The following is an 83512-nucleotide window of genomic DNA, read 5'->3' as shown; positions in this document are numbered from 1 at the left end:
AGCCCGGCGCCCAGCGTCGGGCGGCCAAGGCGCAGGCCATAGGCGCGCGGCCCGGCGCTGCGCGGGGCTTCGACTTGCGCCCCGGTGGGCGTGGGCGCGATCAGGCCATTGGGCAGGGGGGTGCCGATAACGGGAAGAAGGCGCAGGGCGGCAAGGGCAGGCGGGATGGCCGAAGCAGGAGCCGCAGCCGCAGCCGCAGCCGTAGTCGAAGCAGCGGGCATGGCCTGAGTTCTGTCGCTTGCCACGGCGCCGGTGGCGGTGGTGGCGCCGGCGGCGGCAGGTGCCGGGGCTTCGGGCTGGCGGCCGGTCAGTTCGTCCTTCAGCGCGGCGATGCGCGTGCGTGATTTGGCCAGGCGGATTTCGGGGTTGGCCACCAGCGGCAGCACCGCATCCAGAGCGCCCGCAGCGTTCAGCGCTTCGATGTGGGCGACAAGCGCGCCGTCAGTCGCCGCGCCGAACAGGCGGCGCAGGGCGGCGCGCACATCCTCGTTCCAGCGGTCCAGCGGCTTGAGCGCGTTTTCGATGCGGGACAGCACGACCGGGGCGATGCCGTATTCGCTTTCCAGCACCGCGATCGTCAGCGCCGGATCGCCCCCGCGCCGCGCGCGCAGGGCGGCGGCCAGCAGTACCGCGCCAAGTTCCGCTTCAGGGTCGGCCGGGGCGGGGCCGTGCAGCGGTTCGGCCCAGGCGGCGATATCGAAACCGGGGGCATCCACGTCGATCAGCAGGTCCACCGGGTCCACCCCCAGCGCGCGGCCCAGATCACGCAGTTCGTCGGCCCGCGCAAAGATTTCCCCGCGTTCGATCTTGGAGAGGCGGATATAGGTTATTCCCGGAAGGCGTTCCGACAATTCCAGCAGCGAACCGATATTGAGTTGCTTGCGGAACTTGCGGATACGATTGGGGAATACAAGCGCGCGATGGTAATCGATCGTCGTCATCGCCGCCTCCGTTACTTGTTGTGTATCGGCCCGTTGATGCATTCCGGGCGACTTGTCGTTCATGCAGATCTTGTTTCCGTTGCGAGGAAGCCTCGACTTTTCATGCCCGGCATTCCCGGTCAATCCGTATAACCGCCGGACATGCCGAATCGGGTCTTTTTCACGACCGCCGTTGTTGCAGCGGAACTTGCGATCTGGCCTCTACCCTCTTGCGATATCCTTAAAATTTCGCATTTCTTGCGCAATTCCAAGACTCCCCTTCCGAAAAACCCGGATGAGACCGTGCAATCCCGCAAGTTTGCGGCTTTGCGTCACAACGCTGCAATGTCCGAAATGGATGCTGAATCCGGGATGAGCGGCGCGAATTTTTTATGCGACGGGGCCTTTGCGGCCATCATCCTTTAAATTGGAGGATCGAAAAGGCCTGGCCCTCCAGTCTTACCCCTTGCCCACCGCCGTCTTCATCAGCGCCATCTGTTTGCGGTAGAGGCTGGTCATCGCCGCATAGTCCTGCTGCACCTGCCCCAGCGAAAGCAGCTGGTCTTCCAGCGTCACGTTGTTGCCATCGGGCTTGGTTTCGCTGGTGTTGCCATCGAGCACGATGCGCCCGCCCGCCTGCGGGGCGCTGGCGCCCAGCGCGGTCATCCCGCTGGACAGTTCCACATGCGGCCGGGCGACGTGGGGCGTACCCTGTGCGCCCAGCTGGCCGTCGACCAGCGCGGAAAAGTCCGGCGCCTCCACCGTGCGCGCCTTGTAGCCGGGCGTTTCGGAATTGGCGACGTTCTCGGCGATCACGCGCTGGCGTTCGGCCATGGACTTCATGGCGCGGCCCATGCCGTCGAACAGGGGGGGAAGCGTGGACATGGGGGCGTTCCTTATGAACCCGAAAGGCGCGAAAGCGCGGCCTGATAGCTGGCGAGGCGCGATTGCTGGTAGGCGCTGCCGGTGCCCGTCGCCAGCGTACCGTCGACGACCGCCGCCTTGCCCGCATCCCAGTAAAGCGAACGATAGGCCGACTGGATCATGGAAAGCGCATCCTTGATCTTGCCCAGCGCGGTGGTGGCCGTGGCGGCGGCGCTCAGCGTCAGTCCATCGGAAAGGCCCAGGTTGAAGCGGCCCCCCGGCGTCACTTTCGCGGCCTTGGGGTCCAGCACCCTGGAGGGCACCAGACGGATCGGATCGAGCCCCAGCTTGGAAAGCGCATCGCTGCCGTCCGCGCCCGCGATCAGCTCCAGCGTGTGCCCGGCCTTCACGTCGATCCGCAGGCTGGACGCGTCGTTGGTGAAGGGGGTGGCGATGGTGGCGTCGGTGCCGGTGATCTTGCGGATCTTGGCGGCAAGGCTGGTCATCGTCTCGCCCTTTTCGATGGTGACGGTGCGCGCGGCCTCTCCATCGACGCTGATCTTGAAGGTATCGCCTACCCGCAGCGAGGTTTCGGTGATCAGATCCCCGGTGGTCTGCTGGTTGAGCACGCCGCGATGCAGGCCCAGCGCCCCCAGCGCGCCGGTTGCCCCGCCCGCAACGGCGGCGATGCGCACCGGCTCTACCGTGGCGCTGCGGCTGCCCCATTGCGACACCGTCTGCACCGACCCCGTCGCCGGATCGATCCGCGCCACGAAGCCGTCGACGGTGCCTGTCTTCGCCTCTCCCAGCGTGCCCGCCGTGCGCCCGCCGACATAGAGCACGCCGCCCAGATAGGCGACGCTGTCTGCCTGATCGGCGCTGGCGGTGCCGATGTAGCTTGTGGTCGTGGCGGAGAAGTCGGGCTCCACCAGCGTCACGAAGGCGTCCATCCCGCCGCTCAGGGCATTGGCCTGCGCGCCGCCGATCGCCGTCGTGGTCGATCCGACGATGGCGATCTGCCCCGTGTTGGATACCGCGATCGCCTTTGCCGATGCGGTGCCCAGCGCCACCGATCCCAGGTCCGTGCCCAGCGATGCGGCATCGATCCGGCGCAGCGTGGCGACGCCCTGTTCGCTGGTCAGCGCCAGCAGGTTGCCGTCCCCGTCGATGGCAAGGGCCGAGATGGAATCCGATCCGCCGCTATCGATGATGCGCCGCTCCTGCATCTTGCCCGCCGCGTCGAGCCGCACGATCACCGCGTCCCCGCCCCCGCTGGAGGCGCGCCCGGCGATGTAGATCGACCCGTCGTTGCCCACCGTCACCGCGCTGGCGGTTTCATTGCCGACCTGCCGGATCGCGGTGCTGGAAAGTTCCTCTCCCTTCGCGTTGAAGCGGCTGACGAGGAGGTCGGTCTGGCTGTCGTCGCTGCCGTTGAAGGCGCCCGAAACGGTGCCCGCAACTACGATCTCCCCGTTCGGCGCGATCGTTACCGCCGCGCCGGATGCAGAGCCCGCCGCGCCAAGGTTGCGCTGCCAGATCACGGTGCCTTCGCTGTCCACTTTGGTCAGGAACAGGTCGTCCGCGCCGTCGCCCACCTGCTTGCCCAGATCGCCCGAGGTGCTGCCCACGATGTAGCTGTAGCCATCCGCATCGGTGACGATGCCGTTGGCGCTGCTGGGGGCAAGGACGGTGTAGTCGGCGTCTTCGTCAAGATCGGTCTTGGTGGCCTTGGCGGTGGCCAGCGCAACGGCCTCTGCCCGCGCGGTGCCGGTGGTGTCGATCCCGTTGATCTTGCTCAGCCGCTCCCAGGTCAGCGACCCGGCCAGGTCTTCTATGCGATAGACATTGGCGGACGTGGGCGATTTCGTGCCCGATATCGTGGTCGTGTCGCCGCTGGCCACCATCAGCGCATCGCCCGCCGCGACCTGATCGATCGAGACTTTCTCGGTGCCCGAGGGGGTGAAGACAAGGCCCCACTGGCCGTCGGTCTTCTCCACCGTGAAATGCGATTTCCACTGCGAGGTGGTGTTGCCATCGGCATCGAGCACCGGGTTGCCGGCGGCGTCGGTGGCGATCTTCGCGCCGATCGCGGCATTGAGCGCGGCGGCGACCGAATCGAGCGTGGGCGGTTGCGTATCCGTTTGCGAAAGATCGACGCTGACGACTTCGCTGGTGGTGCCGCGCGTCAGGGTAAGCTGAAAAATTTCATTGCCGCTCAGCCCCTCGACGGGCGCGGCGCGGGTGGCCGTCACCCCGGCCCCGGCGACCGGGTCGGAGGCATAGCGCGCCTCCACCCCCAAGGACCGGGTGCTGCTGGTGACGGAGTCGAAGGCGATCTCCAGAAGGTCGGTATCGGCCGTGCCCAAAAAGCCCTGAAGCTCTGCAAGGCCCTTGGAAAACGCCTTGTCCAGCGATGCGCGTTCGGTGTCGGATATCGTCTTGGAGGTGCCCGCCTGTGCCAGAATACGCAGGTTTTCCAGTGCTTTGTATGCCGTGAAGGCAGTCTGGATATCGGGCAGATCCTCCAGTGAACTGTCGGTCTTGGTATCGATGATCGACGATAGCCGCTTGACCGCGGCAACCTGCGCGGTGGTGGCCGTATCGGTGCCCAGCGCGTCCAGCCAGGGCGCGGTCGTCTCGGGCGTGGTGAAGGCCTTCTTCGCCGCGATCACCGCAGGGCTCTCTGCCGAGGCGGCGGCACTGAGATAGGATGAGTAGGCCGTCGTTCCTCCCAGAACCGACAGGCCGATCAACCCATTATTCAGACTTATCGTCAATTGTGCCTCGTGATCCGGTTGCGCGGGTGTCCCTCCTATAAATAGAAGGAAGACTTCGCGATCGGATGAAATTGCGCATTTTTCAAGGAATCTCGCAGTGAACATGATGACCGCGGTGGGTGAGCCGCCGGAGCTCAAGAAATATTCGGGCACCCAGCGCGCTGCCGCGCTGCTGCTGGCGCTCGGCCAGGAGCACGGCATTCCCATCTGGCAACAGCTGAACGACGACGAGATCAGGGAGCTGTCCTCCTCGATCGCCTCGCTCGGCCGGGTGCCCGCTGTCGTCGTCGAATACCTGCTGGGGCAGTTCGCGGGGGAAGTGTCGTCGATCACCACGCTGCACGGCTCCTATGAAACGACCGAGCGGCTGCTGGAAGGCGTGCTTTCGCCCGAACGCGTCAAGGATATCATGGAGGACATCCGGGGGCCTTCGGGCCGGACGATGTGGGACAAGCTGTCGAACGTCAGCGAAGGCGTGCTGGCCGGCTACCTCAAGAGCGAGCACCCGCAGACCGTCGCGGTGATCCTTCAGAAGCTCAAGCCCGATCATTCCGCGCGCGTGCTGGCGGCGCTGCCGCGCGATTTCGGCACCGAGGTCGTGATGCGCATGCTCAAGACCGAAACCGTGCAGAAGGACGTGATCGTGCAGGTCGAGCAGACGCTCAAGACCGAATTCATGACCAACCTGTCCCGCTCGCAGCGGCGCGACCCGCACGAGGCGATGGCCGAACTGTTCAACGCGCTCGACCGCTCTACCGAAGAGGCGATGCTGGGCGCGCTCGACCAGAAGGCGCCCGAAGAGGCGGAACGCATCCGCGCGCTGATGTTCACCTTCGAGGATCTGGCGAACCTGCTGCCCAGCGCGATCCAGGTCATCGTGCGCAACTGCAACAAGCGCGAACTGGCGCTGGCGCTCAAGGGCGCGCCCGAGGATATGCGCCGCCTGTTCTTCGGCGCGATGACGGAGCGCGCCGCCAAGCTGATGCGCGACGACATGGCCGCGATGGGTCCGGTGCGCGCGCGCGAATGCGAAGCGGCACAGGGCAACCTCGTCACGCTGGCCAAGGATCTGGGCGAACGCGGCGAAATCATGCTCGCCGATCCCAAGAGCGACGATGCGATGATCTATTGATGTGCCTGCAGAGGTGCCGGCAGAGGTGAGTGTGGAAGGCGCAGCGACGATACAACCTTTCGGCTTCGACCGGGTGTTCTTCCACCCTGTCGAGACGCCGCTGGCGGCTATGCCGGGCGAACCTGTGCCCGGTGAACCTGTGTCCGGCCAACCGCACGCCACGTCCGCCGCAGAGGTGCGGCCCGAAGCGCTGCGTGATCGGATCGCGGAACTGGAAGGGCATATCGCGCGCCTTCAGGCTGATCATCAGGCCGAACTTGCCCGCGCCCGCGCCGACGGGTTCGAGGCAGGGGCTGCGCAGGCCCGCGGCGAGCGCGGCGAAGCCCTGCTGGCCGCCACCGATGCGCTGCACGCCGCGCTCGACGGGGTGGAGGCGCAGATCGACACTGTCACTCGCCGCCTGACGGGGGAAGCGGGGGCGCTGGCGCTCCACGCCGCCGAGATGCTGGCCGGCCATGCGATCGAGGCCACCCCGGCCCGCGCCGTGGACGAAGCCCTTGCCCGCGCGCTGGATCAGGTGACGCAGGGCACCGCACTGATCGTGCGCGCCAACCCCGACATGCGCGAGGAAGTGGCCGTCCTCATCGAAGCGCGCGAGGCGAAATGCGGCCGCCCGTTGGCGATCACCGTGGTGGAAGACCCGCAAGTGCCCGAAGGCGATGCCCGCATCGAATGGAGTTCCGGCGGCCTCAACGTCGACGCCCAGGCCCGCCGCGCGGCAGTGATGGCCGAACTGGCAGGGGTGCTGATTTAGGGTCCTGACCCTAGGGCGGCGGTGCGGGCCTGAGAGAATTTTCCCCATCCCGGCAAGTCTTGCCTAGCATCATCCTATAATGCCCTCGGGGGCCGCGACTGGGGTGGCGCCGAGATGTCGGAAGGCCGGACTTGGAAGCGTTGCGCAATTTCATCGGGCAGATAGGCGTGCGCCGCGCCGCGATGATGGGCGGCGTCGCGCTGGCGCTGCTGCTGGGGCTGGGCTGGATGGCCATGCGCACGCCCGACAGCGCGATGGGCTATCTCTACACCGATCTTGACCCTTCCGCTGCCTCTACGATTACCGAGAAGCTGAAGGGGCAGGGCGTGCCCTTCCAGCTTTCGGCCGACGGCACCGCGATCATGGCGCCGGTGGACAAGCTGCCCGAACTGCGCATGGCGATGGCGTCTGAGCAGCTGGGCGGCAAGATCGGCTATGACGTGCTCGATCAGGAGGAGCCTTTCGGCATCTCCTCTTCCCGCGCGAAGCTGAACGAGACTCGCGCGATCGAGGGGGAGCTGACCCGCTCCATCGAAAGCCTCGACCGGGTCAGCCGCGCGCGCGTCCATGTCGTCATGCCCGAACGCGCGATGTTCGAGACGGAGCCGCGCAAGGCCAGCGCATCGGTGACGGTCAAGACCACCGGGCGCCTTCCCGCCGAAGCGGTGCAGGCGATCCGTTACCTCGTGTCCTCGGCCGTGCCCGATCTTTCGCCCGAAGCGGTGTCGGTGGTCGACCAGACCGGCGCATTGCTGGCCCGCGCGGGTGAGGGCGAAGGCAGCGCGGGCAACATCGAGGAGCGGCAGGCCGCCGTCGAGGCCCGCCTGCGCGACCAGATCGAGACGATGGTGGAACCCATCGTGGGCCACGGCAAGGTCCGCGCCGAAGTGGCCGCCGTGCTCGAACGTGATCAGGTGCGCGAGGAATCCGAGACGTTCGATCCCGACAAGCAGGTGATCCAGCATCAGGTCAGCGTCGAATCGAGCAACCAGAGCACCGAAAAGACCCCCGGCGCGCAAGGCGCGACCGTGGCCACGCAGCTGCCCGAGAACGCCGCCGTCGCGCAGAACGGCGCCAATGGCGACAGCCGCAACGCCGCGCAGAACGAGACTTCCGAAGACACCACCTACCAGAACAGCCGCGTCCAGAAAGTGGCCGTGCGCACGCCGGGGCAGGTCAAGCGCCTGACCGTGGCGGTGATGGTGGACGGCGGCGAAAAGGGCCTGCCGCAGCCGCAGCTCGACCGCCTGCAGCGCCTTGTCGAGAACGCCGTCGGCTTCGACAGCGAGCGGGGCGACAGCGTGGTGGTGGAGAACATGCCCTTCGCCGCGCAGGACGTGGACGGCATCGACGGCGGGCTGCCGTTCGGCCTGACCGTCGATCGCATCCTCGATGTGCTCAAGATCGTGCTGGTGGGCGGCATCGTCCTCTTTGCGATCCGCATGCTGCGCCGCCCGAACGCGCCCGCGCTGCTGCCGCCGCCGACTGGTGACTTGCCTGAGGGCGAGGACCGCCGCCAGAACGCGGGCAATGTTTCCACCGCGCAGCTTGAGCCGATGGACGATGCGGCACAGGACATGCCGCTGCTCGATCAGGAAGTGGCGCTGGCCCATGTCGACGGGCGGGTGAAGCTGTCCGCGATCAAGCGCATCGGCGACACCATCGCTTCCAACCCGGCGGAATCCGCCTCCGTCATCCGCCAGTGGATGAACACGTGAAAGGTATCCGATGAGCGACCCGCTCGATCCCCGGCACCAGCTGACCCCGGCGCACCTGCCTGAGGAACCGGCCCCGGTCCTGACCGGCGAAACCGCGCTGCCGCCGCGCCCCTCCACCCCGCCGACGCCCGACGACCTGCAGGCCGTGTTCGACGTGCCGGTTAAGGTGCAGGCGGTGCTGGGCCGGTCAAAGATGGATATCGGCGACCTGTTGCGGCTGAAACCCGGCATGGTGGTGGAACTGGACCGCCGGGTGGGCGAGCCGGTGGACATCTTCGTCAACAACCGCATCATCGCGCGCGGCGAAGTGGTGCTGATCGATGCCACGCTGGGCGTCACGCTGACCGAAATCGTCCGCAAGGAGGGATGATGACGGCGCGCGATCATGATGCTACCCGGCTGATGCTGGTGGGCGAACTGGGCGACGCGGTGGGCCTTGCCAACGAGATGGTACGTGGCTGCGCCACCCGCATCGGCGTGGAATCCGCGCCCGCCGCCTTCGATGGCTGGACCGGACCGGAAGCCGACGTCGTCGTCGTGGATCTTGCGGTGAACCTCAAGGACGTGCTGGCGCGGCTGCGCGGCGGACGGTCTCAACTCTCGGCCGACGGTTCGGTGACCGCTTCCGTTTCCGGTCTTGTCGGGCAGAACATCGCCGATGTGGAGCGTGAACTGATCCTGCAGACCCTGCGCCACTGCGGCGGCAACCGCAGCGCGGCGGCGGCGATGCTGGGCATTTCCGTGCGCACCATGCGCAACAAGCTGCGCTCGTTCCAGGCGAACGGGATGGCGGTGCCGCCGGCACTTGCCGGCGTGGTGCGGGCGGAAATGGCGGCCGGCGCGCAACCGGCGGCCTGAACCCATGGCCACCGCGCCCACGAAGTCCCCGATCCCGCCGCAGGTCACGCAGTTCCTCACCCGCCTTGGGCCGGGGCGCGATCTGGCGCTGGCGCTGGGCGTGGGGGCGATCATCGCCATGCTCATCCTGCCGATGCCGGCGTGGATGCTCGACATGGGGCTGGCGCTGTCGATCACGGCATCCGTCCTCATCCTGATGACGGCGCTGTTCATCGAAAAGCCGCTGCAGCTTTCCAGCTTCCCGACGATCCTGCTGATCACCACGATGCTGCGGCTTGGCCTGAACCTGGCCTCGACCCGCCTGATCCTGGGCCACGGGCATGAAGGGCACGATGCGGCAGGCGGCGTGATCGCGGCCTTTGGTGAATTCCTGATGGGCGGGCAGACCGTCATCGGCCTGACGATCTTCGCGATCCTGATCGTCATCAACTTCGTGGTGATCACCAAGGGCGCGGGCCGCATCGCCGAAGTGGCGGCGCGTTTCAGCCTCGATGCGATGCCCGGCAAGCAGATGGCGATCGACGCCGACCTCAACGCCGGGACCATCACCGAAGATGTCGCCCGCGCGCGCCGGTCCGAGATCGAGCAGGAAAGCGGCTTCTACGGCGCCATGGACGGTGCCTCGAAGTTCGTGAAGGGCGATGCGGTGGCGGCGCTGCTGATCACCGCGATCAATATCGTCGTCGGCCTGATCGTGGGCGTGGCGATCCACGGCGTCCCGTTCGGGCAGGCGTTCACCACCTACACCATCCTGACGGTGGGCGACGGCCTCGTCAGCCAGATTCCGGCGCTGATCGTGTCGACGGCGGCGGGCCTGCTGGTGTCCAAGGGCGGCGTCGTGGGCAAGACCGGCGCGGCGCTGGGCGATCAGCTTGGCCGCTATCCCAAGGCGTTCGGCATTGCGGGCGCGTTGATGGGAATGCTGGCGCTGATGCCGGGGCTGCCGTTCCTGCCCTTCGCGCTGCTGGGCGCGGGCTGCGGATGGCTGGCGTGGACGATGACGAAGAAGGCCGAAGGGCAGGCCGCCGCCGCCCGCGTGGAGGAAGCCGCCGCACAGGCCCGGCAGAGCGCGGCGCAGGCCGAAGAACCGATCGCGCGCACCCTTGCCATCGACGCGCTGCGGATCGAGCTGGGCTATGGCCTGCTGCCCCTGATCAACGATGCTAGCGCCGAGCCGCGCCTTGACGATCAGGTGCGCGCGCTGCGCCGCCAGATGGCGATCGATTACGGCTTCGTGCTGCCTTCGGTGCGCATCATCGACAACATGGCGCTGCAGGCGAACGAATACGTCGTCTACGTCAAGGAGACGGAAACCGCGCGCGGCGAACTGCGCATCGGCAAGCTGCTGGTGATCAATGCGGGCGGGGGCGAAACGGGCCTTTCGGGCGAGGCCACGCAGGAACCCGTGTTCAAGCTGCCCGCCCAGTGGATCGACCGCGAACTGCGGCAGGAAGCGGGCTTCCGGGGCCTGACGGTGGTGGATTGCGGCACCGTGGTCACCACCCACCTGACCGAGATCGTCAAGGACAACATCGCCGACCTGCTTTCCTACTCCGAAACGCAGAAGTTGCTGGATGAAGTCCACAAGGATTCGGCCAAGCTGATCGCCGATATCGTGCCTTCGCGCATCTCGGTTTCGGGCGTGCAGCGGGTGCTGCAGAACCTGCTGGCCGAGGGCGTCTCCATCCGCGACATGCCCACCATCCTCGAAGGCGTGGCAGAAGCCAGCGCGATCACCACCAACCTTACGCAAGTGACCGAGCATGTGCGTTCGCGCCTTGCCCGCCAGATATCGGCGCAGCACACGCTGGACGGCACGATCCCGATCGTTGCGCTTGGCCCCGCGTGGGACGAGGCGTTTTCCGAAGCGATCATCGGGCAGGGCGATGACCGGCACCTTGCCATGGCGCCGTCGCAGTTGCAGGCGTTCATCGGTTCGGTGCGGGAAACCTATGACCGGCTTGCCGCGCAGGGCGAAATCCCCTGCCTTCTGACCAGCCCCAGCCTGCGCCCCTTCGTGCGATCGATCATCGAACGCGTTCGGCCCGCCACGGTCGTGCTTTCGCAGAACGAGATCCACCCGCGCGCGCGCCTGCGCAGTCTGGGCGCGATCGGATAGGGTAGTGGTTTGGCCCTGCCGGAAGAGGCAGCGCTCTAGCCAAGGTCGGAACAGTGCTGCGCGCCGGTTCTGGCGCGGGCGGTGGCCCACATGGCGGCCTGGGTGCGGTTGGCCACGTTCAGCTTGCGCAGGATCGCCTTGACGTGAACTTTCACCGTAGCCTCGGTGACGCGCAGCTTGCGGGCGATGTGCTTGTTCGAATAGCCGGCCATCAGGCATGACAGCACATCGTTTTCGCGCTGGGACAGGTTGGTCCCTTGCGCGGGCGGGCCATCGACCCGTTCGTGCGCGATGGCGCCCAGGTTTTCGCGCCGGAGCATGTCGGCAACGTCGGGCGGCATGATCCTGTGGCCCAGCGCGGCCAGACGCAGCAGGGCGATCAGCGTGTCGCACGGCATATCCTTGACCGTATAGCCCCGCGCGCCGTGTTCGAAGCAGGTCAGCATGACGCCCAGATCGAACTTGTCCGCCAGAACCAGCGCCTGATGGAAATCGCGGTCCGCAAGCTGATGCAGGGCATCAAGCTGGTCTTCGATGCGCGGCATGTCGATGAGCACGAGATGATCGTCGCGCATGGGCAGTTCGGTCAGCTCCGCAGCGCTTGCGGCGGTGGCCATCACCGCGATGCCCCCATCCGAAACGATGCGCCTCAGCCCCTCGCGGCCGATGGTGCTGGGATTGATGATGGAAACGGAAATTGCCAACGGGCACCCCTTTCGGCTCCCGGCAGAACGCTTTACGCAGCGTCTACCGGCTTCGATCCAGTCGAAATGAGAATAAGTGAGGCGGCCCGAAAAATAATAATTGTTAGTAATAATAAAAATACTAGCAAATTATCATTGCGCCTTGCTATGCAACCTTGCGCACAGATGCTATCTTGCTATTAATGAGTAGGTATACTAACTTTGCTTACTTACAATGGTGATATCTTATCGTACTCATTGTATATGCGGCAGATAGTATCTTTTTCGGGATGAATCGATGCTCACATCATCGATTCACTGACGGTGATGGTATCGCCCGGCATCACCAGCAACGCCGGATCGCCCACGTTGACGCGGCGCCCGCCACCCCAGCTCTTGCGCATGACCACGATCGTCCCCTTGTTGGCGCGGGCGGTGAAGCCCCCGGCCTTGGCGACAGCCTGCAGCAGCGACAGTTCACCCGCGTAAGTGTATTCGCCCGGCTTGCCGACTTCGCCCAGGATGTAGAACGGACGGTAGGACACGATATCGACCGCGACGCGCGGGTTGAGGACGTAGCCGCCCTGAGCAAGCTTTCCCGTGATCGCATCGGCGACCTGCCCGGTGGTGCTGCCCGATGCGGGCACGTCTGAAATCAGCGGCAGGGTCACCGCGCCGGATGTCGCCACTTCGTATTCGCCGGTGAGGGACGGCTCATCGAAAACGACGATGCGCAGCTTGTCTCCCGCGTCGAGCCGGGGGCCTTGTTCGGCCCGCGCATTGGCCTGTGCCACATCGACGAAGGGGTAATCCTGCGAAGCGCATCCGCCCGTCAGCAGCGACACGGAAAGGGAGAGGGAGAGCGCCCCGGCCGGCGAGACGAGCCGCCGGGTCTGACGGCGATATTCGGGTAATCCGTTAAGGAAACGAATGACGCTGGTGCGGATCAAGATCGCCCTCCCTTGAGACGTCCTGCGCAAGCGCGGGACCATGCAGCAATCCTACCCTACTGTGTAGCGTGATCCATACCTCTAAGGGTGTGCTGGAAATTTGGGATCGCCGCCGGGCTAGTCCAAAAGGGGTACTAGGTGATAATGCTTATGATTTGTTGCCTAGGTCAGTCTGATGAAGTGAAATCCTCTCGTAAGGCCGGATGCATTTGCGGGCGTCGCAAGACGTTCAACTTGCTTCCGGTCGTCATACAGGGGGGTGTTCAATGCATGGAGCCTCGATTGACTTGCGGGATTGGAAACGGACGTCTCCATTTTCCTATTCGCATCACGAACAACTGCATGAGCGCCGGCTATTCTTTGCCACGCCAAAGGATCGCGGCCCCGCTGCGCTGACGTCGGCCGGGCAGCAGGCTCTTGCCGCCCGGTCGCCCGCCACTCAGAGATTCCCGGCCCTTGCAGGCCCTGTACGTCCGGTCGTGCCCGGCACCCGGTCCCGCTGGGATCGCTGGCAGATGATCGCGCCGCCGGAGAATGTCCTTTCGCGCCCGATCGATATCGCACTGTCGCTGGCGTTGCTGGTGCTGTTCCTGCCCGTCCTCATCCTGATCGCCATGGCGGTGTGGCTGGACGATCGCGGGCCGGTGATCTTTGCGCAGCGGCGCGTGGGCCGTAACGGGCGCATGTTCCGCTGCCTCAAGTTCCGTTCGATGCGGGTCGATGCGCAGCAGGTGCTGGGCGCGATGCTGCGCGAGGATGCGGCGCTTCGGGCGCTGTGGGAACGCGATCACAAGCTGCCGCGCGATCCGCGCATAACCCGGCTTGGGCGCTACCTGCGGCTGACCAGCCTTGATGAGCTGCCCCAGCTGGTGAACGTGCTGCGCGGCGACATGAGCATCGTGGGCCCGCGCCCGATCGTGGAGGCGGAAGTGCCGCGCTATGGCCGCTACATCCATCACTATTACGCGGTGCGGCCGGGGCTGACCGGGCTGTGGCAGGTTTCCGGGCGCAGCAGCGTGACGTACCGCCGCCGGGTTGCCGCCGACGTGACGTATATCCGGGCCCGCACTCTGACTTTCGATGCCCGGATCCTCTTCGCCACGATCCCCGCGGTGGTCCTGGGGCGTGGTTCATGCTGATCGGCCTTGAGGCGATGATTAGCAGCACGGTCCGGCAGGCACATCCAGGAGGAAGACGACGGCAGCGAGCGGGGCAGCGAGCGGGGCAGCGAGCAGGGCGACGGGCCCGGCGCATCTGCGCCCTGTGGCTGTCCGGCCCGCTGCTGCCGCTTCTGGTTCCCGAACTTGCCCGCGCGCAGGACCATCCGGTGGAAATGCCCGAAACGCTGGTCGAAGGGCTTGAGCCGAAGGGCATCCGGCTTGGTTCCGTCATCGCCCTGCCGCGCGTCAACTTCGACTTGCGCTATGACGACAACATCTACAACCGCCCGGACAAGGTGAGCGACGGCGTGGCCGTGGTCCGCCCGGCGCTGGCGCTGCAGACCGACCTGCCGCGCCATTCGCTGCGGCTCGACGCGCGCGCCGAAGCGCGCCGCTATTTCGATACGCCTCAGGAAAACAGCAGGCAGTGGTCGCTGGCCGGATCAACCCGCCTGGACTTCGCGGAGCGGATCACGCTGACCCTCGATTCCGGGATCGCCCGGCGGATCGAGCGGCGCGGCACCTATGGGGACCAGTTCTTCACCGACCGTCCCGTGGCCTTCATCGACAAGAACGTGAGCGCGCGGATCGCGCAGACCGGCGGCGTGATCGAATGGCAGGCAAGCATCGGTACGCAGAAGGTGGACTACCGCGATGCCCTGCAATCGGGCGTGCGGGTGGACCAGTCCTTCCGCGACGTGCGGCGCGACAGCATGGCGGTGCAGGTGGAATACCGGCGCTCCACCAAGCTGGGCGTCTTCGTCCGCGCGGTGGGCACGCGGCTTGTCTACGATCTGGGCCGGGAGCGCAATTCGCGGGGTTTCTCGGTGCTTGGCGGGGTTACCTACCGGATCACCGACCTTGTCTCGATGGAGGCGGGGGTGGGCTATGTGAAGCAGAACATCCGCGATCCGCAGCGGCCCGATGTCAGCGCCGTCGATTACCGGGTCAAGTTCAGCTGGACGCCGACCCCGCGCGCGCGGCTTGAACTTGATGGCGCGCGCACGGTGGAACGCAGCCCGCTGGCACTGGGGGCCACGATCCTGCAATCGAGCCTTGTCGCCAGCGGTTCGCTGGCCGTCGGCAGCCGTACCCTGGTGGGGCTGGAGGTTGGCTTCCTCAACAACGATTACAACGGCTTCGACCGGCGCGAAACGCGCCTGCAGGGCGAATTCACGGTCAGTCACAAGCTGACCCCCAATGTCGCCGCCTTTGCCGGACTGAGCGGCCGGCATCAGCGCGGCTCCGGCGTGACACCACGAGAATACGACGGCTTCGCAGCCCGGATCGGTGCGCGGATCGCCATTTGAGCCGCGCGCACCCTAACGGGCGGTGCCTCCCACCCGCCACCGGCAGGAGCAGACGATGAACAGTTCAAGCCAGATAATCAGCGCCGCGCCTGACCCGCGCGACATGGCCTATGCGCCGGGGCAGATGCTCATGCCTTCGGGCATGGAGCGCATTGACCTGAGCGGCTCGATGGCCTTCTTCCGCAGGCGGGCCGGGCTGATCGCGATGGTGACGGGCGCCGCCCTGCTGATCGGAGCGGCGATCTCCTATTCCATGCCCACCGTCTACACCGCCGAGGCCACCGTCAGCCTCGTCACCCCGCCGGAAGGACAGAATCCGGCGGCCGGCGCGGTTCGGCAGGCAGGCCCCGCGCCAAGCAGTTCTTATGTCGATACGCAGGTGGAAACGCTGAAGTCGCGGATGCTGGCGCAACGCGTGGCGCAGGCGCTGGGCGTGCTGGAGGGCAGGACCCCGCAGGAACAGGCCGATATCGTTTCGGGCTACCAGCGCCATGTCTCGGCTGTGCGCAGCGGCGAAAGCTATGCGCTCGACATCGTCTTTCAGGCCGATAGCGGGCAGGATGCGGCGAAGATCGCCAACATGTACGCGCAGCAGTTCACGCAGGTCGAAGTCGAGGCCGCGCGCGAAAGCACCCGCGATACCGCGCAGCTCGTGGCGCCGCGCCTGCAGCAGCTGCGCGAACAGGCCCATGCCGATACCGAGCGTCTGCAACGCTACCGCATCGCCAACGGCCTGCTCAGCACGTCGGGCGCGTCGCTGACCGAGCAGGAGATTTCCAGCTACAATCAGGAAGTAACCCGCGCCCGCGCGGTCGCCGCCGAAAGCGAGGCGCGTCTGGCCACGGCGCGGGCGCAGCTCAATTCGGGTTCCTCGGGCGAGGATCTGGGCGAGGCGCTGGGCTCCGGCGTCATCGGCGGCCTGCGCGCGCGCGAATCGCAGGTCGGCGGCGAAGTGGCGAACCTTGAGGCACGCTACGGCGCGAACCATCCCCAGCTTCAGCGCGCGAAAAGCGAACTGGCCGAAGTGCGCCGCGATATCGGCAAGGAGGTCAGCCGGATCGTCTCCAACCTTGAAATGCAGCGCGACGTGGCCAGCCAGCGGCTCGCCTCGCTCAGCGCCAGCCTTGGCGCGGCGCGCGGCGATCTGGCGCGCAACAACGCGGCGATGGTCGGGCTGGACGAGCTGGAGCGCACCGCCCTTTCATCGCAGGCGATGTATGAAAGCTATCTCAACAGCTACCGGCAGCTGATGGCGCAGGACGGCACCCAGCAGCCCAATGCGCGCGTGCTGTCGCTGGCCGAAGTGCCGCTGCTGCCCAGTTCGCCCAACGTGCCGATGAACATGGTGCTGGCGCTGGTGATCGGGCTGGGGGCGGGCCTTGCGGCGGCCTACATCGCCGAAGCGCTGTTCCGCGGCGTGACCACGGCAGAGGAAGTGCAATACGGGCTGGGCAGCCGGTTCCTGGGTTCCATCCCGCTGCTCGGCTCGGTCAGCCGGGCGCGGCGCGAAGTGCCCGCGATCACCGAGGAACCGCGCTCTGCCTTCGCCGAATCGTTCCGCTCGCTGCGCACGTCGATCGAGCAGGCGGTCTATGGCCCCGCGCAAGTCATCGCGGTGACTTCGGCCCTGCCCAAGGAAGGCAAGACGACGATCGCATCGTGCCTTGCCCAGACGCTGGCGCTTTGCGGAGAGCGGACGATCCTGGTGGATTGCGACCTGCGGGGCCGGGGTGTCAGCAAGCTGCTGCGCCTGCCCGCCGAACATCCCGGACTGATCGAGGTGCTGGAAGGCAAAGTCTCGCTGGCCGATGCGCTGGTGACCGGGGAATCGGGGCTGTGCGTGCTGCCCGTCATGCCGTCCGACATCGAACCCGACAGCCTGCTGACCGGCGAGACGTTCGCCCGCCTGATCGACGAACTGCGCGCCTGCTTCACCCATGTCGTGATGGACCTGCCGCCGGTCCTGCCGATCGCGTCTGGCCGCACGATGGCAAGGCTGGCCGATGCGACCGTGCTGGTGGTCCGCTGGCGCAAGACGATGCGGGGCGCGGCCCGGTCGGCGCTGAACCTGCTGCCGCGCGAAAGCGTGAACGTGGTGGGGGTTACCATCAACCGCATCGACGTGCGCCGCCAGCGGCTGTTCGGTCATACCGACCCCGCCTATTTCTACCGACAGTACAAAGGCTATTACGCATGATCCCGGTGCTGCCATCGGCAGGCGCGGAACATGTCGCGGCGGGCCGTCACGGGCGCATGAGCGAGCCGCGCGTGGCCATCGTCCATTACTGGCTGGTCGGCATGCGCGGGGGAGAGCGGGTTCTGGAGCGGCTGCTGGCGCTGTTCCCCGGCGCGGACGTGTTCACCCATGTCTACGATCCCGCCCGCATGTCCGAAGCCATCCGCAAGTCCCGCGTGACGACGACGTGGATCAACGGCCTGCCCTTCGCGCGGCGGTTCTATCAGTATTATCTGCCGCTGATGCCGATGGCGCTCGAACAGCTGGATCTGTCGGGATACGATCTGGTCATCAGCAGCGAAAGCGGCCCGGCCAAGGGGGTGATCACCAGCCCCCACGCGCATCACTTGTGCTACTGCCATTCACCGATGCGGTATCTGTGGGATCACTACCACCTCTACCGGCGCGATGCGAACCCCGTGGCCCGTGCGGCGATGCCGCTGATCTACCACCGGATGCGGCAGTGGGACATCGCCTCCAGCGCACGGGTGGACACCGTCGTCGCCAACAGCAGCTTCATCCGCGAGCGCGTCCGCAAGTTCTGGCGGCGCGAGGCCGAAGTGATCCACCCGCCGGTCGATACGCGCATGTTCACCCCCAGCCTCGACGTGGACGAACGCTATCTGTGGGTGGGGCAGATGGTGCCCTACAAGCGGCCTGATCTTGCGGTGGAAGCGTTCAACCATACCGGCCTGCCGCTGCTCATGGTGGGCGAAGGCGCGATGCTGGCCCGCCTGCAGAAGACGGCGGGGCCGAACATCCGTTTCGTCCCGCGCCTGAACTTCAACGAACTGCGCGAAGCCTATGCGCGCGCGCGCGGGCTGGTGTTCACGGCAGAGGAGGATTTCGGCATCGTCCCGGTCGAAGCCATGGCATCGGGCCGCCCGGTGCTGGCCTATGGCCGGGGCGGGGTACTGGACAGCGTGGTCCCCGGCGAGACGGGCCTGTTCTTCGACCGGCAGAGCGCGGAATCGCTGGTCGACGGGCTGGAACGGTTCGAACGCTGGCTTCCCGAATTCGATTCGCGCCGCGCGATCGAGCAGTCCAACCTGTTTTCGCCCGAGCATTTCGACCGCAAGATGCTGGCGGCGGTCCGCCGCGCCACTGCGGCAGGCGCGCCGTCCTGAAGCTCTGCCTGAAGGCACCAATGAAGGGGGAACGACGTTGAGCTTCACGTTCGTCGGCCTGCTGCAACTGGCCATCGGTTTCATGCTGCTGTTCCGGTCGCTGCCCGCCATGCTGGTGTTCGTGATGGCATCGGGGCTGTTCGGCGGCTCTGCGGCGCTGTCCGTCCCGGCGCTGGGCAACAGTTCGATCCCGCCGATCCAGTTCGCGCTGATCTTCCTTTACCTGCGCATCCTGATGCCCAGCGGCGGGCAGTTCGGCCTGCTGACACAGGGCATCCGCGACAGTTTCGCGCTCGTGCTTTTCACGCTTTACGGCCTTGCCGCCGCCTTCATCGCGCCGCGGCTTTTCGCCGGACACATAGAAGTGGCGCCCATGCGCTTCGACAATGCGCGCAACCTGTTCGACACCGTCCCCCTCAGGCCGACCGCGCAGAACATCACCGCTGCGGTCTACATGCTGGGCGCGCTGCTGGCGACGCTGGGCACGTATGCAGCGGTGCGGGTGACGGGCGGGATAGAGGCGCTGGTGAAAGGCAGCGTGGCCATCGCCTGGGTCCATGCGCTGAGCGGGGTGATCGCCTCGCAGACCAAGGGCACGCCGGTGGAAGGCTTCTTCGCCCTGTTCCGCAACGGCTCCTATGCCCAGCTGGACCAGTCCTATCAGGGGTTCAGCCGCGTGGACGGGTTCTTTCCCGAAGCATCGGGCTGGGCGTCCTTCGCGCTCGCCTGGTTCGTGTTCAACTGCGAATGCTGGTATCGCTCGGTCTGGGCGCGGCATACCGGGGCGGCGGCGCTGGCAGTGGGAGCGGTGCTGTTCTTCAGCACGTCAAGCACGGCCTACGTCGGCCTTGGCTCGTACGGCGCGTTCTTCGCGATCCGGGCGCTGGCCTTTCCCGCCAGCGCCGAGCCGGTGCGGCTGCGGCAGGCGGGGATCACCGTCTTCGCGATCGTGGTGATCGCCGCGATCGGGCTGGCGCTGGTGCCGGGCGGGGTCGCAAGGATCGGCGACATGGTGCTGCACATGACGGTGGAGAAGGGCAACAGCGATTCCGGGCAGCAGCGCCTGTTCTGGGCGATGCAGGGGCTGACCGCCTTCACCGCATCGGGCGGGCTGGGCGTGGGTCCGGGCAGTTTCCGTTCGTCCAGCCTGTTCATGGCGATCCTGGGCACGATGGGCGTCGTGGGCATCGTCACCTTCGGGATATATCTGTTCAACGTGGTCAGCGTGATCTGGCGCTCGCCCGCAGGTCCGCAGGGCATGGAAGGGTCTGCCGGACCGGCAAGGGAGCGTCCGCGCGATGCCGTCAGGGCAGTGATGGAAGCCTGCGCGGTCACCGCGCCCCTTATCCTTGTGCCTGCCGCGATATCTTCGCCCAACAGCCATCCGGGGGTGAACTTCGCGATCTTCGCGGGCGCGGCCATGGCGCTTTACCGGATGCTGCCGCGCCCGCTCATCCGGCCCGACCTGTCGCTGGTGGTAAGCCGCCGCATCTCGGACGCGCCGGCAGGGGCATCGGCGGGGGGGGCGGCAGGCGCATCGGCGGCAGGCTGGCCGACCTGATGCCGGCCCGTTCCGCTCCCGCCCGTTCCGCCCCGGCCCGGCGGCCGCAGGTCTTCGTGGCCGGTGACCTTCACAATCTGGGCGATCTCAAGCTGACCTTGCAGAACCTTGCCCTGACGCAAGGGCGCGGCGGCGCGGTGCGGCGCTGGGCCGGCCTGCCCGAAGCGATCGAGCGGCAGGTGGAGGAGGCAGGCGGAACGCTGGTCCCCGGCAAGCAGATCGTGGCTTTCGCGCGCCGCGTCTGGGGGGCGGAACTGGTGCTGGGCGGCGGGCAGATCGTGCGCGACAACGTCTCTGCGGCGTCGCTGGCCGGACTGGCGCTGGCCGCGCTGGCCGCCGTTCTTGGCGGCGGCACGGTGACCACGCGCGGGCTGGGTGTCAGCGTCATCCGTTCGCCGCTGCGCCGGTTCCTGTGGCGCGCGGTCCTGCGCCGCTGCGCGATAGTGAACGTGCGCGACGATATCTCGAAGCTCAACCTTGCAGCGCTGCTGCCGGGCAAGGCCGTGGCGGTCACGGCGGACATGGTGTTCTTTCCCACCGTCAGCCCCCTTGCGGGAGACGACCCCGGAGAGGAAGAGGGCGCGGGCGACGAGGCAGGGGACCGGCGGCGCTGGGTGGTGGTGGCCCCTTGCGACGATGCGGGCGAAGGGCGGGTGCTGGACACGGCCCTGCTTGACGCGATGATCGCGGCGGCGCTGGCCGCCCTGCCGGGGGCACGGCTGGCGATCGCCTGCCACGATCCGCGCGAAAGCATGGACCGGGCGGCAGCGGCACGGATCGCGGCGCGATGGTCCGCCAGCGCCCCGCGCATCGTCGACAGCTTTGAACTGGCGGTACTGACGCGGCTTTATCGGCAGGCGGGACTGGTACTGACCAATCGCCTGCATTCGCTGATTTTCGCGGTGATCGCTGGCGCTCCGGTGCTGGGGATCGGAGACGGCACCAGCAAAGTGCGGGTCGTCGCGGGGGAATTCGCGATCCCCGTCGCTCAGCCCGGAGAGGCTGCGCAGGCTGCCGATCTGGTGGCGCAGGCGCTGGGTTTCGATGCAGAGGCGCGCACCGCCCGGCGTCACGACATGGCATCGCGCGCAACCCGCAACCTGATCGCGCCGCCAGCACCGCCGCGCCGCGCTTAGGCTGCGCTCACGGCTAATCCCAAATGGCTACGCCCGATGCACCCCGCTCTGCCCCGCCATGGTGGCTTTGCTGCAATGCGGGATAGGGGCATCACGATCGGGTGACCGGAAAAGGGCTCTTCCTGCCCCAGAGGCTTGCAGCGCGTGTGCGATCCGGTGCGGTTCGCGCCGGGGGAGCGCTGACGGCCGCGCTGGCGCTGTCTTCCTACGCCGCCCCTTTGCCGGTGCCCGTACCGGACCGGTTCGCACCGCGAAGCACGCCTCGGACCCCGTCCCCTACCGGCATGGCGCGCCCGCCGTTCGGGTCTACCGCGCCAGAGGCCGACACGGCAGGATCTGCACAGGCGGCCCGCCTCATCAATACCGCCCGCGTTCTCGATGCGCTGCCGGGCGCCGGGCGGCCCTTCGGATTTGCCGGGTTGGCGGACGATTTCGACCGGGCGCAGACCTGCCTTGCCGCTGCCGCATGGTACGAAGCGGGGGACGATCCCGCCGGAGAGCGCGCCGTCATCCAGGTCGTGCTCAACCGGGTGCGGCACCCGATCTATCCGGCTACCGTATGCGGCGTGGTGTTTCAGGGCGCGCACCTGCGCACCGGATGCCAGTTCACCTTCACCTGCGACGGCGCACTGGCGCGTCGGCCGGGGCAGGCCGCCTGGCAGCGCGCCCGCGCGCTTGCGGCAGCCGCGCTGCATGGGGCGGTCGACCCCACGGTGGGCGAAGCCACGCATTATCATGCCGACTACGTCTACCCTTACTGGGCACCGGGGCTGGTCAAGCTGGCGCGGGTGGGGGCGCACATATTCTATCGTTTCCCCTGGCGTGCCCGCGGCAGATCGGCGGCGGAACTGTCCCGCACCGAACCGGCGGTAACACAGGTGGCGTTTCTGGGATCGGGCGCCGAGCATGATGCCGATGCCGATGCTGCTCTCGCCCTTGGCACACCGCAGCCGGACGGGGCACCGCCTGTCGCACTTTTCGCGCCCGCCGTGGCGGTCCCGGCCGCGCGGATGGCCGCGCCGCCGGGGGCGATGGTGCTGGCGCTCGATCCCGTATCGCCGCCGGGGCGATGGGCGATGGAGGCCCTGTCTCGCTGCGCGGGCAAGGCCGATTGCCAGGTGCTGGGCTGGACGTCTGCCGCTGCAACCTTGCGCGAAAGGCCCGCCTTCGTCTTCATTCGCAACGCCGCGGCGCGGGCGGAAATCGCCTTGTGGGACTGTGCGCGCACCGTCCGCGCAGACCCCCGGCAATGCATGCCGCGCGATGCCGCCGCGCTGGGCAGGCTGCTGGCGGTTCAGGGGCCGGGGCAGGGCCACGGGAAAGAGGGCATATCGCCATGACTGACGCCCCGTTCCCGCTGACCCGCCGCGCCGTGATCGGGGGACTGGCCGCAGCGCCGCTGCTGTCTCCTGCCGCGCTGGCACAAGGCGGAGCGATCAGCCGGTTCATGGTGCAGGGGCGTCCTCAGGACACCGGATCTCCCTACAAGCTGGCCAATATCCTGCCCGCGCTGAACCGGCTTGGCGGGGTGCGGCGGATGCGCTGCCGCGAACCCTATCGCGGTACGCCGGGCTGGGCGACCTACGTGGGGCTTGCCCGCGCGGGCGTGAAATTCTGCTTCACGCTCTCCGTCCGGGCGATCCCGACGACGATCGGCGATCTGAAGGCATTTCTGGCGGCGGCGCCCGGATCGATCTGGGCGATCGAATATCCCAACGAACCCGATCTCAACCCCGTGACCTACAAGGGCATCACGGACAAGCGCCTTGGCTTTCGCACCGGCAACGCCCCCGCGCTGATGGCCTTCATCCGCGACTTCCACAAGGCGATCAAGGCCGACCGCGCGCTCTCCGCGCTGCCGCTCATCGCCAGCAACGATTTCATGCAGGCACAGCAGGGCCCCTACTGCGACATGGGCAACAGCCATATCTATCCCGCCCCGGCATCGGACACCGCCGCGCGCCTTGCGGGGTTTCGGACCCGGATCGCGCAGGGGGGGCACCGGCAGGGCGTGATCACCGAATGGGGCCGCACGACCGGCGGCGGCGCATCGAACGTCACTTCGCCTCCGGTGACGCTGGATCAGCAGGCACGGCTTCTGGCATCGGATGTGCGCGCTGCCCTTGCCCGCCCGTTCGTCCATACGATCAACATCTACGAACTGTTTTCGTGGCAGGGGCGGGGTGAGATGACCAACTTCGGCCTGTTCAACAACGATTTCACGCCCCGACCGGCGGTGGCGGCGATCCGCGCCGTGCTAAAGGGGTAGTTGGTGCCGTCTGGGTGCGGTTAGGGTACGTCTGGGTGCCGTTCAGTGCGGGGCGGTGCGCCGTCCGGCGCTCTTGCGCAACCTTTCAGCCATGCCCCTCAGCAGGCCCAGCAGCTCCGCCTCGGCCCCGGCGCGCCGTCCGCCTGCCGCCCAGAGCATGTAAAGCACGCCCAGATACGTGACCGCGCCAGACGGCGCCAGCAGCACTATGCGCACCAGCGGCTGCGCGCCCAGCGCCAGCAACTGGTGGTCCAGCGCCAGCACGATCGCGGCCATCGCCAGCATCGCCGTGATCGTGCGGCCATGGGCGCGCAGCTGCTCCAGCGCGGAAAGCCCGGTCAGCTTCGTCACCAGCGCCCCGGTGATCGCAAGCCCGATCACGGCACAGAGCAATCGCCCCCAGACCAGCCCCATCAGCCCCCACCCGATCATGCCCAGCGTGACGCAGGGAATGCGCAGCGCCAGCCCTGCGGCATCGCGCACGAACAGCGCCCGCGTTTCTCCGCGCGCCATGGCCAGCGGCCGCGCGCCGGTTACAAGTGTCTGTATGGAATAACAAAATCCGATAACCTCGATCAGCGGAACCGCCATCAGCCACTTGGGCCCCAGCGTCAGGCGGACCACCGGATCGGCCAGCAGGCACAGCCCGATCCCGACCGGCAGGGCAATGATGCCGATCGCGCCCTGTGCGGTCTGATAGGCCCGCCGCAGCCGCTCGCGATCGTCCTGCATCCGCGCGAAACTGGGGAACAGGGCCTGAATCAGCGGCGTGGTCGCCTCCCGGCTCGGGATGGCGGAGATGGTATCGGCCATCGAATAGGCGCCCAGTTGCGCAGGCGGCAGGAACAGGCCGATGATCAGCTGATCGAAGCGCCAGTTCACGATATTGAGCGCCTGGCCGAAGAACAGCCAGCCCGAAAACCCCAGCAGGTCGCGGGCATGGGCAAGCGTCAGGCGCGGGCGATAGGGGACGACGGCGTAGCTGGCCGCAGTGCCCAGAAAACCGCCGATCGCCGAACCCACGACGATCGCCCAGTAATTGCGCAGCCACAGCGCCAGCACGATCGATATCGCAAGCGCGGACAGCTTCTGCACGATCTGCAGCGCGATCATCGGCCTGAAGCTGAGTTCGCGCGTGCGCAGCACAACAAGCGGATTGGTCATCCCGCTCAGCGCCGCGGTCACCCCCGAAAGCACGAACAGCGGGGCAAGCCGCGCATCGCCATAGAGCCAGGACAGCGGCTGCGCGGCCAGCGCGACGCCGCCCGCCATCATCGCAGAGCGCAGCAGCGACATCGTCCACGCACTGTCGATATGCGCGCGGGTTACCGCCGTGCGCTGGACAAGGGCAGAGCCCACCGACAGCTCGGTGATCGCCACCAGTATGCCCATCAGCGTGGAGCAGATGGCAACGAGGCCGAAATCCTGCGGCGTCAGCAGCCGCGCCAGCACCATCAGCGCGGCAAGGTTAGCCAGATTGGTGGCCACGCGTGTTGCGCCAAGGGCCGCCGCGCCCCGCGCAACGACTGTCTTGCTCATGCGGCGCGGGCCTCCCGCCGGGCGCGGTCACGCCAGATCCCGCGCGCGGTGCGCCAGGCGACCGCCAGCGCGCGCTTGCTGGGAGCCTGCAGGAAAGAACGCGCGACCAGCCCGAAGGCGGCGGTGTTTTCTCCGAAGCGGCGCTTGATGTCGGCCTCTACAAGCTTGTGCTGGGCCGCTATCCGCGCCCGCTCTCCCGCCCGGTCGACATCGGCCAGAAGGTTGGCGAAGATGGCACGGTGGCCGGACAGTACCTTGTCCATGCTGGTGGTAATGCGTTCATGCGGGCCGCAGTTGAAACGCACCAGCGGCAGGCGCACCACGCCCATCGGCCCGAACCGGCGCAGGCGGAACCACAAGTCCCAGTCCTGGCAACTGGGCAGTCCGGGATCGAATCCGCCCGCCTTGTCCAGCACATCGCGGCGCACCACCGCACCCGATGTGCTGCCCAGCGCATTGGCGCAGCGCAAGTCCAGCAGCGAGGGGTTGTCACGCGGGCGATGGATCATCTCGACATTCGCGCCGACAAGGCGGAACCCGCAGAACAGCGCCACCAGATCGGGGCGATCGGCCAGCAGGGCGAACTGGCGTTCCAGCTTTTCGGGTTCCCACGCGTCATCGGAATCGAGGAACGCAACCCATTGCGCGCGGGCCTCTGCAATCCCGGCGTTGCGGGCGCGGTTCGCGCCGCCGTGCCTGTTCTCCACCAGCACAAGGCGATCGTCACGAGCGGCAAGGCCGCGCAGCCATTCGACCGTGCCGTCCGTCGAACCGTCGTCGACCACGATGATGCGGCTGACCGGCAAAGTCTGCGCGCGAACGCTGTCGAGGGCCGCAGGCAACATGGCGCGCCGGTTGTAGGTGGGGATCACCAGGTCAATGCCGGGGCGGGCCTGCGTCAGCGTCACGCCGCTTCTCCTCTCAGATGTTCGATGACCGCCATCAGCCGGGCGCCTGCCGCATTCCAGGTGAAGGCGGCAGCCTGCCGGCGGCCTTGCGCGATCTTGTCTGCACGCAGGCCCGGATCGCTGCGCAGCCGTTCCAGCGCGCTGGTCCACTGCGCCGGGTCGTCGGTCCCGGCATAAAGCACCGCGTCGCCGCAGACTTCGGGTATCGCGCCTGCCGGACTGGCGATGACCGGGCAGCCGCACAGCATCGCCTCCAGCGGCGGCAGGCCGAACCCTTCGGTGCGCGAGGGGAACAGGATCGCAAGCGCGCCCGCCAGCAGGCCCTTGAGCTGCGCGTCCCCCGGCCTTCCGGCAAAGACCGTGCCGGGCGGCGGCGAAAGACCGGCGGCAAGCAGGCTGGCGCGATCCGGTCCGATCACGACAAGGCGGGTGTGCTCCATCGCGCCCGAGGCAAAGGCGGCGAACGGCGTGGCGTTGTTCTTGTATGCCTTGCGGCTGCCGAACATCACCGCATAGCGTCCTTCGGCAAGGCCCAGCGACTGGCGCAGGTCTGCGCTCCCCTGGGTGTCGAGGATATGGTCGGCTCCGTTGGCGATCACCCACGTCCGGTCCGCGCGCGCGATCGCGTACTGGTCCAGCATCCGGCGCGAGAATTCCGATACGGTCAGCGTGACCCGGCTCGACCGGCCCAGCAGCGGGGTCAGCCAGCGATAGCCGATCCGCTGGCGCAGCGGATAGCCGCAGTCCGTGAACAGGAACTGCGCGTCATGGATCATGGTGATCTTGTTGGGATGCATCACCGGGGCAAGGTTGGCCAGATTGACCAGAATGCCGTTCCGGGCGGCCCAGGGCAGAACGACCTGTTCCCACACTTGCCCGGTGCGCGCATAGTCGCGCCGTTCGATGGAATGCAGCGGCGGAATCCAGTCCGCATCCTTGGGGGCCAGCAGATAGGCGGGGGGGCGAAGCTCTGGCGGCAACTGCGAAAGCAGGCGGTCGCATTCGCGGATCAGCCGGTCGGCGACGCGATGAACGCCGTTGAGACCACTGCCGTAGAACTTGCCGTTGAAATAGATCGGCTGCACTGCGCTCACATCGTTTCCACCCGGCGAGGATCGATCCGCCCGACCGCAAGGTCGCGCAGGGCCATAAGGTTGCCGACCAGGCGGCCACGTCGGTCGATATGCGGTTCGGGAAACAGGCTGCGCACCGCGTTGGACGCCAGGTTCTGCGCCAGCAACCGGTGGCCGAGCCCCGGCTGCATCGTGCCCTTGCGCCACAAGTGGACCAGGTTCGCGACCTGCGAATAGCCCAGGCGCCTGCCCGAAGTGCGCGCACTGCGGGTGCCCAGATGAATACCGGCAAGGCGCGCGCCTGAGACGAGCCGCCCCCGGTCCAGCAATTGGTGCGTGAAGTCGATGTCCTCCTGCCAGCCATAAAGCGGCAGCGCCTCGTCGAACCACAAGTCCTGTGTCGCCGTCAGCCGGATCGCCATGTTGCATCCGTAAAGCGCCTTGCGCGGGCGCAGCGCGGCCTGTTGCGGCAGGGCATGGCGGGCAAGAGCGTCGCGGGCGGCATCGAAGGCAATCTCGTCGCCGTGGATGCCGTCGGCCAGCAGGTCGCCGGTGGCGCCGACGATGCCCTGATCGGCGCGGAACGTCTCCTCGATCACGGCAAGGTAATCGTTATGGGGGACGAAATCGTCGTCAAGGAATACCACGATGTCGCTTTGGCCTTCCAGCATCCGCAAGGCGCGGTTGCGCTGACGGCAGAGCCCCTTGTCACCATAGACATGCTTCGTCGCGATGCGGGAACGGCCAAGCCCCTGTGCGTCCTCGGGGCATGTCGCGGAGATGATCACCCCGTCGGGCAGCCGGGTCTGGTCGGCCAGATGGTCCACCGTTCGGGCAAGCAACTGCGCGCGGCCGACAGTGGCGAAAACGACGTGGATGCGCAAAGTCATGCTCCTCCGGCCACGGTGACGGCAAGTTCAGGCTCGGCCCATGCGTCCTCCCGCCGCCGCCGCAAGGCCGCGAACAGCCCCGGACGGCCGTGATCGAGATAGCCCTGATAGGCATCGAGCAGTGCCTCGACCCAGCTTTCGGGCGACAGCGCGATCGCGCCAAGCTGCTGGTGGGCCGCGATGCTCATGCGGCGGGTCAGCGTATCGTCGCCGGAGAGGGAAGCCAGCGCCGCTGCGAATCCGTCAAGATCACGCGGGTTGACGGCAAGCCCGGCCTGCGCGGCAACGATGTCATCCGCGATCAGCGAATCGCGCGATGCGATGACGGGCAAACCGCTCCACAGCGCCTCTACCGCGGCAAGGCCGAAGGGCTCTATGTGCCGGCTCGGCATGACGGCAAGGCGGGCGCGACGGGCGAAGCGGGCGATTGCGGCGGGTTCCTGCTGCCCCACCCACTCCATTTCCGGGTAACGCTGGCTGAGGTCGGCCAGCATGGCGCCGGTGCCGACCGCGATCAGCGTCATACCGGCCCGGCGGCAGGCTTCGGCGGCAAGGTCGATGCCCTTGGTCGCTTCCATGCGGCCCACGAACAGGACGGCGCGGTTGCGCTCCGCCTCGATCCGGGTGGGCGTGAAGGGACGGACCGGGTTGGGCAGCACCGTCATGTCCGTGGCGCTCAGCCCCGAGCGTGAAAAATAGCGCGCCATGCCGTTGTGGATCAGCAGCAGCGGCGGCGGGTAGTCCGCCAGCACGCCGTTCTGCAGCCCTTGTCGCACCACGCGCCAGCCCTTGGCCGCGATGCCGTGCCGGTCACAGGCGGAGGCCAGACATGAAAGGCCCATCGGCCGCGCCGCGCAGGGTGCGTCCCGCCCGAAATGGAACATCGCGCCATTGGGACAGGTGAAGAAGAAATCGTGCGCGTGGACGATCATGCGTCCGCGCACCGGCAGGAGGGCGCTGAACACCGCCGGAGACAGGATCTGCGACCACCCGTGGACGTGGTAGACGGTGCGCGGGGTATCGTTGCGCGTCACCCATTGGCGGACCATGGTTGCCGCACGCTTGTTGTAGAGCCCTTCCATCATGGCCCGCGCGCGATTGCCTTCAAGCAGTCGGCTCATCCCCAGCGCGACCACTTCGATACCTTCGCGTTCAAGGCTCTCGTTGCCGTCGGACCCGCACAGCAGCGTCACGCGATACCCGCGCCGGACGAATGCGACGGCGGAATCCAGCGCCAGTTGCGAAGCCCCGCCGCGTGGGTGGGCCAGATCGTTGATGATGACGATGCGGTCCATCATCGTGATGCCGCAGCGATAGGGCCAGCGATCGGGGAAGCTGCCGGCATCGGCACGCCATCGGGCCAATGCGCGGGCGGGGGCGCGGGCGGATGCGCGGGCCGCGCCATCGACGCGCTGGAGACCAGTCTGGCGGCCAGCCCATCGATGGCGCGCGCCGCGCGGTCGACAAGATCGGCATGGGTGGTGCCGTCCACGCCCCTGACGATGGCCTGCGCGGCGATGTCGGGCAGGTCCATCGGGCATGTGCTGCGCGGATCGACCACGAATTCGCCCCGCCCGGTCTGTTCGAAGAAGCTGCGCAGCTTGGCGTCCCAGGCAAAGCCGACCGTGGGAACCTTGTAGGCATAGGCGACGATGCAGGCGTGCAGGCGATGCGCCAGCACGCATTCAAAGCCGGCCAGAGATTGCGCCAGTTCGCGCGGGCAGGCGAAGTCCGGCGCAAAGCCGATGCCGGGCTGACCTTCGAGGCGAAGCCGCAGCCGGTCGCGGAACAGCCGGTCTTCCGGGCTGCCGTTGGTGAACAGGACAAGGCGCCTGCCCGCCTGCACAAGTTCGCGTGCGGCCGTGTAATACCACGCTTCCATGACGTCGTCGTTATGGGTGCCTTCGTGGTGCAGCCGCAGGGCCATCGGCGCCGTGATGCACAGTCCTACCGCGCCGGTACCGCCGCAAGCGGCCTGCGGCCTCGGGCCATATTGCCGCGCGCTCAGCAGGGCAGGGTCCGGCGCATAGCCGGCAGGGGTGACGCCGCACGGGCTCATGACCAGCCCCCAGGTGGCGACCGAGCCGAGATCGCGGGCCGAAACGCTGACAAGGCGCGTGCGCAGCAACTGCGTCACGATCCGGCGTGCGCCCGCCGCCGACCACCGGCCCGATACGCCCACGCTGGCGACCGCAACCGGCAGCGACTGCGCGGCGGCAAGCTTCAGCGCTGCCGCGATCTTGATCGGGAAGTTCTGGTCCACATCCTGAAACAGATTGCCCCCGCCCACCACGACACTGTCGCACCCGGCCAGCTCGTGCCGCCAGCGTGGGGCGAAGCGCAGCTTCACCAGCAGCATCAGCACGGCGGGAACCAGCAGCGCGCGCAGCGGCGCAGGCATCCGCTCCATGATCGAAAGCACGCGTGCGCGGCGGCGACCGTGGAGGGGGCTGTATTCCGTGCGGCCTGCCAGATCGATCGAGACCGGGTCCAGACGCGGATCGGCGCGGCGCAGTGCCCCTTCGAGGCATTCGGCGATTATGCCATCGCCCAGATTGGGACTGAACTTGACGTTGAAGATGGCGACACGGTGTCTTGCCGGCTCCTGCGCAGATCTCTGGAACAACGTCGGGTCAATGGCCTGCATGGAGTGTCCCTGCCTTGCGCGAACCGGCTACGTGCCGACCGACAGCCTATGGGACGACGCCGGGCTCACGAAGGGCGCAAAAGGGGGGGGCTCCCTTGGGGGTAGGACGTTTCCCCCTCTCAACACAGATGACCATCGAATTCGATCCGGTCGGCCAGCAGGCGCAGCAGTTCGGGCAATTGCTCGATCATGCCGAAGCAGTCGTAGAAGTTCACGCTTGCCCCCAGCATGGCAGAGGCAAGCGCGCTGGCCGGAAGCCCCAGACCGATCATCCGCGCATAGATCGCGGTCAGATCATGCGTGATCGACGACAGGTCGCGATAGTCGATTTCGCCTGGGCCGATCCCGTCGCTGCGGGTCGCGCCACCGATGCATGTCAGCGTGCGCGTCAGAAAAGAGGGGTCGTGCATGGTCCACCTTGAGATCACAAGTACCCACACAAATTCAGCGCACCGCGGGCGCGCCGCCATGTCTATGATGGATTGATCCCTTTGGAGAGCCGGGCGGCGACCATTCTAGCCCCTCTGGCGGATGCCCTGGCCAGCGGGGTTCACAAGGGGCGAGCCTGACTGCATGCAGTCCCCGTCAGACCGCAGATTTCCGCAGAAATGCGCGGGTCCGCCTTGCATGTCGCAAGGCGAATTCGGGGTACGCCTTTGGAGCCCTTGGACCTGCGGTCGCAATAGGTGAAGGATAATGCCTGTTACAGTCGGGCAATATATCCGGCGCGCTACAAAGGGGGGAAACGGAACCATGATGACCATGGCTTCCAGGCCGCTTGCCACGTTCACGCCAGCAAACATCGGCGCAGGGGTTGCCACAAGAGCACCTGCGCGGGATTTGCCCCGGCTCTACATCAACGGACGCTTCCTGACGCAGCAGACTACGGGGGTGCAGCGCGCCGCGCGGGAAATCGTCTTCGAAATCGACCGGCTGCTGCAAAGGGGGAGGCTTGCGGCCGATGTCACTTTGCTGGTGCCGCCGGGGCCCTGGGTCCAGCGACTTTCGACGAAACGCATCACCGTAGAGACGATCGGCACGATGCGCGGGGTGCTGTGGGAACAGCTGTCGCTTCCAAAGCGGGCATCGGGGGGCACCCTGCTGTCCCTGGGCAACAGCGCGCCGATCCGCGCCTTGCTGGACCGCGACACGCGCGTGGCGGTGATGATCCACGACGTCTCGTTCCTCGACTTTCCCGGCGCCTACAAGCGCGCCTACCGGATGGGCCACAGCCTGATGTTGCCGGTGATGATGCGGCGCGCCGACACGATCCTGACGGTATCGCAGACCGAGCGCGAACGGCTCGTCCGGATGGGGCCTGCCACGCCGATCGTCGTCGCGCCGAACGGAGGGTGGCGCGGAGAGCCGACCCGGTTCGGTGAAGTGCCTTCGCTGCCCGATACTTACGGGCTTTACGTGGGCTCATTTTCGCTTCGCAAGAACTTCCCGCGCACCCTTGAAGCCGCGATCCGGCTGGCGCGGGAGGACGGGCTGCATTCCGTCTTCGTCGGAACGGCGGGCCGGATCATGCGCAAGCCCCGTTTCGAGATTCCCGCCGACGTTGCAGACCGGATCCACCTGATCGGCCAGATCAACGACCCCGGCCAGCTGGCGCAGATCTATCGCGGCGCGCGGGTTCTGCTGTTCCCCTCGCTTTACGAAGCCTGCCCGCTGCCGCCCGCGGAAGCGGCCCATTTCGGCTGCCCGGCAGTGGTGTCCAACATTCCCGCCATCTGGGAACGCTGCGGGCGCGGGGCGGCGTACTGCGATCCGGCCTCGGTCGATTCGATCCTTGATGCCGTCCGCTCGGTGATCGACGAAACGCCTGCGAGGGCGCGCGCGATCGCTGCGGGTTGGGCTCATTCGGACAACTGGAGCTGGAGCGATCAGGCCGCCCTTGTCTGCGCCTCGGCGCTGGGCAGCGCATGCCTGCTGGACGAGCCCGCCACGCTAGACGACGTGGACTTCGAGGGCTACGCCGCTTCCGCGTAATGGAAGTCCCGGCGCCGTCAGGCGGGGACGGACGCGGGGATGGGGGCGGCCCTGTCCCATACCGGCTGCGCCAGATGGTCCGACGCAGGCGCACCGACCAGCACCGCAACCAGCACCGCGACCACGCGGGCCACATCGCCTGCCGTCATGGCCGCCCCCATCGGCAGGCCGAGCAGCGTTGCCGACAGACGCTCGCTCACCGGCAGATCGTCGCACGGGGCGTCGATCAGGTAGCTGTGCCGATGCAGGCCGCCGCCATACCAGAACCGCGCCTCGACGGCGGCATCGGCCAGCGCCAGACGCAGATGCTCCGCCATCGCCCCCCCGGCGCAGCGATAGAGCACATAATTCGACGCGATCTGCGGGTGCAGAACAAGCGCATCCATCGCCACCCCCGCCTGTTGCAAGGCACTGTGATAGGTTCTGGCGATGCGGGCGAAATCGGCCCGCTTGGCGGCCCAGCCATCCAGTTCGGCCAGCGCCACGGCGGCGTGGTATTCGCTCATCTTGCCGTTGAAGCTGACGGACTGGCAATCGCGCGATCCCATGAAGCCGAAATTCGTCGTCTGCGTCACGCGGGCAAGGAGGGCGGGGTCGGGCAAGACCACACAGCCGCCTTCGCCGCAGCCCAGCACCTTGGTGGCATGAAAGCTGAGCGCGATCGGGATCTGCGGGTGGCACGTCATCGTGCCGTCGACCAGCGCCTCTACCGCAGAGGCGGCATCGATGACGACCGGGATGCCGGTGGCCGCCTGAAACCGCGCCCAGCGCGCCACATCCAGCGGGCGGCCATAAGCGCAGACCGGCACCACAAGGCCCACCTGATGCAGCATCGGATGGTCGGCCAGACGATCCGGGTCGAGCGTCCAGCTATCCTCGCAGACGTCTGCCAGCCATGGCCGATAGCCGCATTGCGCCGCCGCCAGCGCCGTCGCCACGAAGGTATGGGCAGGGCAGATGGCATAAGGCCGCGCCGGATCTGCGCTTCCCGCATGGGCAAGGATCGCGGCCACAAGTGCGCCGGTCCCCGAATTCGTGGCGACCGTCGTGCCCTCGCCGATGCCCAGCAGCGTCTGAAGCCGGTGCTGCAGCCCCTTCACCAGCGGCCCCTGGTTCGAATACATCCGCGACCGGTCGATCTGGCGAAGATAGGGCGCAAGCGCGTCCGTTGTCGGCAGCACGGGTTCGTAGGCCAGCAAGTGCCGCAGGGCGCCGGGGATAAGGCCGCGGTTCAGGCCGGGGATCAAGTTTGCCGATGCCGCCGTCCTGGCCCCCTCAAAGGATCGCAGCTGCCCGAAATCGCTGAAAGCCTCGCCCTCGTCAGCCGGGGCGGTATGGCGCACGATGGAGGTGAACAGGCCGATGACACATACTCCCTGCGTGAAGTTTACAAGGCTTTCGCGGCGTCCGCACAGAATTGCCGGGCCCGGTGAACGCCCGACCTGCGGGACAGGCGCTGATAGGCCCTGCGGCACGCGCGGACCGGGCTTCGCGGGGCCAGCAGCAGCGGCAGGCCCTTGATCCAGTAAGACGGATACGATGCGTAGCGCCCGCATAAGTAGCGCGCCGCCTGTACGATCTCCTGCCCGCTTGCGCCTTCGGTCTTGGCGTTGACGATGCGGGCGATCACATGCGTGTCGAACACGCGCCGCGCCGCCGCCCTTTGCACCGCCGGGCGATCGGGGAACAGCAGGCGGGCGATCTCGTCGTAACCGCGCACGTCGATGCGCAGGCGCTCCAGCCAACCGACCCGGCGCTTGAGCTGGTCATTGCCGGACCGGAAGTTCACGCAAGGCTCCGCAAGCACGCCCCACCCGCCGGTCGCGCCCACCGCAAGTCCGGCGATGTAGACCTGCGAATAGAGATTGGTCATCGCCACCGCGCGTGGATCGGCCGCCGCGATGTTCCACTCCGCCCGGCGCACCAGCGTGGCCGAGATATAGCCCAGCAGCTCCGCGAACCGACTGAACGCCGCCCCGGCACCGACAAGGTGCTGCGTGGGCGGCATGCGGCGGATGCCGGTGATATTCCGCAGCGTCGGATCATAGTCCACGACCCCGACGGTCAGCGCGATCATGTCCGGCCAGCGCGAAAGCGCCGCCAGCACGCGCCCGATACCGCCCGGTTCAAGCCTGTCGTCGTCGCCGAACAGCCAGATATAGTCCCCCGTCGCGCGCGCGGTCACAGCGGCGATGTTGCGGTCCACGCCGACATTGCGCGCCTGCAGCATGGGGACGAAGTGCGCGAACCTGCCTGCATAGCGGCCCATCACCTCTACGGTATCGTCGGGAGAGGCATCGTCGGCCACCACCACCTCCAGATCCGGCGTATCCTGCGCCGCGATACTGTCGAGAAGTTCGGCAAGACAGGCCGACCGGTTGTAGGTGGGGATGCATATAGACAACAAAGGCATGAGCACCCTCACGTACTGATGTCACTTCACCCGCCGGTAGGTGACGTTGTTGATTATGTTCGCGCTTTATATTCCAGGTCCATACTTTGCGTTTTCTTCCGTTTTTCAGGACCGCATTTCATTTCATTAGGGCCTTAGTGCACGATCATGCCGCGTACATGCTCACCGATCGCCAGCGAGGAGGTCAGGCCCGGCGATTCGATGCCGAACAGGTTGACGAGGCCCGGCAGGCGGTGATCCTCCGGCCCGGATATGACGAAATCGGCGTTGGGCTGGCCCTTGCCCGATATCTTGGGGCGCACGCCTGCAAAGTCTGGATGCAGCCGATCGGGATCGAGTTCGGGCCAGATGCGCTGCGCGGCGGTGGCGAATGCGGCGTGCCGGTCGGCGGGCACCTGATAATCGACTGCATCGATCCACTCTACGTCCGGGCCGAAGCGGATCGCTCCGTCAAGGTCCAGCGTAAGATGCACCCCCAGTCCTCCGGGCTCGGGCAGCGGGTAGACCAGATGGTTGAAGGGATGACGGCCCGAATAGGCGAAGTAGACCCCCTTGGCATAACGCATGACGGGCAGGGCAGGGGGGCTGAGCGCCTCGATCGTCCCGGCCAGCGCCACGGCGGACAGCCCCGCGCAATTGACCACCCATGCCGCCTCGACCGGCTCTTCCTCTTCGGCAAGGTGGACGCGCCAGATGCCGGCGGCCTGCTCGATACGCTCTACCGGCGTGCGCAGCGCCAGCAGCGCGCCGGATGCCTCTGCCTCGCCCAGCAACGCAAGCGCAAGCGCTGCCACATCGACGATGCCTGTGGACGGAGAGAACAGGCAGTCCCGGCTGTCGAGCGCGGGCTCCATCCGGCGGATCTGCGCTGCATCGAGCCGGACCAGATCGTCGACCCCGCCCGCGGCCGCATTGGCTGAAAGCCGATCCAGTTCGGCAGACTGTTCGGGACCGGCAGCGAATATCAGCTTGCCGACCTTGCGGTGCGGCACACCGGCGCGGGCGCAGAAGTCGTAAAGCCGCTCGCGCCCCTCCACGCATAGCCGGGCCTTCAGCGATCCCGGCGGATAGTAGATCCCGGCGTGGATAACCCCGCTGTTGCGCGAACTGATGCCCCCGGCAATGCGGCCCTCCTGTTCGATCAGGACGACCGACATTCCCGTGTTCGCAAGCGCCCGCGCGATCGCAAGGCCCACGATACCGGCTCCGATGATGGCGCAGTCGAATTGCATCATCCCCATGGGGTATCCTCAATTCCGGTGGGGGGCCATTACACTAACGAAGTACCTCCTTTCGTCCGTTGACCCGTTTTTGCATATGCGCAAAGCTGTAGTCGAAATCGTGAAAACAGGTGATGGAAATGTGAAATGGCAGGCATTTTCGCAGTCGTCCTCACGTTCAACCGACGCGATCTTCTTAAAAGTTGTCTGGATGCAATAAGAATTCAGACCGTTGCCGTTTCTCATATTCTAGTTATCGACAATGGCGGTTCGGACAATTCCACGTCCATGCTGCAATCCGATTATCCGGACGTCGACGTCTGCCGGCTTGCGGAGAATACGGGCGCTGCCGGAGGGTTCAACCTGGCCACCCGGCTCGCGGTGGCATCGGGTGCCGATCACATCTGGCTGATGGACGATGACGTGATCCCCGAACCGCAGGCACTGGAGCAGTTGCTGGCGGCCCGAGACGAGCTGCACGAACAGGGCTTCGCACCGCCGTTCGTACTGTCGCTGGCGCGCGCGCCGAACGGCATGCTGACCAACGTGCCGGACATCGACCGGACCCGCAACGCGCTCGACTATGCCAACTGGCCGCTGCAGCTTGGCCGCGGTCTTGCGCCGGTACGGCGGGCCACTTTCGTGTCGATCCTTATCCCGAAGCGGGTCTTCGACGATCACGGATATCCGCTCGGTTCGATGTTCATCTGGGGAGAGGATTCCGAATTCACCCTGCGCGTCACGCGCGAGCAGCCCGGATATCTCGTCGCGCGCAGCGAAGTGACGCATGTGCGTGCCCAGCCCGGCATGCTGGATATCCGGCGCGAACCGCCCGGACCCCGGCTTGCCTGGTTCCGCTTTCTCGAACGCAACACGATCTACTGGATGCTGACCCACCAGTCCCGGCGCGCCGCGATGCGCCATGCGCGGGGGCGGCTGTATCATGCGCTGCGACTGACGGCGCGCGGGAAAGTGGGCAAGGCGACGATCCTGTGCCGGGGCATCGTGGCAGGCTTCTTCTTCCGACCGGACGAAGCGCGCTTTTCCAGAAGCTTCGACCAGACCGGCATCGAATTCCTGTCCGACGACCTGCGCAGCAGGCTGACCGTCGCGACTGGCGCAGGGCCTGCGCCGCACTCGGCGGAACACCCGCCGGAACATCCCCCGGCCATCATGGCCGAGCCATCCAACGTCCTGCAGATCGGGAGGTGAATGTGCGCATTCTTGTTACAGGAAACATGGGCTACGTAGGCCCCGCCGTCATCCGGCAGCTTCGCCATGCCTGGCCCGATGCGTGCATCGTCGGCTTCGATACGGGCTATTTCGCCCATTGCCTTTCGGGCGGCGGCGCCCTGCCCGAGCGGGTGCTGGATGCGCAGTATTTCGGCGACGTGCGCCAAATCCCCGAAAGCCTTGTCGAAGGGTGCGACGCGGTGGTGCAACTGGCCGCGATCTCCAACGATCCGATGGGCGATGCCTTTGCCGAAGTGACCCGCTCCATCAATCAGGATTCGTCGCTGGCGCTGGCCCGGATGGCCGCGGCGGCAGGCGTGCGCAACTACGTCTTTGCATCAAGCTGCAGCGTCTACGGCATCGCGCAAGGCCCCGCCCGGCGCGAGAGCGACCCGCTCAACCCGATTACCGCCTATGCCCTGTCGAAGATCGGCACCGAACAGGGGCTGGCCGGGCTGGACGGCGACATGACCGTCACGTGCCTGCGCTTTGCCACGGCCTGCGGGATGTCGGACCGCCTGCGCCTTGACCTTGTGCTCAACGACTTCGTGGCGGGCGCGCTGTCGACCGGACGCATCACGGTGCTGAGCGACGGTTCGCCCTGGCGGCCACTGATCGACACCACCGACATGGCCCGCGCGATAGAGTGGGCAGTGGCGCGCGATGCCGCCGATGGCGGGCGCTATCTTGCCGTCAATGCCGGGCGCGACGAGGCCAATTATCAGGTGTCGGAACTGGCCCAGGCCGTGGCCGAGGCGCTGCCGGGCACGCAAGTTTCGATCAACCATGATGCACCGGCGGACAGCCGTTCGTACAAGGTCGATTTCAGCCTCTATCGCGGCCTTGCGCCCGATCACCAGCCCCTGATGGACCTTCGGGCTTCCATTCGCGCGCTGGTAAGCGGGCTTCAGGCGATCGGCTTTTCCAACGCCGACTACCGCAATTCGCAGCTGATCCGGCTGCACGAACTGGCCCGCCACCGGGCCGAGGGGCGGCTCGACGATGGCCTCTACTGGAAGGATGCCGCATGAAGGTTGCCATTCTGGCCGGCGGGTTCGGCACCCGGCTGACCGAAGAAACGACCGTCCGGCCCAAACCGATGGTGGAGATCGGCGGCCGCCCGATCATGTGGCACATCATGAAATATTATGCGCATTTCGGCCTGCGCGATTTCGTGATCCTTGGCGGCTACAAGGTCGATTACATCCGCGACTATTTCATGCGCTATCGCACGGCGAACTGCGACTTCACCGTCGATCTTGCCAAGGGCCAGGTCGAATGGTCGGACAGTGCCGCCGAGGATTGGCGCGTCACCGTGCTCGATACCGGCAGCAATTCGATGACCGGCGGCAGACTGCGGCGCGCGCGCCAGCATCTTGATGGCGGAACGTTCTGCCTCACGTATGGCGATGGCCTTTCCAATGTCGATATCAACGCGCTGGTGGCTTCGCACCGCAGTTCCGATGTCTGGTGCACCCTGACCGCAGTGGTGCAGCCGGGCCGCTTCGGCGCGCTGCGCCTGAGCGACGACGGCGCGCGCGTGGCCGGTTTCCGGGAAAAGGGCGTGGCCGACGGCGGCCTGATCAACGGGGGCTTCTTCGTCTGCGAACCCGAGATGCTGGACCTCATCGACGGCGACGACACCGTGCTGGAAGCCGAACCGATGGACCGGCTGATCGAACGCGGCAAGCTGGCCAGCTATCCCCACACCGGCTTCTGGCAGAGCATGGACACGCTGCGCGACAAGCACCTGCTCGAAGATCTCTGGGCCTCCGGTCCGCAATGGCGCGTATGGAGTTGAGCCTGTGATCCTTGTCGATACCGCACTCGCCGCATGCGAGGCAGAAGGGCGGCAGATCCGCGTCGCCGTGATCGGCGCCGGTTTCCAGGGCGCCGCGATCGTCCGGCAGATCGTGCGATCGACACCGGGCATGAAGGTTGTCGGCGTCGCCAATCGCCACCCGGAAAAGGCGTGGCAGGCGCTGGCCGATGCGGGCTGCGAGCCGGTGATGACCGCGGGCCTGCGCAACATCGAGCGGGCGATCGCCGCCGGCACCCCGGTTGCCACCGATGACGTCTTCGAACTGGCGGCCGCAGACGGGGTCGACGTCGTGGTCGAGGTGACCGGATCGGTCGACTATGCCGCCGGTGCGGTGCTGGCCGCGATTGCGGCGGGCAAGCATGTCGTCCACATGAACGCCGAACTCGACGGGACGGTCGGGCCGATCCTGAAAGTCCACGCCGACCGCGCAGGTGTGCTTTACACCTTCTCGGACGGCGATCAGCCCGGCGTGCAGATGAACCTTGTGCGAACCGTGCGCGGGCTGGGGGTAACGCCCCGGCTTGCGGGCAATATCAAGGGCCTGCACGACCCCTACCGCAACCCGGAGACGCAGGCCGCCTTCGCCGCGCGCTGGGGGCAGAAGCCGGCCATGGTCGCCAGCTTCGCCGATGGCACCAAGATCTCTTTCGAACAGGCCATCGTCGCCAACGGCTGCGATTTCCGGGTGGCGCGGCGCGGCATGATCGGCCCTGATTTCTCCGGCGGCGATCCCACGGCCCCGCTCGTCCCGCTGGAAGAGACCATCCATGCCTTTGCGCAGGCCCTCGATGCGGCCGGGGCCGGGGACGGGGCCAAGGCCGGGGACGGGGGGAACAGCGGCGCCGGATCGGGGCTTGTGGATTACGTCGTCGGCGCAAGACCGGGGCCGGGCGTCTTCGTGCTGGGCACGCACGACGACCCGCGCCAGCAGCATTTCCTCGATCTCTACAAGCTGGGGAAGGGGCCGTACTACTGCTTCTATACGCCCTATCACCTCTGCCATTTCGAAGTGCCCAATTCGATCGCCCGCGCCGCGCTGTTCGGCGATCCGGTGCTGACTCCGATGGGCGGCCCGAAAGTGGGCGTGATCGCGCTGGCCAAGCAGGATCTTGCCGCGGGTGACCTGATCGCGGACTTCGGGGGCTTCGAGGTCTATGGCGTGGCCGAGAACCATGATGTGATCGAAGCTGCCGGGCTGCTTCCGGTGGGGCTGGCGCTTGGCACCCGGCTACGCCGTCCGGTGCCCCGCGACACGCCGCTGACGTTCGACGACGTGGTGTTCCCGCCGGACCGCCTGATCGATCGCCTCTACGCCCAGCAGCGCGAACATTTCCCGTCCCGACCCGAACTGGTGGAGAGCACCCCATGAAATTTCATCGCACCACCCTTGCCGATGCCCGCCTCATCGAGCTGGACCAGCGCGGCGACGAACGGGGCGTGTTCGCAAGGACCATGTGCGCCGCAGAATTCGCGGCCGAAGGGCTGGTCACCACGTTCGTGCAGCAGAACATGTCCACCTCTGCCGAAAGGGGCACTGTGCGGGGCATGCATTTCCAGTTGCCGCCACACCGCGAAGTAAAGCTGGTGCGCTGCGTGCGCGGGGCGATCCTTGACGTGATCGTCGACATCCGCCCCGGATCGCCCAGCTTCCTGCAGCACGAAGGCTTCGAACTGAGCGCGCAGAACCGCCGCCAGCTCTATGTGCCCGAGGGCTTCGCCCATGCCTTCCAGACCCTGACCGACGATGTGGAGGTCAGTTACCTGGTATCCGCCGCCTACGCCCCGGAGGCAGAGCGCGGCCTGCGGTGGAACGATCCGGCGCTGGCGATCGACTGGCCGTTCCCCGTCTCGGTGATCTCGGACAAGGACGCCAACTGGCCGCTGCTCGACGACCCGCGCACCGATCCGCGCATCACCTGCCACGAAATGGCGGTGTAAACGGGGCGGAAAAACCCTGCGGCGGCGCTCATAAGATTGCACGCGCGACCGCCCGATGCGCAAGCGTCCTATGATGAAGCGATGCCCGCGCCCGTCATGCCCTTTTCCCCGACCATCGCCGCGCCGGGCGCGACCGCGCCTGCCGCCCTGCCGGGTGTTCAAGAGGGCGATGGCGGGGCGTTCCTTGCCGCTCTCGCCCAGGCGCAGACGGGTATCGGCCCGCAACCGTTAGCGCAACCGGCCCCGCATCCGGCGGCGACAGGCACAAGCATGCCTTCCGACCGCAGCGCACTGCCGATCGCCATCGACGCGACCGGCCTTGCCCCCGCGCTGCCTACGCCGCCCGCCCCCGTCCCGACCGCCGCACCAAGCGAAGCGCCTGCCCTGACACCGGCCCTGACACCGGCCCCGGCCCTGACCCCGGCCCTGACCGCAGCGCCCGATGCCGCCGCTGCGCCTCAAGCCGCCATCCCGGTTGAGGAAGCGCAAGTTCAAATCACCGCGCCGGAAATGCCCGCCGCGCCTGATGCCAAAGTCGCGCCCGCCAGCACACTACCGATAAAGCCGACAGACGCGTCGCCACCGGCGATCGAAGCGCTCGCGCCTGAGGTGGCACCTGCGCCAGAATCAAAGGCGGAACCCAGGGCCGGACAGAAGCCGGCGCGTGCCGAAAACCCTTCCGCCTCCACGGCCCCGGACCCCACCTCTGCGCCCCCGCAGCAGGTGACGGCGCCCGCTTCGGCAGCGGTTGCGGTTTCGCTCATGCCATCCGCCGCCGTGCAAAGCCCGATGGCCCAGCCCGAGGCGACGATCGGAACCCCGGCCCCTGCGCGGCCCGCGAAAGACAGGACCGCCGCCAGCGAGCGCGCCGAGCCCGCCAGCGCTCCGGCAACCGCTTCTGCTCTGGCGGTGATCGCTGCGCCGGTAAGCGCGCCAGTCCTCGCATCAATGACCCCCGCATCAATGGCCCCCACATCTATGGCACCCGCCGAAGCCGCGCCGCAGGATCGCGCCGCCCTGGCCGCTGCGCCTGCCATGACCGGCACGTCCGCACAAACTGCAAGCGCGCACGCCGATGACAGTGCCAAGGACAGCACCGCCCATGCCCCCGAGGCGCGCGTTGCGGCCTCGCTGTTCAGCCAGACGCTGGACGCTGCCGCCGCGCGCGCGCCGGTCCACGCATCCACGCATCCCGGCGCGCTGCCTTATGATACCGCTGCGCCATCATCGCCCCCGGCTGCGGCAGAGGCGAGCGTCTCCATGCGCGCGGGCCACTTCGGCAATGATGTGGGCGTGGCGATCGCGCGGGCGCTGGACAGCGGGCCGGACGGCCTGCGCGATGCGCTGCTGATCCGGCTCGACCCGCGCGAGATGGGACGGATCGACGTGCGCATGGGCTTCGACGATCACGGCACCCTGCGCGCCGTCGTCTCGGCAGACCAGCCCGCCGCGCTTGACATGCTGCGGCGCGAAAGCGTCCATCTCGACCGCGCGCTCAGCGATGCGGGCGTGCGGGCCGATGCGCAATCGCTGCGGTTCGACAGTTCGGGCGGCAGCTTCGGCAACGGCGGCTCGGGCGGAAACGGTGGAGGCCAGCACCGTCCCGCCGCCCGCGCGCAAGGCGCCGATTTCACCGGCACCCCGGAAGACGCCGCCCCTATCCTCCGCTCGCTGCGCGGCAGCGGCAACCTTGATCTCATGGCATAAGGCAGCACGAAAATGGCAACCGTTACCGATACTGCCTCCACCTCCGCCACCTCCGGCACCACGGCCGCCGCGTCGACCAGCCTGCTGAGCGACTACAACCTGTTCCTGAAACTGCTGACCACGCAGATGACCAATCAGGACCCGCTCGATCCGATGGATACGTCGGAATACACGCAGCAGCTGGTGCAGTATTCGCAGGTGGAACAGTCAATCCAGCAGACCGGCAAGCTGGACGATATCCTCAGCCAGCTCCTGTCGCAGCAGATGGCGCAGGCATCCAGCTACATCGGACGCGAGGCGCGCTTCGACAGCCCCGTGGCCGGCCTTAGCGACAGCCCCGCCAAGTGGACCTATTACGTGGACGGCACCCCCGCCACCGTCACCGCCACGATCAAGGACGCGCTGGGCGGCACCGTTGCCACCGTCACCCTCGACCCCAGCGAAGCGCAGGGCACCTACGAATGGGACGGCACCCAGACCGACGGCACCAAGGCCGCCGCGGGCGCCTACACCCTGTCGATCAGCGCAGTGGCAGCGGACGGGTCCAGCCTCGACACCACGATCAATTCGGTGGGCGTGGTGGATGACGTGGTGACCGACGGCACCAGCATCATGCTCGGCGTCAACGGCATCCGCCTCTCGGCCACGGGGCTGGTGGCGCTGACCTCGCCGTCAGTGGCCGAGGATTGAGGGAGAAGCGGACTTTCTGGAGACGCCCCAAGCTGGACGTTCAACTGGTCCTAAAAAGACGGGTCACAGCGACGGCCAGCTTAGCAAAAAGCGCTCCGATCACCGTTCCCATCGCTGCCCAAATCGAGAGACCAAAAAGCGTCATAGCCCAGACGCCGAAGAGCGCATCCGAGGGAAAGGCTACAAAAATGGGAGCGGTCAACAGTACCGACAGAGCACAGGGCCAGATCAGGCGTGGTCTCGAATGTGATGCGACCGCCGCTACAATGCAGGTAATAAACGCAATGAGCGCTGCGATGGGCAACACCAAGATGACCGAGAAATCCATCGTTGGAGATTATCAAGCAGTCTGACCGCAATCCACCCAAATCAGACCTTCCCATCTGCTCGGACCGCGCGCTTACTCCACCGCGTCGCGGCATTCCTGCATCGGGGCGGGTTCGCCCGCTGCGACGGGTTGCAGGGTGGTGTCCAGGCGGGTGCAGCCGGGGATACGTTCGGGCAGGGCAAGCATCATCAGGCAGTCGGCGATGGAGGGGTCCTCGATCGGGCCGATCAGGTCTTCGACTTCGTCCTGAGACAAGTCCGACTGGCTGAGGCAGCGCAAGGCGGCCGCCTGCCACAGCTGCGCGGGTGCATCGACCCGCAGCCTAAGCGAAAACCAGTATTCCTGTTGCGCCCCCGAGGTCCGCGCGCCTGCATCACCTGCAGCGCCCAGGCCCCAACCTGAATTATCCGCCATCCGCGCTCTCAAAGTACCGGCCCGAATTGCTTCGGCCCGCTGCCCCTGACCCGAGAAGTAAGGTCGACCCCCGCAGGCTGATCGTGAATGGATTATTCACCAATCGACCTGCGGGACGGACACTATACGATGCAATCGATCTTAAAAGCCGGCAAAAGGCAATAAGCCGTTGATAAATCCTCGGTCCGCCTTGTCACATTTTAATCCCGATCACCCCGGCGATGGGCTGTCCTCATCGTCCACCACGATCGAGGCAGGGCGTTCCACCGGCGCCTTGTGCGGGGTAAGATGGACGGTACTGGTGGGATAGGCGATGCCCACTTCGGCCTGTTCCAGCGCGGCGAAGATCAGCAGCAGCAGATCCTGCCGGATCACCAGACTTTCATCGATATCCGCCGCCTCGATATAGGCGAAAACTTCGATATCCAGCGAACTGGCGGCAAAATTCTTGAACCGCGCGCGGGCGCCGGGCTTGATGATGCGATCGTGCCGTTCCAGCACGCCCTCGATCAGTTCCACCGCTTCCAGCAGCTTGGCAGAGCCGATGCCGTATTCCACCCCGATCAGCGGATTGAACAGGAAGCGGTCGCGCTGGGCGTAGTTCTCGATCTGGCGGGATGAGAAATCGCCGTTGGGAATGGTGACGACGGTGCGTTCCAGCGTGCGGATGCGGGTGGACCGGATGCCGATATCCTCGATCGTGCCGGTCACGTCGCCGACTTTGCAGAAATCGCCCACCTGCACCGGCTTGTCGGCGATCAGGGTGACCGAGCCGACAAGGTTCTCGACCGTCTTCTGCGCGCCCAGCGCCAGCGCGATGCCGCCGATGCCCAGCGCGGCCACGCCCGTCGTCACGTCGATCCCGAAGGTATCGAGCACCGCGACCACGGCGATGAACAGCAGCAGGATCTTGGCCGCGCGGCGCATCAGGGTCACGACGGAAACGGCCTGCCGCCGCTCCTGCCCGACCATGCGGCTGATCAGCAGACCGGCCACCGAATCCACCATGCGGAACAGGAACCAGGCCAGCGCCACCCAGGCAAAGACCCCGACATAGCGCAGCAGCAATTGCCGCGCGACGATGGATACCGGCATCGAACCGGCCCAGATGGTGAAGACGACAGAGGCGAAGAACAGGCTGAGCGGCGGCATCGCCGCCTGCGTCAGCCGGTAGACGCCGCTGTTGTCCCGGTCCGCGATGACCCGCCGCATCGCGAAGAGAATGCCGGCATTGACCAGCTGGAATCCCAGGAACACCAGCGCGGCGATGCCCAGCAAACGCAGCCAGTCTTCCAGCGATGCGCCCGCGATTTCCGGTCCTTCGTCTTCGGCCTGCTTCGTTTTGGGCTGCATCGTGTGCGCGGCCGCGCTCGTCTCGCGCGCGATGCGCCAGACCTTGGCGCCGGAACGGTTGGTGCCGTGGGTCAGCAGGATCGGCGTCTTGTCCGCATCGCCAAGGTCGCCCACGCGCTCCTGATCGGGCTTCAATCCATCGTCGAGCACGCCCGCCGCATCATCGGACAGCGCCCCGAACGGCAGCAGCGTGCCGCCCGCGTCCAGCACCGCCTGCATTTCCTTCGCCAGCTGCTCTCCGTTGGAGCGCGCGTCGAAGTAGTTGGCGGCCAGCGGGTAATCGCGCTCCGCCAGTGCGGACAGCAGGCCGGACACCGCATCGCGCGGGGTTTCACGCCCGAACGGATCGACCGGCGGCGCGGCAGGGGCCTCGGTTTCGGCGCCCTTCGATTCCTCGGCGGCGGGGGTGGGCAGTATCTGCGCCTGAAGCTGGATCGGGGCCAGCGGCGCGATCAGCGCGAAACATAGCAAGGCCCAGCAACGGGCCACCTTGCGCAACATCGGGAAACAGTCTCCTGCCGGTCGTCGGACGGGGGCTCCAGACACGCAAGCCCCACGCATTTCCAACGGATATGCGCAGATGCGAGCCTTACGCGCGGCGACCCGTGCTCATGCCCCCCGCAATGCCCGCCCAATGCGACGGTTGCAAGACAGCGCGGCCCCTATCCCGCCAGCGGCACCGCGCCTGCATCGATGATCGCGCCGAATGCGTCGCTGACGGTGCGGCGATCGACCAGATCGACCTTGAAGGGCAGGGCGCTTTCATCGAACGCCTCGGCCAGTTCGGCCATCGCGGCCAGCGAAAGCGGCTGCGGCCCGTCAAGCGCAAGGTCAAGATCCGACCACGGCTTGGGCACACCGCCCGCGCGGCTGCCGAAGATCCTTGCCGACGTGCCCGGCGGCAGATGCGCGGCCAGAATGCGCAGCACTTCGGCCCGTTCGGCGTCCGTCAGGTGAAGCGGGCCGTTCATCCCCGCTCAAGTCGGCCCAGCAGATCGCGCGCGGCGGCCAGAAAGCCGGGGATCGCTTCTGCCACCTGCAGCGCCTTGGCTTCGTCATAGGTGTGCGAGGTGATGTTGCGCATTTCGCGGAAGGTGCGCCACGCGGGCCAGTCGTTCCCCGCACCGCCGCCGACAAGGCCCTGTTCGATCCCCGTGCGGACCAGCGTGGGGAAGCTCATCCGGTCGACCTCTTCGGGGTTCGCGGCGTTTTCCTCAAGCGCGCGGCGCAGCATCTTGTGCGACAGGTCATAAGTGAATTCGAACCGCTGGATCAGCCCATCGCGGATCTGCGTGTCCGAAACGTCGCCAAGATAGCGCGCCAGCCCTTAGTCAAGGCGGGACACGGCACGGGCGAGGGGAGAGAAATCCAGCGACATCGCCCCGTCATTGCCATTCCCGACCGTACAATGGCAAGGGCCGAGCCGTGCGGGAGAGAGCGGTATTCCCCGCGCTCCCCCGCACGCACTCTGCCCGTACCCTGCTTCTTGAGCGGTCAGAACGCGATCGAGAAGCGCATCTGACCGCTGTGGTTGGTCCAGCCCGAAGAGACGAGCCCTTCGTAACCCACGCTCAGCCGCAGCGCGCCCAGCGAGGCGACCACGCCCGCGGCAAGATCCGCCGCATCGCGTGAGATCACCGGGCCGACCACCTCGAAGGCGCCCGCGGTGCCGCCGATGCTGGCCTGCATCGCCGCCCCGCGATCTCCCCAGGCACGGCGCCATGCGGCCGAGGCGTAAGGCGCAAGGCCCAGCTTGTCGGCCCCGTCGGCGCCATTGCCCGCCCCCGGCTTGCCCGCTATACGCAGGCCAAGATCGGCGTAAGTGGCATGGCGCTTGTCGCGCGTCAGCGACAGGGCCAGAGCGCCGCCGGTCTCGGTCAGCGCATCGCGCCGCGTTTCGACATAGGCGATCCCGGCGAAGGGGGTCAGCGCGAAGCCGCCGGTTTCCAGCCCGTAACCGATTTCGCCAAAGACCTGCCGGGTGCTGCCGTCCGCCTTGCCGACAAGGCTGTTGGCGATCGTGCCCAGCGTGGCGCTGCGGGTCACGTCGATATCGTGCCAGGCATAGCTGACGCCCACCGCCCCGCTGAACCCGTTGGCGGCATAGCGCAGCGTTCCGGCAACCACGGTGGAATCGACGTCGGCATGGCCGAGGCCGCTGTAATCGGCAGCAATGCGGCCGATGCCCAGCGCCGCGTTCAGGCCGTTACCGGCAAAGCCGATACCGCCCATCACGCCCTTTTGATCGGTGGACAGCTTCGCGGTGCCCGCCGTGGCATCTGCCTTGCCCCAGCTGCCGAGCAGGGTGGCCCAGCCAAAGGCCCCGGCATCTTCGCGCACTGGCTGGCCCAGAAGCGAACGGCGCAGCATCTGCGCATCTTCCATCAGGCCCGCCGCGAAGGCCGGATAGATTTCGCCCGAAAGCGAGGCGAAGGCGGGCTGCACTTCGCCTTCGGACAGGAACAGCGCCTCTTCGAACAGCGGATCGTCCACGCCCAGCGCCTGAAGCGCGGCGCCCACCGCGCGACCGTTGGGCGTGGTGGCCAGCGCCGCGAAGTCCATGTCGTTGCGGGTCAGGGTCAGCATGACGCTGGTGGCGTCGTAGCTCAGGCCCGGCGTCAGGAAGGCAAAGTTGCTGGTGACGCTGTCGAACGTGCCGTCGACGCCGCCTTGTGCGGTAAGGATGGTGTAGGTCGTGCGGCCGCGATAGTCGCCCGCTTCGGCCTCGACCTGCACCGTGCCGCCATCAAGCGTGGCAATGCCGGTGGCGTCGATCCGGTCCGCGTCCCCGGCCGCGTTGACTTCGACCAGATAAGTGGAATCGGCCGCAAACGTCACGTCGCCGTTGACCGTCAGCTGCCCGATCGAGTTGCCCGGCGCGGCCACGCCGCCGGCTTGCACCACAAGGCCGGCTATGATGCCGTTGCCGCCCAGTTGCCCGCCGTCATTGACGATAACCGCCGAATTGGTCAGCGCGCCGTTGACCCTCAGCGTACCGCCGTTGACCTGGGTAAAGCCGCTGTACGTGCTGGTGCCGGTAAGGTCGAGAACGCCCGCGCCGGTCTTGTTCAGCCCGCCGGTGCCGGTGATCGTTCCGCCGAACGTGGTGTTGGCCGACTGATCGATGTTCAGCAGCGTGCTCCCCAGTTCCAGCGTGCCGTCGGCCGACCCGGAAAGCCCGGCGATGGTGTGTTCCGAACCGGGCAGGGCCGACAGGTCTACCGTGCCCTGCTGCAGATCGAGCACCGTCTGCGGGCCCAGCTGCCCCACGAAGTTGACAAGGCCGCCGTTGATCGTGGTGGTTCCGGCAAAGTCGTAAAGGCCGCCGAAAGTCAGCACGCCGTCGCCGTTCTTGACCATCAGGCCCGCACCCGAAAAGTCGCCCGTCATGGTGTAGCTGTCCGTCCGGTCGTAGATGAAGGTGCCGTCGTTCAGAAGGTTGCCGGTGAAGGCCGATCCATCGGTGATGCGGAATATGCCCGCACCGCTGGTGACGACATTGCCGCCAAGGTCCCCCGCCAGCGAAAGCGTGCCGTTTTCCACTTGCGTGGTGCCGGTGAAGGTGGATGCGCTGTTGCCCAGCAGCACTTCGCCCGCGCCCGTCAGCCGCACGATGCCGCCGCCGCCCAGCGCCAGTTCCGTAACTTCCGCCGCTTCGGTAAGGTCCGCGTAATCAAGGGTCAGGGTGCCCTCGACCGTCGCCTCCGGCGTCTGGATCCCGGTTAGGCCGCCGGCGGTCAGATCAAGCTGCAGTTCCGCGCCCGATGCGATGGTCACGCGCTGGAAGCTGTTGGCGGTGTCCCCCGTGGTCCATAGACCCGCGTTGACGTCCAGCGTTTCGGCGTTGACGAACTGGGCAAGGGTGCCGCCTTGCGTACCGTTCAGGCGCACCGAGTCCAGGCCGCCCCCGGTATCGATCACGCCCGTGACCGACGATCCGCTTTGCAGGATGACGATGTCGTCCATGTCGTCAAGCTGCACGGCCACGCCGCTTTGTCCGGCCACGATGGTGCCGGAATTGGCCAGCGTGGTCTGGCCGAAGCTGCGGATCGCCACGTCGGTCCCCCCGGTGATCGTGCCCGCATTGACGATGGCGGTCGAACCGTTGCCCTGGCCCGCCGTCACCAGACCCGAGAATCCGCCCGTGATGCTGGCGCCCTCATCGACGGTGACGGAGATGTTGGGGCCGAACAGCAGCATCCCTTCCGCATTGGCAGAAACGACCGCGCCATCGACATGGACGTCCGTGACGCCCTGCGACTGCGCGATGACCCCGATGCCCGAGGACGCGACATCGCCCGTCAGCACATAGGCGCCCTCATTGCCGTAAGCCTGGATGCCCCACGAATCCGGGCCGTCCACCGTCAGCGCGCTGCTGATGACGCGCACCGTTCCGTCGGTAAAGGCCGAGATGCCGTTGCCCGATCCGGTATGGGTCAGGGTATCGCTGATGATCGCGATATCGCCTGCGCCGTTGCTGCTGGCATAGATGCCGTAAGCGTCCGTCCCGCTGGTGGTGAGCGTGGTGCTGTCGATCGTGATCGCGCCCTGTTCGCTCAGCGCCTGAATGCCCGCGCGATCGTCTGCATCGTTGGAAAGCGTGCCCGATACGATGCTGACGGTGCCCGCGCCGGTGGCGCTTGCAGTGATGCCGTAGCGGTCGGGGCCGGACACCGTGGCCAGCGCGCTGGTGACACTGACGTTGCCGCCATGCGCCACGGCCGATATCGCGCCCGCCGTATAGACGTTCGAAATGGCCGCTTCGCTGCTGACGCGGATTTCGTTCGAGGTGACGGTGACGTTGCCCGCGCCGGTTGCCGTCACGCCGATGCCGCTTTCGCCCGCGCCCTGCATCACGATGAGGCCGTTGTTGGTGACGTCGATATCGCCAAGCCGCGCGCCGCCCGCGATCACGGCGCTGCCGCCGTTGCCGGTGACGACCGAATCCGCACCCACCGTCACGTCGAAGCTGGCGACGTTGCCGTTGATGGAGATGGCGTTCCAGCTGCGCGAGGTGACGGCGCCGGTCGTCTCGATCGAAACGTGGCCTTCGTTCAGCGGGATCACCGGGTTGCCCTGCGAATCCCAGGTCGCGGTGACGGCGCGAATGGCCTGGCCTTCCGCTTCCACATTGCCTGCGACGATGTTCACGCCGCCGCCGGCCGTGGCGGTAATACCCGCCGAGTTGGGAGAAACGGAGGTGTTGAGCACGTCATCGGCCGTGATGGTCACCGCACCCGCGTTCGCCATGCCCTGAACCATGCTGCCCGCGGCCGATCCGGTGACGGAGCCGATATCCAGCACGACATCGCCCGCAGAGGACGAACCGCTGACGCCCGCGCCGGTGGATGCCGCCACGGTTGCGGTGTCCGCCGTGATCGATACGCCCTGCGTGCCGGTTGCAAGGATCGCCGGGCCGGTGCCCAGATTGATCGCTTCAAGGCTGGTGATCGTGGCGGTGCCGCCCGCGTTGACTTCGACCGTCGCCTCCGATCCGGCCGAGCGCACCGTGCCCGCATTGTCCAGCACACCATCGCCCGTCGCGTCGATCGCGACGGCCTGCGTGAGCCCTTCGCCTGCCGAGGTGAGGGTGCCCGCCCCGGTGGAGACGGTCACGTTGCCGCCGCGCCCGATGATCGCCCCGTCGCTGAGCGTTGTGGTGTCGCCGGTGGTGGTGATGGACACATCGCCGCCTTCGGACACGCCGAAGATCGTGCCGCCGCTGACCGCGCTGGCCGTATCGCTGACGATCGTGACGCTGCCCGGCCCGCGCGCATGGCCGATGATCGCGGAGGCCGCGTAGCCCTGCACCTGCGTGACGTCCGCCGTGATCGAGACATTGCCCGCATCCGACGTGCCAAGGATGCCTTCGGCCGTGTAGTTGCCGGTCATCTCGGTTTCGTAGGACAGCGTGGTGCCGGCGTTGATGGTCACGTCGCCCAGACCGGAATGGCCATGGATGCCATACATGCTGCCGCCGTTGGTGATGGTCTGGCCAGCGGTGATGGTCACGTCTCCGACCTGGCTGATGGCCTGGATCGTTGCGCTTTCGTCATCCTCGTCCACCACGTCCGCGTTGGAGATGGCCAGACTGCTGACGATCGAAATATCCCCCTGCGCCGTGGCAAGGATGGCGCCCTGTCCGGTTTCGTCGTTGTTGGCGTAGGCGATGACCGATCCGTTGTTGACGATCGAGATGCTGCCCGCATCCTCCACCTCAAGCGCGCCGCCTGCAGAGGCGACGGTGGCGCCGTCATCGATGGTGACGGAGACGGCATCGCCGGTCAGGCTCATCGCGCCGTTCCACCCGTCAAGATTTTCGCGCACGGTCACATCGACATTGCCCTTCGCCGCCACGTCGATGCCTTCGCCGTCGGAAACGACATCGCCCACGACGATGGTGGCATCGCCGGCCACATCGGCGTGGATCGCGTAAGCGTCCTGGTTGCCCAGCGCGCGGATCGTGCCCGCATCGACCGTCAGCGAACCGCCCAGCGCCACGGTGTTGCCGTCAAGATCGGTTTCGCGGCCCACCGCGATAGCCTCGATCGGTTCCTGCGTGCCGGAGTAGGGGTTGATGTCGATCGTGCCCACCGTGATGGCGACATCGCCCTGTCCGCTGGCAACGATGCCGCGCACGCCGTTCATCGCCAGCGAGCCCACGTTGATGTCGGTCAGCCCGGTGCCGGCCGTGGTATAGATGCCGGTGGCGGTCTGGGTCTGCACCGTCATCGTATCGATCGAGAGGGAAAGCGTGTTCGCATCCGCGACATGCGCTTCGATCACCCGGTCGCTGCCGCCGCTTGAACCGGACGCGGTCACCGTGCCGATCGTGGCGCTGATATCGCCGTCGGGCGTGGACAGGAACGCCACTTCGGGCATGCCGGATACGCTGTTTGTCACGTAAGTCACATCGCCGGGTCCGGTGTCTACGTAAGTTGCCTCTGCCCCCGACTGCGACTGGGCCTGCGCCTGAGACACGGCGGCAAGGCTGACGGCGCTGGAAAGAAGAAGCGCGCTACGGCGGCGCAGCAGGCCAGAAGTACGGCCCGAACCCTGATGTGACATATCTGTATCGCCCCTGTTATTGCAACGGACAGGGACGAATGCCCCCTCCCGGCATGGGTCATTTACAGATCTGGAAGGATTTATATCCCGCAATCACGGCAATCTGGCCCGATCTGGACGCGTCTCAAGCATTAATATTCAAAATGATCTATTTTATACGTAATAACTACAATGGTGATTACCTAGATTTGGTGTAATCATCCGTTAACCCGGTTATCCGGACGGCCTGAATACAGGCGTCTGGCGCCATTCATTTCGGGGGGATGCGCGTGGGAAGCAAGAAGCCGGCGGGGTCATCAGGAAAACCCCGCCGGCAGGAGTCAGGGCTATATCCTTAACCGGAGCCAGCCCTTCGGGTCGCACCTGTGCCTTGCCCCGGCCCATCGCCACCGTCGATCCGGGAAATTCCCGGTGTCGTGAAAGACTTGGGGCTTACAGGCGCAAGGTCCGGCAATATTCATTATGTAAACCTTGGAGGCGCCTCATGCCTGATCCGGCATGGGCGCGAATACGGGAAAGCTTTCCACCGGCGGCAGGCCCATGCGTTCCAGCGCGTTGACCACCGCCGCCGTGCCGGGCACCGATCCGGGTTCTCCCACACCCGAAGGTCTGTCCGCGCCATCGATGAAATGGGTTTCCATCACGCGCGGCATCTCGTTCATGCGCAGCACGCGATACGTATCGAAGTTGGCATCCTGCGCCGCGCCGCCATCCAGCGTGACGCGGCCATAAAGCCCGGCGGACAGGCCGAAACCGGTGCCGCCTTCCACTTGCGCGCGCACGGTATCAGGATTGAGCGCCAGGCCGCAGTCGATCGCGGTGACCATGCGCTCTATGCGAAAGTCCTGGGCCGTACCGCTCAGCTGCGCCACTTGCGCGATGAAGCTGCCTTCGGAACGGTGGACCGCCACCGCGCGCGTCACGCCGGGCGGGGGCGGATCGCTCCATCCCGCCTTCTCGGCCGCCAGCCTGAGGACGGCGGCCTGTCTGGGTTCGTGTTCCAGCAGCGCAAGGCGATAGGCGACCGGGTCCGCTCCGGCAGCGCGGGCAAGGCGGTCCACGAAGATCTCCTTGGCGATCCCGGTGTGGTTGTTGGAGATGGAACGGTACGTCAGCACCGGCACGCGCGCCGGGGTCTTCCACCAGCGCAGCCTTGAAGCGGGGCAGGCGTAGAGTTCGTGGAACACGCCCTCCAGCACCGTCCAGTCGCGCCAGTTGGGCACATCGGGCGCATTGGGCGTGACCGACTGCCCCGCCATGCGCTGGTCGAAGGCGATCAGGCGACCCTTCCGGTCAAGCCCGGCGCGCATCGCGTGGATCATCAGCGGGCGGTAATAGCCGCCGGTCACGTCATCCTCCCGTGTGCGGGTGAGCTTGATCGGCCAGCGCCAGCGGCTTGCCTTGAGCACGTGGGCGAATTCGGCCACCCAGTCCGAATCGAAGGAGGCGCGCCGCCCGAAACTGCCGCCCGCGGGCACCGTGTCCAGCAGCACGCGGTCCAGCGGCAGGCCCAGGATATCCGCGATCGCCTGCTGGTTGCGCGTCTGCGACTGGAACCCGGCGCGCACTTCGCAGACCCCGCCAACCATGCGCCCGGAAATGCAGGGCGGTTCCATCGGCGCATGGGCAAGGTAGGGAAAGCGAAAGCGCGCCTCCACCACCCGATGCGCGCGGGCGAACGCCGTGTCCGGGTCGCCGCGCGTGTCGGCATAAGCGGGCGCGCCCTCTTCCATGGCGCGGGCGAAGTCGGCCGCGATTGCGCTGTCCGACCGGGTTTCGGCGCTGCGCATGTCCCAGTCGATGCGCAGGGCTTCGCGGGCGCGGATGGCGTGCCAGGTGGTGCGGGCGATGACGGCGACACCGCTGGGCACTTCGACCACCATGTCCACCCCCGGCATGGCGCGGGCGGCCGTGCCGTCATAGCCGCGCAGCCTGCCGCCGATGCGCGGGCAGCGGGCGATGACGGCGTGGCGCATATCGGGCCACGTGCCGTCGATGCCGTATACGGTGGCGCCGCGCGTCTTGGCGCCGGTATCGGTGCGAGGCAGAGCTTCGGCACCGATGCCCAGCAGCCGCCAGTCGGCACGGGACTTGAGCGGCACGTCCACGGGCACCGGCAGCCGCCCGGCAGCGGCGGCGAAATCGCCGTATCCCGCCGCGTGGCCGGGCGCGATGAGCCTGCCGTTGCGGGTGCGCACCAGCGCTTCGGGCACCTGCCAGGCTTGCGCGGCAGCGCGCACCAGCATGGCGCGGGCGGTGGCCCCTGCCCGGCGCAGTTCGTCCCAGCTGTTCGCCGTGGAGGTGGAGCCGCCGGTAGTCTGTTCGCGAAAGGCGTTGTGGGCATAATCGGCCACCCGCGCCGGAGCGCCGACCACGCGCACGCGGCTCCAGTCGGCATCCAGTTCCTCCGCGACGATGGAGGCCAGCCCGCTCCATATGCCCTGCCCCATGTCGAGATGCTTGGCGAAGACGGTGACGGTGCCCTCCCAGTCGATCGAGAGAAAACGCTGCACAAGGCCGTCGGGCGCCGCCGGGCTCGACAGCCCCCTGCCCGCGCCGGTGCCTGCAACGCCCAGCAGCAGGCCCGAGGATGCAAGCACCAGAAAGCCGCGCCGGTTCAGCGTCACGCCGGGGGTCGGGCCCAAGATTGGGCCGGAACTTGCGCCGCCTCGCGCACGGCGGCGCGGATGCGCATGTAGGTGGCGCAGCGGCACAGGTTGCCGCTCATCGTCGCCTCCAGCGCTTCCTCGTCCACCGGGCCGGCCGTGATGAGGGCGATCGCGGCCATGACCTGTCCGGGCTGGCAATAGCCGCACTGCGCCACCTGATGCGCGTCCCACGCGGCCAGCACGCGCTCTGCCACGGGGCCGGTGACACCCTCTATCGTGGTGATCGCGCCGGTCGCCTCGTTGACGGGGATGGAGCAGGATCGCACCGCCGCCCCGTCGATATGGACGGTGCAGGCCCCGCACTGGCCGATGCCGCAGCCGTACTTCGTGCCGGTCAGCCCCAGCAGGTCGCGCAGCGCCCAGAGCAGGGGCATGTCCGGCTCGCAGTCCAGCGCATGGGGCTGGCCGTTGATGAGGACGCGAAACGCCATGAGGCGGCGATCTTGTTGGCGCGCGCGGGGGCGGTCAACGCACGCGCGGGTCATAACAGCCATGTTTTGCATTCACCCGCTCAAGGCATACGCTGCCCTTCTGCAAGCAGGGGGTTACGGGCATGACGGATATCATCATCGTCGGCGGCGGCATCGCGGGGCTGACCGCCGCGCTGGGACTGCAGCGGCAGGGGCTGAAGGTCCGCCTGTTCGAACAGGCCGCGCAGTTCGGGGACGTGGGCGCAGGCATCACCCTCAGCCAGCCCGCCAGTCGCGGGCTGTTCTCGCTTGGCCTGCGCGACGCGATCGAGCGCGATGCCGATATTCCGGTGCGCGCGGGCGGAGCGGACTGGCGGACGGGCGAACGCATGGGCGGCCCGGACCAGGTCGCCATTGCCCGCGACCGGGGGGAAATCCCGTATTTCTACCAGCTTCACCGCGCCGACATGCATGCGATCCTTGCCGATGCCGTCCACGCGATGGACCCGCTGACGATCGCGCTCAACCGCCAGCTGGTGGCGCTGGAACAGGACGATACGGGCGTCACCGCGCGCTTCGCGGATGGCTCTGCCGAACGCGCGCCCGTGCTGGTGGGCGCGGACGGGATCAATTCGCGCGTGCGCTCCATCCTGTTCGGGGAAGAGAACCCGCGCTTCACCGGGCAGGTCGCCTACCGCTTCCTGATCCCGGTGGAACAAGTGCAGGCGCAGATGCGCCTGGGGCCTTCGCTCAATTACCTTGGCCCCAACCGGCAGTTGCTGCGCTATCTCATCCGCCACGGCACGGTGGTCAACGGCGTGGCCTTCGTGAAGACCGACAGCTGGACCGGCGAAGGCTGGTCCACCCCCGCCACCAATGCCGAAATGCTGGAAAAGTTTGCCGACTGGAACGATGACGTGAAGGCCCTGCTGCGCGCCGCCCCACCCGAAGGCACGCGCAAGTGGGCGCTGTTCGATCGCGATCCGCTGCCGCAATGGACGGTCGGCCGGGTCACCCTGATGGGCGACGGCGCGCATCCGATGCTGCCCTTCCTGGGCCTTGGCGCGGCGATGGGGATCGAGGACGCGGTGGTCTTCGCGCGGGCCTTCACCACCAGCGCCGATCCGGTGGCGGCGCTCCACCGCTATGAGGCGACGCGCCGCGAACGGGCCAACTGGGTGCTGCTGCGATCGCGCCGGCAGGGAGAGATCAACCAGTCCGCCGACCCCGAACAGCGCAAGCGCAACGGAACCGACCCCGAAAACGAAAACCTGATGACCTACGATCCGGCCACGACGGAGATCGCGGCCTGATCAAAGACGGAGCGGGAGCCTGAGCGGGGAGCCTGAGCGGGCGCCCTACTCCAGAGCCCCCGCCCTGACGCGGCCCATTCCGTCCACGGCGCTCGCAAGGAACCCCGCCACGGCATCCGCCCATGCCTCGCTCTGCTGGTCGACGATATCGACGCCGCCGCCGTCCAGCGCCACGAAGGCGAAGTCCGGGCGCAGGGCATGGGCCTTGACCGCATGGTCGTAGATCATGTCGCCGGTATTGGTGAGGATCAGCGTGGGGCAGGCCAGCTTCGCGATGCCTTCATCGTGGCGGTACTGGAACGCCGCGTGATGGCCGTGCCAGTAGGCCCCCTGCCCTTCGAACGCCTGCACCACGAATTCGCAGACGCGCGCCGCCGGAACGGTGCCCGCCGCAAGCCGGGTGCGGGCGGCGTGGACATCGGCGAACTGGGTGCCGTCGGTGCGCGCGGTGATGTCCTGTTCGCGCAGCCAGCCATTGGCCAGGAAGTTGTCGCGTTCCTCGATCGTCAGCGGCATCGGGCCGTTGAGGATGACGGCTGAAACGCGGGTGGGGAACTGGATCGCCGCCTCCGTCGCCACCATCGATCCGGTGTGATGGCCAAGCACCGCCGCATCCGGCAGGCCCAGCACGTCAAGCACCGGGGGCACGCAGGCCGCCCAGTCCTCGACACGCGGCACGCCGTCCACCGGATCGGACATGCCGAAACCGGGCATGTCGATGCCGATCGCGTGGAAGCCGCGCGCCGCCAGCGGTTCATAGACGTTGTCGAACTGCGCTGCCGTCATCGGTGCCTGATGGAGCAGGACGATCGGCGCGCCGCCTTCTCCGGCGTGGCGGAAGTGGATCTGCCCGTAAGGCCCCTCGGCATAGCCGCGCCGTGCCCAGCGCGCGCTCATGCCGGCACCTTGGCGGGCACTTCGCGGCCCAGCTTGCGGCCAAAGGTGATCGCCGACGACACGATCGAACCGCTGAGGAAACCATGGCCAAGAAAGCCGATGCCGATCACCTCGCCCGCCGCATAGAGCCCCTCTATCGGCGAGCCGTCTGCCCGCACGACGCGCAAGTCCTCGTCCACCTTGATGCCGGGATAGCAACTGATCGAGCAGCCATAATGGCGCACCGCGTAGAACGGCGCTTCGGCGATGGGGGCGGGCATGTGCTTGCGCCGAAACATGTCGCTGCCCACGGCCTGACCGCGGTTGTAAAGTTCGATGGTTGTGCGCAAGGCGCCCTCGGGCATCCCGGTGCGTTCCGCCAGTTCCTCCACGCTGCCCGCAACCACGAAGTCCTCGCCCCCCTCGCCCGCGAACAGGGCTTCCACCGTTTCGGCGGGCCAGCGGAACAGGGGTTTGGACGCCTTGCGGATGGCCTCGTCCCAGACGATCCAGAAGGCCCAGTTGGGCTGCGCCATGACCGCGCGTTCGCGCGCGTCGATGCTCATCTCGTCCTCGGGCATGAAGCGTTCGCCGCGCTCGTTGACGTAGATTTCCCAGGGCGGGCGGCGGGTGGGCAGCACATCGCTGTGGATCCATGCAGACGCCTTGCTGTCCAGCGTGCGGGTGCCGCCGAAGGCCGGCAGGCAGTATTCGGTGAACCACACCGAACCGCCCGCCGCGCGAACGGGGTCCAGCGCATCGCCGCGCACCGTCTCGACGTGGTAGCGCAGCGGAACGTGGCCGTGCAGTTCCTGCCAATGGCGCGCACTGCCGCTGAAGCCGCCGGTCGTCAGGATCACGCTCTGGGCGGAAAGGCTGACCGGGCCCAGCGGTGTATCGGCCAGAATGCCGGTGACGCGGCCGTTCCGCGTCACAAGGTCGGTAAAGCGGGTTTCCAGCATCAGCGTCAGAAGGCCGGTCGGCTCCACCCGCGCCAGTTCGCGGCGGAAGGCGTCCAGCACCTCTATCCCGGCATTGGTGCTGCGATAGGTCCGCTCGACGTTGTAGAGATCGTGTTCGGGCGCGAAATGGGGGACGCCGTCCATGCAGGTCCAACCGATCGATTCCAGCCAGTCGACCATCGGCCCGGCTTCCTCGGTCCACTTGCGCAGAAGCACGTGGTCGCCGGTGCCGTGGTTGATGCGCAGCGCATCGGTGAAGTGGTCCTGCGCCGAATCCGCGATGCCGGCCCGGCGTTGCAGGTCGGTGCCGCCCGCGCTGATCGATGCGCTCGACAAGTGCAGCGTGCCGCCGATATCGGCCGCCGCTTCCACCAGCGCCACTTTCAGGCCGCGCTCCACCGCGCCCAGCGCAGCGGGAATGCCCGCCGTGCCCGCACCCACCACGATCACGTCAAATTCCGGATACACGCCGCATCTCCGTTGTTCTTGAAGGCTGGGAATGGGCGGCCCGCATGAAGCGGACCGCCCTGCCGGGAAGTCAAAGGTCTTTCGAGGTGTCCATCTGCTTCATGTTCGCCCCGCCGCGCCGTTCCAGCGCGCCGAACGTGCGCTTGATGAAGATGTCGCGCTCCTGCGCCCAGGCCGCCTTTTCCTCAGCACCGGGCAGGTATTTCTCGACGTCGTCGGCAGAGACGCCCGCCTTTTCGAGCACCTTTTCCAGCGTCATCATGCGGCGCCGCACGGTCCACAATTCCGCCCCCAGCGCGATGATCACGTGCATCAGGTTGTCCACCGTCTGCTCGGGAAAGGCGGAGATGTTGTCCGAATCCGCGAAGATGAAATCGTCGGCGGCGGACTTGTATTTCTGTTCGGCCTGGGTCGCCATGATCGCAATCGTCCTCTCTCAGAATTCGTAGCTGAAGCGCACGCCCATGCGCCGCTTTTCGGGCAGGGCGAGGCGGATTTCGTTGGTGGTCAGGGTGACGAGGTCGGTGGCGCGGCCGCCCACCATCGTCTGTTCGTTGAACAGGTTGGTGACGAAGGCTTCCACAGCCAGGCCCCCACCGCCATTGGCATCCTGCCGCGCGCCGAAGCGCACATCGACCTTGTCGTCGTTGCGGCTCCACGCGGCATTGTAGTTGTCCACGTACTGGCGTCCGCGATGGCGGTAATCGAGGCGGGCATAGCCAGACCATGCATCGGACAGCTGGCGATCGTACTGCACGCCCGCCGTCCAGGTCAGGCGCGGCACGCCCGACAGCTTGTTGCCGGTGGCGTCGGTGGTACCGCCGATGTTGAGGCATTCGGCGCAGATGAAGTTCTTGATGTCGCTGTCCGCCAGCCCGAACGAGCCGTTGAAGCTCAGGCCCTCTGCGGGCGTGACGTTGCCTTCCAGCTCGATGCCCCACAAGTCCACCGCGCCCAGGTTCTCGACCACGCTGAGCAGGTTGATGGTGGAGGAACCGTCGGGGTAATACGTGTAGCTGTTGGACACCTGCCCGTCGCGATACTTGTCGACATAGACAGCGGCGCGGATCGATGCCTTGCCGTTCATGAAGGCGGACTTGATGCCCACTTCATAGTTGTCGAGCCGCTCCTGCTTGTAGGTGGAACCGCCGGTGGTGGCGATCTGGGCCTTCTCGGTGTCGCTAAGGGCATCGTAGGCGCCGTTGAAACCACCGGGACGGTAGCCGCGGGAGAACAGCACATAGGCGGTGCTGTCAGGCGCGAACTTGTAATCCACCGTCAGGCGCGGGGAGAAGCTCTTGAACGTCGCCTGCTGGACGATCGGGCTGTCGTAATAGACCCCCGCCGCCGAGGCGAGCACCGACATGCGGATCTTGTCCCACTGATAGCGCCCTTCGGCGCTGATCGTCAGCTCCGGCGTCACGTCGAAATAGACCGCGCCGAAGATCGCGGGGGTTTTGGGCTTCTGGTTGGTCAGGGTGGAACTGTTGCCGGTGCCGTAGGGATTGATGCCCCAGATCGCGCCGGAATCGTAGTCCGCCGTGAAGTAGCTGGCGCCCACCGTCCAGCGCAGGGGCTGGTCCTGCGCCGAAGTCAGGCGCAGTTCCTGGCTGAAGTCGGTGACGTAAGTCTGATAGTTCAGCAGCCACTTCACATAGCTGGGCGCCCCCGGCAGCGACGCGGTGGGGTTGGCGATATCGGAGGTGTCGCGGAACGTCAGGTCAAGCCCGGTCTGGGTCTTGTCGCTGTGGTAGGCGGTGATCGAACTGAGCACCATGCCGCCGCCCAGTTCCCAGTCCATCCGAAGATCGGCCTGCACCGTTTCGCGCTTGAGGCCAGTGGACTTGTTGAAGCCGGGGTCGAAGATCGTCGGGTATTCGGCGCTGTTGGCGATCAGCACGTCATAGGCGCGCTGGTCCAGCTGGTAATTGCCGCCGATCAGCGATGCAGGCAGCTTGGCCGGCAACTTGCCGCAGTAATAGCCGCCCGAAGTGCCGCCAAGGTCGCAGTTGAACTCGCTCGATTTGATCGCCGCCTGCGCGGGCGGGCCGTCCTTGCTAACCGCGTACGAGGCAAAGCCGGTGATCTTGAGGGTCGACATCGGTTCGAACAGCAACTGCGCGCTGACCGCGTCGGTCTTGCGATCGCCGAGGTGCTGGCTGCGATCGGCGGAATTGCGGTACTGGCCGCCCTCGAAATCGTGGCTGGCGCCGAGGCGGAAGGCCAGCATCTGGTCGATGACGGGGATGTTGACGCTGCCCGACACCGCGTTGGAGCCATAATTGCCCGCCATGCCCTTGACCCTGCCGGAGAAGTCGTAAGTCGGGCTCTTGGTCACGAAGTTGACCGCGCCGGAGAATGTCGATCGCCCGAAGTAGGCGGCCTGCGGGCCTTTCAGCACTTCCACCCGCGCCACGTCGTCGATCGCCGGGACCGAGGCGTTGATGACCGGGGCGCCGTCGATGAACACGAGGCCGCCCTGCGAGATCGGCGAGACGTTGCCCAGCGCCAGGCCGCGGAAGGTCAGGTTGTTGATCGAACGGTCGTTGCGGCCCGATCCGCCGCCCGCCTGGTTCTGGAACTGGAAGCCGGGGGTCGCGGCCGAAATGTCGTTGAGCGACTTGATATCCTGCGTCTCCAGCGCCTCTGCCGAGAACGCGGAGATCGCCAGCGGCACCGATTCAAGCCGTTCCTCGGTGCGGCGCGCGGTGACGACGATGGCGTTGTCAGGCTCGCTGGCCGACTGCGCCAGCACCGGGGCGGGAGCTACGAACGCGGCCCCGGAAACGACAGCGCCAAGGCCTGCCAGCGCGGTTGAGGTGCTCAAGTGGAATCTGGACGCGATGCTGTGGTGACGCATGGATTACCCCCCTTGGGTTTGTGTCTTTTTTTCCGATCCTCTCCATCGGCGCCCTCTTGTTTCGGGGCTTCATCGCACGCTGCGAAGACTGTCTGCCGCGACCGGGCCGGACAAGGCGGAGGCGGGTTCTAGCTGTCATGCCCCGGCTGACAGGTCCGGCGCGCGGACGCGGCGCTTCGCCCTGCGGCGCCGGTTCGCCGCAGGTGCGCAGTCCGTGGTTCGCTGGCGTTCTATTCGGGTTTACGCGCGATGTAGCAGGCGATGCCCCAGTGGCGGTTTTCGCCCTTCTCCACTTCGAACCCGGCTTCGCGCAGGGTTTCCATGAAGTCCTTGGCAGTGAACTGGTGCGACCAGCGCTCTGCATTGTAGACGTGGTCGATCCACCCCATGAACCGGCGATAGGGCTCGTTCGAACGGGCGCGGCCGGTGTGGAAGTCTGTCACGTCGAACACGCCGCCGGGGCGCAGGATGCGGAAGGTTTCGGCGCAGATATCCTTCGCGCCCTGTTCCGACACTTCATGGAAGAGGATGTAGGCGGTGACGATATCGACGCTGTTGTCCGCGAACTTGGTATCCTCGGCCAGACGCTGCGCGAAGTGGACCGGGGTGCCCAGTTCCACCGCGCGGGCATGGGCATAGCGCACCAGCGGCCCGCCCACGTCGAGACCCCATACTTCCGCATCCGGGAACGTCTCTGCCAGCGCCACGCTCAGCCGACCGATGCCGCAGCCGATATCGACGATGCGTTCGATCTTGCCGTCAGCAGGCTTGGCGATGGTGCGCGCGATGCCGAACTGGAACTCGTCCTCGTTGTTCTGGCCCTTGTAGAAGGTGTTGGTGCCATAGTGGTAGAGCGGCCCGGCGAAGTCGTTGCCGGTATAGCCGCCTGGCTGGATGTGGATTTCGTGCTTGGTGTAATCGGGCATGTCCATGCCCGTGTTCAGTTCCAGCGATCCGGGGCCGCTGGTGTCCGCCGTTTCCATCCCGCCCATGTAGAAATCGGCATGCTGGCTGTAGTGATCCAGCACGTTGCGCCACATCAGCTGCTGGCTCGACAGCCAGCACCGGATGCGCGCGGCGATCATCGGGTCCTTCTCGAAGGCGCCCCGGAAGGCATCGAGCGGGGCTTCCTCGGTGTTAAGGCGCAGGTCTTCGAGGATCTCGTCGGCGCTGGCCCGCGCGGACTTGTCGAGATCGCCATAAGTCCAGTCGCGAAAGCCCAGCACGAAGTCCTGGTAGCTTTCCACGTCAAGGCTGCGCACGCGGCGGTTACGCTCGGAAAATCCACGGTCGATCAGCATGGGACGACTCCTGAAAAGGGGTGCGGCAGGCCCGGCGCAAACGCTCTCGGGCTGCTTGTAGGGGCAGCGTAAGTCCCGGCGGCACGGCGAGGCAATAGTGCGCAAAGGCATATCTGACCCGCCTTTTGAGCATGGCTTAATCGCTGGAATCGCGGCCGCCTTTTCGTATCCTGTCCCCTGACCGGACGCGGCGAAGCGCCCTTCCCGGTCGCTCCTCGACATGGAAGGACCGGCATGGACACTGCACCCAAGGGCGCTGTTCGCCAGAAGGCGGAGAATCAGGCGCGGATCGGGCCGATCACGCTGATGCCGGGCATTCCCCCGCGCGAAGTCTTCGTATTCCTGCTGGTGACCGGAATCGCGGTGATGATGACCGCGTTCATCGCCCTCATGCAGCCTTACGTGTTCACCGAAATGGTCGGCGTGCCGCGCGATCAGCAGGGCCGTTTGGCGGGGCAGCTGATGACGGTGCAGCAGGCGGTCGTGCTGGTCTGCGTCAGCTTCGCGGGCGCGCTGGCGGACCGGATCGGGCGGCGGGCGATGGTGATCTTCGCCCTTGTCGGCTACAGCATGGCCGCCTTCGCCTATCCGCTGGCGGGCGGCGTGGTGGCGCTGTTCGTCATCCGCTTCTGCTTCGGCATCGCGTCAAGCGCGCACACCGCCGGCGGTCCGCCAAAGTTCTTCGACTATGTCGACAACGCCTCGCGCGGGCGGTTCATGGCGCTGGTCATGGTGTTCTATGGCCTGATCAGCGTGCTGATGGTGGGGGTTATCGGCGCAGCCCTGCCGGGCTGGCTGCACTCTGCGGGCTATGACACCGCGCGCGCTGGCACATATGCGCTGTGGGCTTGCGGCATCGTCGGCCTCGGCGCGGCGCTGGTCGCGGCGATGTTCCTGATGCCCGATGCGCCCGCGAAGGACCGGCGGAAAAGCACCGCGCCTGCCTCTCAGGGCCTGCGCGAGCTGCTCGGCGGGTTCTGGCGCGTGGTCGGCCATGCGCGCACCAACCGGGGTTTCGGGGTGCTGCTGCTGACCTCCTTCGTGGTGCGCACCGACGAGGCGGTGGTCGGCTCGTTCCTCGCCTTGTGGATCACCCTTCGCGGCGCGCAGGAGGGCCTGGGCACGACCGGCACCGTCGCCATCGCCGGTACCGCGCTGGCGCTGATGCGCGCCTGTTCCTTCGTGATCCCGCCGATCCTGGGTGTGCTGCTCGACAAGTGGGACCGCACCACGATCTACGTCGCCAGCCTGGTGCTGGTGGGCATATCGTTCCTTTGCGCGCCGCTGGTGACAAGCGTGACGGGCTGGGAAATCCTTGCCCTCGCGCTGTTCATCGGCATTGCCGAAAGCACCCAGACGATCGCGCAGCAGGCGTTCTTCGGACAGGAAGCCCCCGCCGACCTGCGCGGCACCGCCTATGGCCTGCTTGCCTTCTTCGGCACCGCCAGCGTGGTCGTGGTGTCGCTGGCGTCGGGATACCTGTTCGACCTTGTCGGGCTGACCGCGCCCTTCGTGCTGATCGGGCTGCTGCACGTGATCTTTTCCGCCCTTGCCATCGGCTACCTTGCCCTTGGCCCGACGAGCGAAAACCCCATAAGCGATGCGACAGGAGTGACCGGGTGAATTCATATCGACGGCTTGCACAAGCCGCGAGCGGAGAGGTGCCGTCCACTCAGGAAGAAGAGCCCGGAACCACGCGCGCCCGCTTCTGGCTGGCGCTGTCGGGGCTGTTGCTGACGGCGGCGCTGGCGGCGCTGGACAACTTCATCGTCAATCCCGCCCTGCCCCACATCGTCAGCGAGTTCGGCGCGCTGTCGCAGCTTTCCTGGGTGATGACCGCGTTCATGCTCGCCTCCACGGTGACGATGCCGCTTTACGGCAAGTTCAGCGACATCCACGGGCGGCGGCCACTGTTCACGCTGGCGATCGTGGTCTTCCTTGGCGGATCGGCCCTGTGCGGGGCAGCGCAGTCGATGACGCAGCTGATCGTGTTCCGCGCGATCCAGGGCATGGGCGCGGGCGGAGCATCGGTGCTGGCGCTGACGACGCTGGGCGACCTCGTCACCCCGCGCGAAAGGCCGCGCTATCAGGGGCTGTTCAACGCCACTTACACGCTCTCCAGCATCGCCGGGCCGGTGGTCGGCGGCGCGGTGACCGAGTGGATGGGCTGGCGCTGGGTCTTCTACATCAACCTGCCGGTCGGCGCGGCGGCGCTGGCGATGGTGTGGCTGACCCTGCCGCGCAATCTTGCCCCCCGAAAGGGCCACGCGATCGACTTTGCGGGCGTGGCGCTGCTGGTCTGCGGGACGGTGGCGTTCCTCATGTTCCTGGGGATGCTGGACGGCAGCGCCGCATCGACGCCGCTGGCGATGGCCGGGACGGGGGTGCTGTGCGCCCTCGCCTTCGCCGCGCTCTACCGGCAGGAAAAGCGCGCGGCAGAGCCGGTTCTGGCGGTGCACCTCCTCGAAAACACGGTGTTTAGGCGGACCGTGGTGGCCAGCACGATGATCGGCCTTGCCTTCTTCGGATCATCGGTGTTCCTGCCCCTGTTCTTCCAGACCGTGGGCGGCCACTCGACCGCGAGTTCGGGGCTGATGATCCTTCCGCACCTGATCGCGGGCACCACCATGTCGCTGCTGGGCGGGCAGGTCGTATCGCGGACGGGGCGCTACAAGGCGCCGATCGTGGGGGGCATGGTGCTGCTGGCGATCGGCTTCTTCGGCATCGCAACCGTCACCGCGGTGGGCCTTGGCGATCCGGCGTGGATCTGCTGCCTGCTGCTGATGGGTTCGGGCGGCGGGCTGTGCATGCCCAACCTGACGGTCGCGGTTCAGAACTGCGTCCCCCGCGCGGAGCTGGGCACCGGCACCTCCACCCTGCAATTCTGCAACCAGCTGGCGGCGGTGGCAGCTGTGGCGGGATCGGGCCTGCTGCTGACCCACCACTTGCGCCAGTACGCCGCCGCCGCCCTGCCCGCCCCGCTGGCCGAGCGCGTCCTGCACGAAGGCGTGGCGCTGATCGCGGCCCTGCCCCCTGCCCTGCACGATGCGGTCGTGGCGATCTACGCCCACGCCTTCATCGTGACATTCGTGACCAGCGGCGTGCTGACCTGCCTTGCCGTCGGCGTGGCGCTAAGGATTCCCGAGATTCATCTGGGCGAGGATTAACTCACCAGCCAGAGGATCAGCGCCCACAGCGCAAGGCTCATCGGCAGGGCGGCGGCCATACCTTCCCAGACCGCCCATTCCCCATCCGCAACTTCGGCGGTGAGGCCGACATCGAACCCTGCTTTCATCGCAATCCCCGAACTGAGTACGCCTGCGCGAATCGCGCCCCGTGCGCATCGATCGGCAATCGTTTGCACGATTACGGGAATACAGGTTAATGCGGCGTTTATAGCGTTCCGTGTTCCGCGCGGGCTGACAGGGTTCTAACTGCGTAACCAGTTGGCGATATCGAGGCCTTTCACCCGCTCGAATTCCCGGACATTGTCGGTCACCAGCGTGGCTCCCAGGCTCAGGGCGTGGGCGGCGATCAGCATGTCATTGCCGCCGATCGGCGTTCCGTGCCGTTCAAGATCAGCGCGCAGCCTTCCGTAGTGCTCATCTGCATCGTCGCCCAGCGGCAGCACCGGCAGGAGTCCAAGCACGGCCTCAAGCTGCGCGGTGAGACGCGGCGATCCGCGCCGCTCGGCGCCATAGCGCAGTTCGGCAGCGACGATAATGCTGGTCGCGACTGCGTTCTCGCCCTCGTCGGCGATACGCTGCGCGATCACACCCTGCGGATGCCGGATCAGGTCCGACAGGATATTGGTGTCGAGCAGAAACATACCCTCAGAGCGACACAGGTTCGGGTGGCAGATCGTCGATCGGGCCGAAATCGTCCTCGATCGGCTCCAGTGTCTTCAACAGGGCGAGCAGGGAGGGCGGCGGCGCAGGTTCGATGATGATGCGTCCGCCCTCCTTGCGCATGATAGCATCTTCGCCGGGAAGCTCGAATTCACGGGGGATGCGCACGGCCTGACTGCGCCCGTTCTTGAACAGTTTCACGTGACGTTCGACGTTCATGACGACTCCTTGGCATATGCCATAGCATATGCCTTCGGCGACGGCGAGCGAAACCGGCTCCTTCAGGCCCGGATCACGTCCCAGGTCAGCGGCCCGGCAAGCCGTTGCAGGGTTTCCTTCACCACGCCCGCCAACTGGCGCGCCGGGGCGGCGTCAGAGCGTTGCGGGCCGGTGCCCACGTAGAGGGTGCGGTGAAAGATATCGTCGGTGAAGCTGGCCACGTCGAAATGATCGCGCAGGCCATGGCGCACCAGTGCGGAGGGCGGCAGCACCGCATGGCCAAGCCCGACGTTGACCATCTGCAGGATCGAGGTGAGCGAATCGACCTCCACCGCGATGTTCAACTGCACCCCGCGCGCACGGGCCGCCTGTTCCAGATCGCGGCGCAGCTGCTGGTTCGGGCCGCTTGTCACCAGCGGCAGGCGCAGCAGGTCGTCCATGCTCACCGGCGCATCTGGCCCCTGCCCCGGCGCGCTGACCAGGACCAGATGCTCCACCACCACCGGGTCCGACAGGATGCTCTGGTTGCGGATCGGGGTATAGAGGATCGCCACATCAAGGCGGCCCTGCTGGATCTGCTCGGCGATATCGCTGCTCAGCCCTTCGACGATGTGCAGCTTCACGTCCGGCGTGTGACGGGCGAAATGCTGCGCCAGATCGACGCTGACCGCGCGGCCGACGCTGGTGGGCATGCCGATCGCCGCCGCGCCCACCAGCTGGCTCTTCAACTGGTTGAGTTCATTGTAGGTCATCTCCACCGCATCGCGCACGGTCCGCGCGTTCTTGAGCAGGCAGCGCCCGGCCTGCGTCAGCGTTACCCCCCGCCCGTTGCGGTAGAACAGCGGCAGGCCCAGCTCTTCTTCCAGAGTGCGGACCTGTCGGCTGAGCAACGGCTGCGACAGCCGCAGGCTGACCGCCGCGCGTGAGAAACTGCCCAATTCGGCGACTGACATGAAATAGTCAAACTTGCGTATGTCCATGACTGAGCCTCATGCTTGCTGCGCATAGCTGTTAGGCAGGTGCCGGCCAACCGCGCTTCCCCATTCCTCCTGACATCTTTATCTTACTGTTATTATTATATTTATTTCCATGTTCCGCGTTAAAATGCGGTCATTTCCGGTGCCATCGTGTTGTCGTGGCCCTGTGGTCTGGATCGCAAAACTGTGGTTTCCTGCCACCTGCAAACACAGCGCATTTCGGCAGCCGAACAGATCCGGGGTGGAAAGCTTGCTTTTCCGCACGGGGAAGGCTTGCCCGCCGCGCACGGCAGCAAGGGAATTCCATGGCGCGCAGCAGCGATCCATCCGCTCCTGATCAGGTTCTCGATACCGGCAAGACGGTGATCCTTGCCTTCGCGATCGGCGCGGCGGCGATGAACGCTTCGGGCCAGATCGTCGCCGTGCTGGTGCTGCGCTTCCTGACCGACAATCTGGCGATCTCTGCCGGGATAGCCGCCGCCCTGTTCGCGGTGGTGAAGATCTACGACGGGTTCGTCGATCCCTTTGCCGGATACCTCAGCGACAACACGAAAAGCCGCTGGGGGCGCCGGGTGCCTTATCTGCTGGCGGCATCGGTGATGATGCCCGTCGCCATCGTCGGCATGTTCGCGGTGCCCAACATCGGCAACGGCGTGCTGCTGCTGGTCTACGTGGGGTTCATGCTGGCGCTGCACGGCACCGCCTATTCGCTCTATTCCGTGCCCTCTTCGGCGATGATCGTCGAAGTGTGCGACGGTTACCACGCCCGTTCCACCATCCTTGCCTATCGCACGTATGGCGGCTTCGTGGGGCAGATCCTCGGCTCCTCGGTGCCGCCCTGGTTGCTGCAGGCATGGGGTGCGGGGCGCGATGGCCATGCGGCGATGGGCTGGGTCATGGGCGGGATCGTGTTCGCGCTGTGCATCGTCACCATCCCGATGCTGCGGTCCGCCCGCGCCACCGTGAACGAGGCCAGGCACCCCGGCCGCTTTGTGGACCAGCTGAAGGTGGCATGGCGCAACCGGCCGTTCCGCATCATGGTGTTCGTCCACGTGATCTTCATGATCGGCGTGGCCACCGCCAGCGTATCCAACGCCTATTTCACCCGCTACGTCCTGCAGCGCACCGATACCTGGCTGGGGCTGTTCTACGTGTTCCTGACCGCGGGCAACATCCTTGCCGTGCCCGTCTGGCTGCGCCTGTCGAAGCGGTTCGACAAGAAGAACACTTACGTTGCGGCGCTGGGCCTTTACGGGCTTGCCGTGCTCAGCTGGGTGGTTGCCGGGCCGCACGAAACGCTGTGGGTGCTGGGCGCGCGCGTCACCGTGATCGGCGCGATGATGAGCGGGGTGGTCCTTCTGGCCGCATCGATGCTGACCGACGCGGTGCGTTACGACTACGTCACCACCGGGCTGCGGCGCGAAGGCGCGTTTTCCGGCTTCATGAGCTTCGTTGACAAGGTATCCAACGCGGCGGGGCTGATGATCATGGGCGCCACGCTTTCGGTCATGGGCTATGCCGCGTCGGACAGCGGCACCGCGCAAGTGCAGAGCAGCGGCGCGGTGATGGCGATCCAGATCTGCTTTGCGATCATCCCCGCCCTCGCCCCGCTGCTGAGCATCCTGCTGCTGCGCGGCTACAGCCTGACCGAAGCCGACCTTGACGAGATGGCAGTGCCGATCATGGAAGCCGCCGTGCTGGAGGAGACGATCCCGGAAGCGGTGGCCGATGCCCTTCTCGCTCCCGAGCCCGCGCATCACGCAGCCCCGATCCCCGGCCGCACGCCAAGGGAAGCGCGCGCCTGATCACCGCTTGCAGAAGCCCAGGCTCTGGTCATTCCCCAGTCTCCTTTTCGGGCCTCCTTCTCAGGTGCCCTTGCCGATTACCTGATGATTCACCCTGAGCGTAAAGAGGCCCGAGGCAGCCGTCAGGTGCAATCTGCGGCGGCAGGTGTGTCCGCCTGTCGGAGAGGTCCGGCAGGCGTTTCCTTTTCGCAGCTTCACATGTTTCCCCGGGGAAACAGGCATCAGCAAGATCGGCCACGCCATAAAAATGAAGGGCTATCGGGAAAAAGTTGAAAAATTGAACGATTTGCGCGATTGATAGCATAAACATGCTTCAATGGAGCGCTGCGTGGCCGAATCGAATGCAATCCTGTCGCAGATAGGCGATCTCGCTCAAGCTGGTGAAAAGATGATCGAGCGGTTGCGCCGCAAGGCCTTCCTGCCCGAAAGCCGCAAGGGCCTCAACGTGCGCTTCGGTATTGCCGAGGCCGCGCAGCTGCTGGGCTGTTCCACCAACCGCATCCGCATGGCCGAGGATGACGGCCGCCTGCCCCCTCCCCCCGCCGGAGAGAACGGGCGGAGGATCGGTTATTCGGTGGAGGAACTGCTGCACATGCGCGAAGTGCTGGGTGCCTCCCCTGCCCGCGCCCCGCTGGACGTGCCCGCCATGATCGCGGTGCAGAACTTCAAGGGCGGCGTCGGCAAGTCCACCGTCACCACGCACCTTGCCCATTATTTCGCGGTTCAGGGTTACCGCGTGCTGGTGGTGGACTGCGACAGCCAGGCGACGACGACGACGCTGTTCGGCTTCAACCCGCACTTCAACATTACGCGGGAAGAGACGCTCTACCCCTATCTCTCGATCGACCCGACGCAGGCCGACCTGCTCTATGCGGTCAAGCGCACGCCCTGGCCGAACGTCGATCTGATCCCGTCGAACCTTGAGCTGTTCGATGTGGAATATGAACTCGCCGCCGCCGGGTCCGATGGGCAGTCGGTGCTGGCCGCGCGCTTCCGCAAGCTGAAGCAGGGGCTGACCGACCTTGCCCGCAACTACGACATCGTCCTGCTCGATCCGCCGCCGGCGCTGGGCACGATCAGCCTTGCGGTGATGCAGGCCGCCAACGCGCTGCTGGTGCCGCTGGCGGCGACAACGCCGGACTTCTGCTCGACCGTGCAGTTCCTTTCAATGATGGATCAGGTGCTGGATCAGCTGACGCAGGCGGGGATCGAGGTGGACTATTCCTTCGTGCGCCTGCTGTGCTCCAAGTTCGACGGCAACGATCCCAGCCACGAAATGGTGCGCACGATCATGGAGCAGACCTTCGGCCCTGCCCTGCTGCCCGTGCCGATCCTCGAAAGCGCGGAAATCAGCCACGCGGCGCTGCGCATGATGACGATCTACGAACTGGAAAAGCCGATCGGCACCCCCCGCACCCACAAGCGCTGCCGCGCCAATCTGGACGAAGCGCTGGGCCAGATCGAACAGCTGGTGCGCACCGGATGGGGCCGCAGCCAGCGGGTGGATGAAGAAATGCTGGTCAATGGCTGACGAAGAAACCCTCAGCTTTTTTAACTTTCCTACATCCCGCTCGTTCCGCATACGTTCTCGCCCGTAGTCTTCCGAGGTAACCCATGGCCCGCAAGCAATCCGACTATCTCGCCGCCCTGCTTTCCGAGGACGAAGCCCCCTCACCCGCCGCCCCCGCGCGTGAGCCTGAACGCGCCGAACGCGCCCGCGGCACCACCCTGCTCGGCCGGGAAAGCGCCCTCGCCCGCGTCGCCACCGGCGAAGTGCGGCAGGTGACGCAGCTGCTGCTCGATCCCGCGCGCGTGCGGCCGTGGCCGGGCAATGCCCGCAGCTATGCCCACCTTACCGAAGAATCCTGCCGCGAACTGATCGATTCCATCGTTGCCGAAGGCGGCCAGAAGGTTCCCGCCGTGGTGCGCCGGATAGAGGGCGATGCGGCGCACGATTACGAAGTCATCGCCGGCACCCGCCGCCACTGGGCGATCAGCTGGCTGCGCGCGCACTCCTACCCTGACATGCAGTTCGTAGCGCAAGTCGCGCAGCTGGACGACGAAGCCGCCTTCCGCCTCGCCGATATCGAGAACCGCGCCCGCAAGGACGTGTCCGACCTTGAACGCGCGCGCAATTATGCCGATGCGCTGAAGGCCCACTACGGCAACCACCTGACCCGCATGGCGGAACGGCTGAAGCTGTCCAAGGGCTGGCTGTCCAAGATGCTCAAGGTCGCCGCCCTGCCCGATGGCGTGATCGCCGCCTTCGCATCCCCTGCCGAAGTGCAGCTCAAGCCCGCCTATGCACTGGCGCAGGCGCTGGATGACAAGGACAAGGCCCCCGCCATTCGCAAGGAAGCTGCTCGCCTTGCCAAAGAACAGGCCACCCGCCGCGAAGACGGCCGCCCTGCCCTGACCGCCGCCGAAGTGCTGAAAGCCCTGCTTGCCGCGCCGGAGGAAGAGCAGGACAAGCCCATCATGCACTCCATCCCCAACAGCCGCACCGGCCGCCCGGTCGCCTCGCTCCAGTCGCAGAACCGGCAGGGCATGACCGTGCGGCTCCACGCCGGATCGGGCGCGAACTTCGAAGAGACGGTGAACGCGGTGCGCGTATTGCTGGCGCAGCTGGAGTCCGAAGGGCGGGGGTTGCAGGCGTGATGGAAGTCGAAGGGAAGATGCGAGGGCCATCGCCCTCGCGCTCCCGGAACTGGCGCCGCAGGCTTTTCATGCCTCCCGCCTCACCATGGGCGCACGACGAAGCTGCGCTCGCGACCTCGACGGTATGGGGGTCTGGGGCGATGGCCCCAGGACTTCCTTCTCCTGAAAATGTTTGGCTTCGCCGAACTTCGCTTCGCTATGTTTCCCCGGGGAAACACTCGTGACCCGTGCCAAGAAGACCTCGGTGAGCGAACAGTTCGACCTGTTCCTTCCCTACATCGCCGACCTTCCCTTGCGCGATCAGCGCGAGATGATGGAGCGGCCGTTTTTCAGCCTTGCCAAGACCAAGCGGTCCAAGCCGATCGATTACACCAGTCCTGACGGCAAGGTGCACGTCCATGTCAGCGCCAACCCCGATTACGGCATGGCGACGATCTGGGATGCCGACATCCTGATCTACTGCGCCAGCATGCTGGCCGACATGGCGCGCCGGGGCGCCAACGACGTGCCGCGCACGCTGCACCTGATGCCTTACGACCTGCTGCGCGCGATCGGACGGCCAACCACGGGCCGCGCCTACGAACTGCTGGGGCAGGCGCTCGACCGGCTTGTGGCAACCACGATCAAGACCAACCTGCGCGCCGAGAACCGCCGGGAAGCCACATTCTCGTGGCTCGATGGCTGGACGCAACTGGTCGACGAAAAGACCGAGCGTTCGCGCGGGATGACCATCGAGCTGTCCAACTGGTTCTGGGAAGGCGTGATGATGAAGGGCGGCGTGCTGTCCATCGACCGCGCCTATTTCGACATTACCGGCGGCCGCGAACGCTGGCTCTACCGCGTGGCGCGCAAGCACGCCGGCGGAGCAGGGGAGGGCGGCTTCGCGATCTCCATGCCCGTATTGTTCGAAAAGTCCGGCGCCGAAGGGCAATATCGCCGCTTCAAGTTCGAAATGCTCAAGCTGGCCGAAAAGGACGACCTGCCCGGCTATGGTCTGAGCATCGAAACGGCGAAGGACGGCGAACCGATGATCCGCATGAAGCGGGTGGACGGGAAGGGCGGGGCGGAAGTGTCCTTGCCTGTCCTCAAGAATGAAAAGGAAGAATGCGAGGAGCAAAGCCCCTCGCGCTCCCAGACATGTCCGCCTCAGGGCATCCAGCAGCCATCGCCCAATGACGCAGCGGTGCGCCGGGAGACCCAGCACGCTGGCAATGCGCAAACTGCTTTGGCTGCACGCGCGACGACGCCAGTAAAGGGGTCTGGGGCGATGGCCCCAGAACTTCCTGCTTCTTCTGTTTCCCCGGGGAAACGAGACGACACCATCGACGCCCGCAAGCTTATCCGCTCCGCCGTCGCCGGTCTTTCCGACAAGGCGACGCGTGGTTTCATGACGGACGAGACGATCGACCTTTTGCGTCGGGAGTGTCCGGGCTGGGATCTTCACGCGCTTCATGCCGAGTTCGAGCGGTGGGTGAATGCCGATCAGGATCGTACTCCGGCGGACTGGCAGCGAGCTTTCGTCGGGTGGGTTCGGCGTCATCATGCGAAGCACCGTCACCAGCTTCGCGGCTAGGGCGTTCCAGAAGTGTCGTGTCGGGTGAGGGCGAGAATCCGCCGGCATTCGCGGCGCGTGCGAAATCCGACTCGATTGAACGTGGTTTTGAAAGGTTCGGCAAAAAGTGATTCAAAAATCCCGTGCCGGTTTATGCCTTCGACACTCCGGGAACGGGTGAGGGGGGCACGAGGGCAGGGCTTCGACCTTTCGGGAACGGGGCTTCGACCCTTCGGGAACGGATGCGCCGACACTTCGGGAACGGTTTGACGACACTATGGGAACGGGCATTTTGTCCGACTCGGCGAAAATGCTTGCTGCAGCGCGGCGCAGGGCCGGTCTAACCTTTTAACAGAATCCCTAAAAACCCTTCTAACCCCTCGTGAAGCCTATGGCTTTTAGGGAATTGGGGGAGGGCGCTGCCTTTCCGACTCCAGGTGCCCATGGCTTTGTTGCGTTGCAAAATTGCCGCGCCATTTTTCGCAACGCACCGTGCTGATCATTGCGGTTGAATGACAACGCTGGTCAGCCTATCGGCCCCCGCATTCCATAACATGGCCACCTCAGGGGGTAATCTGTGAATAGTGCTCGCTTGCGTCGTTTGACGGCGGTTTCGGTTCTTGCGGTCTCGGCATCCTTCGCCGCGCCTGCCATGGCGCAGGACACCGCGCCGGCTGCTGACGGTACGGACAACGCCATCGTCGTCACCGCGCTGCGCCGCGAAGAGCGCGCGCTGGACGTGCCTGTCGCGGTTTCGACGCTTTCGGGCGAAAAGCTGGACGTGCTGAACTCCAGCGGTCAGGACATCCGCTTCCTTGCTGCCCGCGTGCCGAGCCTGCAGATCGAATCCTCGTTCGGCCGCACCTTCCCGCGCTTCTACATCCGCGGCCTTGGCAACACCGACTTCAGCGCCGACGCCGCGCAGCCGGTTTCGGTGGTGTACGACAACGTCGCGCTGGAAAGCCCGATGCTCAAGGCATTCCCCGCATTCGACCTCGAGAACGTCGAAGTGCTGAAGGGTCCGCAGGGCACGCTGTTCGGCCGCAACACGCCCGCAGGCGTGGTCAAGCTGACCTCCAAGCGCCCGACCGAGGAAGTGGACGGCCACGTCAGCGCTTCGTGGGCAACCTACAACACGGTCAACCTTGAAGCCGCCGTGGGCGCGCCGCTGACCGACAAGCTGCGCTTCCGCGTGGCCGGCCTCGTCCAGCGCCGTGACGACTGGGTCAAGAACGACAACGCCGACACCATCAACGAGAAGAAGTTCGAAGGCTATCAGGACTACGCCGGCCGCTTCCAGCTGGAGTATGAGGACGGCCCGCTCGACATCCTCGTCAACGCCCACGCGCGTTCGCTGAAGGGCACCGCGCGCGTGTTCCGTGCGAACGCGATCAAGCCGGGCACCAACGACCTTGTCGACGGCTACGACATCGAACACACCGACCAGAACGGTTCGAACCCGCAGGAACTGGAAAGCTGGGGCGCCAATGTCCAGGCCAGCTATGAATTCGACGGCGCCGGTTCGCTCTACTCGATCACCGCATGGGAGCGCGCCAGCGTCTTCTCGCGCGGGGACATCGATGGCGGCACCCCGCTGAACACGCCGTTCCAGGTCCAGACCGGCGGCGACACCACGCCCAAGGAATTCAGCCAGGAACTGCGCTTCGCATCGAAGAAGTTCGGTGACGTCAGCTTCCAGGCGGGCGCCTACTACTTCAACCAGAACCTCGAAAGCGAAAGCGGTTCGTGGAACAATGACAACGCCTACACGCCCACCAGCGTTTCGCACCTCGACAACGAGACTTATGCGTTCTTCGGTTCGGTGGAATACACGCCCGTCGACGCGCTGATCCTGCGTGGCGGCGTGCGCTGGTCGCATGACAAGCGCCGTGCCATCCTGGTGGCCGGTGACGACATCACCGACGCGGACGCCGCAACCTCGATCGGCCGCACCAACGGCTCCAAGTGGTCGTGGGACGGCAGCGCGACGTTCAAGCTCTCTTCGTCCAGCAGCATCTACGCCCGCGTGGCCTCGGGCTACCTTGGCGCGGCGCTGAAGAACGACACCGCCGCAGGCGTGGCGACGATGGCCCGTCCGCAGACGACGACTTCGTACGAAGTCGGCTTCAAGACCGAACAGCCCGGCCTGTTCAACTTCTCGGTCGACGGCTACTACTTCGACACGAAGAACATCCAGCTGACCGCCGTGGGCGGCGGTTCGAACGTCACGCAGCTGATGAACGCGAAGAAGGCGGTCGGCTACGGCGTCGAGGCGGAATTCTCGGCGACCCCGATCGAGAACCTCGTGCTGACGCTGGGTGGCAGCTACAACCACACCGAGCTGAAGGACAAGAACCTCTACGTCGCGCCTTGCGGCGGCGGCTGCACCGTGACTGACCCGCTGGTGACGGTGGACGGCACCACGCTGGCCTCGATCGACGGCAACCCGCTGCCGCAGGCTCCGCGCTGGATCGCGAACGCGACGCTGCGCTACGCCGTGCCGCTGGGCAACGACAACGAGATCTTCGCCTACACCGACTGGTCGTACCGTTCGAAGATCAACCTGTTCCTGTACGATTCGATCGAATTCACGGGCAAGGCGTTCCTCGAAGGCGGCGCGCGTATCGGCTACCGCGACAACAAGCGCGGTTACGAAGTTGCGGCCTTCGCCCGCAACATCACCAACCAGATCCGCGTCGTCGGCGCGATCGACTTCAACAACCTGACGGCGATGCTGAACGAACCGCGCATCATCGGCGGCGAGTTCCGCTTCAACTTCTGATGAAGCGAGGGGCGCCGGGTCAAACCGGCGCCCTTTTCGTATGGTCTGCCAATAAGGATACCCGATGCCCCCCCTGAATGCCGTGATCCGTCTCGTCTCCTCGCTGGTGACGGCGGCGGCGGTCTGCTTCGCCCTGCCTGCCCAGGCTGAAGACAGCGCCCCGCAGAAAGTCCTCATCGATGACGAGGGCTTCTCGCTGATGCACATGATGCTCATCAATTCGCCGCAGATCGACGTGGTGGGCGTGACCAGCGTGACCGGCAACTGGTGGGCCCCGCGCGGCGCGGCGATGCAGCTTCGCGGGCTTGAGCTGATGGGCCGCACCGACGTTCCGGTGGCCCAAGGCGCGGTCTATCCGCTGATGAACACCGAGAAGGCGACCGAGCGTTGGGAAGCGCTGTACGGCAAGCTGACGTGGAAGGGCGCATGGATGAAGCAGTGGGTCGAACCCACGCAGCAGTCGACCCCGCCCTATTACGGCCCGAACGACCTGTCGAACCTGCCCTGGGGCGCGCCGAGCACGAAGGTTACCCCGCAGGCGGCCGCGGTGTTCATGATCGAGATGGTCCACAAGTACCCCGGCCAGATCACCATCGTCGAGGGCGGTCCGATGACCAACCTGGCGCTGGCGCAGCGCCTTGATCCCGAATTTGCCAGCCTTGCCAAAGGCTTGATCTATATGGGCGGCAGCTTCAACCCGCATCGCGTGCGGGATGACCGCTCTGCCGTGGAGTTCGCGCGCGAGTTTGCCAATTCGCCCCGCCGCGAATTCAACATCCGTCTCGATCCCGAAGCCGCCAGCATCGTCAGCCGCGCGCCGTGGAAGCAGATCACCGTGATCCCGGTCGATCCCTCCACCGCCACCCAGCTGACCCGCAAGCTGCTGGACCGCGCGGCCAAGGGCGCGAAGCCGGAAGTGGGCAAGGCGATCGCGGGCTTCGAAGCAGGCTTCCCGCTGTGGGACGAGATCGTCGCCGCCGTTCTGCTCGACCCCTCGATCGTCACCGAGGCGGAAGACCTCTATGTCGATTATGACGCGGCGTTCGGCGCGACTTATGGTGACACGCTCAGCTGGCGCGAACATTACCAGCCCGGCCTTGGCGAACAGAAGGCGCGCGTGGTGCTGTCGATCGACCCGCGCAAGCTGGACGAGATCATCGTCAAGTCCGTAGCGGCGAAGTAAGCCTTCCAGCCCCTTCCCGAGACGCGCTCGGGGAGGGGCTCTTGCATTACACCTCTTCGCCCCGGCTCAATGCGATCAGCTGGGACAGGCCGTTGGCGCGGGTCTTGGTGACGATGGCGGCGCGGTGGTCTTCGACCGTGCGAGCCGAGATCGACAGGCGCTCGGCGATTTCCTTGTTCGAATGTCCGCGCACCAGCAGGTCGAAGACTTCACGCTCGCGGCGCGTGAAGCTTTGCGTGATCGCGGCGATGCGCCGTTCGCGGCCTGACCAGTCCAGTCCTTCGCGCACGGCGGCGATCAGCCGCGCCTCGTCGATCGGCTTTTCCAGATAGTCCAGCCCGCCATATCGCCGCACCGCGTCCACCGCATGGGTCGTGGTGGGCCAGGCGGTCATGAACACCAGCGCCACGCAAGGGTCGGCCGCGCGCAGCGTCTCTGCGAAAGTGAAGCCGTCCACCTCGCCCATCTGGATGTCGCTGACCACACAGCCGAAATCGCCCGAAGGCAAGGCATCCAGCAGGCTGTGCGGCACGCTGAAGGCGCTGGCGGGCAGGGCGTTGCGCGACAGCAGCCGCGCGACGGTAGCGGCCAGATCATCATCATCGTCAAGGACCGCGACGCGCAAGAGGGGCGGCATGGTCATGCGCGGGCTCCGGATAGAAGATCGGGGGGAAGCAGGTCGGCGGGCAGGGGGGATGCGGGCACAAGCGGCAGCGAGAGCACGAAGCGCGCCGATCCGTCCGCATCGCCGCGTGCCAGCGTGCCGCCGTGCGCCTCCACGATCGTGCGGGCGATCACCAGCCCAACCCCCATGCCGGCGTATGTATCGGGACCGGAGGGCTCCGGCCGGTCGAGCGGGTTCGACACCGCGATCCGCACGTCCTCCCCATCCTTGCGCGTGATGATCGAAACGGTGCGGCCGGGGCTGGCGGCGATGGCGTTGCGCAGCAGGTTGACCAGCGCCTGCGTCAGTTCGATCTCCTGCACTTGCACGACCAGATCGGGCGGGACGGGCGCGATGAACAGTGTGCCCAGCGTCGCGTTCAGTTCGGGGGCAACGATCTGTCGCGCGGTCTGCAGCAGGGTCATGACCGGCAGCGCCGCAGGCTCGTCCACGTCACGCCCGCCGAAGCGGCGCAGGCGGCGCACCAGTTCGGACAGTGCCTGCGCCTTGCGATCGACCAGCGCGGCGCTGTCGGCGATATCGGGATCAAGCCCGGCGGTGGCATCGCGCAAATGCCGGGCCTCTATCGCCAGGGTGGAAAGGGGCTGGCTGATCTCATGGATCACCGCCACCGACATGGCCCGCAGGGTCTTGAGCCGTTCGGCCTGGAACAGCAGGCGGTTGCGCCGTTCCAGCACTTCGCGCGCGGCCTTCTGGGCATCGCTGAAGCTGCCCGCAAGCCAAGTGACCAGCACGATCCCGGTGATCCACAAGTGCAGTGTCAGCCGTTCTCCGTCATCAAGTTCCACGGCGGAAAACGGCAGGAACGCTGCCACCTGCACCAGAATGGCGACCCAGGCGGCGACGCGCCCATGGCGCAGGCCGATCCACGCGCCCGCCAGCAGGCCGGGGGCAGGGCGCACACCGACGCCCGCCCGCAGCATCAGCATGGTGAGAACCAGGCTGAGCGTGAGGACAATGGTATGTTCCAGCAAGGCGGCGGCAAGGCGGCGGCGTCTTTCCGGCGTTATTGCGGGCAGGCGCACGTCGGCCTCGATCAGAGCGGCCAGCCACAGCAGCGCAGGTGCCAGAACGAGGATGCCCAGCAGGTCGCCCACCGTCAGCCCGATCAGCGATATGATCGTGGCGACGCCAAGCTGATAGCGCCCGGCATCGGGCAGGAACATCGCGAAGGGCAGCACCATCGCCGCGTTGAGCAGGGGCGCCAGCACCGCAGCGATGCCCAGGATCATCGGCGGCAGGGCCAGCGCTTCGGACTTTCCGCGCGACAGGCGGCGCGCGACGGCGATCGCGATGCCGCAGGTGAGGCCGGGACGCATGGCGCCGGTGATGCCCTGCACTGCCGCCACCCCGGTAAGCGGTATCGTGCCGACGATGCCGTCGGTCAGCACTTCGGTCAGGATCAGCCAGGGCGTCAGCCGCGTCCCCCGGCGCCACAGTACGGCAAAGCGCAGGCCCGCGGCCGGATACCACAGCGAGAAGAAGCCAAGCCCGCTCCACGGGTGCGACGCCCAGTGCAGCAGCGCGAAGGCAAGGCCGTAGAGCGCCAGCAGCGGCAGGTCGCTGGCGCGCAGGGCCAGACGGTGCAGGGGGAGGGGCTTGGAAAAGGGAAGTACCCGTCCGGTCATCATGCCATTGTGTGGCGGCATATGGGTTAGGGGGAAACCCGGAATTTTCACGGGTGACCGAGAAAACGTCCCTTAGAATCAAAAAGAAAAGGCCGGGAGCGGTGAACCGTCCCGGCCTTTTCCGAAATGTCCCCCCCGGCAAGCCGGAAGGTGCCTGATACTCTTACTGGAAGAGCGACAGGAGCGTCTGCGGGGACTGGTTGGCGATCGACAGGGCCTGCACGCCCAGCTGCTGCTGGACCTGAAGAGCCTGAAGGTTCGCCGATTCCTTGGCGAGATCGGCATCGACAAGGTTGCCGATACCGGTCGTGATCACGTCGCTCAGGTTGCTGTTGAAGCTGAGCTGGCCTTCGATCTGACGCGAGCTTGCGCCCAGGTCGGAAAGGCTGGCCTTCACCGTGTCGAAGAACGTGTTCAACGCCGTGGTGAGGTTGTCAGCCGCGAACGAACCAGTGTCCTTGGTCGCATCGTCGGCGTCTTCCTTGCTCTCCTTCCCGATGTTCTTGATCAGGTCGTCTTCGCCCGATCCACCGAACGCCTTTGCAGCAGCTTCGCTCAGACCCTGGTTGTTGACCGAGAGCTTGTCGCCGGCCAGCGACTGAAGGGCGCTGAGCTTGCCGCCGGTTGCGTCAGCCGCTTCCACCGGCGGCTCTGCATCGGGGTCGGCTTCGACTGCAGCCGTGCCTTCGAGCAGGTTCGTACCGTTGAAGGTCGAACCCGAGATCACCGTGTTGATCTGCTTCTTGAGGGTCAGCAGATCGTTGGAGATCGCTTCGCGGCTCTTGTCATCAAGACCCGCGTCCGATGCTTCGAGGGCCTTCGACTTCATCTGGTTGACGAGGTCGGAGACCTGCTCCGCACCGGCGACGGCAACGTCCGTGACGGACTTGGCGTTGTTGAGCGAGGATGTAACCGCGCCCAGCTTGCCAAGATCACCGCGGAGCGTCTGGGCGACCGTGTACTTCGCCGAGTCGTCCTTGGTCGATGCAACATTCAGACCCGTGGTGATACGGCTCTGAGTGGTTTCCATCGACTTGTTGGTCGCGTTGAGGCTCTGGAGAGCTGCCATCGCGCCGCTGTTGGTGTTAACCGAAAACGCCATTTCTATTCCCTTCTAGGTTACCGGCCGATTCTGCGGCCTCTTGCGATCCCGAAAGATACGGGTGCGGTTTTATTCTAGGAGGAGTCGTTAAAGGACGGTTGCGGCCTGTGGAAAAACTATAAAATTTACCGCCGGAAAGAATGCGCAGACACAGCCCATGATCGCATCCCGCTCAGGCAGGGCCTGTCACAGCATTTGGCAGCCGAAGAGGCCGCTTGGGTGCATCTAGGTGCCCTCTAGGTGCCGTTAGGTGCCGCCTGTGTACGCTCAGAACGGGAACAGGGCGTCGTAGATCTGCTGGCCCCAGCGGGCCTGCTGCGCGTCGGTCAGCTGGCCGCGACCGCCGTAGCTGATGCGCGCTTCGGCGATCTGGCTGTGGCGGATGGAGTTGTCTCGGGCGATGTCCTCGGGCCGGATCACGCCGGAAACCACCAGTTCGCGCAGTTCGAAGTTGACGCGCACTTCCTGTTTGCCGCGAATGGCAAGGTTGCCGTTGGGCAGCACGCCGACCACGGTGGCCGCGATCGTCATGTTGATCTGCTCTGACCGGGCGGTATTGCCCACGCCGACCGCGCTGGACTTGGAATTGGTGCTGACCAGGTTGCCGGGATCGGGATTGCCGGGAAGCACTTTGCCGATCTGGCTTTCAAGCCCCAGAAGTGCCGCAATTCCGCCTGCTTCGCTGCCATCGCGGGTGCGCGTGGTGGCATTGGCGACTTGCGCGTTGTCGGCGATGTTGATGCGGATGGTGACGATATCGCCCACCCGCGATGCGCGCTGATCGCGGAAGAACGCGCCGCCGCCGGTACGGAAGAGCGACGCGCCGCGATCCGCGTCCGCCACCTTGGGATCGCCGCCGTCCGGCGCGCGATCGGCGCTGGCGTGGTTGCCCAGCGAAGGCTCCACGCGCGGCGCCACGGGGGCGCCCGGATCGCTCATCTTCGGCGCCTTTCCGACGTTCTTGAGACGGCCGACAGAGCCGCAGCCTGCCAGCATGCTGACGGACAGGAGGGCGCAGGCAAGGGTGGCGAAACGCGGGTTCATGAGGCTTCCTTACGGCAGCGCGATGCGCACTTCGCCGGTTGCGGCGGCGGTGCCTTCGAGCGTGCGGTTGGTGGCAAGGTTGAGGACGCGCACCGGCTCTCCGCGCCCCGCGTCGGCCAGCGCGCGGCCGGGCGAGGTGATGCGCAAGGCTCCGGAAACAAGGGCGATCGTCACGTTTTCCCCGCGCCGCACAAGGCGCGGCGCGGCGACGTCCGTGGCGCGCACGGCTGAGCCTGCGGTGATCCGGCGGGTGGCTTCCTGCCCCGCCGCATCGGCCGCAGACAGCGCCCCGCGCGCGATGGCGACGGGCACGCGCTGCGTCTCGAAATCGCCGCGCGCCAGCACTTCGCCGCGCTCCACC

The 83512-nt window shown here is 66.4% G+C and carries 68 protein-coding genes; 32 read left to right on the top strand and 36 right to left on the bottom strand.

Translation table 11 applies throughout. From position 1 onward, the window contains the following. Window positions 1–941 (bottom strand): helix-turn-helix domain-containing protein (locus tag A8V01_RS11470; protein ID WP_103095993.1); only part of this gene is annotated, 941 nt, incomplete at its 3' end. Window positions 942–1082: 141 nt separating this feature from the next. Here A8V01_RS11470 and A8V01_RS11465 point away from each other — a divergent pair. Then, a complete protein-coding gene (locus A8V01_RS11465; protein WP_103095983.1) occupies window positions 1083–1346 on the top strand; it encodes a Ku family protein in 264 nt (87 codons plus the stop codon). Between the two features lie 33 nt (window positions 1347–1379). On the opposite strand, the gene A8V01_RS11460 is transcribed toward A8V01_RS11465, so the two are convergent. Next, window positions 1380–1805, bottom strand: a complete 426-nt coding sequence (locus tag A8V01_RS11460) for a flagellar basal body protein (protein ID WP_103095982.1) — start codon at window positions 1803–1805, stop codon at window positions 1380–1382. Window positions 1806–1816: 11 nt separating this feature from the next. Then, complete coding sequence (locus A8V01_RS11455) at window positions 1817–4561, bottom strand: NHL repeat-containing protein (RefSeq protein WP_103095981.1); 2745 nt, start codon at window positions 4559–4561, stop codon at window positions 1817–1819. A 103-nt stretch (window positions 4562–4664) separates the two neighbouring features. On the opposite strand from A8V01_RS11455, the gene A8V01_RS11450 reads away from it, so the two are divergent. From A8V01_RS11450 to flhA, 6 genes are all read left to right on the top strand, one after another. Beyond that, window positions 4665–5693, top strand: coding sequence for a flagellar motor switch protein FliG (locus A8V01_RS11450; RefSeq protein WP_103095980.1), 1029 nt, complete (start codon window positions 4665–4667; stop codon window positions 5691–5693). Window position 5694: 1 nt separating this feature from the next. Then, on the top strand, window positions 5695–6447 hold the full coding sequence (locus A8V01_RS11445) for a FliH/SctL family protein (RefSeq protein ID WP_245892436.1): 753 nt from the start codon (window positions 5695–5697) through the stop codon (window positions 6445–6447). Between the two features lie 131 nt (window positions 6448–6578). After that, window positions 6579–8165 carry a flagellar basal-body MS-ring/collar protein FliF gene (gene fliF, locus A8V01_RS11440; protein ID WP_103095979.1) on the top strand — a complete coding sequence of 529 codons (1587 nt, stop codon included), beginning with the start codon at window positions 6579–6581 and terminating at the stop codon, window positions 8163–8165. Window positions 8166–8175: 10 nt separating this feature from the next. Next, window positions 8176–8535 carry a flagellar motor switch protein FliN gene (fliN, locus tag A8V01_RS11435; protein ID WP_103095978.1) on the top strand — a complete coding sequence of 120 codons (360 nt, stop codon included), beginning with the start codon at window positions 8176–8178 and terminating at the stop codon, window positions 8533–8535. Continuing rightward, window positions 8535–9023: a helix-turn-helix domain-containing protein gene (locus tag A8V01_RS11430; RefSeq protein WP_103095991.1), complete on the top strand. Its 489-nt coding sequence runs from the start codon at window positions 8535–8537 to the stop codon at window positions 9021–9023. Before fliN ends, A8V01_RS11430 begins: the two co-directional genes overlap by 1 nt. A gap of 4 nt (window positions 9024–9027) precedes the next feature. Beyond that, window positions 9028–11142 carry a flagellar biosynthesis protein FlhA gene (gene flhA, locus A8V01_RS11425; RefSeq protein ID WP_245892434.1) on the top strand — a complete coding sequence of 705 codons (2115 nt, stop codon included), beginning with the start codon at window positions 9028–9030 and terminating at the stop codon, window positions 11140–11142. Between the two features lie 35 nt (window positions 11143–11177). Here the strand turns inward: flhA and A8V01_RS11420 are convergent, their stop codons facing one another. After that, window positions 11178–11846 carry a LuxR C-terminal-related transcriptional regulator gene (locus A8V01_RS11420; protein WP_103095977.1) on the bottom strand — a complete coding sequence of 223 codons (669 nt, stop codon included), beginning with the start codon at window positions 11844–11846 and terminating at the stop codon, window positions 11178–11180. A 281-nt stretch (window positions 11847–12127) separates the two neighbouring features. Next, complete coding sequence (locus A8V01_RS11415; RefSeq protein WP_245892432.1) at window positions 12128–12775, bottom strand: polysaccharide biosynthesis/export family protein; 648 nt, start codon at window positions 12773–12775, stop codon at window positions 12128–12130. A gap of 515 nt (window positions 12776–13290) precedes the next feature. On the opposite strand from A8V01_RS11415, the gene A8V01_RS11410 reads away from it, so the two are divergent. From A8V01_RS11410 to A8V01_RS11375, 8 genes are all read left to right on the top strand, one after another. Next, a complete protein-coding gene (locus A8V01_RS11410; protein WP_103095989.1) occupies window positions 13291–13914 on the top strand; it encodes a sugar transferase in 624 nt (207 codons plus the stop codon). Further along, entirely contained in the window at window positions 13908–15245 is a 1338-nt protein-coding gene (locus A8V01_RS11405) for an outer membrane beta-barrel protein (RefSeq protein ID WP_245892430.1), read from the top strand. Before A8V01_RS11410 ends, A8V01_RS11405 begins: the two co-directional genes overlap by 7 nt. 55 nt (window positions 15246–15300) lie before the next feature. Continuing rightward, on the top strand, window positions 15301–17442 hold the full coding sequence (locus A8V01_RS11400) for a GumC family protein (protein ID WP_103095975.1): 2142 nt from the start codon (window positions 15301–15303) through the stop codon (window positions 17440–17442). Next, complete coding sequence (locus tag A8V01_RS11395) at window positions 17439–18608, top strand: glycosyltransferase (RefSeq protein WP_103095974.1); 1170 nt, start codon at window positions 17439–17441, stop codon at window positions 18606–18608. Before A8V01_RS11400 ends, A8V01_RS11395 begins: the two co-directional genes overlap by 4 nt. Before the next feature lie 37 nt (window positions 18609–18645). Beyond that, window positions 18646–20169: a glycoside hydrolase gene (locus A8V01_RS11390; RefSeq protein WP_103095973.1), complete on the top strand. Its 1524-nt coding sequence runs from the start codon at window positions 18646–18648 to the stop codon at window positions 20167–20169. After that, complete coding sequence (locus A8V01_RS11385) at window positions 20169–21305, top strand: polysaccharide pyruvyl transferase family protein (RefSeq protein WP_103095972.1); 1137 nt, start codon at window positions 20169–20171, stop codon at window positions 21303–21305. Before A8V01_RS11390 ends, A8V01_RS11385 begins: the two co-directional genes overlap by 1 nt. 101 nt (window positions 21306–21406) lie before the next feature. After that, window positions 21407–22645: a cell wall hydrolase gene (locus A8V01_RS11380; protein ID WP_103095971.1), complete on the top strand. Its 1239-nt coding sequence runs from the start codon at window positions 21407–21409 to the stop codon at window positions 22643–22645. Beyond that, entirely contained in the window at window positions 22642–23574 is a 933-nt protein-coding gene (locus A8V01_RS11375) for a calcium-binding protein (protein WP_103095970.1), read from the top strand. The genes A8V01_RS11380 and A8V01_RS11375 overlap by 4 nt, the downstream gene beginning before the upstream one ends. Window positions 23575–23616: 42 nt before the next feature. Here A8V01_RS11375 and A8V01_RS11370 read toward each other — a convergent pair whose 3' ends face one another. From A8V01_RS11370 to A8V01_RS11340, 7 genes are all read right to left on the bottom strand, one after another. Continuing rightward, complete coding sequence (locus tag A8V01_RS11370) at window positions 23617–25113, bottom strand: lipopolysaccharide biosynthesis protein (RefSeq protein WP_103095969.1); 1497 nt, start codon at window positions 25111–25113, stop codon at window positions 23617–23619. Further along, window positions 25110–26021 carry a glycosyltransferase family 2 protein gene (locus A8V01_RS11365; protein WP_103095968.1) on the bottom strand — a complete coding sequence of 304 codons (912 nt, stop codon included), beginning with the start codon at window positions 26019–26021 and terminating at the stop codon, window positions 25110–25112. The genes A8V01_RS11370 and A8V01_RS11365 overlap by 4 nt, the downstream gene beginning before the upstream one ends. After that, window positions 26018–27115, bottom strand: a complete 1098-nt coding sequence (locus A8V01_RS11360) for a glycosyltransferase family 4 protein (protein ID WP_103095967.1) — start codon at window positions 27113–27115, stop codon at window positions 26018–26020. Before A8V01_RS11360 ends, A8V01_RS11365 begins: the two co-directional genes overlap by 4 nt. Continuing rightward, on the bottom strand, window positions 27112–27984 hold the full coding sequence (locus A8V01_RS11355) for a glycosyltransferase family 2 protein (protein WP_103095966.1): 873 nt from the start codon (window positions 27982–27984) through the stop codon (window positions 27112–27114). The genes A8V01_RS11360 and A8V01_RS11355 overlap by 4 nt, the downstream gene beginning before the upstream one ends. After that, on the bottom strand, window positions 27981–29348 hold the full coding sequence (locus A8V01_RS11350) for a glycosyltransferase family 4 protein (protein WP_245892428.1): 1368 nt from the start codon (window positions 29346–29348) through the stop codon (window positions 27981–27983). The genes A8V01_RS11355 and A8V01_RS11350 overlap by 4 nt, the downstream gene beginning before the upstream one ends. After that, the gene (locus A8V01_RS11345) at window positions 29279–30631 is read right to left on the bottom strand and encodes a polysaccharide pyruvyl transferase family protein (protein ID WP_103095965.1); all 1353 of its coding nucleotides are present in this window, start codon (window positions 30629–30631) and stop codon (window positions 29279–29281) included. The genes A8V01_RS11350 and A8V01_RS11345 overlap by 70 nt, the downstream gene beginning before the upstream one ends. A 119-nt stretch (window positions 30632–30750) precedes the next feature. Then, the gene (locus A8V01_RS11340) at window positions 30751–31041 is read right to left on the bottom strand and encodes a hypothetical protein (protein ID WP_103095964.1); all 291 of its coding nucleotides are present in this window, start codon (window positions 31039–31041) and stop codon (window positions 30751–30753) included. A 352-nt stretch (window positions 31042–31393) separates the two neighbouring features. On the opposite strand from A8V01_RS11340, the gene A8V01_RS11335 reads away from it, so the two are divergent. Further along, entirely contained in the window at window positions 31394–32623 is a 1230-nt protein-coding gene (locus tag A8V01_RS11335) for a glycosyltransferase family 4 protein (protein ID WP_103095986.1), read from the top strand. A gap of 17 nt (window positions 32624–32640) precedes the next feature. Here A8V01_RS11335 and A8V01_RS11330 read toward each other — a convergent pair whose 3' ends face one another. From A8V01_RS11330 to A8V01_RS11320, 3 genes are all read right to left on the bottom strand, one after another. Then, window positions 32641–33870 carry a DegT/DnrJ/EryC1/StrS family aminotransferase gene (locus tag A8V01_RS11330; RefSeq protein ID WP_146037238.1) on the bottom strand — a complete coding sequence of 410 codons (1230 nt, stop codon included), beginning with the start codon at window positions 33868–33870 and terminating at the stop codon, window positions 32641–32643. Between the two features lie 140 nt (window positions 33871–34010). After that, window positions 34011–35036, bottom strand: a complete 1026-nt coding sequence (locus A8V01_RS11325; protein WP_103095962.1) for a glycosyltransferase family 2 protein — start codon at window positions 35034–35036, stop codon at window positions 34011–34013. Window positions 35037–35170: 134 nt separating this feature from the next. Next, window positions 35171–36277 (bottom strand): NAD(P)/FAD-dependent oxidoreductase, encoded by a 1107-nt coding sequence (locus A8V01_RS11320; RefSeq protein ID WP_245892427.1) that lies wholly within the window; start codon window positions 36275–36277, stop codon window positions 35171–35173. 126 nt (window positions 36278–36403) lie between these two features. Between A8V01_RS11320 and A8V01_RS11315 the strand changes: the two genes are divergently transcribed. From A8V01_RS11315 to A8V01_RS11285, 7 genes are all read left to right on the top strand, one after another. Next, complete coding sequence (locus A8V01_RS11315) at window positions 36404–37468, top strand: glycosyltransferase (protein ID WP_103095961.1); 1065 nt, start codon at window positions 36404–36406, stop codon at window positions 37466–37468. After that, entirely contained in the window at window positions 37465–38520 is a 1056-nt protein-coding gene (locus A8V01_RS11310) for an NAD-dependent epimerase/dehydratase family protein (RefSeq protein WP_342747376.1), read from the top strand. The genes A8V01_RS11315 and A8V01_RS11310 overlap by 4 nt, the downstream gene beginning before the upstream one ends. After that, window positions 38517–39290, top strand: a complete 774-nt coding sequence (gene rfbF, locus A8V01_RS11305) for a glucose-1-phosphate cytidylyltransferase (RefSeq protein WP_103095960.1) — start codon at window positions 38517–38519, stop codon at window positions 39288–39290. Before A8V01_RS11310 ends, rfbF begins: the two co-directional genes overlap by 4 nt. Window positions 39291–39294: 4 nt before the next feature. Then, window positions 39295–40680 carry an NAD(P)H-dependent oxidoreductase gene (locus A8V01_RS11300; RefSeq protein WP_103095959.1) on the top strand — a complete coding sequence of 462 codons (1386 nt, stop codon included), beginning with the start codon at window positions 39295–39297 and terminating at the stop codon, window positions 40678–40680. Next, the gene (gene rfbC, locus A8V01_RS11295; RefSeq protein WP_103095958.1) at window positions 40677–41249 is read left to right on the top strand and encodes a dTDP-4-dehydrorhamnose 3,5-epimerase; all 573 of its coding nucleotides are present in this window, start codon (window positions 40677–40679) and stop codon (window positions 41247–41249) included. Before A8V01_RS11300 ends, rfbC begins: the two co-directional genes overlap by 4 nt. A gap of 81 nt (window positions 41250–41330) precedes the next feature. After that, window positions 41331–42956 carry a flagellar hook-length control protein FliK gene (locus tag A8V01_RS11290; protein ID WP_103095957.1) on the top strand — a complete coding sequence of 542 codons (1626 nt, stop codon included), beginning with the start codon at window positions 41331–41333 and terminating at the stop codon, window positions 42954–42956. Between the two features lie 12 nt (window positions 42957–42968). Continuing rightward, entirely contained in the window at window positions 42969–43646 is a 678-nt protein-coding gene (locus A8V01_RS11285; RefSeq protein WP_103095956.1) for a flagellar hook assembly protein FlgD, read from the top strand. A gap of 400 nt (window positions 43647–44046) precedes the next feature. On the opposite strand, the gene A8V01_RS11275 is transcribed toward A8V01_RS11285, so the two are convergent. From A8V01_RS11275 to A8V01_RS11245, 7 genes are all read right to left on the bottom strand, one after another. Beyond that, complete coding sequence (locus A8V01_RS11275) at window positions 44047–44388, bottom strand: hypothetical protein (protein ID WP_103095954.1); 342 nt, start codon at window positions 44386–44388, stop codon at window positions 44047–44049. A gap of 210 nt (window positions 44389–44598) precedes the next feature. Further along, a complete protein-coding gene (locus A8V01_RS11270) occupies window positions 44599–46242 on the bottom strand; it encodes a mechanosensitive ion channel family protein (protein ID WP_103095953.1) in 1644 nt (547 codons plus the stop codon). Window positions 46243–46403: 161 nt separating this feature from the next. After that, window positions 46404–46712 (bottom strand): nucleotidyltransferase family protein, encoded by a 309-nt coding sequence (locus A8V01_RS11265; RefSeq protein ID WP_103095952.1) that lies wholly within the window; start codon window positions 46710–46712, stop codon window positions 46404–46406. Beyond that, entirely contained in the window at window positions 46709–47065 is a 357-nt protein-coding gene (locus tag A8V01_RS11260; protein ID WP_281256494.1) for an HI0074 family nucleotidyltransferase substrate-binding subunit, read from the bottom strand. Before A8V01_RS11260 ends, A8V01_RS11265 begins: the two co-directional genes overlap by 4 nt. Window positions 47066–47235: 170 nt before the next feature. Next, window positions 47236–52809, bottom strand: a complete 5574-nt coding sequence (locus tag A8V01_RS11255; RefSeq protein WP_103095951.1) for an autotransporter domain-containing protein — start codon at window positions 52807–52809, stop codon at window positions 47236–47238. A gap of 482 nt (window positions 52810–53291) precedes the next feature. Further along, window positions 53292–55454: a xanthine dehydrogenase family protein molybdopterin-binding subunit gene (locus tag A8V01_RS11250; protein ID WP_170065900.1), complete on the bottom strand. Its 2163-nt coding sequence runs from the start codon at window positions 55452–55454 to the stop codon at window positions 53292–53294. Then, window positions 55433–55909: a (2Fe-2S)-binding protein gene (locus A8V01_RS11245; RefSeq protein WP_103095949.1), complete on the bottom strand. Its 477-nt coding sequence runs from the start codon at window positions 55907–55909 to the stop codon at window positions 55433–55435. The genes A8V01_RS11250 and A8V01_RS11245 overlap by 22 nt, the downstream gene beginning before the upstream one ends. 122 nt (window positions 55910–56031) lie before the next feature. On the opposite strand from A8V01_RS11245, the gene A8V01_RS11240 reads away from it, so the two are divergent. Continuing rightward, window positions 56032–57201 carry an FAD-dependent oxidoreductase gene (locus A8V01_RS11240; protein WP_103095948.1) on the top strand — a complete coding sequence of 390 codons (1170 nt, stop codon included), beginning with the start codon at window positions 56032–56034 and terminating at the stop codon, window positions 57199–57201. A 45-nt stretch (window positions 57202–57246) separates the two neighbouring features. Here the strand turns inward: A8V01_RS11240 and A8V01_RS11235 are convergent, their stop codons facing one another. The 5 genes from A8V01_RS11235 to A8V01_RS11215 all read right to left on the bottom strand — a co-directional run bounded on the left by A8V01_RS11235 (window position 57247) and on the right by A8V01_RS11215 (window position 63668). Next, window positions 57247–58098, bottom strand: coding sequence for an alpha/beta fold hydrolase (locus tag A8V01_RS11235; protein ID WP_103095947.1), 852 nt, complete (start codon window positions 58096–58098; stop codon window positions 57247–57249). After that, window positions 58095–59507: an FAD-dependent oxidoreductase gene (locus A8V01_RS11230; protein ID WP_170065899.1), complete on the bottom strand. Its 1413-nt coding sequence runs from the start codon at window positions 59505–59507 to the stop codon at window positions 58095–58097. The genes A8V01_RS11235 and A8V01_RS11230 overlap by 4 nt, the downstream gene beginning before the upstream one ends. Before the next feature lie 70 nt (window positions 59508–59577). Next, a complete protein-coding gene (locus A8V01_RS11225; RefSeq protein ID WP_103095945.1) occupies window positions 59578–59925 on the bottom strand; it encodes a hypothetical protein in 348 nt (115 codons plus the stop codon). 18 nt (window positions 59926–59943) lie between these two features. Continuing rightward, window positions 59944–62334, bottom strand: coding sequence for a TonB-dependent receptor (locus A8V01_RS11220; protein ID WP_170065898.1), 2391 nt, complete (start codon window positions 62332–62334; stop codon window positions 59944–59946). A gap of 263 nt (window positions 62335–62597) precedes the next feature. Next, complete coding sequence (locus tag A8V01_RS11215) at window positions 62598–63668, bottom strand: class I SAM-dependent methyltransferase (RefSeq protein ID WP_170065897.1); 1071 nt, start codon at window positions 63666–63668, stop codon at window positions 62598–62600. A gap of 234 nt (window positions 63669–63902) precedes the next feature. On the opposite strand from A8V01_RS11215, the gene A8V01_RS11210 reads away from it, so the two are divergent. After that, the gene (locus A8V01_RS11210) at window positions 63903–65291 is read left to right on the top strand and encodes an MFS transporter (RefSeq protein ID WP_103095942.1); all 1389 of its coding nucleotides are present in this window, start codon (window positions 63903–63905) and stop codon (window positions 65289–65291) included. Then, entirely contained in the window at window positions 65288–66835 is a 1548-nt protein-coding gene (locus A8V01_RS11205; protein WP_103095941.1) for an MDR family MFS transporter, read from the top strand. The genes A8V01_RS11210 and A8V01_RS11205 overlap by 4 nt, the downstream gene beginning before the upstream one ends. On the opposite strand, the gene A8V01_RS29545 is transcribed toward A8V01_RS11205, so the two are convergent. From A8V01_RS29545 to A8V01_RS11190, 4 genes are all read right to left on the bottom strand, one after another. Beyond that, the gene (locus tag A8V01_RS29545; RefSeq protein WP_281256493.1) at window positions 66832–66963 is read right to left on the bottom strand and encodes a hypothetical protein; all 132 of its coding nucleotides are present in this window, start codon (window positions 66961–66963) and stop codon (window positions 66832–66834) included. The genes A8V01_RS11205 and A8V01_RS29545 overlap by 4 nt on opposite strands. Before the next feature lie 135 nt (window positions 66964–67098). Then, window positions 67099–67497 carry a type II toxin-antitoxin system VapC family toxin gene (locus A8V01_RS11200; protein WP_103095940.1) on the bottom strand — a complete coding sequence of 133 codons (399 nt, stop codon included), beginning with the start codon at window positions 67495–67497 and terminating at the stop codon, window positions 67099–67101. A 4-nt stretch (window positions 67498–67501) separates the two neighbouring features. After that, window positions 67502–67735, bottom strand: coding sequence for an antitoxin (locus A8V01_RS11195; RefSeq protein ID WP_103095939.1), 234 nt, complete (start codon window positions 67733–67735; stop codon window positions 67502–67504). 62 nt (window positions 67736–67797) lie between these two features. Next, window positions 67798–68715, bottom strand: coding sequence for a LysR family transcriptional regulator (locus tag A8V01_RS11190; RefSeq protein WP_103095938.1), 918 nt, complete (start codon window positions 68713–68715; stop codon window positions 67798–67800). A 302-nt stretch (window positions 68716–69017) separates the two neighbouring features. Between A8V01_RS11190 and A8V01_RS11185 the strand changes: the two genes are divergently transcribed. From A8V01_RS11185 to A8V01_RS11160, 6 genes are all read left to right on the top strand, one after another. Beyond that, a complete protein-coding gene (locus A8V01_RS11185; RefSeq protein WP_103095937.1) occupies window positions 69018–70517 on the top strand; it encodes an MFS transporter in 1500 nt (499 codons plus the stop codon). A 388-nt stretch (window positions 70518–70905) separates the two neighbouring features. Further along, the gene (locus A8V01_RS11180; RefSeq protein ID WP_245892438.1) at window positions 70906–72048 is read left to right on the top strand and encodes an AAA family ATPase; all 1143 of its coding nucleotides are present in this window, start codon (window positions 70906–70908) and stop codon (window positions 72046–72048) included. Between the two features lie 83 nt (window positions 72049–72131). Further along, entirely contained in the window at window positions 72132–73175 is a 1044-nt protein-coding gene (locus tag A8V01_RS11175; protein ID WP_103095935.1) for a ParB/RepB/Spo0J family partition protein, read from the top strand. 220 nt (window positions 73176–73395) lie between these two features. Beyond that, a complete protein-coding gene (locus A8V01_RS11170; protein WP_103095934.1) occupies window positions 73396–74748 on the top strand; it encodes a replication initiator protein A in 1353 nt (450 codons plus the stop codon). 556 nt (window positions 74749–75304) lie between these two features. Then, window positions 75305–77509 carry a TonB-dependent receptor gene (locus tag A8V01_RS11165; protein WP_245892425.1) on the top strand — a complete coding sequence of 735 codons (2205 nt, stop codon included), beginning with the start codon at window positions 75305–75307 and terminating at the stop codon, window positions 77507–77509. A gap of 64 nt (window positions 77510–77573) precedes the next feature. Then, entirely contained in the window at window positions 77574–78692 is a 1119-nt protein-coding gene (locus tag A8V01_RS11160; protein ID WP_103095932.1) for a nucleoside hydrolase, read from the top strand. A gap of 46 nt (window positions 78693–78738) precedes the next feature. Here A8V01_RS11160 and A8V01_RS11155 read toward each other — a convergent pair whose 3' ends face one another. The 5 genes from A8V01_RS11155 to flgA all read right to left on the bottom strand — a co-directional run. Then, window positions 78739–79335: a response regulator transcription factor gene (locus tag A8V01_RS11155; protein ID WP_103095931.1), complete on the bottom strand. Its 597-nt coding sequence runs from the start codon at window positions 79333–79335 to the stop codon at window positions 78739–78741. Beyond that, a complete protein-coding gene (locus A8V01_RS11150; protein ID WP_211295004.1) occupies window positions 79332–81008 on the bottom strand; it encodes an ATP-binding protein in 1677 nt (558 codons plus the stop codon). Before A8V01_RS11150 ends, A8V01_RS11155 begins: the two co-directional genes overlap by 4 nt. Before the next feature lie 160 nt (window positions 81009–81168). Further along, window positions 81169–82107, bottom strand: coding sequence for a flagellin (locus tag A8V01_RS11145; protein WP_103095930.1), 939 nt, complete (start codon window positions 82105–82107; stop codon window positions 81169–81171). A gap of 267 nt (window positions 82108–82374) precedes the next feature. Beyond that, window positions 82375–83151: a flagellar basal body L-ring protein FlgH gene (gene flgH / locus A8V01_RS11140; RefSeq protein ID WP_103095929.1), complete on the bottom strand. Its 777-nt coding sequence runs from the start codon at window positions 83149–83151 to the stop codon at window positions 82375–82377. Between the two features lie 9 nt (window positions 83152–83160). Beyond that, the coding region (gene flgA, locus A8V01_RS11135) for a flagellar basal body P-ring formation chaperone FlgA (RefSeq protein ID WP_103095928.1) at window positions 83161–83512 on the bottom strand (352 nt) is incomplete at its 5' end.

This window comes from Novosphingobium guangzhouense, assembly GCF_002896965.1.
Classification (GTDB): Bacteria; Pseudomonadota; Alphaproteobacteria; order Sphingomonadales; family Sphingomonadaceae; genus Novosphingobium; species Novosphingobium guangzhouense.
The sequence above is the reverse complement of the archived record's forward strand: the minus strand, read 5'-3'. Positions and strand labels throughout refer to the sequence as shown.

Excerpts from the sequence above, each read along its gene's own strand:
- A8V01_RS11400 (WP_103095975.1), top strand. The coding sequence starts at position 15,301 with ATGAACAGTTCAAGCCAGATAATCAGCGCCGCGCCTGACCCGCGCGAC.
- A8V01_RS11200 (WP_103095940.1), bottom strand. The coding sequence starts at position 67,497 with ATGTTTCTGCTCGACACCAATATCCTGTCGGACCTGATCCGGCATCCG.
- A8V01_RS11405 (WP_245892430.1), top strand. The coding sequence starts at position 13,908 with ATGCTGATCGGCCTTGAGGCGATGATTAGCAGCACGGTCCGGCAGGCA.
- A8V01_RS11315 (WP_103095961.1), top strand. The coding sequence starts at position 36,404 with ATGGCAGGCATTTTCGCAGTCGTCCTCACGTTCAACCGACGCGATCTT.
- A8V01_RS29545 (WP_281256493.1), bottom strand. The coding sequence starts at position 66,963 with ATGAAAGCAGGGTTCGATGTCGGCCTCACCGCCGAAGTTGCGGATGGG.
- A8V01_RS11175 (WP_103095935.1), top strand. The coding sequence starts at position 72,132 with ATGGCCCGCAAGCAATCCGACTATCTCGCCGCCCTGCTTTCCGAGGAC.
- A8V01_RS11255 (WP_103095951.1), bottom strand. The coding sequence starts at position 52,809 with ATGTCACATCAGGGTTCGGGCCGTACTTCTGGCCTGCTGCGCCGCCGT.
- A8V01_RS11235 (WP_103095947.1), bottom strand. The coding sequence starts at position 58,098 with ATGAGCGCGCGCTGGGCACGGCGCGGCTATGCCGAGGGGCCTTACGGG.
- A8V01_RS11385 (WP_103095972.1), top strand. The coding sequence starts at position 20,169 with ATGCCGGCCCGTTCCGCTCCCGCCCGTTCCGCCCCGGCCCGGCGGCCG.
- A8V01_RS11325 (WP_103095962.1), bottom strand. The coding sequence starts at position 35,036 with ATGCCTTTGTTGTCTATATGCATCCCCACCTACAACCGGTCGGCCTGT.
- A8V01_RS11150 (WP_211295004.1), bottom strand. The coding sequence starts at position 81,008 with ATGATGACCGGACGGGTACTTCCCTTTTCCAAGCCCCTCCCCCTGCAC.
- flgH (WP_103095929.1), bottom strand. The coding sequence starts at position 83,151 with ATGAACCCGCGTTTCGCCACCCTTGCCTGCGCCCTCCTGTCCGTCAGC.
- A8V01_RS11225 (WP_103095945.1), bottom strand. The coding sequence starts at position 59,925 with ATGGCGACCCAGGCCGAACAGAAATACAAGTCCGCCGCCGACGATTTC.
- A8V01_RS11320 (WP_245892427.1), bottom strand. The coding sequence starts at position 36,277 with ATGGGGATGATGCAATTCGACTGCGCCATCATCGGAGCCGGTATCGTG.
- A8V01_RS11335 (WP_103095986.1), top strand. The coding sequence starts at position 31,394 with ATGGCTTCCAGGCCGCTTGCCACGTTCACGCCAGCAAACATCGGCGCA.
- A8V01_RS11190 (WP_103095938.1), bottom strand. The coding sequence starts at position 68,715 with ATGGACATACGCAAGTTTGACTATTTCATGTCAGTCGCCGAATTGGGC.
- A8V01_RS11155 (WP_103095931.1), bottom strand. The coding sequence starts at position 79,335 with ATGACCATGCCGCCCCTCTTGCGCGTCGCGGTCCTTGACGATGATGAT.
- A8V01_RS11465 (WP_103095983.1), top strand. The coding sequence starts at position 1,083 with ATGCCGAATCGGGTCTTTTTCACGACCGCCGTTGTTGCAGCGGAACTT.
- A8V01_RS11145 (WP_103095930.1), bottom strand. The coding sequence starts at position 82,107 with ATGGCGTTTTCGGTTAACACCAACAGCGGCGCGATGGCAGCTCTCCAG.
- A8V01_RS11270 (WP_103095953.1), bottom strand. The coding sequence starts at position 46,242 with ATGTTGCGCAAGGTGGCCCGTTGCTGGGCCTTGCTATGTTTCGCGCTG.
- A8V01_RS11355 (WP_103095966.1), bottom strand. The coding sequence starts at position 27,984 with ATGACTTTGCGCATCCACGTCGTTTTCGCCACTGTCGGCCGCGCGCAG.
- A8V01_RS11460 (WP_103095982.1), bottom strand. The coding sequence starts at position 1,805 with ATGTCCACGCTTCCCCCCCTGTTCGACGGCATGGGCCGCGCCATGAAG.
- A8V01_RS11195 (WP_103095939.1), bottom strand. The coding sequence starts at position 67,735 with ATGAACGTCGAACGTCACGTGAAACTGTTCAAGAACGGGCGCAGTCAG.
- A8V01_RS11160 (WP_103095932.1), top strand. The coding sequence starts at position 77,574 with ATGCCCCCCCTGAATGCCGTGATCCGTCTCGTCTCCTCGCTGGTGACG.
- rfbF (WP_103095960.1), top strand. The coding sequence starts at position 38,517 with ATGAAGGTTGCCATTCTGGCCGGCGGGTTCGGCACCCGGCTGACCGAA.
- A8V01_RS11215 (WP_170065897.1), bottom strand. The coding sequence starts at position 63,668 with ATGCTGATCGACCGTGGATTTTCCGAGCGTAACCGCCGCGTGCGCAGC.
- A8V01_RS11275 (WP_103095954.1), bottom strand. The coding sequence starts at position 44,388 with ATGGCGGATAATTCAGGTTGGGGCCTGGGCGCTGCAGGTGATGCAGGC.
- A8V01_RS11285 (WP_103095956.1), top strand. The coding sequence starts at position 42,969 with ATGGCAACCGTTACCGATACTGCCTCCACCTCCGCCACCTCCGGCACC.
- A8V01_RS11240 (WP_103095948.1), top strand. The coding sequence starts at position 56,032 with ATGACGGATATCATCATCGTCGGCGGCGGCATCGCGGGGCTGACCGCC.
- A8V01_RS11410 (WP_103095989.1), top strand. The coding sequence starts at position 13,291 with ATGATCGCGCCGCCGGAGAATGTCCTTTCGCGCCCGATCGATATCGCA.
- A8V01_RS11340 (WP_103095964.1), bottom strand. The coding sequence starts at position 31,041 with ATGCACGACCCCTCTTTTCTGACGCGCACGCTGACATGCATCGGTGGC.
- A8V01_RS11430 (WP_103095991.1), top strand. The coding sequence starts at position 8,535 with ATGACGGCGCGCGATCATGATGCTACCCGGCTGATGCTGGTGGGCGAA.
- rfbC (WP_103095958.1), top strand. The coding sequence starts at position 40,677 with ATGAAATTTCATCGCACCACCCTTGCCGATGCCCGCCTCATCGAGCTG.
- A8V01_RS11370 (WP_103095969.1), bottom strand. The coding sequence starts at position 25,113 with ATGAGCAAGACAGTCGTTGCGCGGGGCGCGGCGGCCCTTGGCGCAACA.
- A8V01_RS11180 (WP_245892438.1), top strand. The coding sequence starts at position 70,906 with ATGATCGAGCGGTTGCGCCGCAAGGCCTTCCTGCCCGAAAGCCGCAAG.
- A8V01_RS11210 (WP_103095942.1), top strand. The coding sequence starts at position 63,903 with ATGGACACTGCACCCAAGGGCGCTGTTCGCCAGAAGGCGGAGAATCAG.
- A8V01_RS11345 (WP_103095965.1), bottom strand. The coding sequence starts at position 30,631 with ATGCAGGCCATTGACCCGACGTTGTTCCAGAGATCTGCGCAGGAGCCG.
- A8V01_RS11185 (WP_103095937.1), top strand. The coding sequence starts at position 69,018 with ATGGCGCGCAGCAGCGATCCATCCGCTCCTGATCAGGTTCTCGATACC.
- A8V01_RS11450 (WP_103095980.1), top strand. The coding sequence starts at position 4,665 with ATGATGACCGCGGTGGGTGAGCCGCCGGAGCTCAAGAAATATTCGGGC.
- A8V01_RS11290 (WP_103095957.1), top strand. The coding sequence starts at position 41,331 with ATGCCCGCGCCCGTCATGCCCTTTTCCCCGACCATCGCCGCGCCGGGC.
- A8V01_RS11265 (WP_103095952.1), bottom strand. The coding sequence starts at position 46,712 with ATGAACGGCCCGCTTCACCTGACGGACGCCGAACGGGCCGAAGTGCTG.
- fliN (WP_103095978.1), top strand. The coding sequence starts at position 8,176 with ATGAGCGACCCGCTCGATCCCCGGCACCAGCTGACCCCGGCGCACCTG.
- flhA (WP_245892434.1), top strand. The coding sequence starts at position 9,028 with ATGGCCACCGCGCCCACGAAGTCCCCGATCCCGCCGCAGGTCACGCAG.
- A8V01_RS11245 (WP_103095949.1), bottom strand. The coding sequence starts at position 55,909 with ATGGCGTTTCGCGTCCTCATCAACGGCCAGCCCCATGCGCTGGACTGC.
- A8V01_RS11375 (WP_103095970.1), top strand. The coding sequence starts at position 22,642 with ATGACTGACGCCCCGTTCCCGCTGACCCGCCGCGCCGTGATCGGGGGA.
- A8V01_RS11395 (WP_103095974.1), top strand. The coding sequence starts at position 17,439 with ATGATCCCGGTGCTGCCATCGGCAGGCGCGGAACATGTCGCGGCGGGC.